This window comes from Brevirhabdus pacifica, assembly GCF_002797755.1.
GTDB classification, from domain to species: Bacteria; Pseudomonadota; Alphaproteobacteria; order Rhodobacterales; family Rhodobacteraceae; genus Brevirhabdus; species Brevirhabdus pacifica.
In genome coordinates this window covers 1852514-1963807 of sequence record NZ_PGFI01000011.1, presented here as the reverse complement: position 1 = coordinate 1963807, position 111294 = coordinate 1852514, and the positions used below count along the sequence as shown (strand labels likewise).

The 111294-nt window shown below is 67.5% G+C and carries 109 protein-coding genes and 1 riboswitch (2 of these 110 only partly in view); of the genes, 45 read left to right on the top strand and 64 right to left on the bottom strand.

Annotated elements, in window-relative coordinates; all coding sequences use genetic code 11:
- The 4 genes in view from CLV77_RS09465 to lptF are tightly spaced (at most 35 nt apart) and all read right to left on the bottom strand, a layout consistent with a single transcriptional unit that may run on beyond the window.
- Nucleotides 1-633, bottom strand: partial view of a peptidylprolyl isomerase gene (locus tag CLV77_RS09465; RefSeq protein ID WP_143815085.1) — the beginning only. Its footprint begins 648 nt before the window's first position; only the first 633 of its 1281 coding nucleotides appear in the window; its start codon is at nt 631-633; the stop codon falls past the left edge of the window.
- Between the two features lie 22 nt (nt 634-655).
- Entirely contained in the window at nt 656-2785 is a 2130-nt protein-coding gene (locus CLV77_RS09460) for an LPS-assembly protein LptD (RefSeq protein WP_170043955.1), read from the bottom strand.
- 35 nt (nt 2786-2820) lie between these two features.
- Entirely contained in the window at nt 2821-3918 is a 1098-nt protein-coding gene (gene lptG, locus CLV77_RS09455; RefSeq protein WP_076980771.1) for an LPS export ABC transporter permease LptG, read from the bottom strand.
- Nucleotides 3915-5060: an LPS export ABC transporter permease LptF gene (gene lptF, locus CLV77_RS09450; RefSeq protein WP_100053032.1), complete on the bottom strand. Its 1146-nt coding sequence runs from the start codon at nt 5058-5060 to the stop codon at nt 3915-3917. Before lptF ends, lptG begins: the two co-directional genes overlap by 4 nt.
- Before the next feature lie 125 nt (nt 5061-5185).
- Here lptF and CLV77_RS09445 point away from each other — a divergent pair, with 125 nt between their 5' ends.
- Both CLV77_RS09445 and CLV77_RS09440 read left to right on the top strand, forming a co-directional pair.
- Nucleotides 5186-6667 (top strand): leucyl aminopeptidase, encoded by a 1482-nt coding sequence (locus CLV77_RS09445; RefSeq protein ID WP_076980773.1) that lies wholly within the window; start codon nt 5186-5188, stop codon nt 6665-6667.
- A gap of 7 nt (nt 6668-6674) precedes the next feature.
- Nucleotides 6675-7157, top strand: coding sequence for a DNA polymerase III subunit chi (locus CLV77_RS09440; protein WP_076980774.1), 483 nt, complete (start codon nt 6675-6677; stop codon nt 7155-7157).
- A gap of 24 nt (nt 7158-7181) precedes the next feature.
- On the opposite strand, the gene CLV77_RS09435 is transcribed toward CLV77_RS09440, so the two are convergent.
- The 3 genes from CLV77_RS09435 to CLV77_RS09425 are packed head-to-tail and all read right to left on the bottom strand — an operon-like array spanning nt 7182 to nt 10351.
- Complete coding sequence (locus tag CLV77_RS09435; RefSeq protein WP_076980775.1) at nt 7182-7763, bottom strand: retropepsin-like aspartic protease family protein; 582 nt, start codon at nt 7761-7763, stop codon at nt 7182-7184.
- 59 nt (nt 7764-7822) lie between these two features.
- Nucleotides 7823-8464 (bottom strand): MarC family protein, encoded by a 642-nt coding sequence (locus tag CLV77_RS09430; RefSeq protein ID WP_076980776.1) that lies wholly within the window; start codon nt 8462-8464, stop codon nt 7823-7825.
- Between the two features lie 3 nt (nt 8465-8467).
- Nucleotides 8468-10351 (bottom strand): ABC-F family ATP-binding cassette domain-containing protein, encoded by a 1884-nt coding sequence (locus CLV77_RS09425; RefSeq protein WP_076980777.1) that lies wholly within the window; start codon nt 10349-10351, stop codon nt 8468-8470.
- 142 nt (nt 10352-10493) lie between these two features.
- Between CLV77_RS09425 and ndk the strand changes: the two genes are divergently transcribed.
- The gene (gene ndk / locus CLV77_RS09420; protein WP_076980778.1) at nt 10494-10916 is read left to right on the top strand and encodes a nucleoside-diphosphate kinase; all 423 of its coding nucleotides are present in this window, start codon (nt 10494-10496) and stop codon (nt 10914-10916) included.
- 48 nt (nt 10917-10964) lie between these two features.
- On the opposite strand, the gene CLV77_RS09415 is transcribed toward ndk, so the two are convergent.
- From CLV77_RS09415 to CLV77_RS09350, 15 genes are all read right to left on the bottom strand, one after another.
- Nucleotides 10965-11423, bottom strand: coding sequence for a DUF4112 domain-containing protein (locus CLV77_RS09415; RefSeq protein ID WP_083707858.1), 459 nt, complete (start codon nt 11421-11423; stop codon nt 10965-10967).
- A complete protein-coding gene (locus CLV77_RS09410) occupies nt 11395-11553 on the bottom strand; it encodes a YqaE/Pmp3 family membrane protein (RefSeq protein WP_076980780.1) in 159 nt (52 codons plus the stop codon). Before CLV77_RS09410 ends, CLV77_RS09415 begins: the two co-directional genes overlap by 29 nt.
- A gap of 325 nt (nt 11554-11878) precedes the next feature.
- On the bottom strand, nt 11879-12025 hold the full coding sequence (locus tag CLV77_RS16350; RefSeq protein ID WP_157802036.1) for a hypothetical protein: 147 nt from the start codon (nt 12023-12025) through the stop codon (nt 11879-11881).
- 205 nt (nt 12026-12230) lie between these two features.
- Entirely contained in the window at nt 12231-12962 is a 732-nt protein-coding gene (locus CLV77_RS09405; protein ID WP_076980781.1) for an ABC transporter permease, read from the bottom strand.
- A complete protein-coding gene (locus CLV77_RS09400) occupies nt 12959-13711 on the bottom strand; it encodes an ABC transporter ATP-binding protein (RefSeq protein WP_076980782.1) in 753 nt (250 codons plus the stop codon). The genes CLV77_RS09405 and CLV77_RS09400 overlap by 4 nt, the downstream gene beginning before the upstream one ends.
- A complete protein-coding gene (tenA, locus tag CLV77_RS09395) occupies nt 13708-14412 on the bottom strand; it encodes a thiaminase II (RefSeq protein WP_076980783.1) in 705 nt (234 codons plus the stop codon). Before tenA ends, CLV77_RS09400 begins: the two co-directional genes overlap by 4 nt.
- Nucleotides 14409-15365 carry an ABC transporter substrate-binding protein gene (locus CLV77_RS09390; protein ID WP_076980784.1) on the bottom strand — a complete coding sequence of 319 codons (957 nt, stop codon included), beginning with the start codon at nt 15363-15365 and terminating at the stop codon, nt 14409-14411. The genes tenA and CLV77_RS09390 overlap by 4 nt, the downstream gene beginning before the upstream one ends.
- The gene (locus CLV77_RS09385) at nt 15362-16384 is read right to left on the bottom strand and encodes a HesA/MoeB/ThiF family protein (protein WP_076980785.1); all 1023 of its coding nucleotides are present in this window, start codon (nt 16382-16384) and stop codon (nt 15362-15364) included. The genes CLV77_RS09390 and CLV77_RS09385 overlap by 4 nt, the downstream gene beginning before the upstream one ends.
- A complete protein-coding gene (locus CLV77_RS09380) occupies nt 16381-16992 on the bottom strand; it encodes a thiamine phosphate synthase (RefSeq protein WP_076980786.1) in 612 nt (203 codons plus the stop codon). Before CLV77_RS09380 ends, CLV77_RS09385 begins: the two co-directional genes overlap by 4 nt.
- Nucleotides 16989-17759: a thiazole synthase gene (locus CLV77_RS09375; RefSeq protein ID WP_076980787.1), complete on the bottom strand. Its 771-nt coding sequence runs from the start codon at nt 17757-17759 to the stop codon at nt 16989-16991. The genes CLV77_RS09380 and CLV77_RS09375 overlap by 4 nt, the downstream gene beginning before the upstream one ends.
- Before the next feature lie 2 nt (nt 17760-17761).
- Nucleotides 17762-17962: a sulfur carrier protein ThiS gene (gene thiS / locus CLV77_RS09370; RefSeq protein ID WP_076980788.1), complete on the bottom strand. Its 201-nt coding sequence runs from the start codon at nt 17960-17962 to the stop codon at nt 17762-17764.
- Nucleotides 17904-18941, bottom strand: coding sequence for an FAD-dependent oxidoreductase (locus CLV77_RS09365; RefSeq protein WP_076981217.1), 1038 nt, complete (start codon nt 18939-18941; stop codon nt 17904-17906). Before CLV77_RS09365 ends, thiS begins: the two co-directional genes overlap by 59 nt.
- Nucleotides 18938-19741, bottom strand: coding sequence for a bifunctional hydroxymethylpyrimidine kinase/phosphomethylpyrimidine kinase (gene thiD, locus CLV77_RS09360; protein ID WP_076980789.1), 804 nt, complete (start codon nt 19739-19741; stop codon nt 18938-18940). The genes CLV77_RS09365 and thiD overlap by 4 nt, the downstream gene beginning before the upstream one ends.
- Nucleotides 19742-19789: 48 nt before the next feature.
- Nucleotides 19790-19892, bottom strand: a riboswitch (TPP riboswitch).
- A 106-nt stretch (nt 19893-19998) separates the two neighbouring features.
- Nucleotides 19999-20766 carry an SDR family NAD(P)-dependent oxidoreductase gene (locus CLV77_RS09355; RefSeq protein ID WP_076980790.1) on the bottom strand — a complete coding sequence of 256 codons (768 nt, stop codon included), beginning with the start codon at nt 20764-20766 and terminating at the stop codon, nt 19999-20001.
- Entirely contained in the window at nt 20763-21800 is a 1038-nt protein-coding gene (locus CLV77_RS09350; RefSeq protein ID WP_076980791.1) for an NADP-dependent oxidoreductase, read from the bottom strand. Before CLV77_RS09350 ends, CLV77_RS09355 begins: the two co-directional genes overlap by 4 nt.
- A 114-nt stretch (nt 21801-21914) precedes the next feature.
- Here CLV77_RS09350 and CLV77_RS09345 point away from each other — a divergent pair, with 114 nt between their 5' ends.
- The 10 genes from CLV77_RS09345 to CLV77_RS09300 all read left to right on the top strand — a co-directional run bounded on the left by CLV77_RS09345 (nt 21915) and on the right by CLV77_RS09300 (nt 31723).
- On the top strand, nt 21915-23597 hold the full coding sequence (locus tag CLV77_RS09345; protein ID WP_076980792.1) for a long-chain-fatty-acid--CoA ligase: 1683 nt from the start codon (nt 21915-21917) through the stop codon (nt 23595-23597).
- Nucleotides 23598-23775: 178 nt separating this feature from the next.
- Nucleotides 23776-24291, top strand: a complete 516-nt coding sequence (locus CLV77_RS09340) for a MaoC family dehydratase (RefSeq protein ID WP_076980793.1) — start codon at nt 23776-23778, stop codon at nt 24289-24291.
- Nucleotides 24288-25490: an acetyl-CoA C-acyltransferase gene (locus CLV77_RS09335; RefSeq protein ID WP_076980794.1), complete on the top strand. Its 1203-nt coding sequence runs from the start codon at nt 24288-24290 to the stop codon at nt 25488-25490. The genes CLV77_RS09340 and CLV77_RS09335 overlap by 4 nt, the downstream gene beginning before the upstream one ends.
- On the top strand, nt 25490-26479 hold the full coding sequence (locus CLV77_RS09330) for an NAD(P)H-dependent flavin oxidoreductase (protein WP_076980795.1): 990 nt from the start codon (nt 25490-25492) through the stop codon (nt 26477-26479). Before CLV77_RS09335 ends, CLV77_RS09330 begins: the two co-directional genes overlap by 1 nt.
- The gene (locus tag CLV77_RS09325; RefSeq protein WP_076980796.1) at nt 26479-27714 is read left to right on the top strand and encodes an acyl-CoA dehydrogenase family protein; all 1236 of its coding nucleotides are present in this window, start codon (nt 26479-26481) and stop codon (nt 27712-27714) included. The genes CLV77_RS09330 and CLV77_RS09325 overlap by 1 nt, the downstream gene beginning before the upstream one ends.
- Before the next feature lies 1 nt (nt 27715).
- Nucleotides 27716-28411 (top strand): histidine phosphatase family protein, encoded by a 696-nt coding sequence (locus CLV77_RS09320; protein ID WP_076980797.1) that lies wholly within the window; start codon nt 27716-27718, stop codon nt 28409-28411.
- Nucleotides 28412-28425: 14 nt separating this feature from the next.
- Nucleotides 28426-29532: a phosphotransferase family protein gene (locus tag CLV77_RS09315; protein WP_083707859.1), complete on the top strand. Its 1107-nt coding sequence runs from the start codon at nt 28426-28428 to the stop codon at nt 29530-29532.
- A complete protein-coding gene (locus tag CLV77_RS09310) occupies nt 29525-30313 on the top strand; it encodes an SDR family NAD(P)-dependent oxidoreductase (RefSeq protein WP_076980798.1) in 789 nt (262 codons plus the stop codon). The genes CLV77_RS09315 and CLV77_RS09310 overlap by 8 nt, the downstream gene beginning before the upstream one ends.
- A gap of 100 nt (nt 30314-30413) precedes the next feature.
- Nucleotides 30414-31232 carry an IclR family transcriptional regulator gene (locus CLV77_RS09305; protein WP_076980799.1) on the top strand — a complete coding sequence of 273 codons (819 nt, stop codon included), beginning with the start codon at nt 30414-30416 and terminating at the stop codon, nt 31230-31232.
- A gap of 74 nt (nt 31233-31306) precedes the next feature.
- A complete protein-coding gene (locus tag CLV77_RS09300) occupies nt 31307-31723 on the top strand; it encodes a PaaI family thioesterase (protein WP_076980800.1) in 417 nt (138 codons plus the stop codon).
- A gap of 106 nt (nt 31724-31829) precedes the next feature.
- Here the strand turns inward: CLV77_RS09300 and CLV77_RS09295 are convergent, their stop codons facing one another.
- The 6 genes from CLV77_RS09295 to CLV77_RS09270 form a co-directional block, all read right to left on the bottom strand.
- On the bottom strand, nt 31830-32900 hold the full coding sequence (locus CLV77_RS09295) for an acyl-CoA dehydrogenase family protein (RefSeq protein ID WP_076980801.1): 1071 nt from the start codon (nt 32898-32900) through the stop codon (nt 31830-31832).
- Between the two features lie 2 nt (nt 32901-32902).
- A complete protein-coding gene (locus CLV77_RS09290; RefSeq protein WP_076980802.1) occupies nt 32903-34090 on the bottom strand; it encodes an acyl-CoA dehydrogenase family protein in 1188 nt (395 codons plus the stop codon).
- Nucleotides 34091-34092: 2 nt separating this feature from the next.
- Complete coding sequence (locus CLV77_RS09285) at nt 34093-36189, bottom strand: 3-hydroxyacyl-CoA dehydrogenase NAD-binding domain-containing protein (protein ID WP_076980803.1); 2097 nt, start codon at nt 36187-36189, stop codon at nt 34093-34095.
- A 1-nt stretch (nt 36190) separates the two neighbouring features.
- Nucleotides 36191-37756 (bottom strand): class I adenylate-forming enzyme family protein, encoded by a 1566-nt coding sequence (locus CLV77_RS09280; protein WP_076980804.1) that lies wholly within the window; start codon nt 37754-37756, stop codon nt 36191-36193.
- Nucleotides 37753-39837: a TRAP transporter permease gene (locus CLV77_RS09275; protein WP_083707860.1), complete on the bottom strand. Its 2085-nt coding sequence runs from the start codon at nt 39835-39837 to the stop codon at nt 37753-37755. Before CLV77_RS09275 ends, CLV77_RS09280 begins: the two co-directional genes overlap by 4 nt.
- 77 nt (nt 39838-39914) lie before the next feature.
- Nucleotides 39915-41057: a TAXI family TRAP transporter solute-binding subunit gene (locus CLV77_RS09270; RefSeq protein ID WP_076980805.1), complete on the bottom strand. Its 1143-nt coding sequence runs from the start codon at nt 41055-41057 to the stop codon at nt 39915-39917.
- Between the two features lie 159 nt (nt 41058-41216).
- Between CLV77_RS09270 and CLV77_RS09265 the strand changes: the two genes are divergently transcribed.
- The gene (locus CLV77_RS09265) at nt 41217-42884 is read left to right on the top strand and encodes a thiamine pyrophosphate-dependent enzyme (protein ID WP_076980806.1); all 1668 of its coding nucleotides are present in this window, start codon (nt 41217-41219) and stop codon (nt 42882-42884) included.
- A 20-nt stretch (nt 42885-42904) separates the two neighbouring features.
- Nucleotides 42905-44107, top strand: coding sequence for a 3-oxoadipyl-CoA thiolase (pcaF, locus tag CLV77_RS09260; RefSeq protein ID WP_076980807.1), 1203 nt, complete (start codon nt 42905-42907; stop codon nt 44105-44107).
- A gap of 54 nt (nt 44108-44161) precedes the next feature.
- On the opposite strand, the gene CLV77_RS09255 is transcribed toward pcaF (CLV77_RS09260), so the two are convergent.
- Nucleotides 44162-45037 carry an acyl-CoA thioesterase gene (locus CLV77_RS09255; protein WP_076980808.1) on the bottom strand — a complete coding sequence of 292 codons (876 nt, stop codon included), beginning with the start codon at nt 45035-45037 and terminating at the stop codon, nt 44162-44164.
- A gap of 241 nt (nt 45038-45278) precedes the next feature.
- On the opposite strand from CLV77_RS09255, the gene CLV77_RS09250 reads away from it, so the two are divergent.
- Nucleotides 45279-46913: a class I adenylate-forming enzyme family protein gene (locus CLV77_RS09250; protein ID WP_233128052.1), complete on the top strand. Its 1635-nt coding sequence runs from the start codon at nt 45279-45281 to the stop codon at nt 46911-46913.
- A gap of 7 nt (nt 46914-46920) precedes the next feature.
- Nucleotides 46921-48654, top strand: a complete 1734-nt coding sequence (locus tag CLV77_RS09245; protein ID WP_083707862.1) for a long-chain-fatty-acid--CoA ligase — start codon at nt 46921-46923, stop codon at nt 48652-48654.
- 54 nt (nt 48655-48708) lie between these two features.
- On the opposite strand, the gene CLV77_RS09240 is transcribed toward CLV77_RS09245, so the two are convergent.
- From CLV77_RS09240 to CLV77_RS09230, 3 genes are all read right to left on the bottom strand, one after another.
- Nucleotides 48709-48903, bottom strand: a complete 195-nt coding sequence (locus tag CLV77_RS09240) for a hypothetical protein (RefSeq protein WP_076980809.1) — start codon at nt 48901-48903, stop codon at nt 48709-48711.
- Between the two features lie 766 nt (nt 48904-49669).
- Nucleotides 49670-52372, bottom strand: coding sequence for a hybrid sensor histidine kinase/response regulator (locus CLV77_RS09235; protein WP_076980810.1), 2703 nt, complete (start codon nt 52370-52372; stop codon nt 49670-49672).
- Nucleotides 52373-52436: 64 nt separating this feature from the next.
- Nucleotides 52437-53054: a putative pterin-binding protein gene (locus CLV77_RS09230; RefSeq protein WP_321174921.1), complete on the bottom strand. Its 618-nt coding sequence runs from the start codon at nt 53052-53054 to the stop codon at nt 52437-52439.
- A 310-nt stretch (nt 53055-53364) separates the two neighbouring features.
- On the opposite strand from CLV77_RS09230, the gene CLV77_RS09225 reads away from it, so the two are divergent.
- Entirely contained in the window at nt 53365-53979 is a 615-nt protein-coding gene (locus tag CLV77_RS09225; RefSeq protein ID WP_076980811.1) for a response regulator transcription factor, read from the top strand.
- Between the two features lie 182 nt (nt 53980-54161).
- Nucleotides 54162-55064 (top strand): dihydrodipicolinate synthase family protein, encoded by a 903-nt coding sequence (locus CLV77_RS09220; protein WP_076980812.1) that lies wholly within the window; start codon nt 54162-54164, stop codon nt 55062-55064.
- Nucleotides 55065-55119: 55 nt separating this feature from the next.
- On the opposite strand, the gene CLV77_RS09215 is transcribed toward CLV77_RS09220, so the two are convergent.
- Both CLV77_RS09215 and CLV77_RS09210 read right to left on the bottom strand, forming a co-directional pair.
- Nucleotides 55120-56445: an acetamidase/formamidase family protein gene (locus tag CLV77_RS09215; protein ID WP_076980813.1), complete on the bottom strand. Its 1326-nt coding sequence runs from the start codon at nt 56443-56445 to the stop codon at nt 55120-55122.
- A gap of 313 nt (nt 56446-56758) precedes the next feature.
- The gene (locus tag CLV77_RS09210; RefSeq protein WP_076980814.1) at nt 56759-57571 is read right to left on the bottom strand and encodes a class II aldolase/adducin family protein; all 813 of its coding nucleotides are present in this window, start codon (nt 57569-57571) and stop codon (nt 56759-56761) included.
- A 206-nt stretch (nt 57572-57777) separates the two neighbouring features.
- On the opposite strand from CLV77_RS09210, the gene CLV77_RS09205 reads away from it, so the two are divergent.
- Complete coding sequence (locus CLV77_RS09205) at nt 57778-58683, top strand: LysR family transcriptional regulator (RefSeq protein ID WP_083707863.1); 906 nt, start codon at nt 57778-57780, stop codon at nt 58681-58683.
- Between the two features lie 36 nt (nt 58684-58719).
- Here the strand turns inward: CLV77_RS09205 and CLV77_RS09200 are convergent, their stop codons facing one another.
- Together CLV77_RS09200 and CLV77_RS09195 are read right to left on the bottom strand one after the other, a co-directional pair.
- Complete coding sequence (locus CLV77_RS09200; protein ID WP_076980815.1) at nt 58720-59445, bottom strand: DUF1499 domain-containing protein; 726 nt, start codon at nt 59443-59445, stop codon at nt 58720-58722.
- On the bottom strand, nt 59438-60754 hold the full coding sequence (locus tag CLV77_RS09195; RefSeq protein WP_076980816.1) for an MFS transporter: 1317 nt from the start codon (nt 60752-60754) through the stop codon (nt 59438-59440). The genes CLV77_RS09200 and CLV77_RS09195 overlap by 8 nt, the downstream gene beginning before the upstream one ends.
- A gap of 251 nt (nt 60755-61005) precedes the next feature.
- On the opposite strand from CLV77_RS09195, the gene CLV77_RS09190 reads away from it, so the two are divergent.
- The 3 genes from CLV77_RS09190 (at nt 61006) to CLV77_RS09180 (ending at nt 62864) form a co-directional block, all read left to right on the top strand.
- Complete coding sequence (locus tag CLV77_RS09190) at nt 61006-61356, top strand: hypothetical protein (RefSeq protein ID WP_083707864.1); 351 nt, start codon at nt 61006-61008, stop codon at nt 61354-61356.
- 103 nt (nt 61357-61459) lie between these two features.
- The gene (locus CLV77_RS09185; protein WP_076980818.1) at nt 61460-62188 is read left to right on the top strand and encodes a HupE/UreJ family protein; all 729 of its coding nucleotides are present in this window, start codon (nt 61460-61462) and stop codon (nt 62186-62188) included.
- A 22-nt stretch (nt 62189-62210) separates the two neighbouring features.
- Nucleotides 62211-62864: a transmembrane anchor protein gene (locus CLV77_RS09180; RefSeq protein WP_076980819.1), complete on the top strand. Its 654-nt coding sequence runs from the start codon at nt 62211-62213 to the stop codon at nt 62862-62864.
- Nucleotides 62865-62914: 50 nt separating this feature from the next.
- Here CLV77_RS09180 and ccoS read toward each other — a convergent pair whose 3' ends face one another.
- From ccoS to fnrL, 9 genes are all read right to left on the bottom strand, one after another.
- The gene (gene ccoS / locus CLV77_RS09175) at nt 62915-63109 is read right to left on the bottom strand and encodes a cbb3-type cytochrome oxidase assembly protein CcoS (protein ID WP_076980820.1); all 195 of its coding nucleotides are present in this window, start codon (nt 63107-63109) and stop codon (nt 62915-62917) included.
- Nucleotides 63106-65259 carry a heavy metal translocating P-type ATPase gene (locus tag CLV77_RS09170; RefSeq protein WP_076980821.1) on the bottom strand — a complete coding sequence of 718 codons (2154 nt, stop codon included), beginning with the start codon at nt 65257-65259 and terminating at the stop codon, nt 63106-63108. The genes ccoS and CLV77_RS09170 overlap by 4 nt, the downstream gene beginning before the upstream one ends.
- Nucleotides 65256-65726, bottom strand: a complete 471-nt coding sequence (locus tag CLV77_RS09165; RefSeq protein ID WP_076980822.1) for a FixH family protein — start codon at nt 65724-65726, stop codon at nt 65256-65258. The genes CLV77_RS09170 and CLV77_RS09165 overlap by 4 nt, the downstream gene beginning before the upstream one ends.
- Nucleotides 65723-67312 (bottom strand): cytochrome c oxidase accessory protein CcoG, encoded by a 1590-nt coding sequence (gene ccoG, locus CLV77_RS09160; protein ID WP_076980823.1) that lies wholly within the window; start codon nt 67310-67312, stop codon nt 65723-65725. The genes CLV77_RS09165 and ccoG overlap by 4 nt, the downstream gene beginning before the upstream one ends.
- 219 nt (nt 67313-67531) lie before the next feature.
- On the bottom strand, nt 67532-68401 hold the full coding sequence (ccoP, locus tag CLV77_RS09155) for a cytochrome-c oxidase, cbb3-type subunit III (RefSeq protein ID WP_076980824.1): 870 nt from the start codon (nt 68399-68401) through the stop codon (nt 67532-67534).
- Entirely contained in the window at nt 68398-68742 is a 345-nt protein-coding gene (locus CLV77_RS16940) for a cbb3-type cytochrome oxidase subunit 3 (RefSeq protein ID WP_083707865.1), read from the bottom strand. The genes ccoP and CLV77_RS16940 overlap by 4 nt, the downstream gene beginning before the upstream one ends.
- A 9-nt stretch (nt 68743-68751) precedes the next feature.
- On the bottom strand, nt 68752-69591 hold the full coding sequence (ccoO, locus tag CLV77_RS09145) for a cytochrome-c oxidase, cbb3-type subunit II (protein WP_083707866.1): 840 nt from the start codon (nt 69589-69591) through the stop codon (nt 68752-68754).
- A gap of 4 nt (nt 69592-69595) precedes the next feature.
- A complete protein-coding gene (ccoN, locus tag CLV77_RS09140) occupies nt 69596-71200 on the bottom strand; it encodes a cytochrome-c oxidase, cbb3-type subunit I (protein ID WP_076980825.1) in 1605 nt (534 codons plus the stop codon).
- 321 nt (nt 71201-71521) lie between these two features.
- Entirely contained in the window at nt 71522-72262 is a 741-nt protein-coding gene (gene fnrL / locus CLV77_RS09135; protein WP_076980826.1) for a transcriptional regulator FnrL, read from the bottom strand.
- A 69-nt stretch (nt 72263-72331) separates the two neighbouring features.
- On the opposite strand from fnrL, the gene hemN (CLV77_RS09130) reads away from it, so the two are divergent.
- From hemN (CLV77_RS09130) to CLV77_RS09095, 9 genes are all read left to right on the top strand, one after another.
- Complete coding sequence (gene hemN / locus CLV77_RS09130) at nt 72332-73672, top strand: oxygen-independent coproporphyrinogen III oxidase (protein ID WP_076980827.1); 1341 nt, start codon at nt 72332-72334, stop codon at nt 73670-73672.
- Between the two features lie 155 nt (nt 73673-73827).
- Nucleotides 73828-74571: a GntR family transcriptional regulator gene (locus tag CLV77_RS09125; RefSeq protein WP_076980828.1), complete on the top strand. Its 744-nt coding sequence runs from the start codon at nt 73828-73830 to the stop codon at nt 74569-74571.
- Between the two features lie 237 nt (nt 74572-74808).
- Nucleotides 74809-76401 (top strand): class I adenylate-forming enzyme family protein, encoded by a 1593-nt coding sequence (locus CLV77_RS09120; RefSeq protein ID WP_076980829.1) that lies wholly within the window; start codon nt 74809-74811, stop codon nt 76399-76401.
- Nucleotides 76398-78125 carry a thiamine pyrophosphate-binding protein gene (locus tag CLV77_RS09115; protein ID WP_076980830.1) on the top strand — a complete coding sequence of 576 codons (1728 nt, stop codon included), beginning with the start codon at nt 76398-76400 and terminating at the stop codon, nt 78123-78125. The genes CLV77_RS09120 and CLV77_RS09115 overlap by 4 nt, the downstream gene beginning before the upstream one ends.
- The gene (locus CLV77_RS09110; protein WP_076980831.1) at nt 78122-78925 is read left to right on the top strand and encodes an SDR family NAD(P)-dependent oxidoreductase; all 804 of its coding nucleotides are present in this window, start codon (nt 78122-78124) and stop codon (nt 78923-78925) included. Before CLV77_RS09115 ends, CLV77_RS09110 begins: the two co-directional genes overlap by 4 nt.
- Before the next feature lie 10 nt (nt 78926-78935).
- A complete protein-coding gene (locus CLV77_RS09105; protein ID WP_076980832.1) occupies nt 78936-79913 on the top strand; it encodes a quinone oxidoreductase family protein in 978 nt (325 codons plus the stop codon).
- A 12-nt stretch (nt 79914-79925) separates the two neighbouring features.
- Nucleotides 79926-80084 carry a hypothetical protein gene (locus tag CLV77_RS16345; protein WP_157802034.1) on the top strand — a complete coding sequence of 53 codons (159 nt, stop codon included), beginning with the start codon at nt 79926-79928 and terminating at the stop codon, nt 80082-80084.
- A 3-nt stretch (nt 80085-80087) separates the two neighbouring features.
- Complete coding sequence (locus CLV77_RS09100; RefSeq protein ID WP_076980833.1) at nt 80088-81317, top strand: acyl-CoA dehydrogenase family protein; 1230 nt, start codon at nt 80088-80090, stop codon at nt 81315-81317.
- On the top strand, nt 81314-82339 hold the full coding sequence (locus CLV77_RS09095; RefSeq protein WP_076980834.1) for a phosphotransferase family protein: 1026 nt from the start codon (nt 81314-81316) through the stop codon (nt 82337-82339). The genes CLV77_RS09100 and CLV77_RS09095 overlap by 4 nt, the downstream gene beginning before the upstream one ends.
- Nucleotides 82340-82352: 13 nt before the next feature.
- On the opposite strand, the gene CLV77_RS09090 is transcribed toward CLV77_RS09095, so the two are convergent.
- The 5 genes from CLV77_RS09090 to CLV77_RS09070 all read right to left on the bottom strand — a co-directional run bounded on the left by CLV77_RS09090 (nt 82353) and on the right by CLV77_RS09070 (nt 87079).
- Nucleotides 82353-83309 (bottom strand): PDR/VanB family oxidoreductase, encoded by a 957-nt coding sequence (locus CLV77_RS09090; protein ID WP_076980835.1) that lies wholly within the window; start codon nt 83307-83309, stop codon nt 82353-82355.
- A 42-nt stretch (nt 83310-83351) separates the two neighbouring features.
- Nucleotides 83352-84044 (bottom strand): class II aldolase/adducin family protein, encoded by a 693-nt coding sequence (locus CLV77_RS09085; protein ID WP_197685750.1) that lies wholly within the window; start codon nt 84042-84044, stop codon nt 83352-83354.
- A gap of 100 nt (nt 84045-84144) precedes the next feature.
- A complete protein-coding gene (locus CLV77_RS09080) occupies nt 84145-84552 on the bottom strand; it encodes a hypothetical protein (protein ID WP_076980836.1) in 408 nt (135 codons plus the stop codon).
- A gap of 24 nt (nt 84553-84576) precedes the next feature.
- The gene (locus CLV77_RS09075) at nt 84577-85704 is read right to left on the bottom strand and encodes a Gfo/Idh/MocA family oxidoreductase (protein WP_076980837.1); all 1128 of its coding nucleotides are present in this window, start codon (nt 85702-85704) and stop codon (nt 84577-84579) included.
- A gap of 100 nt (nt 85705-85804) precedes the next feature.
- A complete protein-coding gene (locus CLV77_RS09070; protein WP_076980838.1) occupies nt 85805-87079 on the bottom strand; it encodes an aromatic ring-hydroxylating dioxygenase subunit alpha in 1275 nt (424 codons plus the stop codon).
- A gap of 210 nt (nt 87080-87289) precedes the next feature.
- Here CLV77_RS09070 and CLV77_RS09065 point away from each other — a divergent pair, with 210 nt between their 5' ends.
- On the top strand, nt 87290-87727 hold the full coding sequence (locus tag CLV77_RS09065) for a MarR family winged helix-turn-helix transcriptional regulator (protein ID WP_076980839.1): 438 nt from the start codon (nt 87290-87292) through the stop codon (nt 87725-87727).
- Nucleotides 87728-87807: 80 nt separating this feature from the next.
- On the opposite strand, the gene CLV77_RS09060 is transcribed toward CLV77_RS09065, so the two are convergent.
- The 5 genes from CLV77_RS09060 to CLV77_RS09045 all read right to left on the bottom strand — a co-directional run bounded on the left by CLV77_RS09060 (nt 87808) and on the right by CLV77_RS09045 (nt 92906).
- Complete coding sequence (locus tag CLV77_RS09060) at nt 87808-89850, bottom strand: tripartite tricarboxylate transporter permease (RefSeq protein ID WP_076980840.1); 2043 nt, start codon at nt 89848-89850, stop codon at nt 87808-87810.
- A 91-nt stretch (nt 89851-89941) separates the two neighbouring features.
- Complete coding sequence (locus CLV77_RS09055) at nt 89942-90625, bottom strand: universal stress protein (protein WP_076980841.1); 684 nt, start codon at nt 90623-90625, stop codon at nt 89942-89944.
- A complete protein-coding gene (locus CLV77_RS16340; protein ID WP_144023311.1) occupies nt 90622-90780 on the bottom strand; it encodes a universal stress protein in 159 nt (52 codons plus the stop codon). The genes CLV77_RS09055 and CLV77_RS16340 overlap by 4 nt, the downstream gene beginning before the upstream one ends.
- A gap of 73 nt (nt 90781-90853) precedes the next feature.
- Nucleotides 90854-91876: a Bug family tripartite tricarboxylate transporter substrate binding protein gene (locus tag CLV77_RS09050; RefSeq protein WP_076980842.1), complete on the bottom strand. Its 1023-nt coding sequence runs from the start codon at nt 91874-91876 to the stop codon at nt 90854-90856.
- 40 nt (nt 91877-91916) lie between these two features.
- A complete protein-coding gene (locus CLV77_RS09045; protein ID WP_076980843.1) occupies nt 91917-92906 on the bottom strand; it encodes a 4,5-dihydroxyphthalate decarboxylase in 990 nt (329 codons plus the stop codon).
- A 158-nt stretch (nt 92907-93064) separates the two neighbouring features.
- Between CLV77_RS09045 and CLV77_RS09040 the strand changes: the two genes are divergently transcribed.
- A complete protein-coding gene (locus tag CLV77_RS09040; RefSeq protein WP_076980844.1) occupies nt 93065-94009 on the top strand; it encodes a LysR family transcriptional regulator in 945 nt (314 codons plus the stop codon).
- A 16-nt stretch (nt 94010-94025) separates the two neighbouring features.
- Here CLV77_RS09040 and CLV77_RS09035 read toward each other — a convergent pair whose 3' ends face one another.
- Entirely contained in the window at nt 94026-94784 is a 759-nt protein-coding gene (locus CLV77_RS09035) for an IclR family transcriptional regulator domain-containing protein (RefSeq protein WP_076981225.1), read from the bottom strand.
- A 107-nt stretch (nt 94785-94891) separates the two neighbouring features.
- Between CLV77_RS09035 and CLV77_RS09030 the strand changes: the two genes are divergently transcribed.
- Genes CLV77_RS09030 through pcaF (CLV77_RS09020) form a run of 3 tightly spaced genes read left to right on the top strand, consistent with a single transcriptional unit; the run spans nt 94892 to nt 97502 of the window.
- Nucleotides 94892-95611, top strand: a complete 720-nt coding sequence (locus tag CLV77_RS09030) for a 3-oxoacid CoA-transferase subunit A (RefSeq protein WP_076980845.1) — start codon at nt 94892-94894, stop codon at nt 95609-95611.
- Between the two features lie 17 nt (nt 95612-95628).
- Nucleotides 95629-96303, top strand: a complete 675-nt coding sequence (locus tag CLV77_RS09025; RefSeq protein WP_425319788.1) for a CoA transferase subunit B — start codon at nt 95629-95631, stop codon at nt 96301-96303.
- Nucleotides 96303-97502, top strand: coding sequence for a 3-oxoadipyl-CoA thiolase (gene pcaF / locus CLV77_RS09020; RefSeq protein WP_076980847.1), 1200 nt, complete (start codon nt 96303-96305; stop codon nt 97500-97502). The genes CLV77_RS09025 and pcaF (CLV77_RS09020) overlap by 1 nt, the downstream gene beginning before the upstream one ends.
- 776 nt (nt 97503-98278) lie before the next feature.
- On the opposite strand, the gene CLV77_RS09015 is transcribed toward pcaF (CLV77_RS09020), so the two are convergent.
- The 5 genes from CLV77_RS09015 to CLV77_RS08995 form a co-directional block, all read right to left on the bottom strand.
- Nucleotides 98279-98491 (bottom strand): DUF1858 domain-containing protein, encoded by a 213-nt coding sequence (locus tag CLV77_RS09015; RefSeq protein WP_076980848.1) that lies wholly within the window; start codon nt 98489-98491, stop codon nt 98279-98281.
- 111 nt (nt 98492-98602) lie between these two features.
- Entirely contained in the window at nt 98603-99958 is a 1356-nt protein-coding gene (gene hemN, locus CLV77_RS09010; protein ID WP_076980849.1) for an oxygen-independent coproporphyrinogen III oxidase, read from the bottom strand.
- A gap of 83 nt (nt 99959-100041) precedes the next feature.
- Entirely contained in the window at nt 100042-103140 is a 3099-nt protein-coding gene (locus CLV77_RS09005) for an efflux RND transporter permease subunit (protein ID WP_076980850.1), read from the bottom strand.
- Nucleotides 103137-104435: an efflux RND transporter periplasmic adaptor subunit gene (locus CLV77_RS09000; protein WP_085047356.1), complete on the bottom strand. Its 1299-nt coding sequence runs from the start codon at nt 104433-104435 to the stop codon at nt 103137-103139. Before CLV77_RS09000 ends, CLV77_RS09005 begins: the two co-directional genes overlap by 4 nt.
- A 4-nt stretch (nt 104436-104439) precedes the next feature.
- Nucleotides 104440-104937, bottom strand: coding sequence for a cytochrome b (locus CLV77_RS08995; RefSeq protein WP_076980852.1), 498 nt, complete (start codon nt 104935-104937; stop codon nt 104440-104442).
- Nucleotides 104938-105075: 138 nt separating this feature from the next.
- On the opposite strand from CLV77_RS08995, the gene CLV77_RS08990 reads away from it, so the two are divergent.
- Both CLV77_RS08990 and CLV77_RS08985 read left to right on the top strand, forming a co-directional pair.
- On the top strand, nt 105076-105648 hold the full coding sequence (locus tag CLV77_RS08990) for a TetR/AcrR family transcriptional regulator (protein ID WP_233128111.1): 573 nt from the start codon (nt 105076-105078) through the stop codon (nt 105646-105648).
- The gene (locus CLV77_RS08985; protein ID WP_076980854.1) at nt 105641-106018 is read left to right on the top strand and encodes a hypothetical protein; all 378 of its coding nucleotides are present in this window, start codon (nt 105641-105643) and stop codon (nt 106016-106018) included. The genes CLV77_RS08990 and CLV77_RS08985 overlap by 8 nt, the downstream gene beginning before the upstream one ends.
- Here CLV77_RS08985 and CLV77_RS08980 read toward each other — a convergent pair.
- Nucleotides 105997-106410, bottom strand: a complete 414-nt coding sequence (locus CLV77_RS08980; protein ID WP_076980855.1) for an RrF2 family transcriptional regulator — start codon at nt 106408-106410, stop codon at nt 105997-105999. The genes CLV77_RS08985 and CLV77_RS08980 overlap by 22 nt on opposite strands.
- Before the next feature lie 107 nt (nt 106411-106517).
- Between CLV77_RS08980 and CLV77_RS08975 the strand changes: the two genes are divergently transcribed.
- From CLV77_RS08975 to CLV77_RS16335, 5 genes are all read left to right on the top strand, one after another.
- Nucleotides 106518-107003: a hemerythrin domain-containing protein gene (locus CLV77_RS08975; protein WP_076980856.1), complete on the top strand. Its 486-nt coding sequence runs from the start codon at nt 106518-106520 to the stop codon at nt 107001-107003.
- A 32-nt stretch (nt 107004-107035) separates the two neighbouring features.
- A complete protein-coding gene (locus CLV77_RS08970) occupies nt 107036-107695 on the top strand; it encodes a 5-formyltetrahydrofolate cyclo-ligase (protein ID WP_083707947.1) in 660 nt (219 codons plus the stop codon).
- A complete protein-coding gene (locus tag CLV77_RS08965; RefSeq protein ID WP_076980858.1) occupies nt 107692-108897 on the top strand; it encodes an NnrS family protein in 1206 nt (401 codons plus the stop codon). Before CLV77_RS08970 ends, CLV77_RS08965 begins: the two co-directional genes overlap by 4 nt.
- A gap of 71 nt (nt 108898-108968) precedes the next feature.
- Nucleotides 108969-109577: an NnrU family protein gene (locus CLV77_RS08960; RefSeq protein WP_425319785.1), complete on the top strand. Its 609-nt coding sequence runs from the start codon at nt 108969-108971 to the stop codon at nt 109575-109577.
- Nucleotides 109578-109658: 81 nt separating this feature from the next.
- Nucleotides 109659-109955 carry a DUF6455 family protein gene (locus CLV77_RS16335; RefSeq protein ID WP_143815086.1) on the top strand — a complete coding sequence of 99 codons (297 nt, stop codon included), beginning with the start codon at nt 109659-109661 and terminating at the stop codon, nt 109953-109955.
- A gap of 24 nt (nt 109956-109979) precedes the next feature.
- Here the strand turns inward: CLV77_RS16335 and CLV77_RS08955 are convergent, their stop codons facing one another.
- Together CLV77_RS08955 and CLV77_RS08950 are read right to left on the bottom strand one after the other, a co-directional pair.
- Complete coding sequence (locus tag CLV77_RS08955; protein WP_076980860.1) at nt 109980-110291, bottom strand: carboxymuconolactone decarboxylase family protein; 312 nt, start codon at nt 110289-110291, stop codon at nt 109980-109982.
- Nucleotides 110292-110302: 11 nt separating this feature from the next.
- Nucleotides 110303-111001 carry a cyclic nucleotide-binding domain-containing protein gene (locus CLV77_RS08950; protein WP_076980861.1) on the bottom strand — a complete coding sequence of 233 codons (699 nt, stop codon included), beginning with the start codon at nt 110999-111001 and terminating at the stop codon, nt 110303-110305.
- A 255-nt stretch (nt 111002-111256) separates the two neighbouring features.
- Between CLV77_RS08950 and CLV77_RS08945 the strand changes: the two genes are divergently transcribed.
- Nucleotides 111257-111294 carry the beginning of a nitrate/nitrite transporter gene (locus CLV77_RS08945; RefSeq protein WP_076980862.1) on the top strand. Its footprint extends 2686 nt past the window's final position, so the window shows 38 of its 2724 coding nt (coding positions 1-38); it begins with the start codon at nt 111257-111259; its stop codon lies off the right edge, out of view.

Sequence of the window (111294 nt, the reverse complement as noted above, 5' to 3'; positions counted from 1 at the left end):
CTGAAGCCGCTCGGCCAGGGCCTGGCTTTGTGCCGCGGTTTCGGGGGTGGCGGGCAGCACCAGTTCGGACAGCAGCACGCGGGCGCCAGCCGAGGAGGGGGCGAGATTGATCAGGTTGCTGATATCGCGCTCGTCGACCTGGGCCGCGCGGGGGCCGAAACGCGCGCGCACCACGTTGCGCCACAGCAGGCCCGCGCGGACGAAGGCGCGGAACGTCTCTTCGGAGATGCCGCCGCTGCCGATCGCCTGGAGGAACTGGGGCAGCGCCAGGTTGGCGCGGCCGGCGAACTCTTCCATGCCGGTGCGCAGCTCTTCGTCAGTGACGGTGATCTTGGCGCGCTGGGCCGCCAGCTCGTAGAGGCGTTCGTTGATCAGGGTGGTGCGGGCCTCCTCGGCGGGATCGCCGGGGGTGCGCAGGAGGGTCAGGAAGCGGATGCGCTGGGACAGCTCGTATTCGGTGATGGCGCGGCCATCGACGGTGATGACCGGCGAGAAGGGGCCGGCAAGGGCGGCGCCCGACTCCGACAGCGCGGCGGGGGCCGTCGCGGGCGCACCCGTCAGCACCGGATCCGAGAGGAAGGCCGGACCGACGGTCAGGGCCAGGGCGGCTGCGAGGATGTGTTTAAGTTTCATGATCTTCCGCTTCACCCAAAACCTAGTTCATGCAGCTGCGCCGGTAGGCGCGTCCGTCGTTCTTGGCGCCGAAACCGTTCAGCGAGACCTGAAGGCCAAGGTCCGTATCCGCCGAACTGCTCGTAGACGAGGCGTAACGGTGCGAGACCGAAAGATCAATCGTGACGCACTCGTTTCGGTAGCCCAAGCCAAGCCCCGCGCGGCTGGGGCGGTTGGCCTCGAAGTCGTAGCGCAGCTCGGTCGAGGCGACCCACTGGCGGCCGATCCCGAGCTTGCCGGTCATGGTAAGCTCGCTCGTGTCCGAGGGGCGGGACTCGGCCGGGTCAGCCTCAAGCCAGATGTAGCTGGCTGCCAGCTCGCCCCTCCGGCCGGCATAGGCCAGGCGCAGCTCGTTCTTGTCGGGCGACAGGTCGTCACCGAAGAGGGCGCGGTTCAACAGGCTCAGCCCGCCCAACCCACCGATATGGGTCGTGACCAGCCAGTCCGAGGCCTGTCCGCTCAGCCCCGAACCCTCGGTGAACTGACCCAGGTCCCGCATGCGCACCACCCGGCCCACGGTCACACCGGTGGACCAGCCGGCGGGATCGTATCGGGTATAGGACAGGCCCAGGTTCAGGCGCGTGCCCTGCTCATAGCGGTCATAGCCGGGAAAGCGGCCCAGCGAGAACAGGTTGCCCTCGTCGAACTCGACAACGACCGAATCCTCGTTGGGAACGCTGACGGTCGAGCGGGGCGACCAGACCAGCTGTGCCACGGGCTCCAGCAAGTGGCGGGCGCGGGCGGTCTGTCGCTCCAGCGGCCAGCGCAGCTCGGCCGCGCCGAAGGCGGCGGTGCGCAGCTCCTCGCGGCGAAAGCTGCTGTCCTGAAAGATGCCGTAAAGGTCGGCGGCGCCCCGTGCATGGAGGGCGGCGACCATGCCGTTGTTCAACGTCCAGCTTCGTTTCCACTCCAGCCGCGCCGAACTGCGCTGCACGTCGCGGCCGATCCTGTCGGCATCCGACTCCCGGTAATGGCCGTGCAGCTGGAAGCGCAGGTTGACCTGGCCGCCGATCACGTCGGGGGAAAACCGCTTGTGGTAGTCAATGTCCCCGACCAGCGTCGGCAGAAGGCTGTTGTCCTCGCCGGTGCGCAGCGACTCGAACTCGACCACGCGCAGGTTGATGTGCTGGTCACGGCGGGTGCGGGTGATGCGCACCTCGCTGTCCAGCCGGTCCTTGTTGGGATAGCCGTATTGCAGCAGGTATTCCGGGTCGCTGACCCGCTCGACATCGAAGATCAGCCGGAAATCCTGGGGCAGGCGGGCGTTGCCGGTGGCGAAGAGATACCCGCGCGACCCCTCGGCGGGGCGCAGCTCGTCATCGGTATAGGCGCCCTCGACCTCGATCTCGCCCCAGGTGAAGGCCTGGCGATAGCGCGCCTCGAGGGTGCGCGACCCCGAGGTGGTCAGGTAGGGCGTCAGGGTCAGGTCCTTGTCCTGCCCGATGGCGATGAAATAGGGGATCTTGATGCCGGTGCCCAGAACGCTGGTGGTGCGGAACGAGGGCACCAGAAACCCGGTGGAGCGTTTCAGCGTCGGGTCGGGCAGGCGCAGGCGGGGCAGGTAGAAGACCGGCACATCCGCGACCCGGAACTGGGCGTTGCGGAAATAGATCTGGCGCGTCTCGCTGTCGTGGACGATCTCCTCGGCCCGGATCTGCCACAGGGGCACGGGGCGGTCGGCACAGACCTGGCAGGACGAGGCGACGGTCTTGTAAAGCTGGGTATAACGGCCGCCGATGCGGTTGGCCTCGACCGCCGCGATCTGAAGCTGCTGGTTCAGCACCAGCCGCGCGCCGGTCAGGATGCCGTCCTGAAGGTCCCGGTCCAGCCCGGCGGCATCGGCCACCAGCACCGTGTCGGGCCCATCGGTCAGGTAGATCGGCCCCTCGATCGACAGACGTTCGCTGACGCCGTCATAGCTGATCGCCTGGGCGCGCAGGCGTGTGCCCTGATGCAGCACCTCGACATTGCCGCGGGCGATGATGGTCTGCTGGCCGGTGATGCGGACGCTGTCGGCCAGCAGGGTCGCGGGTTGGGACGCCTGCTGTGCAAGGGCGGCGCTTCCCGGCCCCCATGTCCCCGGATCCGCCCCGAGGCCGGGGGCCAGGGACATCAGAAGGGCAAGGCAAAGGGATCGTCGCAGGCGCATCAGCCGTCCTCGGTATGGAATAGCAGGCCGAGCGAAAGCATGATGCCCGCCACGGGCGGCGCCCACGCGGCAAGCAGCACGGGGATCTGCCCGTTCTCGCCAAGGATCTGCGCGAAATTCTTCAGAAAGAAAATCCCGAATCCGAGCAGCAAGGCCATCAGCAGCATGACGCCGGTCCGCCCGAAGCGGGTGTGGCGCATGGTAAAGCCCGCCGCGATCAGCACCATCGCCACCAGCAGCAGCGGGTGCGCCATCTCCATCCAGAACCAGACTCGGTGCTGACGGGCAGAGAAGCCCGCTTTCTCCATCCGCTCGATGAATTCGGGCAATTGCCAGATCGGAATGCCCGAGGGCGTGCCGAAGCTTTCGCGGATCGCATCGCGGGTCAGGTCCGAGGGGATGCGCAGGGTCTCGAAGCGGCGCGCCTGGGCCTCGGGGTTTTCGACATCCGGGAACTCCCAGCGCTTGCCGTCGATCACGTTCCAAGCGCCTTCGGTCAGCTCGGCGCGCTGCGCCTCGACCCGGTATAGGGGGCCGGCATCGCGCCCGAAGGCCAGGAAGCTGACGCCGATCATCTCGGTTCCGTCAAGGTTGGCGCGCTGGGCATGGATCACGGTCTGCCCCTCAGCGTTGCCCTGACGCAGCCATAGCCCCTCGCGGCTGATCGACAGCACGCTGGCGTTGCCGTTGGCGAAGCGGTCGGCGATCAACTCGGACTGTTTCAGCGTGCCGGCGACGATCGGATTGATGACGGCGACGGCGAAGATCCCCAGCCCGAGGGCGGCGATCACCGGCGCGGCCAGGCTGCGCAGCGCCGAGCGGCCGGCGGCGCGCGTCACCACCAGCTCGGAGGTGCGGGCAAGGCCCAGAAAGAGGCTGAGCGTCGACAGGATCACCAGCAGCGGCAGGATCCGGTAAAGGTTGGCGGGGGTGTTGAGCAAGGCAAGCTGAAGCGCCTCGCCCAGACCGACCGCATCGCTTTCGAAGCGGCGGATCTGCTCGACCATATCGGCCAGGACGGTGATCGCCACGAACACGGCCAGCACGATCAGGAAGTTCTTCAGGAATTTCCGCATGAAATAGAGGTGCAGGATCATGGCGCGGCCTCCGGTGCGGGGGCCGCATCCGCGCTGCGGCGCACGAAAAGGGCCGGGCGCGCGGCCAGCCACAGCACCCCCAGCGCAAAGAGCAGCCCGACGATCGGCGGCATGTAGAGGGTGGGCCACATGGTCTCGTCGGTGGTGGCGGCATCCACCGCCAGGTTGTTGAGCAGTTGCAGCGCGATCACCGCGAAGACCGCCACAAGGATCTGGCGTGTGACACCGAAGCGGCTGAACCCGCCCAACAACAGCGCCGAGGCCCCGATCACCGCCAGCGACAGGCCCAGGAAGGGCTGTGCGATGCGCGAATGGGCCTCGGTCAGGAAGGCGGCGCGGGATTTTCCGGTCGCCGCGCGGGACGCGGGGCTGGCGGCCAGAAGCTCGCTCGTCGGCAGGAACCGCAGGTCGGGGCGGCCGATGCCCCCTTCCTCGAGGAACCCGCTCAGGTCATAGGAGAAATCCTTGAAGGCGACGGTGGAAAGCCGCTGATCGGGCAGGCGCAGGGTCTGGGACATGCCGTCGAACATCACAAGCTGCGGCCCTTCCTCGGCCCGCACCACCAGTGCCCGGTCGGCGAGGTAGAGAACGTCGACCTTCTCGCTGCTCTGGTCGGCCAGCAGGATGTCCCGAAGCTCTCCCCGCTCGGTGATCTCGCGGATGTAGAGGGTGACACCGTCGGCGGGGTGCAGGAACTGCCCCTCGGTCAGAAGCTGCGCGGTCACGTCCTGGGCGACGCGGGCCTGCATGCGCCCGATCTCGACCCGGCTGAGGGGAACCAGAACATGGGCCAGGATCGACATCACCAGCGTCACGCCCAGCCCGAAGACCAGAGCGGGCCGCACAAGGCGATAGGGCGACATGCCGGCCGACTGCATCACCACGAACTCGCTTTCCGAGATCACGCGGTTGGTCACGTAAAGCGTCGCCACGAACGCGGCGACCGGCAGCACCAGCAGGATCACGTTGGGAAGGGTCAGGGCCGTGAACTGAAGGAACACCCACGCGGTCTGCCCGTCCGAGATCAGACGGTCGAACAGGGAAATCGCGCGGTTCACCCAGTAGACCGCTACCAGGATCAGCGCGAAAAAGGCGAAGGTGACCGTCAGTTGCGACAGCATGTATCTGTCGAAGGTGCGCAAGGATCCCCCCGGCGGTTGCTGCTCTGGCCGCGAACCTAACCCAATTGCCCCAGCGCGAAAACTGGTAACTGGCCAAGGGCGGGGCGGGGCACTATCACTGACGCAACAGAGTTTCAGGAGGTTCCATGACCAAACCCGTAGCCGTCAGTTTCGACACGCTGGACACCGATGCCATTCAGAAAACCCAGGGCCGGTTGGCTGTCTTTGCCACCTGCGACGGCAAACTTGACCGGGCCGGGCGGCGGGTGAACCGGCTGACCCGCGGCGCGCTTGAGCGGTTTCTCGCCTCCGAAGGCTTCGAGAAGCTGAAGGAGGGTGAGGGCCACGGCTTTGCCTACCCGTCGGGGATGGAGGCCGAGGCGGTCATGCTGGTCAAGCTGGACCGGCGTCCCAAGGCGCCCGCACCCGCCCGCAAGGCCGGCGCGACCCTGGCCAAGTTCATGGCCGGTGCGCCGCTGACGGTGCTGGCTGACGGCAAGTACGCCCTTGCTGATGTCGCTTATGGCGTGGCGCTGCGGGCCTATGCCTTCACAGATCACAAGACCCGCGACGACAACGGCGCCGCCGAGGCGCGCGATGCCCGTGTGCTGTGCACCGAGCCCGAGGCCGAGGCCGAGCGTTTCGCCGACATGCGCGCCGTGGCCGAAGGCGTCTTCCTGACCCGCGATCTGGTCAGCGCCCCCTCGAACATCCTGACCACCACCAGCTTTGCCGAGCGGCTTCAGAAGCTGGAGGCGCTGGGCGCCAAGGTCGAGATCCTGGAAGAGCCCGAGCTGGAGAAGCTGGGCATGGGCGCGCTGCTGGGCGTGGGCCAGGGGTCCGACAGCCCGTCCAAGGTGGCGGTGATCGAATGGCAGGGCGGCGAGAAGGGCGGCGCGCCCTTCGCCCTGGTCGGCAAGGGCGTCGTCTTCGACACGGGCGGCATTTCGCTGAAGCCCGCGGCGGGGATGGAGGACATGACCATGGACATGGGCGGTGCCGGTGTCGTGGCGGGTGTCATGCACGCCCTGGCCAGCCGCAAGGCGCGCGCCAATGTGGTCGCCCTCATCGGCCTGGTCGAGAACATGCCCGACGGCAAGGCGCAGCGCCCGGGCGATGTCGTCACCTCGATGAAGGGCGACACGATCGAGGTCATCAACACCGACGCCGAGGGCCGCCTGGTCCTGGCCGACGTGCTCTGGTACGCGCAGGAGCGGTTCAAACCCTCGGGCATTGTCGATCTGGCGACGCTGACGGGCGCGATCATCATCGGCCTGGGCCACGAGAACGCCGGCGTCTTCTCGAATGACGACACGCTTTGCAACGCCTTCCTCAAGGCAGCCGGGGACGAGGGCGAGGGCGCCTGGCGCATGCCGCTGTCGGATGGCTATGACAAGCTGATCAAATCCGACATCGCCGATATCAAGAACGTCGGCGGCCGGGCGGCCGGGTCGATCACCGCGGCCCAGTTCTTGCAGCGTTTCGTCAAGCCGGACGTGCCGTGGATCCACCTCGACATCGCGGGCACCGCCTCGGTCAAGACCGAGACGGATTTCGCGCCCAAGGGGGCGACGGGCTGGGGCGTGCGCGCCCTCGACCGGATGATCCGCGACTATTACGAGGGCTGATCGCACCATGGGCAGCGTCTTTTTCTACCACCTGACGCGCGAGCCGCTGGAGGCGGCGCTGCCCAAGCTGATCGGCGCGGCGCGCGGCCAGGGCTGGCCGGTGGCGATCCGGGGGCGGACCGAGGGGTTCCTGACATGGCTGGACGACAAGCTGTGGCAGGGCCCGGCCGACGGGTTTCTGCCCCACGGGCTTGAGGGCGGCCCCCATGACCGTCACCAGCCGGTGCTGCTGGGCACCGGGGCAGGCCGCGCGGCCAACGAGCCCCAGTGCCTGATGAGCGTCGAGGGCGCCCCCGTCACCCCCGATGAACTGGACGAGTATGCCCGTGTCTGCGTGATCTTCGACGGCGGCGATGCCGCCGCGCTGGAGACCGCCCGCAACCAGTGGCGCAGCCTGACGGGCGCGGGTGCCGCGGCCCAGTACTGGAGCCAGGAATCGGGCAAGTGGGAGAAGAAGGCGGAATCGGGCGGCGCGAAGGCCGCGGGCTAACTCGGCGCGCGATTGGCTTCAGGCTTAGCGCTTGAGAACCATGGTCTTTTTGCTGATCTCGACCTTCTCGAAACGCTTGAGATAGGCCATGCCCAGCAGGGAGGTGTCCATCTCCCCCTCGTTGACATAGGCCGGCAGGGTGGAATCGCGCAGATCGCCCACGCCCACATTCTCAAGCTCGACCCGCGCGGTGCGGACCCGGCCGTTGGCGGTGCGCGCCTCGCCGGCGAAACCCAGCGTGCTCATGTCGAAGCCCAGCCGCTCGGCATCGTCGCGGCTGAGGACCACGTCGGTCGCGCCGGTGTCGATGACGAAGCGGATCGGTGTGTCGCCGACCTCGAGCGTAAGGTAGAAATGTCCGTCGCGGTTGACCGGCACCTCGATGCGGCCCTCGCTGGCGAAAACCGCCTGGCGTGGCACGACGCGGCGTTCAAGGTCGTCCCACAGCCCGGCAAGGGCTACGACGCCTACGAAAATAACGCCCCAGAGCATGCCGAACTGAAAAAGTTTGGCCAGCGCGTGACGGTTGCTGATCAGGAAATATCCCAGGATCACCCCGCCGAGCAGCACGAAATAACCAAGTTCGGCCAGGTTGTCGCCTGTCATGTGACCCCCATTCGGATGCCATGACCTTAACCCATGTGCCCCGCCGGGCGACAGCGAAATCAGCCGATAAGCGATAATTCGCGAATGCCGTCGGCCACGAACTGCACCGACAGCGCGGCCAGCAGCATCCCCAGCAGGCGGGTCACGACGTTGATGCCCGTCTTGCCCAGCAAACGCTCGAAAATCGCGGCCGAAAGGAACATCACCAGCGCCGCCGAGACCACCAGGCACATGACCAGGATCACCGCGCCGAAGGCCAGCACCATGGCGCCCGTGTCGCCCGTGCCACTGCGGGCGATGGCGCCATCGGTCAGCAGGATCATCGAGGCGATGGCGCCGGGGCCCGCGATCAACGGGATGGCAAGGGGAAAGACCGAAGGATCCGGCACCTCGTCAACCGAATCCTCGCGCCGGCGCGCCCGGCGCTCGAACAGCATGTCGAGGGCGGTCAGGAACAGAAGGATGCCCCCGGCGATGCGGAAGGCGGGCATGGAGATGCCGACGAACCCCAAAAGCGCCTCGCCAAAGAGGGCAAAGGCGGTCAGAAGAACCATCGCCAGCAGGCAGGCGCGCACGGCGATGGCCCGGCGGGCGGCCCGGGTGTGGCCCTGGGTCAGCGCCACGAACACCGGCGTCAGGCCGATGGGGTCGATGATGACGAAAAGCGTCGTGAAGGCCGTGATGAGGAAGGTGATGTCCATGTCTCAGGCCTCGGCGGTTTCAAGCTTTTCCAATGCGCTTACCCAAAGGGCCTCGGCCCGGGCGACCCCGTCCACGACCTCGGCATATTTGCGCTTCCAGTTCTCGATCTCGTCGGGGGTGGATTTCTCGTACATCTTGGGGTCGGCCAGGCGCCGTTCGATGCGCTGGCGCATGTCGGCCAGCTTCTCGACCCGCTCTTCGCATTTGCGCACCTCGGCGCGCAGGGCCAGCACCCGGTCGCGGGGTGCGCGTTTGGCTTTCTGCTTTTGCTTGTCAGGGCTTGCGGCGGGCTTCTCAGGTTTCGCATTATGCCCCGACTGGGACTTGTCGCCCGACAGAAGCATCTTGCGATAGGCTTCCAAGTCGTCTTCGTAGGGGGTGACGCGACCGCCCTGGACCAGCCACAACCGGTCGGCCGCCATCGACAGCAGATGCATGTCGTGGCTGACCAGGATGACGGCGCCGGTATAGGCGGTCAGCGCCTCGACCAGGGCCTCGCGGCTTTCGATGTCGAGGTGGTTGGTCGGCTCGTCGAGGATCAGCATGTGCGGGTTGTCGAGCGTCGCCATCAGCAGCGACAGCCGCGCCTTCTGGCCCCCCGAAAGGCGCCCCACCTCGGTGTCGGCCTGGGCCGCGCCAAGGCCAAAGCCCGCCAGCCGCGCGCGGGCCTTGGGGGGCGGCACGTCCTTCAGCCGGCGCATGACGTGGGCGATGGGGGTTGCGCCGGCGTCCAGCTCGTCCAGCTGGTGCTGGGCGAAATAGCCGATCCGCAGCTTCGAGCTGCTGACCCGCTTGCCGTCCATCAGCTCCAGCCTGCCGGCCAGCATCTTCGACAGGGTCGACTTGCCCTCGCCGTTGCGGCCCAGCAGGGCGATGCGGTCGTCGGGGTCGATGCGCAGGTTCAGATTGCTCAGGACCGGCTTGCCGTCATAGCCCACAACCCCTTGTTCCAGCGCGATGATCGGCGGCGACAACTCTTCGGGCGTGGGGAAGGTGAAGCTGCGCGATCGGGCCTCCTCGGGGGTCGAGATGGGCTGCATCTTTTCCAGCATCTTCAGGCGCGACTGGGCCTGACGGGCCTTGGAGGCCGTGTAGCGGAAGCGGTCGACGAAGGCCTGCATGTGCTGGCGCCGCGCCTCCTGCTTGCGCATCTCCGACTCGGCCAGCGCCAGGCGCTGCGCGCGCTGCTGGGCGAACAGATCGTAAGGCACCGGGTAGAGGGTCAGCTTGCGATCCTCGAGATGCAGGATCGATCCCACGGCGCGGTTCAGAAGGCCGCGATCGTGGCTGACGATCAGCACCGTATGGGGATAGCGGGCGAGGTAAGTCTCCAGCCACAGCGCCCCTTCGAGGTCGAGGTAGTTGGTCGGTTCGTCCAGCAGCAGGAAGTCGGGGGCCGAGAACAGAACCGCCGCCAGCGCCACCCGCATCCGCCAGCCGCCCGAGTAGGCCGAGCAGGGCATCGCCTGCGCCTTTGTGTCGAACCCCAGGCCCTGGAGGATGGTCGCGGCGCGCGCCTCGGCGGACCAGGCGTCGATGTCGGCAAGCCGGGTCTGAACCTCGGCAATGCGGTTGGGATCGGTGGCGGTCTCGGCCTCGGCCAGAAGCGACGCGCGCTCGGTATCGGCCGCCAGCACCGTGTCCAGCAGCGAGGTCTCGGACGAGGGGACCTCCTGTGCCACGCCGCCGATGCGGGCGCGCGAGGGCAGGGTGATCTCGCCATCGTCCAGCGACAGCTCCCCCCGGATCAGCTTGAACAGCGTGGTCTTGCCCGTGCCGTTGCGCCCGACGATCCCGACCTTGTGCCCGGTGGGGATGACGGCCGAGGCCTGGTGCAGGAGCGGACGCCCCTCGATCGAGTAGGAGATGTTTTCAATTCTGAGCATCCGCCCCCTTTGCCCGAGGCGCGGGGTGGCGTCAATCGCGCCTGCATATCCCCGCTTTCAAAGCCCGCCGGGCCATGCTAGGGCAGCGCCGAATTCGAAGGGCGGGCGATGGGGCCGGCCCGATCAGCGAAAGAGACAGCACATGGCTACCGAACGCACGCTTTCCATCATCAAGCCCGACGCCACCAAGCGCAACCTGACCGGCAAGATCAACGCCAAGTTCGAGGATGCCGGCCTGCGCATCGTCGCACAAAAGCGCCTGCACCTGACCAAGGCACAGGCCGGCAAGTTCTACGAAGTGCACGCCGAGCGTCCCTTCTATGACGAGCTGTGCGAGTTCATGGCCTCGGGTCCCGTTGTGGCTCAGGTGCTGGAAGGTGAAGGCGCGATCGCCAAGAACCGCGAAGTGATGGGCGCGACCAACCCCGCCGACGCCGCTGCCGGCACCATCCGCGCCGAGTTCGCCGAGTCGGTCGGCGAGAACTCGGTCCACGGTTCGGACGCCGCCGAGACCGCCAAGGAAGAGATCTCGTTCTTCTTCTCGGGTCTCGAAATCGTCGGCTAAGGCGATGACGGGCGGCCCCGAAGGGCCGCCACGGAATTCAGGGTGGGCTCAGACCCGCCCGACGGGGGTCGCGTCGATGACGCGGCCCTCTTTGCGTTCAGCCTCTTCAAGATGCTTGCGCAGAAGGGCGACGTTGCGGCGGTTGGCCTTCCAGCCCACGTCGAAGATGTCACCGATCAGCGGGATCGAACCGATCAGCGCGTCGATGCCGATGTTGACCGTCATCTTAGCCAAGGCCGACTTGGGCGCGCCCATCTGGTGGGCCGAATAGACGATGTAGCCCGCGGGCCCCAGGGCGGCCGCGTCGCCGACCCCCGGGATCAGGCCCAGAAGACTGTCGAGGCCCAGGCGGATGCCCGTGCCCGGAATGCGCATGAAGCTGTCCATCGTCCCGGCAAGCTTTTCCAGCCGCTCCAGCTTGGCATGGTGCGGGCTGTGGGTGGCAGGATCGTAATAGGCGGCGCCGGTGGCGCGGGGATCATTTGCGGGCGATGATGTAGACGGCATGGACGATCCCCGGGATGTAACCAAGAAGGGTGAGAAGAATGTTGAGCCAGAAATGCTTGCCGAGCCCTTCCTGAAGGAAAACCCCCAGCGGCGGCAGCAGAATGGCGATGAGGATGCGGATAAGATCCATTGACGGCTCCGATGCTTGTTCATCGGACCAACGCGGGGGGTGGTCGGCGGTTCCGTGCCGGGCGGGCGGCCTTTTTGCAGGCATCGACCGGCGGGATGCCGTGGGGCCTCGGCGGAAGGGTGGCGTTGCCAATTGGCAGGCGCGCGCCCGGGGCCGTTCTTTCGCCCCGCTGCGGGGCGAGGGCGGTCGGACGACCGCCGCGGGATCCGGGCCAACGCCGGATCTATGCTGACAAGGGTCCGGCGTTACGCCCGGGACCCGTCTGCGCCAGGGCCCGATGGCAGGGGCCCGTGCGGAAAACTCTCGTCGTCGCCGGGGCGACGGTTCAGATGCTGGCCCAGTCCGTGAAGGTGAACGTGGGCTTTGCCTTGGTCCCCGGCACCTTGGGGTTGGGGGCGGGGCGGTAGCTGCGGGCCTCGGCCTCGCGGGGGGTGGTCTGGCCGGCCATGCCGGTGGTGGTTCTGGAGGTCATGATGTCTGCTCCTTTGAAGGACCAACCTGAGTCCTTGCTGATGGTTCCTCCCCGGCGCTTCTGACTGGCGCCTGTTGCAATCGTGCACACCCGATTGCAGCCGGCGCGGGGCGCAATTGAGGCAGGAATAGGGCGGGTTGGATTTCTGGCCGAAATGCCACGACGACGTTGCGTCAGGCATGGGGGCGCGCCGGGACAGACGGGATCAGTCGCGCCCCACCCGCCGGGCCAGGGCGTCGGCGGCCAGGTAGATCAGAATCGACATCACCCCCAGCGTCAGCATCGCCGCGAACATCAGGTCGGTCTTGGCCCGACCGTTCGCCAGCAGCATCAGATAGCCCAGCCCCTGGCTGGATCCGACCCATTCGCCGATCACCGCCCCGATGGGCGCGTAGACCGCCGCCAGCTTCAGCCCCGAGGCAAGGGAGGGCAATGCCGCCGGGATGCGCAGGTGAAACATCACCCGCGGCCGCGACGCCCCCATGGTGCGCGCGAGGTCCAGGTAGCCGGCCGGCGTGCGCATCAACCCGTCGAGAAAGTTGGTCGTCACCGGGAAATAGATGATCAGCACCGCCATGGCGATCTTGGACCACAGCCCATAACCCAGCCAGAGCGTCAGGATCGGTGCCAGGGCAAAGACCGGCAGCGCCTGGCTGAAGACCAGCACCGGCCCCAGCAGCAGCCGCGCGCTGGCTGAAAAGGCCAGCCAGATCGCCGTCACCGCCCCGAGGCCCGCGCCGATCACGAAGCCGATGGCAATCTCGGTCAGGGTGACGAGGGCATGTTCGCCAATGAGGGCGCGGCTGGCCCAGAATGTCTGTGCCACCTGCAGGGGCGGCGGCAGGATGAAGGGCGGCAGGCCCGTCAGCCAGACGATCCCCTGCCACAGGGCCAGCAGGGTCAGGACCACGGCGGCGATGCGGGATGCGCGCCTCATGGCAGGTCCTGCCCGGGGGCATCGGCGTGCTGCTGGCGCAGCCGGGCCAGCAGGCGGCCCTGAAGCATCAGAAGCTCGGCGTCGTCGACCGCCCGGGGGTGGGGCGGGGGCAGGCTTTCGACGGTTTCCAGCCCGCCGGTGCCCATGACGTGGATCGCCCGGCCCAGACGGGCGGCCTCGGCCGGATCATGGGTGACAAGCAGCACGGTGCGCCCGGCCAGAAGCTCGGCCGCCAGGTCCTGCATCTCGGAGCGGGTGCGCGCATCGAGCGCCGAGAACGGTTCGTCCAGCAGGACCACGGGACGATCCTCCAGCAGGGTGCGGGCCAGGGCCACGCGCTGGCGCTGGCCGCCCGACAGGCGGGCGGGCTTGCGGGCGTGCAGCCCCTCCAGCCCGACCCGTTCGAGCATTTCCATGGCGCGGTCCCGATCGCGCCGCTCGCCGCGCAGGCGCGCACCCAGGCTGACGTTGTCCAGTGCGCTGGCCCAGGGCAGAAGCAGGTCCGACTGGGCCATCAGCGCCACCCGCCCGGCCAGGGGCTGCCCGTCGCTGGCCGTGATCGTGCCCGTGAAATCGGCCCCCGTCTCCAGCCCCGCGATCAGGCGCAGGATCGTGGTCTTGCCCACCCCCGATGGACCCAGCAGGCAGGTCCAGACCCCGGCCCCGACCTCAAGCGTCAGGGGCGCGAAAAGCGGCTGGCCGGCGATGCGCGCCTCGCCTGCAAGGGTGATGCCGGGGGCGGGGGTCATTCGGGCCGCAGCCCCATGTCCCAAAAGGCGACCTCGAGCCGGGTGGCGGTCTTGAAGCGGTGTTGCAGCGCCTGCCAGCGGGGCGTAGCCGCCGGCTCGTCGCCCAGCCGGATCTTGACCGCGCGGTCGATCAGCGCGCCCACGTCGTGGCAAAGCCCCTGATACTCGGCGCTGGCGTAGGTGCCGATCCACTCGGCATAGTCCGGGGCCGGATCGCCCGCCGCCAGCCGTGCGCCGATCTCGCCATAGCCCAGAACACAGGGCGCCAGCGCCGCCATCAGGTCCAGAAAGTCGCCGCTGTAGCCGGATTCGAGCACGTAGCGCGTGTAGGCCATGTTGGCGGGGGCCTCGGCGGTGGCCTCAAGCTCGTCCAGACCGATGCCGGCCTTGGCGCAGACCTCGACATGCAGGCGGATCTCGTCCTGGACCAGCGCGTTCACCGTGGCGGTGCAGGCCTGCATCTCGTGGATGTCGGCGGATTTCACGATGCCCAGGGCCCAGGCGCGGGCGAAATGGTGCAGAAAGACGTAGTCCTGCCGCAGGTAGTGGATGAAGGCCGCCCGCGGCAGGCTGCCGTCGCCCAGCCCCTGAACGAATCCGTGGCGGGTATAGGCCCGCCAGTCGTCGGTGCAGGCCCCGCGCCAGTCCGCGAAGGCCCGGCCATAGGCCGGACCTCCGTTTTGATCGGCATTGGCCGTCATTTGGCAGCCGTCTCGGCCGTCTCGGCGGTCACGTCGATTGCCAGATCCGAGACGGGGCGCGTTTTTTCAAGCAGGCCCGACTCAACGAGGAAGGTTTCGAACCGCGCATAGCGGCCGGCGTCGAAGGCGGCGGGGCGCAGGGCGAAGCGGGGCAGGGTGTCGGCCCAGGCACGCTCGTTCAGTTCGTCCTGAAGCTCGGTCGAGGTGCCCGAGAACAGCTTCCAGCTTTCCTCGGGGTTGTTGACGATGAACTGGGTCGCCTTCTCGGTCGCCTCGAGGAAGCGGCGCACCTTGTCGGTGTCCATCTTCTCGGGGTTGGCGACATAGATCAGCTCGTCATACGAGGGCACGCCCTCTTCCTCGATATAGAAACAGCGGCCCTGGGTGCCTTCGATATCCATCTGGTTCAGCTCGAAGTTGCGGAAGGCGCCGATCACGGCGTCGACCTGACCCGACATCAGCGCGGGCGAGAGCGAGAAGTTGACGTTGATCATCTCGACATCGTCAAGGCTGACGTCATGGCCGCCAAGCATGGCCTGCAGGACGGCCTCTTCGACGCCGGCGACGGAATATCCGATCTTCTTGCCCTTGAGGTCGGCCAGCGACTTGATCGGCCCGTCCTCGAGCACCAGCAGGCAATTCAGGGGCGTCGCGACCAGCGTGCCCACGCGCTTCAGCGGCAGCCCTTCCTGCACCTGAAGATGCAGCTGCGGCTGGTAGCTGATCGCCAGATCGCCCTGACCGGCAGCCACCAGCTTGGGCGGTGCCGAGGGGTCGGCGGGGGCGACGATCTCGACCTCAAGCCCCTGATCCGCGAAGTAGCCCTTTTCCTGCGCCACGATGATCGGCCCGTGGTCGGGGTTGACGAACCAGTCCAGCAGGACGGTCATCTTGTCCTGGGCGAAGGCCGGGGCGGCGGCCAGGCAGAAGACAGTAGCGAGTAGCTTTTTCATTGTTTCTTTCCAGTTGGTTGATCTGATCTATTCATGTCATGGGTAAGGGGATCGCCGGCGGCGACAAGCACCACCTCGCCCTGCCAGTCCGGGGGAAGATGCCGCGCCGCGCGGGCCGCGCGCAGGCCGCTGCGGCAGGCCAGCACCAGCCGGCGACCGGGCCGGGGGGTCAGGGGCGACGTATCCTCGGCATCGCGGCGGTTAGCGTGGGGCGCGACGGGGTGCGGGGCCTCGGACGCGGGGCGCAGGTCCAGCACGTCGTCCGCCTCGGTGATCTGGCCGGGGGCGATGAAGCGCGGCCCGCCCGCAGGCTCGGGCGCCCCATCGAAGCGGAAGGATGAAAACCGCATGGGTCCGCCCTCGTAGCGCAGGAACTGACCCAGGGGCGAGGGGTCCAGCCCCAGGATCCACGTCATGGCCATCTGCGCCTGAAGGCTGCCGATCATCCCCACCACAGGGCCCAGCACCCCGGCGCTGGCGCAGGTGCGCGCGCTTTCGGGCAGTTCGGGGAAAAGCGCGCGGTAGGAAGGGGCCCCGTCGCAGAACCCCGCCGCGTATCCGTCCAGACCCAGGACCGAGGCGCTGAAGAGCGGCTTGCCAGCCGCCATGCAGGCGTCGGAGGCCACGTATTTCGCCGCAAAGCTGTCGGTGCAGTCCAGCACCAGGTCGGCGGCCTGCACCAGGGCGGGGGCGCTGGCCGGATCGAAGGCGGCGACGATCCCGTCGGCCCGGACATCGCCATTCAGCCGGGTGCAGAAGGCGGCTGCGGCTTCGGCCTTGGGCCGGCCCTGGTCGGCCTCGGTGAACAGGGTCTGGCGGTGCAGGTTCGACAGCTCCACCCGGTCGGGATCGATGATGCTCAGACGACCCAGCCCGGCACCTGCAAGGTATTGCAGCACCGGCGCGGCCAGCCCGCCCGCGCCCAGCACCAGCGCATGGGCCGACGACAGGCGCGCCTGGCCGGCGGCGCCGACCTCGGGCAGGTTGGTCTGCCGCAGGTATCGCTCTGCGCCGCTCATCTCGTCGCCGCGATCCAGTCGCGAAGCCGCCCCTCGGGGTCGGCGTTCAGGGTAATGTCGGTCACGACCGAGACCACATCGGCCCCGGCGGCGCGGACGATGGCCGCCCGCTCGATCGTCATGCCGCCGATCGCGACAAGGGGACGATCTCCGACCAGGGATTTCCACTTCGTGACCCGCTTAGGTCCTTGGGGATCCCATTTCATCTGCTTCAGGATCGTCGGATAAACCGGGCCCAGAGCTATGTAATCCGCATTCAGCGACAGGGCACGCTCCAGCTCGGCGCGGTCGTGGGTGCTGATCCCCAGCTTCAGGCCCGCGCGACGGATCGCGGCCAGATCGGCGGTGTCCAGATCCTCCTGCCCAAGGTGGATCCAGTCGCAGCCCGCGTCGATGGCCTGCTGCCAGTGGTCGTTGACGACGAGGGTCGCGCCATGGGTCCGGCAGAGGTCGCGGGCCTCGGCGACCTGGCTTGCGATCTCGGCCTCGTCGGGGGCCGCGCCCTCGGGCGTCTTGAAACGTAGCTGCACCAGCCGCACGCCCAGCGGCAGCATCCGGCGCAGCCAGTCGGCATGATCGAAGATCGGGTAGAAGGGGTCGAGTGTCATTCCAGGAATGCCTTTCCCACGACGGGGGTGGAGGGGGCGGCCATGTCCCGCGGCTCCATCGGGTCGGCGGCGCAGGCCAGGCTGCCGGCCTCGATGGCACGGGCCATGGCGCGGGCCATGGCGACCGGGTCGCCGGCCTTGGCGACGGCGGTGTTCAGCAGCACGGCGTCAAAGCCAAGCTCCATCGCGCGGGCGGCGTGGCTGGGCAGGCCGATGCCGGCATCGACCACCATGGGCACGTCCGGAAAGCGCGCGCGCAGGCTGCGCAGCCCGTATTCGTTGTTCAGCCCGAGGCCCGAGCCGATGGGCGCGCCCCAGGGCATCAGCACCTCGCAGCCCGCGTCCAGCAGCCGCTCGGCCACGATCAGATCCTCGGTGCAATAGGGAAAGACCTGGAAGCCCTGGCGCGTCAGCTCTTCGGCGGCTTCGACCAGGGCGAAGACATCGGGTTGCAGCGTGTCGGTGTCGCCGATGACCTCCAGCTTGATCCAGGGCGTGTCGAAGACCTCGCGCGCCATCTGGGCGGTGGTGATCGCCTCGCGGGCGGTGTGGCAGCCGGCGGTATTGGGCAGGATCCGCACGCCAAGCTCGCGGATCAGCGACCAGAAGGTCTGTCCGGCGCCGCCTGCGCCCTCGCGGCGCAGCGAGACGGTGGCGACCGCGGCCTCCGAGGCGCGGAACGCCTGTTCCAGTATCGCGGGCGAGGGGTATTGCGCCGTGCCCAGCATCAGCCCGTTGGCCAGCGTGGTGCCGTAGAAGTCGCGCATGCTCAGCCTCCCTGCATCGGGGCGAGAACCTCGATCCGGTCACCCTCGTGCAGGGGGGTCTCGGCGCGCTCGGCGGCGGGGACGAACACTTCGTTCACCGCCGTCGCGATGGTGCCGGAAAAGCCGCTGTCTGCCAGCAGCCGGTCAAGCGTAGGATAGGGCGGGACCAGTTCCCGCGTCTCTCCGTTCAGCGTTATCTTCATCCATGAACTCCGGTTTCGCGCCCGTCTCGACCAGATCGGCCACCTGTCGCGCCAGCGCGGGCGCGAGAAGATAGCCGTGGCGGTAGAGGCCGTTGGCGTGGATGACATTGCCCCGGCGGCGGATCCGCGGCAAGTTGTCGGGGAAGGCGGGGCGCAGGTCGACGCCGATCTCGAGGACCTCGGCCTCGCCGAAGGCAGGCGAAAGGGCGTAGGCCGCGCTCAGCAGTTCCAGGACCGAGCGCGCGGTCGCCTGGCGCCGGTCCTCGGCCTCGATCATCGTGGCGCCCAGCATGTAGATCCCGTCACCGCGCGGCACGATGTAGATCGGGATGCGGGGGTGCAGCATGCGCACGGTGCGGCGCAGGTTCACGTCCGGGCAACGCAGGATCATCATCTCGCCCCGCACCCCGCGCAGGTCGGGCAGCGCGTCGCGGGCCGCCAGCCCGCGGCAATCGATCCAGAGGCGCCCGTCGGCGGGCGGCGGCATGTCGACGGCCGTGTCGGACAGGGTGACGGCCGGGTTCGCGGCCAGCTCGGCCCGCAGAAGGCCGAGGGCCTTGCGCGGATCGAGGTGCCCCTCGTCGGCAAAAAGCAAACCACTGCGGAACCGGGTGCCGAGGTCGGGTTCAAGCGTGGCGATCTCCTCGGCATCGACCAGCCGGTGCCCCTCGGTCCGGCGCGCGAAATGGCGCAGGTCGGCGCCGTCGCGGGCCGGGGCCACTACCAGCGTTCCCTCCCGGGTGACGGGGACAGAGCGGGCCCACCAGTCGGCCGCCTGGCGGCCAAGGCGCACCACAGGTTCCTCGGCGCTTTCGGATTCGCATTCGGGCGCCAGCATGCCGCCGGCCCACCACGAACAGCCATGGGCGCCCGGGGCACCCTCGGGGTCGTGCAGGGTCAGGGCATGACCGCGCCGGGCCAGTTCGGTCGCCACGCACAGGCCCGCGACGCCGCCGCCGATGATCGAGATATCCGTCAAGCCGTCCACCTTTCGTGAAAGTGATGGGTCGGACCGTGGCCCTTGCCGATGCCGAGGGCGTCGGCGGCACGAATGGCCCCTTGCAGATAGCCGTGCGCCGCGCTCACCGCCTCGGGCAGCGCGTCGCCCAGGGCCAGCCGGGCGGCGATGGCCGAGGACAGGGTGCAGCCCGTGCCGTGGGTGTTGCGGGTGTCGATACGCGGGGCCGTCAGCCGCAGGGCAGGCTGGTCTGGCAGGATCAGCAGGTCGACGCATATCTCGCCGCTGGCGTGACCGCCCTTCATCAGCACGCCGCGCGCGCCCAGATCCAGAAGGGCGCGGCCTTGGCGTTCCATCTCTTGCGTGTCGGCGGCCTCGTCGTATCCCAGCAGGTGGGCCGCTTCGGGCAGGTTGGGGGTCAGCAGATCGGCGCGGGGCAGCAATTCCGTGCGCAGGCTATCGACGGCGGCATCTGCCAGCAGCTTGTCGCCCGACTTGGCCACCATCACCGGGTCCAGCACCACGGGGCCGCTGTAATCCGCCAGCGCCCGGGCCACGGTGCGCACCAGGCTTGCCGTGCCCAGCATGCCGATCTTGATCGCGTCGATGCGGATGTCCGACAGCACGGCGTCCACCTGGGCGGTGACCACATCCTCGGGGATCGCGTGGACGGCGGTGACGGCCTGGGTGTTCTGGGCGGTCACGGCGGTGATGACGCTGGCCCCATAGACGCCAAGCGCCGAGAAGGTCTTGAGGTCGGCCTGGATGCCGGCGCCTCCGCCACTGTCGGATCCTGCGATGGTAAGGGCGGTCGCCGTCATGAAAGCCTCGTGGCGCAAGGGGCGGCGAGGCTGGGGGAAGGGCGCGGGCCTGGGCCCTGCACCGTTCCCTACGCCGGTACTGCCCGGATCAGGTTCAATGGGTTGGCCTTGCCTCTCAGCCCCGGCGAACGGGGCACCCCAACGGTATGCTGGTGCACACGCTACATCCGGCAAAACCCGATTGCAACCGGGCAATCGCGCCCGGTCCCGGGCGGTCCCCAGACGCGCCAGACCCTTGCCCACATGGGCAGGGCGGGTCAGTCCAGGACCGACCAGCCGCCGTCGATGATCAGGGTCTGACCGGTCATCCACCGCCCTGCGGGCGAGGCCAGGAAAACCGCCGCCCCGGCGATGTCGTCGGGCTCTCCCAGGCGTTTGAGGGCGTAGCTGTCGGCGACCCGTGCTGCACGCGCCGGATCTTCCCACAGGGCCCGGGCGAAGTCGGTCTTGACCAGGGCTGGGGCGATGCCGTTGGCGCGAATGTTGTCGGCGCCGTAAGCCACCGCCAGGTTGCGCACCAGCTGCGTGTCGGCGGCCTTGGTCAGGGCATACATGCCAAGGTTGTCCGACCCCTTGAACGCGGCGATGGACGAGATGACGACGATCGCTCCGTCGCGCTGTGCCTGCATGTGGGGCACCACCAGCCGCGCCAGCCGCATGTTCGACCGGATGTTGACCCGGATCGTCTTGTCGAAGGCGTCGTCGGGCGTCTCGAGGAAGGGGCCGAAATAGGGGTTCACGGCGGCGTTGCACACCAGGATGTCGATCTCGCCCAGCTGGGCGCGGCCCTCGGCCACCAGCCGGTCGATCGCCTCATCATGGGAGATGTTGGCGGCGATCCCCACCGCGCGGCCCGGCCCGATGGCCGAGATTTCCTGTGCCACACTGGCGCAATCCTCGGCCGTGCGGCTGGAGACGATGACATTGGCCCCCGCGCGCACAAGCTGGGTCGCCACGGCGCGCCCGATCCCCTTGGTCGAGCCGGTCACGAGGGCGGTCTTGCCGCCGAGGTCAAAGAGGGTCATTGCGCCACCTTCACGATCTGCTTGCCGAAATTCCTGCCCGCCAGGAGGTTCATGAAGGCCTGCGGGGCGGCCTCCAGCCCCTCGGCCACGTCCTCGTGCCAGGCGATGCGCCCGTCGCGCACCAGCGGGGCGACCTCGGTCAGGAACTCGCCGAAGCGGTGGTAATGGTCGGTGATGATGAACCCCTGTACCGCCAGGCGCTGGACCAGGATCGTGCGCCAGGCCAGCGGCAGCATGTTGCGGCCCGTGCCGCCGCCGGCGCCCAGCGCGCCCAGATCGTACCAGCCGATCATGCCGCAGACCGGGATGCGGCCGCCCACGTTCATCAGCGGCAGCACGGCCTCAAGCGTCTTGTCGCCCACGTTCTCGAAATAGACATCGACCCCGTCGGGGCAGGCCTGGGCCAGCTGCTTGCGCAGGGTGGCGCTGTCGGGGGCGGCCCGGTGGTCGAGGCAGGCGTCGAACCCCAGCTCCTTCACTGCGAAGTCGCATTTCTCGGGCCCGCCCGCCACGCCCACGGCCCGCAGCCCGCGCAGCCGCGCCAGCTGCCCGACCATGGAGCCCACGGCGCCGGTGGCGGCGCCCACGACCAGGGTTTCGCCCTTCTGCGGGCGGCCGAAAGCCTCCAGCCCCAGCCAGCCGGTGAAGCCGGGCATGCCCAGCACTCCCAGCGCGGTCGAGGGCGGGGCGAGGTCGGGATCGACCCGCATCAACCCTGCGGCCGGCAGGACCCCGTGGCTGGCCCAGCCGAAGCTGCCCAGCACCAGGTCGCCGGGGGCGAAGGCCGGATCATTCGATTCCAGCACCTCGGCCACGGCGCGGCCTTCCATGGTCTCGCCGATCTCGACGGCGGGGGCGTAGGATTTGCCCGCGTCCATCCGTCCGCGCATGTAGGGATCCAGCGACAGGTAAAGCACGCGGGCCAGCACCTCGCCCTTTGCGGGGCGGGGCAGGATGCCGCTTTCGACCCTGAAATTATTTTCGCTGACGCGGCCTTCGGGCCTGCTTGCCAGCACAATCCGGCTATATTCCATCTGTGGGCTTCCCTGCTGCAATCCTGTTTGGTTTATTCCACTTCGAAACCGGGTTTCGCAAGGCAGAACCGGCGCGGCGCCCGCGGTGCGCGACAGACAAGGAGAGACGAAGGCATGGACGGACTGATGATGAACCGGCCCCTCAGGATCGCGGATATCCTGACCTACGCTGCCCAGAACCACGGCCGCGCCGAGGTGGTGTCGGTGCGCTGCGAGGGCGACGTGCACCGGCAGACATATGCCGAGACCGAGCGCCGGGTCGCGCAGCTGGCCCACGGTCTGCGCGAGCAGGGGATCATGCCCGGCGACCGGGTCGCCACCCTGGCCTGGAACGGCTATCGCCACCTGGAGCTTTACTATGCCATCTCGGGCATCGGCGCGGTCTGCCACACGATCAACCCCCGCCTTTCGGCCGAGCAGATGCTTTACATCCTTGGCCATGCCCAGGACCGGCTGCTGTTCGTGGATCTGACCTTCGTGCCCCTGATCGCCAAGCTGGCGCCGCAGCTTCCCGATGATCTGCGCATCTGCGTGATGACCGACCGGGCGCATATGCCCGAGGCGCCCATCTTCTCGCATCACGAGGATCCGACCGAGGCGGGGGATCCGCCCCTGTGCTACGAGGAGTTGCTGACCGGCCAGCCCGACACCATCGACTGGCCCGAGTTTCCCGAGGAGACGGCGGCGGGGCTTTGCTATACCTCCGGCACGACGGGCAACCCCAAGGGCGCGCTTTATTCCCACCGCTCGACCGTGCTGCACGCGCTGAGCATCTCGCTGGCGCTTCCCGACGTGTTGCGCCCCGGGCGTCGGATCATGCCGGTGGTGCCGCTTTTCCACGTCAACGCCTGGGGGCTTCCCTACTCGGCCCCGCTGGCGGGGGCCTCGCTGGTGTTCCCCGGCCCGGCGTTGGATGGCGAGAGCCTTTTCGACCTGATGGACCGCGAGAAGGTCTATTCCGCCTGGGGCGTGCCGACGGTCTGGATGGGCCTGCTGGCTCGGATCCAGGAGATGGGGCGCATCCCCGAGGGGTTCGGCGACGTGGTCGTCGGCGGCTCGGCCGCTCCGGCCAGCATGATCGCGGCCTTCGAGGATGCCGGCGTCAACGTCTGCCACGCCTGGGGCATGACCGAGATGAGCCCCGTCGGCACCCAGGGCAACCTGCCCGACCACATGCAGACGCTGGACCGGGACGCGCGGATCGAGGTCAAGTCGCAGCAGGGCCGCCGGCTCTTCGGGGTCGAGATGAAGATCCTCGATGAGGAGGGGCATCGTCTGCCCCATGACGGCGAGGCAAGCGGCGCCCTCCACGTGCGCGGCAACACCGTGGTCAGCGCCTATTTCGACAATGAAGCCGCCAGCGAAGGCGCCTTCGATGCCGAGGGCTGGTTCGCCACCGGCGACATGGCCCGGATCGACCCCGACGGGTTCCTGACCATCACCGACCGGGCCAAGGACATGATCAAGTCGGGCGGCGAATGGATCTCGTCGCTGGACCTCGAGAACGCGATCATGGGCCATCCGCAGGTCGCGAACTGCGCCGTGATCGCGGTGCCCCATCCCAAGTGGGACGAGCGGCCGCTGCTGGTCGTGGTGCCCACCGATCCTGCCACGCCGCCGACGCCCGGCGACCTGCTGGCGCGGTTGAACGGCAAGTTCGCAAGCTGGCAATTGCCCGACGATGTGGTCTTCGTCGAGGAGCTGCCGCTGACGGCGACGGGCAAGGTTTCCAAGCTGCACCTGCGGCGGCGGTTCGCGGATTACGAGCTGCCCGGGAAATCGGGGGCCCAGGCCTAGGGATCGCGGGGGCCGGGCGAGGCGGGCGCGACGACCCGCCAGCCTTCGGCTTTCTCCCCGTGCGGTCCGCACCCGGGGCAGGTGACTTGTCACCGCATCAGCGAAACCCTATTCTGCACAGCAAAACGAACGGGGCCACCCAGGGGCCCCGCCACGGACAGGCCGGGGAGGGCCGCACATGGCGGAGATGACACGCGACGAGATGGCCGCGAGCGTCGGGCAGGAGCTTGGCGTCTCGGACTGGCTGGTGATCGACCAGGCCAGGATCGACGCCTTCGCCGACGTGTCGGGGGATCACCAGTACATCCATGTGGATCCCGACCGCGCCCGCGCCGAGACCCCTTTCGGCGGCACCATCGCCCATGGCTTTCTGACCGTTTCGGTCCTCTCGGCGCTGGCCGCACAGGCGCAGCCGCGCCTCGCGGGCATGCGGATGAGCATCAATTACGGCTTTGACCGGCTGCGCTTTCTCAACCCCGTGCGGGTCGGCGCGCGTATCCGCGCCCGTTTCGTCCTGAACAAGCTCGAAGAGCGGCGCCCGGGCGAGATCACCGTCACCTGGGACGTCACCGTCGAGATCGAGGGCGAGGAGAAACCCGCCCTGGTCGCCCAATGGTTGAATCGCCGTTATCTTGGCGAAACGGATGCCGGGGCCGCCACGCCTCGGCCTGCCGCCGGAAAGGAAAGCGCATGAGAGACGCCGTCATCGTATCCACCGCACGCACCCCGATCGGCCGGGCCTATCGCGGCGCCTTCAACGACACCCAGGCCCAGGCCCTGGCCGGCCATGTCGTCGCCGAGGCCGTGGCCCGCGCCGGCATTACCGGCGCCGAGGTCGAGGATGTGGTCATGGGCGCCGCCCTGCAACAGGGATCCTCGGGCCAGAACATCGCGCGGCAGGCGGCGCTTCGGGCCGGGCTGCCCGACAGCGTGGCCGGCATGTCGCTGGATCGCCAATGCGCCAGCGGCATGATGGCGATCGCCACCGCCGCGAAACAGGTGATCCACGACGGCATGGACATCACGGTCGCCGGCGGCGTCGAATCCGTCAGCCTCGTTCAGAACGAACACCGCAACGCCCACCGCGCCCGCGACCCCTGGCTGGTGGAGCATCACCCCGCCATCTACATGTCGATGCTGGAGACGGCCGAGGTCGTCGCTGACCGCTACGAGATCAGCCGCGAGGCCCAGGACGAATACGCCCTGCGCTCCCAGCAGCGCACCGCCGCAGCCCAGCAGGCCGGCCGCTTCGACGCCGAGCTGGCGCCGATGCCCAGCGACATGCTGGTCAAGGACCGCGAAACCGGCGAGATCAGCCGCCGCACCGTCACCCTCTCGGCCGACGAGGGCAATCGTCCCGAAACGACGCTGGAGGGGCTTTCGGCGCTGAAGCCGGTGCAGAAGGATGGCCAGCGCATCACACAGGGCCGGTTCATCACCGCCGGCAACGCCAGCCAGCTGTCCGACGGGGCTTCGGCCAGCGTCGTGATGGAGGCCGCCGAGGCCGAGCGCCGGGGCCTGTCGCCCTTGGGCCGCTACATGGGAATGGCGGTCGCGGGCTGCGCCCCCGACGAGATGGGCATCGGCCCGGTCTTCGCCGTGCCCCGGCTGCTGAAGCGCCACGGGCTGGGCGTCGACGACATCGGCCTGTGGGAGCTGAACGAGGCCTTCGCGGTGCAGGTGCTCTACTGTCGCGACCGGCTAGGCATTCCCGACGAGCTGCTGAACGTCAACGGCGGCGCCATCTCGATCGGCCATCCCTATGGCATGTCGGGCGCCCGCATGGTCGGCCACGCGCTGATCGAGGGGCGGCGTCGCGGCGCGCGCTATGTCGTCTGCACCATGTGCGTCGGTGGCGGCATGGGGGCGGCGGGCCTCTTCGAGGTGCTTTGATGAGCCTTCCGGCGATCCTGAAGGGTCTGCGGATCCCGGCGGTGGCTTCACCGCTGTTCATCATCTCGAACCCGGATCTGGTCATCGCCCAGTGCAAGGCCGGCGTGGTCGGATCCTTCCCCGCCCTCAACGCCCGCGAGGCCGAGGGCGAGCCGATCCTGCTGGAAGCCTGGCTGAAGCGCATCACCGAGGAGCTCGACCGTCACAACCAGGCCAATCCCGATAGGCCGGCGGCTCCCTTCGCGGTCAACCAGATCGTCCACCGCTCCAACACGCGCCTGATGCGCGACCTGGAGATCTGCGCCCGCTGGAAGGTGCCGATCTGGATCACCTCGCTTGGCGCGCGGGTCGAGGTGAACGAGGCCGCTCATTCCTGCGGCGGCATCGCCCTGCACGACGTGATCAACAACCGCTTTGCCCGCAAGGCCATCGACAAGGGGGCCGACGGGCTGATCGCCGTCGCCGCCGGGGCGGGCGGGCATGCGGGGCCGCAATCGCCCTTCGCCCTGGTGCGCGAGATCCGCGACTGGTTCGACGGACCGCTGCTGTTGTCGGGGGCCATCGCCACGGGCGAGGCGCTGCTGGCCGCACAGGTGTTGGGGGCTGACCTGGGCTACATCGGCTCGCCCTTCATTGCGACCCACGAGGCCAATGCCGACCCCGAATACAAGCGGATGCTGATCGACAGCGGCGCCGAGGACATCGTGACCTCCAGCCTCTTTACCGGCGTGTCGGGCAACTACCTGGCCCCCTCGATCCGGCGCGCGGGCCTTGATCCGGCCGCGCTGCCCGAGGCGGACGCCGACGCGATGAGCTTCAAGGACGGATCCGCCAAGCCCAAGGCCTGGAAGGAGATCTGGGGCGCGGGACAGGGGATCGGCGCGGTGCGCGACATCGTTTCCGCGGCCGAGGTCGTGGCGAGAATCGAGACGGAATACAATCGCGCCCGGGACCGCATGGTCGCCGCCGCGCAACAAGGGAGAGAATGATGGATCTGGGAATGACGGACAGGGTGCGGCCGCTGGTCCAGCAGGTGCGCGACATGGTCGAGAACGAGATCGCGCCGCTGGATGCCGAATACCACGACGAGATCGGCCGCCATCCCTCGGGCGGCCGCTTTGCCCTGACCGACCGTCAGATCGAGATCATGGAGGGCCTGAAGGCCAAGGCGCGCGAGCGCGGGTTGTGGAACTTCTGGCTGACCGACAGCAAGCGCGGCAAAGGGCTGAGCACGGTCGAATACGCGTACCTCGCCGAGGAGATGGGCAAGGTCGGCATCGCCGCCGAGGTCTTCAACTGCAACGCCCCCGACACCGGCAATATGGAGGTGCTGGAACGCTACGGCACCGACGCCCACCGCGAACGCTGGCTGGGGCGGCTCCTGAAGGGCGAGATTCGGTCGGCCTACCTGATGACCGAGCCGGACGTGGCCTCGTCGGACGCGACCAACATCTCGCTCCGGGCCGAGCGGGACGGCGACGACTGGGTGCTGAACGGCGACAAGTGGTGGGCCTCGGGCGCGGGCGACCCGCGCTGCGCGCTTTACATCGTGATGGCCTGCACCAGCCCCGACGCCCACAAGCACTCGCGCCACTCGATGTTCTTCATGCCCGCGGACACCGAAGGGGTCGAGGTTCTGCGCCCCATGAACGTCTTCAACAACGACGATGCCCCCCACGGGCACATGCACGTCCGCTTCACCAATGCTCGCGTCAAGGCCGAGGACCTGATCCTGGGCGAGGGGCGCGGCTTCGAAGTGGCGCAGGGCCGGCTTGGGCCCGGCCGCATCCACCATTGCATGCGCGCCATCGGCCTGGCCGAAAAGGCGCTGGAGCTGATGTGCCGGCGCGGCCTGACACGACAGGCCTTCGGCAAGAACCTTGTCGAGCTGGGCGCCAATTACGACATCATCGCCAACGCCCGGATGGAGATCGAGCAGGCCCGTTTGCTGTGCCTGAAGGCCGCCTGGGTGATGGACACCGAGGGCAACCGCGCCGCGGCCCCCTGGATCAGCATGATCAAGGTGGTGGCGCCGCTGACGGCGCTGGAAGTGGTGGACCAGTCCATGCAGATGCACGGCGCGGGCGGGATCAGCCAGGATCAGCCCCTGGCCGCCATGTGGACCAAGCTGCGCACCCTGCGCTTTGCCGATGGCCCCGACGCGGTGCACCGCCGCCAGGTCGCCCGCCACGAGCTGCGCCAGTATTCGAACGAGCCGCGCTGACGTGGCCGAGCTGCTGGCCATACGCCACGCCCAGGCCTCGTTCGGGGCGGCGGATTACGATGTCCTGTCGGAACGGGGCCACCGGCAGTCGGTGGCCCTCGGCCGGGCGCTTCTGGCCGCGGGGCTGCGACCCGACCTGGTGGTCATCGGCGCCCAGCGGCGCCACCGGGAAACCTATCAGGGGATCGCCGAAGCCATGGGGCTGGATCCCGCAGCCTATACCGTGGACCCGGGCCTGAACGAGTTCGATTTCAAGGGCTTGCTGGCCGCCCGCTTTCGTGACGGCCCTGCGCCCGAGGGGGCAGGCATGACGCCCGACGGCGACCGGCGCGCGCATTTCCGCACCCTGCGCGATACGGTGCTGGCCTGGCAGCGCGACGAGATCGCGGACCCGCCCGAAACCTGGTCGGCCTTCTGCGGCCGGGTGGCGGCGGCGCGGGACGCGATGATCGCGGCGCTGGCGGGCGCGGGGCGCAGCGGGCGGCTTCTGGCCGTCAGTTCGGGCGGGGCGCTGGGCCGACTGGTGGCAAGTAGCCTGGATGCCCCGGCGGAACAGATGATCCGCCTGCAACTGCAGATGAAGAACTGTGCCATGTCGCGACTGATCGTCGGTCGCGAGGGGCTTTACCTGCACAGTTTCAACGAGACACCCCATATCGACGCCGCCTCGGCGGACGATCTGCTGACCTACAGCTGAGGAGCGAGACGCCCATGACCGATCCCGCGACAGAGGCCCAGGCCGGCCCCGCGAAAGCCACCGACACCGACCCCGGCACCCCCACCGGCACCGACACCGGGGCCACCGGCCTCGACCTCGGCGCGGTCGAGGCCTGGCTGGCCGCGACGCTGCCCGGCTTCCAGGGGCCGCTGGAGGCGCGCAAGTTCGCGCTGGGCCAGTCCAACCCGACCTTCCTGCTGGAGACGCCCGCGCAACGCTACGTGCTGCGGCGTAAGCCGCCGGGTGTGCTTCTGAAATCGGCCCACGCGGTGGACCGGGAATTTCGCGTGCAGAAGGCATTGGCGGGCAGCGACGTGCCCGTGGCGCGAATGCTGGCCTATTGCGACGATCCCTCGGTCCTAGGGTCCGAATTCTACGTGATGGAACATGTCGAGGGGCGCGGCTTCGTCGATCCGCGCCTGCCCGACATGGACGCCGACGGCCGCCGCTCGATCTATGATGAGATCAACCGCGTGCTGGCCGCCATCCACGCCGTCAACCTGTCGGATGCGGGCCTGTCGGATTACGGCCCCGAGGGCAATTACTACCGCCGGCAGATCGACCGCTGGATCAAGCAATACCGCGCCAGCCAGACCGACGAGATCGCCGACATGGAGGTCCTGATGCGCTGGCTGGACGAGAACGCGCCGCCCGATGACGGCAGGCGCACGCTGGTGCACGGGGATTTCCGTATCGACAACCTGCTTTTCGCGCCCGACGCGCCCCGCTGCGCAGCCGTCTTGGACTGGGAATTGTCGACCACGGGCCATCCCTTCGCGGATCTGGCGGCCGTCATCATGCAATGGCGGATGCCGCCGGGCCCCGAGGGGCGCGGCCTGGCGGGGGTGGATCGCAAGGCCCACGGCCTGCCCGAGGACGAGGCTTTCATCGCCGACTATTGCCGCCGGACCGGCGTCGGCGGGATCGAGAATTTCAACTTCTACCTGGCTTTCTGCTTCTTCCGCATGGCGGCGATCTTGCAAGGTGTGCGCAAGCGGGCGCTGGATGGGAACGCCTCGAACCCCGAGCGGGCGGCGCGGATGGGCACCTTTGTGCCGCGCTTCGCCGAAGGCGGGGTGAAGGCGATGCGAGATGCCTGAGGCGGCACCCCGGGGCCGCGTGGTGTTGATCACCGGCGCGGCGGGCGGCTTTGGCCGCGCGGCGGCGGCCCGGTTCGCCGCCACCGGCGCGACGCTGGCCCTCTCGGACCGGGAAGAGGGGCCGCTCAAGGCGCTCTGCGCCCGGCTGGAGGGGCAGGGCGCGCAGGTGCTGGCGGTGCCGGGCGACGTGGCCGAGGCCGACGCGGCGGCGGCGATGCACGACCGCGTTCTCGCCCGTTTCGGCCGGCTGGACGTGGCCATCAACAACGCCGGCGTCGTCCACGCGCCCGGCCCGATCGAGCACCTGCCGGTCGAGGAGTTCGATCGCGTCATGGCCGTCAACGCCCGCGGCGTCTTTCTGGGGCTGCAACGGCAGATCCCGGCCATGGCTGCCGGGGGTGGCGGGGTGATCCTCAACGTCGCATCCGCCGCGGGGCTGGTGGGCGCGGGCGGCTTGGCAGGGTATGCAGCGTCGAAACACGCGGTGGTGGGGCTGACCCGTGCGGCGGCGGACGAGGGGGCGTCACGGGGCGTGCGGGTCAATGCGATCTGCCCCTCCTTTGCCCAGACGCCGATGCTTGACGCCTTGACCGGTGCCGGATCTGGGGTAGAGGACCCGGAGGGCAAGGCTCGCCAGGCCAGGCTGACGGCGCGCGTTCCCATGGGCCGCGTGGCCACCGCCGAGGAGGTCGCCGCGGCGATGCTGTGGCTCTGCTCGGAGGAGAACAGTTTCATGACGGGGCAGGCCATCGCCCTCGACGGCGGATTGACCGCGATATGAGCGGCAGGGCGCGACCCCCAACCGGGCAGGCCCGGGCACATCAATGCGCAGGAGCGGCCCCGACGGGCCGCGCCGCGCGAGACGAAGACAGGAATGCGGGATGAAAAAGCAAAGCGACGATACCCTGATCGAGGGCAGCAGCGAGGACCGGAACTTCGTCACCGCGCTGGCGCGGGGCCTCGACGTGCTGCGCTGTTTCCGTCCCGATGAAACGACGCTGACCAACATGGATCTGGCGCAGCGCACGGGCCTGCCGAAGCCCACGGTCACGCGCCTGTGCTACACGCTGTGCAAGCTGGGCTACCTTGTGCATTCCGAGCGCACGGGCACCTACCGGCTGGGCGCCGGGGTGCTGTCGCTGGGATATGGTGTGCTTGCCAGCATGGACATGGGCGAGCGGGCCGCCGACGAGATGCGGGCCCTGTGCGACGGGCCGAACCTGCATGTCACCGCCGCCCTGGGGGAGCGGCACCAGTTCAAGGTGGTCTACACCGCCGTCCGCCGGTCGCAGCAGGCGGTCTCGCTGACCCTGAACGTGGGCGCGCGGCTGCCGCTTTTCCACTCGGCCATTGGGCGCGCGATCCTTTGTGCCATGTCCGAGCAGGAGCGCGAGCGGATCCTGCGACAGGCCGACCAGGAAAGCCCGGACGAGGCCGACGCCATGCGCCGCGGCCTGGCCCAGGGGCTGTCCGATTACCGGCAATACGGTTTCTGCACCTCCTTCGGCTCCTGGCGGAAAGAGATCAACGGCATCGCCGTGCCGGTGGTCTCGCTCAACGGCGACCGCGTCTACGGGCTGAACATCGGCGGGCCGTCCTTCCTCATCACCCCCGAGGAGCTTTTCGAAAGCTACGGCGACAGGCTCCTGGGCGCGGCCGAGCGGCTGGGCAGCCCGCCGGCACGGGATGCCGCCGTCTGAACCCTCCCGCCGGGCGCGCCCCTGAGCTCATCCCCACCCGCATTCCACGACCCAGAGAAAGACCAGGCAGACCGATGAAAGACATCACCCTCGATCCCGCGTTACGCGAAGACCCTTATCCGTTGCAGCGCCTTCTGGGCTTTCGCCTGGTGGGCTGGGCCGAGGGTTACGCCCGGTGGGAGCTGGACCTGCGCGAGGATCACATGAACCGCTATGGCATCCCCCACGGCGGGATCTATGCCACGCTGCTGGATGTCGCGATGGGATATGCCGGCAGCTACACCGGCGAGGCAGAGCGGCGCAAGCTGGCCATGACCCTCTCGCTCACCACGAATTTCCTGGCCCAGCCCGAAGGCGGGATGCTGATCGCCGAGGGGCGCGTGACCGGGGGCGGGCGCAAGACCTTCTTCGCCGAGGCCCATATCAAGGACGGGGCGGGCCGGATGGTCGCCAACGGCAGCGGCGCCTTCCGCCTGCGCGGCAGCGGCTGACCGCCGGCAATCGTGATCTTCAGCGCAAGCAAAAGGGGCCGGGTCAGCCAGACCGGGCCCCTTTTTCATGGAAATTGGGGTTCGCGGATGACCGGGCGGGCGACCCTCAGGCCGCGTAGGCCGCCATCACGCGTTCGAGGTGGTGGTCGGTATCACCAAGCTGGTGGTCCAGCATCACCAGCCGCTTGGCGTAGTGCGAGGCCGAGTATTCCCAGGTCATGGCGATGCCGCCGTGCATCTGGATCGTCTCTTCCGACACCAGGCGGGCCGTGCGACCGACCAGGTTCTTGGCCATGGAGACGGTGCGCGAGCCGCCGTCGCCGCCCAGGCGGCTTGCGGCCAGGATGGTGATGGAGCGGGCCTGCTCGATCTCGGCGGCAAGCTCGACCGCGCGGTGCTGAAGGGCCTGGAAACTGCCGATGGTGCGGCCGAACTGCTTGCGCTGGCGCAGGTAGTCCAGAAGCGTATCGCGGGTCACGTCCATCGCGCCCACCGCCTCAGCGCAGAGGGCAAGGGCGCCCGCGTCCAGCGCATCGCCAATCGCGGCCACTGCGTCGGTCATCAAAAGCTCGGCCGGCGCGCTGTCCAGGAACACCTCGGCCGCGCCGCCGCCGTCGATCATGCCGTAAGGGGTGACGCGGGCGGCATCCGCATTGACCGCGAATAGGCCGATGCCGTCGCCGTGCCGGGCGCTGACCAGGAAGCGGTCTGCCAGGTGGCCGCCGTAGACCACCGACTTGCGTCCCGACAGGCGCCAGCCGTCGCCGTCGGCGGTGGCCTCGGTGGCGATGTCCTCGACCTCGTAGGGGGCGTCGGGCTCGGATAGGGCAGCGGCGTAGCGCGAGGTGCCGGTCACCAGATCCTCGACATCGCGACCGGCCGCCACCAGCAGCCGCGCCGAGATCAGCGCCGCCAGCACAGGCTCGGGGTTGAGGGCGCGGCCCAGGGCCTCGAACACAACCGTGATGTCGAAGCCGGTGCCGCCGAAGCCGCCGGCCTCCTCGGGCACCAGCGCGTGCAGCACGCCCAGTTCCACCATCTCGGACCAGCGGTCGGGATCGTGGTAGGGCGCGTCATAGGCGACGCTGTTGCGATGCTCGATCCCATAGCGGTCGGCCAGGAAGCGGTTGAGCGAGTCGGCCAGCATCCGCCGGTCTTCGGAGACGTCGAAATCCATTGTCAGAGCTCCAGCATTGCCTTGGTCAGAATGTTCTTCTGAATTTCGTTCGAGCCGCCGAAGATCGTGATCTTGCGGTTGTTGAAGTAGCGCTCGGCGTTGCGCGCGTGGTCGGCCGGCACCAGCGCCTCGTTACCCTCGAGCATCTCGGCGGGGAAGGGGGCGGCGGCGGGGCCGAGGGCGCGGCGCGCCAGGTCGTTCAGCTCCTGCCGGATCTCGGTGCCCTTGATCTTCAGCATCGAGCTTTCGGGCCCGGGCGCGCCATTCTTGCGCGCATCCGACAGCATCCGCAGGTTGGTGATCTTCATCGCTTCCAGGTCGATCTCGACCTTGGCCATGCGGGCGGCGAAAAGCGGATTGTCGATCAGGCGCTTGCCGTTGCGGCGCATCCGTCCGGCCAGGGCACGCAACTGTTCGAACGCCTGCACCGAAAAGCCCACACCGGCGATGTTGGTCCGCTCGTGGGTCAGCAGGAACTTGGCGATGGTCCAGCCCTTGTTCTCTTCGCCCACCAGGTTCGCCACGGGGACGCGGACGTCGGTGAAAAAGACCTCGTTCACCTCGTGGCCGCCCTCGATCAGCTTGATGGGGCGCATCTCGATGCCAGGGGTGTCGAGATCCACCAGAACGAAGCTGATGCCCTCCTGCGGCTTGCCCTCGGTCGAGGTGCGCAGCAGGCAGAAGATCTTGTTGGCGTGCTGGCCCAGGGTAGTCCATGTCTTCTGGCCGTTGATGACATATTCGTCGCCATCGCGCACCGCGCGGGCCTTCAGGCTGGCCAGGTCCGAGCCTGCGCCCGGTTCGGAATAGCCCTGGCACCACCAGTCGCTGCCGTCCAGGATCCGTGGCAGGACCTGTGCCTTCTGTTCTTCGGTGCCGAAGCGGATCAGCACCGGGCCCAGCATGTGCAGGCCGAAGGGCACGATCCGGGGGGCCGAGGCGAGGGCGGCTTCTTCGTCGAAGATGTGGCGCTGCACCGGGCTCCAGCCCGGGCCGCCATGCTCCTCGGGCCAGGTCGCGGCCAGCCAGCCGCGCCCGTTCAGGATTGCGTGCCAGCGTTCCATGTCGGCCTTGGTCAGCTCGGCGCCGCGGCGCACCTTGTCCGACAGCTCGGCCGGAAGCTCATCACGGAGAAAGGCCCGCACCTCGTCGCGGAAGGCGACTTCCTCGGGGGAAAAGCTCAGGTCCATTCTCAGGTCTCCCGGTTCATCTGGGCAAAGGTTCCGTCCTGGGCGGCCAGCTCTTCCAGAAGCTGGGGAATGCGCCAGAAGTGGTTGTCTTCCTTGGCGTATTCCTGGATGCGGTTCAGGATGGCATGGGCGCCCAGTGTGTCGGCGTAATGCATCGGGCCACCGTGATGGCGCGGAAAGCCATAGCCGAAGAGGAACACCGCATCGATGTCGATCGGGCGCAGGGCGATCCCGTCCTCGAGGACCCGGGCGGCCTCCGAGATCATGGCCGTCATGTAACGCTCGACAATCTCCTGCTCGGAGAATTCGCGCGGGGTGATGCCGGCCTCGGCCCGGGCGGCGTCGATGATGGCGTCGACCTCGGGGTTGGGGCGGGGGCCCTCGCCGTCATAGACGTAAAAGCCCTTGCCGGTCTTGCGGCCGAACCAGCCGCGTTCGCAGATGCGGTCGGCGACGGGATTGTAGCGCTCGGCCTCGGGGCGGGTGGGGGCCAGGCGCTTGCGCGCGGCCCAGCCGATGTCCAGCCCGGCCAGGTCCGACACCGCGAAGGGGCCCATGGCAAAGCCGAAATTCTCCATCGCGCGGTCGATCTGCTGGGGGCTGGCGCCGTCCAGCATCAGGTAGTCGGCGGCCTTCTTGTAATGGGCCAGGATGCGGTTGCCGATGAAGCCGTCGCAGACCCCGGCGCGCACCGCGACCTTGCCCAGCTTGCGGGCCAGGGCAAAGCCGGTGGCGACAACCTCGGGGGCGGTCTTTTCGCCGACCACCACCTCGAGCAGGCGCATGACATGGGCGGGCGAGAAGAAATGCAGGCCCAGCACGTCGCCGGGGCGCCGGGTAACGGCGGCGATCTCGTTCACGTCCAGATAGGAGGTATTGGTCGCGAGGACGGCACCGTCCCGGCAGATGCGATCGAGCTGGGCAAAGAGGTCCTTCTTGACCTCCATGTCCTCGAACACCGCCTCGATCACCAGGTCGCAGGTGGCGAAAGCCTCAAGATCCGTGGTGGCGGTCAGGGCTTTGGACAGTATGGCGTCGCGGCGGGCGTCGTCGATCTTGCCGCGTTTGACCGCGCCCTCGAGGTTCTTGGCGATTGTCGCGGTGCCCCGGTCCAGCGCCTCCTGGTCCCGCTCGGCCAGGGTCACGTCAAGACCTGCCAGCAGGGCCGCCGTCGCGATGCCCGATCCCATGGTGCCGCCGCCGATGACGCCGATCGAGTGGACGGCGCGGGGGTGGGCGTGGACCTCGGGGATCTTGCCGACCGCGCGCTCGGCGAAGAAGGCGTGTACCAGCCCCGCGCGCTGGGGGCTGTCGATGCATTCGGCAAAAAGGGCCCGCTCGGTCGCCTCGCCCTCGGCATAGGGGCGGCGGCTGGCGGCGACGGCATCGACCGCCTTCAGGGGCGAGAAAAGATGGGGCTGACGCTTGGCGATGCGGGCGCGGGCGGCCTCCAGCGCGGCGTCGTCGGCGGCGACCTCGATCTCGCGGGTGCGGCGGGTGGGCAGGGCGCCCGACAGCACGTCGCGGGCGGCCGTCAGGGCCAGCTCACGCGGGGTGCCTTCGGTCTCGACCCGATCGACCAGGCCCAGTTCATGCGCCTCCTTCGCGCCGATCCGGCGGCCGGTGGTGATCAGATCCAGCGCATCCGCGATACCCGTCAGGCGCGGGGCCCGCTGGGTGCCGCCGGCGCCGGGGATGATGCCCAGCGTGACCTCGGGAAAGCCCAGGCTGACCCCGTCCACGGCAACGCGGGCATGGGTGGCCAGCGCCACCTCCAGACCGCCGCCCAGGGCCACGCCATGCAGCACCGAGATCACCGGCTTGGCGCAGGTCTCGACCGTATTGCACACCTCGGTCAGGCCGGGGGCGCGGGGGGGCTTGCCGAATTCGCGGATATCGGCCCCGGCGATGAAGCTGCGGCCCTTGCCATAAAGGGCGATCACCTCAATCGCGTCGTCGTCGGCCAGTTGGCGGATCGCGGTGTCCAGACCTTGGCGCAGGGCCTGCGAAGCCGCGTTCACCGGGGGATTGTCAAAGGAGATCAGCGCGACAGGGCCGTCCCGCTCGATCTCCACCACATGTGCATTGGGCTCAGTCATCTCATCCTCGCTCTGTCATGGCTGCCTGCGCGCGGTGCGGCGGCGGCGTGTCGATGGCGGCCAGCCGGTCGGCGAAATGCCCCGGCAGCCGGTGTTTCAGGATCTTGCCCGTGGCGGCGGTCGGAAACTCTTCCACCACGAATATATGTTGCGGCAGCTTGTAGGCGACCAGGCGCTCGGCCAGCCAATCGCGCAGCGCGCCGGGCGCGGGGGTGCCGTCGCCGCCGGGGATGACGAAGGCCAGGATCTCTTCGTCGCCCTGCACGCTGCGGCCCACGACCGCCGCCTGCGAGACCAGCGGATGGCGGGTCAGCATGGCCTCGATCTCGGGCGGGTAGACGTTGAAACCCGAGCGGATGATCAGCTCTTTCAGGCGCCCCACGATATGCAGGCAGCCATCGGCATCCAGCCGGCCCAGGTCGCCACAGCGCAGGGCGCCGTCGGCCGAAAGCACCTGCGCCGTCGCCGCCGTATCGCGGTAATAGCCCTTCATCACCCCGGGCGAGCGGATCACGACCTCGCCGATGCCCTCGGCGTCGGGCTGTTCGATCCACAGGTCCACGTCGTCGAAGGCCGGGCCGCAGGACAGGTCGGCGCGGGGCATGTCGGGGCGGGTGCCGGCGACGCTGGGCGAAGCCTCGGTCAGGCCGTAGCCATTGTTCAGGGGCAGGCCGAAGATCGCCTCGGTGCGCGATTTCCAGGCCGGATCCAGCGGCGCGCCGCCGGCGGAGATATAGCGAAGGCGCGGTGCCACGAATTCGGCGCCCGAGGTCTCAAGGTGACGCAGGATCCGCGCATACATCTGCGGCACGGCCGGCATGACGCTGGCCCCCTCGGCAAAGGCTTCCAGCACCGCCTCGGGGGTGAAGCGGGGCAGGAAGCGCAGGCGCGCGCCCGCGTACATGGCCGCCAGGAAGACCGAGGAGAAACCGAAGATGTGGGTGCCGGGCAGCACGCCCAGCACGTCGTCCGACGGCCCCATCTCGCGCAGTGCCGCCGAGGTGGCGGCGTTCCACTTCAGGTTGGCATGGGTCAGCATCACGCCCTTGGGGGCGCTGGTGGTGCCGGTGGTGTAAAGAAGGGCCGCGACCCGCTCTGCCGGGTCTTCGGGAACGGGCTCGGCGGGCGCCTCGACCGACGGCGTGGCCCAGAGGCCGGTCGCGGCGGGCAGGGGGGCCGCACCCATGGCGCGCCCATGCACGGCCGCCTCGGCCGAGGCATCGGTCGTGAAAAGCAGGCAGCGCGGGAGGGCGTGGGCCGCGATCGCCGCCAGTTCCTCGCTCGACTGGCGCGCGTTGACCGGCGAGATCCAGGCCCCGATCCGGCTGGCCGCCAGGATCGCCACCGCATAGGCCGCGCAATTCTCCGACACGAGGAGCACCCGGTCGCCCGGGCCCACGCCGTGATCGCGCAGCGCCGCCTCGCAGCCGCGGGTCATGGCCCGCAAGGCGCCATAGTCGAAACGTGCGCCGTCATGGTCGATGATGGCGATGTCGGTCGCGGGCTTGCCCTCGATCAGATCGTGGAGCCAGACCATGCCGTCGCCTGAGATGGCTGGCCCGCTCATGCCCGACCCGATCCGCCGTCGCCGCCGGTGGCGGTCGCGGGGGCGGCGGTGGTCGTGGCGGCCAGCAGGTCGTCGGCCCGACCTGCGCGCCAGGCGCTCATCAGGGGCAGGGCGGCCAGGGCCAGGCCGATGGCGGCCGTCTCGCCATAGCCCAGGCCGATCAGCTCGGTGCTGGGCAGGGCCATGAAGAAGCCGCCCGCGAACATCAGCACCCGCAGCGGCAGAGCCAGCGCGCCCCGGTCCAGCGGTCCGACCAGGCTGACATACCCCTGGAGCGCCATCGAGATCATCGCCACCCCCAGCAGGGCCGAGGTCAGCGCCACCGTGATTTCCCAGCCGGGCGCGTCGCCGACCAGCGCCGGGTTCAGCACGAAGAAGAAGGGCGCGATGTAGATCACACCACCCAGGCGCATCGCCTCGATCCCTGTCGAGATGGCGCTGGCGCCCGCCATGGTCGCGGCGGCAAAGGCCCCCAGCGCCACGGGCGGGGTGATGTAGCTGACCATGCCCCAGTAGAGGATGAAGAGATGCACGGCCAACTGGTTCAGCCCGCCGGCCTCGAGGGCGGGGGCCAGCACCACGGCCAGGAAGATGTAGCAGGCCGTCACCGTCATCCCCATGCCGAAGATGAAGGCGGTGACCGCACCCATCAGCAGCAGCACGAAGGTGTTGTCGCCGGCCAGGAACACCAGCTCATTGACCAGCGTGCCGGCGAGGCCCGTGGCCGAGAAGCTACCGACGATCAGGCCGACCCCCAGCAGGATCGCCGTCAACTCGGCCAGGCCCATGCCGACGCCCACGATCATGTCGCCCAGACGGCGCAGGTTCAACCGGTGGCTGGGCAGGAACTGGTTCACCACCAGCAGAAGGACCGTGGCGTAGAAGGGGGCCGAGGTTTCGCGGCGCAGACCCACCATCATAAAGATCAAAAGCGCGAAGACGAAGATGTAAAGCCAGCCCTCGGCCAGGGTCCGGCGCAGCATCGGCAGGTCGGCGCGCGCCATGCCGCGCAGGCCCCGGCGCGCCGAATAGGCGTCGATCTGGGCGAAAAGGCCGAAATAGAACAGCAGCGACGGGATGGCCGCGGCCAGGGCAATCTCGACATAGGGGCGCGACAGGAACGAGGCCATCACGAAGGCCGTGGCCCCCATGATCGGCGGCATCAGCACACCCCCCGTCGAGGCACAGGCCTCGGTCGCGGCGGCGGTGCGGGCCGAAAAGCCCGTCTTGCGCATGGCCGGGATCGAAACGGCACCCGTCGTCAGCACGTTCGAGATGACCGAGCCCGACATCGACCCCATGAACCCCGACGCGAAGATCGAGACCTTGGCCGCCCCGCCGCGATACCGCCCGACCATCGCCAGCGCCAGATCGTTGAAGAACTGCCCGCCGCCGGTGCGTTGCAGCACCGCGCCGAACAGGATGAAGCCGATCACCACCCCGCCGAAGGCCTTCATCGGGATGCCGAACGAGCTTTCGGACGAGTAGATGTGATAGGGCAGCGCCTCCATCAGCGTTGATTGGAAGCCCGAGAAGGGGTCGGGCACGTGGCCCGCGAAGGTGGGGTAGAATGCAAAGACCGTGACGATCAGGAACAGGACAAGCCCGCCCGCCCGGCGCGTGGCCTCGAGGATCAGCGCGAAGAAGACGACCGCGACCCACCGGGCCTGTTCGGGGGCGGCGTATTCCCAGCCCTGGGACAGGTTCTGCTGCGCGGTGGCGACCAGATAGGCGGTCGCGGCCAGTGCCAGCGCCGCCAGAATCCAGTCATACCAGGCCGGGCTTGCGCCCTTGCCGCCGCCGGCGCGGAAAATGATGAAGCTGAGCGCAAGGAAAATGCCGCCCAGAAGATAGAGATAGCGCCCGTCGATCAGGGTCAGCCCGAAGAGATGCAGGTTGAAGAGCTGGTTGACCACCAGCAGGATCGCGGCAAGCGTGCCCAGGATGACCGTGTAGCGGGCCGGGCCGCTGATGCGCTCGGCAGGGCTGCCGCCGTCGATCTCGACCTTGGGCAGAATGATATCGGGACTGCCGGCTGCGGTGTCGGGGTGACGGGCGGGATCTGTGGGTCTGTCGGTCAAGCTCCGAGCCTCCGCAAAAGGGCAGGTGGGCGGCCCGCGCACCCGAAGGGGCGGGCCGCCGCAGGGTCAGTGTCGCCTTAGAACACCAGCTCGAAGCCGCCGGCCTCAAGTGCTGCACGGCGTTTCTCGGTCCAGGCAGCTTCCCAGTCCGAGGGGCCCTCGGCCTTCAGCTCTTCCCAGGCGGCGGCCAGCGCCTCCTGGCGGGCGAGCAGCTTTTCGTTGTGGGCCTGGGCCTCGTCCGTCCAGATGCCGGCTTCCTTGAAATACTTCACCGCGCCCTCGTGGTAGGGGGCGACCCAGTTCAGGTCCTGCTTGTCCAGCGCCCAGCCGTTGATGCCGGGGGCCTTGCCCTTGTACTGGTCGTAAAGCTCAACCATGGCCTTGGTCATGTTGTAGGCCAGGTCGGTGTCGGTCTCGCTGGTGGCGACCAGCACCGGGTAGGCATAACCGGCCCCGGCATAGCCCGGACCGCCGTCGATGGTGGCCCCGACCTTGGCCACGTTCGGCGAGAAGAAGGGCGCGATCTTCTTCATCCGCGCGACGCCGTCCTTGTTCTCGGGGTCGATCGGCGGCCAGATCAGTCCGCGCGGGCTGGACGCAGCCTCGTAGGCCATGCCCGAGTTGGTCGAGGCGAAGGCCGCGTCGACCTGACCCTCGATCAGGCCCTTCCATGAGGCGCCGAAGCCGCCAAAATCAACGCGCTCCACGTCGTCCCAGGTCAGGCCGCCATAGGCGAGATAGGCTTCGGTGTTCACGTTAAGCGCCGGGGCGCCGACGATCCAGGCCACGCGCTTGCCCTTGAGGTCCGAGAATTCCTCGACCCCGATATCGCCGGCAACGCCGACGGCCAGGTTGATGGCGCCGCCGTTGTTGGCCAGCAGCACGCGGATGGGCTGCGGGCCCCAGTTCTCGGCGCCGAACTCGAAGACGCCTTCTTGAGCCATGAAGCTGCCGCCCACGCCCGTGGCCGAGAACTGCACCCGTCCCTGGCGCAGCGGCTCGGTGCGCGAGACGTCGTTCTTGCCCGGCAGCACCCGCAGGTTGATGCCCATGGCATCCTGGAGGGCCGCCCCGATGGCGACCGACTGGTTGTAGCCGGCCGAGCCGGTATCATAGGCCGTCCACGACAGCTGTTTCGGAAGCTGGATGTGGCTTTCGGCGGCGGCAGAGCCGGCGCCAAGCGCCAAAGCGCCCACCATGGCGATGATCTGATGTCTCACGTTGTCTCCTCCCTGTGACACGGTCAGCGTAGAGCAAATCCTGTGGCGCTCAAACACGGAAGACGGCGCCGTCTTTTGTTTTGCGGAATTGCATTTCGCATAGCGATTTACTAGAAGCCGAGACAGATTGTGTCAAGCGAACGGGGGAGGACGTAGGCGATGCGTGCAGCCGATCATCTTGTGGACTGTCTGGGCGCCCAGGGCGCGGACAGGCTTTTCTGTGTTCCGGGCGAAAGCTACCTGGCCCTTCTGGACGCCTTGCGCGACAGCGACCGGATCGCGACGGTGGTCTGCCGCCACGAGGGGGGCGCCGGGCTGATGGCCGTGGCCGATGCCAAGCTGACGGGGCGCGCGGGGCTGGTTGCGGTCAGCCGCGGTCCCGGGGCGACCAACGTCTCCATCGCCGTCCACCTGGCGCAGCAGGACGCCGTGCCGCTGGTGGTGCTGATCGGGCAGGTCGCCCGATTCGAGCGCGGTCGCGGCGCCTTCCAGGAGGTCGACTATTCCCAGATGTTCGGCGGCATCGCCAAGGGCGTGTGGGAGGTCAGCGACCCCGCTCAACTGGCCGAGACGGTAGCCCGTGCCTTCCACGTCGCCGCCAGCGGCACCCCCGGCCCGGTGATCCTGTCGCTGCCGGAGGACATGCTGGGCGACGCGGTCTCGGCCCCCGTCATCGCGCCCCAGCCGACGCCCGTCGCCGGCGTCTCCCGGCAGGAGCTGGCGCGGGTCGGCGCGCTGCTTTCCCGCGCCAGCCGACCGCTGATCATCGCCGGCGGCGGCCTGGCCGCGCCCGAGGGGCGGCAGGCGCTGGCCGCGCTGGCAAAAGCCCACGGCATCCCCGTGGCGCTGACATTCAAGCATCAGGAAATCTTCGACAACTCCTCGCCCCTCTATGCCGGGCACCTAGGCTTCAAGATCCCGAAACCCCATGTCGACCTGTTGGCGGACGCGGATCTGGTGCTGGCCATCGGCACCAGACTGGGCGATGTGCCGACCCAGGGCTACAGCTTCCCGCGTGCCCCTGAACCGGACCAGCCCCTGGTCCATGTCTGGCCCGACGCCGAGGTGCCGGGCCGCGTCTTCCGGACCGAGGTGGCGCTGGTCTGCGCGCCCGCGGATTTCTGCACTGCCCTGGCGGCCGAAGCGCGCGGTGACGCTCCTGACCGCGCCCCCTGGCAGGCACGGATCAGGGAATTCATGCAGGGGGTCGCCGATTACAGCCCCCGGGCGATGGAGGACGGGCTCGATTTCGGCGCGGTCGCCTCGGCCCTGGCCCGGGCCGCCCCGCCTCAGACGATCGTGGTGACGGATTCGGGCAATTTCTCGGGCTGGGTGCACAGGGTCTGGCCCTGGACCGGCGAAGAGCTTGCCGTGGGTTCCGTCGGCGGCGCGATGGGGCTGGGCGTGCCCGGCGCCGTCGCCGCCGCCATGCGCCATCCCGACCGCTGCGTGCTGGGTTTCGTCGGCGACGGCGGCGTGCTGATGACCGGCAACGAGCTTGCAACCGCCATGGCCCAGGGCGCGCGGCCCCGGATCGTGATCTCCGACAATGGCACCTACGGAACCATCCGCCTGCATCAGGAACGGGATCACCCGGGCCGGGTGGCGGGCACCGACCTGGTCAATCCCGACTTTGCCCAATGGGCGCGCAGCTTCGGTGCCGGGGGCTTTGTCGTGGGGCAGGGCGACGATGTCGATGCCGTGGTCCGCGACTTCCTGGCCCACGACGGGGCGGCCGTTCTGCATGTGCGCGCCAGCGCCCAGGCCATCTCGGCCTTCGCCACGATCGACGAGATCAACCGCCGCGCCACCGCCTCCCGCGCCTGAACTTGAAAGGAAACGACCCGATGCCCGAAGCCTTCATCTGCGATTACGTCCGCACTCCGATCGGCCGCTTCGGCGGCGCGCTTGCCCCCGTGCGCACCGACGATTTGGGCGCCGTGCCGATCCGGGCCCTTGTGGCGCGCAACCCCGGGGTGGACTGGGCCGTCCTCGATGACGTGATTTACGGCTGCGCCAACCAGGCGGGCGAGGACAATCGCAACGTGGCTCGCATGGCCGCCCTGCTGGCGGGCCTGCCGGTCGAGGCGCCGGGCGTCACCGTCAACCGCCTGTGCGGCTCGGGCATGAACGCGGTGACCGACGCGGCCCGCGCCATCCGCGCGGGCGAGGCCGAGCTGATGATCGCCGGCGGGGTCGAGAGCATGTCCCGCGCCCCCTTCGTCATGCCCAAGGCCGAGACCGCCTTTTCCCGCAACGCCGAGATCCACGACACCACCATCGGCTGGCGCTTCGTCAACCCGGTGATGAAGGCGCAATACGGCATCGATTCCATGCCCGAGACGGCCGAGAACGTGGCCGAGGATCACGGCACCGCCCGCGCCGACCAGGACGCGCTCGCCCTGCGCTCGCAGGAGCGTGCGGCCGCGGCCCAGGCCTCGGGCCGCCTGGCGAAGGAAATTGTCCCGGTAGAGATCCCGACCCGCAAGGGGGACCCGGTGATCGTCAGCGAGGACGAGCATCCCCGCGCCACCAGCCTTGAAAAGCTGGCCGCCCTCCGCGCCCCCTTCCGCCAGGGCGGCAGCGTCACTGCGGGCAACGCCTCGGGCGTCAGCGACGGGGCCGCGGCCCTCGTCATCGCCTCCGAAGAGGCCGCCCGCCGCCACGGGCTCACCCCGATCGCAAGGGTCCTGGGCGGTGCTGCCGCGGGCGTGGCGCCCCGCGTCATGGGCATCGGTCCGGTCCCGGCCGTCGAACGACTCAACGCTCGGCTGGGCCTCTCGATGGCCGATTATGACGTGATCGAACTCAACGAGGCCTTCGCCGCCCAAGGCCTCGCGGTGCTGCGCGGCCTCGGCGTCGCGGATGAAGATGCCCGGGTCAATCCCAATGGCGGTGCCATCGCGCTGGGTCACCCGCTGGGCATGTCGGGCGCGCGCCTTGTGGGCACCGCCGCGCTCGAGATGGCGCTTCAGGGCCACCGCCGGGCGCTTGCCACCATGTGCGTGGGCGTGGGCCAGGGCATCGCGATCGCACTGGAACGGGTCTGACCCTTCCCGCCCGGGGCCAGTCTCATTGTCGGATAAATATCCCCGCCGGAGGCGTCACCGCTTCCGGCGGTCCTTCAGCGGGCGCACCAGCCCCTCCTGCGCGACGCTGGCCACCAGCACCCCCTCGGCGGTATAGATCGCCCCCCGGGTGAAGCCCCGCGCATGGCCCGCAAAGGGGCTGTCCATCGCGTAAAGGTGCCATTCATCGAACCGCACCGGGTTATGGAACCAGATCGCGTGGTCGAGGCTGGCGGTCATGATGTTGCCGGTGACGTAGGATTCGCCGTGGGGCCGGAGCGAGGCGCCCAGCAGATACTTGTCCGAGGCATAGGCCATCAGGCACTGGTGCAGGGCCGCCGGCCCCTCGACCGGGCGCGCGACCCGGAACCACCAGGCATGGGTTCCGTCGGCCGGGCTCGGGTTGACGTAGTCGTAGGGATCGACCGGGCAGGCCTCGATGGGCGAGGGGCGCAGGAAATCGGCGCGCCGCTCCTCGGGCAGGTGCTGGGCCATCCGCTCGCGCTCCTTGCGCCAGTCGGGCAGATCGGCGGGCAGGGGGACGGCGGGCATCGGGTGCTGGTGGCTCTGGCCCTCCTCCTCGACGTGGAAAGAGGCCGCGAGGTTGAAGATCGGCCGCCCGTGCTGGATCGCCACCACCCGGCGGGTGGTGAAGCTGCCGCCGTCGCGGGCGCGGTCGACCTCGTAGATCACAGGGACCGATGGATCGCCGGGGCGCAGGAAGTAGGAATGCAGCGAATGGCACTGCCGCCCCTCGACCGTGCGATAGGCCGCCGCCAGCGCCTGGGCCACGACCTGGCCGCCAAAGATGCGCCGGGTGGTCTCGCCGCCCTCGCCACGACCGCGAAAGAGGTTCTTCTCCAGGCGTTCGACATCCAGGATGTCCAGCAGGGTCGCGACGGGATCGGTCATGGAAGCTCCGGTGGCTGGGGCAGGAAACTGCCGGTTGGCACCTGTTTACACATACCGCGCCCGGGGGCACAATCGGCGCCAAGACCCGCGAGCGGGCCTCTCGGAGCAGACCCGGAGCAGACCCGGCCGGGCCCGGGATCCGGCCCGGCGGCAGACGCGGTCCGAGGTGCTTGACCTTCGGGGACGGCGAAGGCAACACTTCCGCAGTGCGAAAATCCATTTCGTTCGAGGGAGGAACGGCGTGACGGTCATCGGCAGGCAGATCAGCGATATCCACCCCGCTCAAGGGGTCCCGAAGGGGGAGGGCGCAGAGGCCGAGCCCCTTGCGGACAAAGCGCCCGCGACTGCCCTGCAACCCGCCGCCGTCCCGGATGAGCAGTTCATCGACCTGCCTGCCGCGATCCGCCGCCACGCCGCCGAGAATCCCGGCGCCCCGGCGCTGGTCGCCGAGGATCAGGTGCTGGACTGGGCCGGATTCGGCGACCGGGTGGCCCGCACGGCACGCCTGCTGGAGGGGCAGGGGGTGCGGCCGGGCGATGTGGTCGCCAGTCTCGCCGGCACCTCGCCCGACCATGTGGTCGTCTACATGGCGAGCCTGTGGCTCGGGGCCTGCATGGCGCCCCTGCCGCTGGGCGCCCACCCGGACGCGCTGGCGGGGATGGCCAATGATTGCGGGGCCGGGGTGATCCTCGCCGATGCCGAACAGGTGCCGCTTGCCTCGGGGCTGAGCATCGCCACGGTGATCGACCTGTCCACCCTCGACAAAGCCCTCGCCACCCTCGCGCCGCTGCCCCCGCGCACGGCGTCGCCCGGTGATGCCTTCGATATCATCTACAGCTCGGGCACCACCGGCACGCCCAAGGGCATCCAGCACGACCACCGCTTCCGCTCGCGCCAGAACATCCGGCTGAAGGGCTACGGGCTGGGCCGGGACAGCGTGGCGCTTGTCTCGACCCCCGTCTATTCCAACACCACCCTCGCGCTGCTTCTGCCGATGATCGCCCACGGCGGCCGGATGGTCCTGATGCGCAAGTTCAACGAGGAACGCTTTCTCGAGCTGTGCGAGGCCCACCGCGTCACCCACATGATGCTGGTTCCGGTCCAGTATCGGCGCCTCCTGGCCCATCCCCGTTTCGACGCTTTCGATCTGACCTCCTGTCAGGTGAAACTGTCCACCAGCGCGCCGCTGACCCCCGATCTGGTGCGCGACGCGCTGGCCCGCTGGCCCGGCCGGCTGGTCAACATCTACGGCATGACCGAGGGCGGGGTCAGCGCGATCCTGGATTGCGGGGCCTTTCCCGACAAGCTGCACACCGTCGGACGGGCGATCAACGGCGCGGTGATCCGCATCCTCGATGCCGAGGGCAACGCCCTGCCGCCCGGCGAGGTGGGCGAGGTGGTCGGCCATTCGCCCACCATCATGACCGGATACCGCAACGCGCCCGACAAGACCCGCGAGGCCAGCTGGCGCAGTCCCGACGGGCTGGATTTCATCCGCTCTGGCGACATGGGCAAGCTGGACGAGGATGGCTTCCTGGTGCTGCTGGACCGCAGCAAGGACATGATCATCTCGGGCGGGTTCAACATCTACGCGGTGGACCTTGAGCGGGTGCTGCTGGAGCATCCGGACGTGGTCGACTGTGCGGTCATCGGCATCCCCAGCGCCCGCTGGGGCGAGACGCCGCTGGGCCTGGTCGTGGCGCGCCCCGACTCAGGCGTGACGCCCAAGCAGATCTGCGAATGGGCCAACGCGCGGCTGGGCAAGATCCAGCGGCTTTCGGCGGTGGAACTGCGGGCGGAGCTGCCCCGCTCGTCCATCGGCAAGGTGCTCAAGCGCGAGCTGCGCGCGCCCTACCTGGCGGCGGCACCGGAATGAGGGCGCGATGAACGCCCCCCCGCGCGAGCCTGCCGCGATCGCCCCTGTCGACGAAGGGCCCAGCTTCACCATCGGCGGCAACGTGGACCTGCCGCCGGCCTGGCCCGCCCACCTGCCAGCCGCGGTTCAGGTGCCGTTGCGCCCGATCTCCGAGAACCTGTCGCGCACGGCGGCGCGCCTGCCGGACAAGCCCGCGATCCACTATTACGGTGCCACGCTGAGCTATGGCGCGCTGGCCGGGCGGGTCGAGGCGCTGGCCGGCTGGATGCAGCGTGTGGCGGGCGTGGCCAAGGGCGACCGGGTGCTGCTTTACATGCAGAACAGCCCGCAGTTCGTCACCGCCTATTACGCCATCCTGCGGGCCGACGCGGTGGTGGTGCCGGTCAACCCGATGAACCGCACGGCCGAGCTTGCGCATCTGGCCCGGGACACCGGCGCGCGGCTGATCGTGCTGGGCCAGGAACTGCTGGACCACGCAGCCCCGCTGCTGGGCGAGGCGGTTGGTCACGGCCTTGTTTGCGCCTATGCCGACGCGGCCGGCGCCGATCGCGACGACCTGCCGGCGCCGCTGAACCGCGGGGCGCTGGCCGACTATGGCCTGACGCATGTCACCCGCTGGGATGACGCGCTGGGCGCGGGCCATGCGCCGGGGCCGCAGGTCGCCGGACCCGATGACCTGGCGGTGATCCCCTACAGCTCGGGCACGACGGGTCTGCCCAAGGGCTGCATGCACAGCCACCGAACGGTGATGGTCACGATGGCGGGCGGGTTGGCCTGGAACCCGATCCGCTCGGGCGCGCCCTCGCTGGTGTCGCTGCCGCTCTTTCACGTGACGGGCATGCAGAATTCGATGAACGGTCCGATCCTGGCGGGGGAGACCATGGTCATCATGACCCGCTGGGACCGGCGCCTGGCCTGTCGCCTGATCCGCCAGCACAAGGTCGCGCGCTGGCGCAGCATCACCACCATGGCCATCGACCTGGTGAGCGATCCGGAACTGGACCCGCAGGACCTTGCCAGCCTCGAGATGATCGGCGGCGGCGGGGCGGCGATGCCCTCGGCCGTGGCGCGCCGCCTGCGAGAGCTGACGGGGCTGGATTACATCGAGGGTTACGGCATGTCCGAGACCATCGCCGCCACCCATATCAACCCGGTGACCGCGCCCCGCCTGCAATGTCTGGGGCTGGCCGTGTTCGGCGTGGATGCGCGGATCATGGACCCCGAGACGGGGGCCATCCTGCCCCATGACACACCGGGAGAGATCATTATCCACGCGCCCCAGGTGATGCTGGGATACTGGAACAACCCCGCCGCGACCGAGGCCGCTTTCGTCACCATCGACGGCAGGCGGTTCCTGCGGACGGGCGATATCGGCATGCGCGATGCGGAGGGGTATTTTCACATGACCGATCGCCTCAAACGCATGATCAACGTCTCGGGCTACAAGGTCTGGCCCAGCGAGGTCGAGGCGATGATGCACGAACATCCCGACCTGACCGAGGTCTGCGTGGTCGGCCGCCCCGATCCGCGGCGGGGCGAGGCGGTGATCGCCTATGCCGTCGCACGCGCGGGCGTGGCGGGAACGTCGGAGAAGGGGGCGGATGTCATGGCGTGGTGCCGCGACCGGATGGCGGCCTACAAATGCCCTGCCGAGGTGCGTTTCCTGGCGGCGCTGCCCCGCTCCTCGACCGGCAAGGTCCAGTGGCGCGAGTTGCAGGAACAGGGCGGAGCGGCTCTTTAGGCCGGAAAAGAAGACCGGGGCGGCGCGGGGCCGCACCCGGTTCCGTGGAAAAACTCAGCGCTCGAACAGATCGAACGAGCTTTCGCGCCAGTGCAGGTGATCGAACAGGATGCCGATCAGCGCCATGACGAGGTTGCCGATGAAGGCATAGACCAGCGTGGCGGTCAGAAGGGAGAAGCCACCGGCCCAGACAGCGGTTCCGGCAGTCAGGCCCAGGGCGATGCCGGCGAGGGTGAAGGTGACGAACATGGGGTTACTCCTAGAGGGCTGCGCCTTTCGGCAAATTGACTAACATCCTTTTAACAAGGGGCCTCGGTGCCCCGCATCTCGGCAAAAGGCGATCCGGCAGAGCGGTCGGGCAGGCGCCCTATCCCAAAGGAGAGGGGCGCGACGCGAAGGGGGGCGCCTCCTGCCGGCCTGCGCCGGGAACCCACGTGGTGGGGCGGATTTTGCGGGCCGGGGCGGACGCGGCCGAGTCGTCCAGGGGTTGCCTCGCGACTCAAGATGTCTGCCCCGGACGGCTGCACGCGCACCGTGGCGCGCGGCGACCCGGTATAGGAGCGTTCTGGGACGGGGATCACAGGCCGGGGAGGCATATCCTTTTGGACAGGCCAATTCGCCCATTGCGCCAAGTGCCTGTTCCAACGAGATATTTCGGACGCGGCCGCATCAGGCTATGGTGAATTCAGGAGCCGGAAGTTGGTTTCGTAACGAGCATCGCAGTAGTGGTTCAACCTTTCCAGTTCCCTCCCCTGGATCATCACTGTGCGAATTGGCGCCACTGGCGTTACAGGCCGAAGAAGTCGCCTGGCGTAGCGGTCCGGGACATTTCCAACGAGGAATGATCCCGGGCCACCTGCTTCGATCCCGCGGAAGAAATCGCGGGATCGGGGCCTTTTCCGTTTCAGCCTAGAATATATGTGCCTCTGGGCGCCGACAGGCGACCCAGTGCCATGGCCCCGCCTTGGCCGGTCAGGGGGGCAGCAGCGCCCTAACATCCCCATGCGCGCCGGGGTCAGCTTGCGGCGGCGATGCCCGCGCGGGTTTCGGCCCAGACCCTGTCGAGGTCTCCTGCGATCCGCACGGCGCCGGCGGCGTCCTCGGATTTGCAGGCGGTCTCGAGGGACTTGAGATGCTGGTGCATCTCGCGGGCGCCAAAGGTGCCGCAGGACCCGGCCATGCGGTGGGCGGCGGCCTGAACCTGGGAAAGCCTGCCTTGCTCGGCATCGCTGCGCATGGCGGCGATCAACTCGTCGCCCTCGGCCTCGAACCGCTCCAGCTGCAGGCTCAGCTTCTCCTGACCCAACAGCGAGGCGATGTCGCGGAACTGCTCCAGGTCGATCATCTTCGCGGGGTCGATCCCGTTCGCGTGGGGTTTGGGGGCGTCCGTATCCGGCATCTGGTCCGTCTCATCCTCGGGGCGGGCTGTCTCGGGGCCGTCCGTCTCCTGCGGCCCGGGCACTTCGGCCATCAGTGTCCGGATATCGGCCCGGCGCAAGGGTTTGATGAGGCATCCCGCCATGCCGGCGGCCAGGAACTTGGCCCGCTCCTCGGGCATGGCGTGGGCGGTCACCGCGTAGATCGGGGTCGCCGCCGACAGCCCGCGCGAGTCCTGGATCATCTGGGTCGCCTTCACCCCGTCGAGGTTGGGCATGCTGATGTCCATCAGGATCAGGTCGTAATGGTTGCGCGATGCCTTGTGCACCCCCTCGAACCCGTCCTCGGCCAGGTCGACATGGTGGCCGTCGCCGCTGAGCATGACGTGCAGCAGCTCGCGGTTGACCTCGTTGTCCTCGACCACCAGCACGCGGCGGGGAACGATCGGACGCTCGGCCTCAGCCTCGGCGAGGGGGGCTTCTGCCTGTCCGCCGACGGTCTTGGGCACCTCGACGGTGAAGGTAAAGGTCGAGCCGCGCTTGGGCGCGCTTTCGACGCTCAGCCGGCCACCCATCGACGCCACCAGCCGGCGCGCGATGCCCAGGCCCAGGCCCGTTCCGGTCGACGTCCGCTCATAGGCGCTGTCGACGGTGACGAAATCGTCGAAGATCCGCTTCTGATCCTCTTCCGAGATGCCGATGCCGGTGTCCGAGACGGCGAAGGACAGTTGGCAGGTGTCGGGATTGTCCGTCGGCGCGGCCTGGACGTCGACCTCGACCCGGCCGCTGGTGGTGAACTTGATGGCATTGCTCATCAGGTTCAGCAGGATCTGGCGCAGGCCGCGCGCGTCGCAGTTGATGCTGGGATCCTCCAGCCCGCTGATGTTCCAGCCGATCCTGGTGTTCTGCCGGTCGGCCAGCGCACGCAGGTTCTGGCACAGCGCCTCCAGCATATCGGCCAGGTCCACGGGTTCCATTCGGTCGCCCTGCTGGTTGGCATCGATCCGCTCGATGTCCAGCACGTCGTTGATATGGCCCAGCAGGATCTCGGAGGAGGCGTTGGCGATCTGCAGGAAATGGCGCTGCCCGTCGTTCAGGGGCGTGTCGGCCAGAAGGTCCAGCGACGAAATGATGCCGTTGAGCGGCGTGCGCATCTCGTGGCTCATCACCGCGAAGAACTTGGATTTCTCGCGATAGGCGGCCAGGGCGCTGTCGCGGGCCTCGTGCAGCTCGGCGCGGTTGGCAACTTCGTCGGTGATGTCGCGGATGTAGGAGATGAAGTTGATGCCCTTCTCGCCGGGCACGGCGGTGATCGAGGTCTCGGTCTGGAATTCGTGCCCGTCGGCGTGCAGTGCGACCAGGTTCAGCCGCCCCGCATCGACGATCTGCGAGCTGCGCGTGTCGAGAAAGCGCGCCATGCCCGAGGTATGGGCCTCGCGGAAGCGTTCGGGGATGATGACATCGGCCAAGGAGCGGCCCAGGACATCGGCGCGGGCATGGCCGAAGACCTTTTCGGCCGAGCCGTTGAAATCCATGATCAGCCCCTGCTCGTCGATGACGATGATCGCGTCGAGCGAGGCCTTCAGCGTCGAGGCCAGCCGCTCGTTGCCCCGGGCGATGATCCGGGTCTTGCGGTTCAGCTCGGACTTCTGAAGCAGCAGGATCGCGAAGGCCAGCATCAGCGCGATCATCACGATCAGCGCGACGAAGGCGATCGCCTTCAGCAGGTTGGTGATCTCCAGGCGCTGGTTGTCCGAGATCCGGGCCTTGATCGGCACGGACTTGAGCGCAATCTCGCGCGGCAGGGCCGAGATCTCGGCCAGGCGCCGGTCCAGGCGGGGCAGGGTGGCGATCAGCATCGCGTCGTCGCCGTCCATGGCCGGGGCCATCTCGTGCAGGAACATCTTGATCGCGTCCTGATGGTCCCTGAGCTCCTGGTCGCGGAAGAAGATTTCGGCGTCCTTGCTGTCCTCAAGGACGTAGACCCGGCTGTAGAAAATGTCGAAGGCCTTGCGCAGGTCGTCCAGGGCGGTGGCGGGGTCGGGCACGACCCCCGGCATGGCCCCCGGGCCAACGCCCGGCTCGACCGGGGCCGCCTCGCTGTCGGCGCCGGCGGTCGCGGGGGGGCGCGACTGGGCAACCTCGACCGCCTGCCGGGCCTGTTGTTCGGCATTCATCAGCTTGAGGAAATCGACCTCAAGCTGGGTCAGGTTCCACTGGGAATTGTCATGCGGCGCCTCGCGCAGCTTGTCGAACCTGTCGGTCAGGGTGGCCGACAGGTAGAAGGTGATGATGACGCCGATCAGGATCACCGATCCGATGGCCAGTCGCATGAGGGTCATCCGGCGCTCCGCCTCGGGCGGGGGCGCCAGGCCCGGAACCGGGGGGGCGGTGTGCTTCACGCGACTACCCCGCAACCAGGGTGACAAGCTGCCAGATGCTGCGGTTGTAGATGGCTTCGGTCCGGTACTTCGCGTCCGACCCGTAGGAGTAGACGATCCAGAGCGGTCCCTTGTCGCGGCGCGACATGGCTTGACCGTTCATGGTGTAGGCGACGATGGGCCCGTTCTCGATCGCGTCCGAGAGCGGGATGTCGACCCGGTAGTCGTTGATCGCGCTCGCGCCCAGAATCTCGCCCTCGATGCCCAGCTCCTCGACCAGGGTCTTCAGCTCGACCCCGACAAAGCTCTGGCTGCCCTTGGTCCAGATGGTTTCGGTCTCGAAGGAGACGGCGGGCAGGGCCTTGAGCATCTCCATGTCGAAGCTGGCCGCGCCGTCGCCATTGGTGCGGGCGATCTTGCCGGTGACCGTCAGCACCACCTCGCCCGTGGGCGCGGGCAGGGCCGTGCCCGGGTCCGCGGCCAGGGCGGGCAGGGCAGCACCGGCGCCCAGGGTCAGTCCGGCCACCATCAGTCCGGCCGCGACGACACGGCGGCCAAACAGCTCGCCCGATCGGGGTGCGCGGAACCCGTCCGAGGACTGGTTGGAGCGGGCGGGATGGCGGGGCGTGGAACGGTGGGACATGGGCTGCTCCTGCATCAACGACGGCGAACTGGTAACATGTGCGCCAATTCCGGCGGCACTCGGGCAGAGTAACCCCGGCGGACGAATATTCCACATGATCAGGAGAATATGGTATATATACGAATGGGTAGGTGGGCCGTCGCAGGCGTATCGGTTGACCTATCAAGGGGTTGTCCGTCCCCATTCGTAAATGTAATTTCCAAGTTGTGTTCGCGACCAGAAGGGCTTGTCCACAAATCGCCCCGATCCCGCGTTAATGATGAGTACCGGCGAAGGCATTACCCTTCGTTTGTTCTAGGAAAGGCAGGTTATGAAAGTATTGCTGGCCGACGACCACGACCTGGTGCGCGAAACCATCGCGGCCTTTCTCGAAAGCGACGAAGGGACCAGCGTCACCGCGGTCTCGACCCTGGACGAGGTGATCGACGCCATCGGCGACGAGGCCGCGTTCGACATCGTTCTGCTGGATTTCGAAATGCCGGGAATGAACGGCCTGGAAGGGCTGGGCAAGGCGCAGGCGCGGATCGGCAAGACGCCGGTCGGCCTGATCTCGGGCACCGCATCGCGCGACGTGGCCGAGAAGGCGCTGGAGATGGGGGCCGCGGGCTTCCTGCCCAAGACGCTGCCGGCGCGCTCGCTGCTCAACGCCGTGCGCTTCATGGCGGCCGGCGAGGTATATGCGCCCGTCGACTTCATGGCCAAGCGCGACGAAGAACCCGAGCATCAGTTCCATTCCACCCTCTCGCCCCGCGAGCAGGAGGTGCTGGTCGGCCTGACGCAGGGCCTCTCCAACAAGGAAATCGCCCGGGATCTGAACCTTCAGGAAGTGACCGTGAAGCTGCACGTCAAGACGCTCAGCCGCAAGCTTTCGGCGCGCAACCGCACCCATGCCGCGATGATCGCGAAAGAGACCGGGTTCGTCTGACCCCCTGCCAATCCTGCCCTGACTGAACGCGCGCGTCCCTCGCGCCGCACACCCCCGCATCCGTGACGCAAATTCGCGGGGCGGGGACGATTGTGTTTGCGCCGCCCCGGCCAATCGGTTGGATTGCCCCGGCGGTGACCTGTTCTAGGCGCCGGCCATCACGCCACGACAGGAGCGTCCGAATGTCCCTCTTCGCCGGCCTCAGCGCCTTTCCCCTGACCCCGACGGATGCCGAGGGGCGTCTTGATGCCGATCTTCTGGGCCAGTTCTTGGAAGGGATCGTCGCGGCGAAGGCCGACTCGATCGGGCTTCTGGGCAGCACCGGAAGCTACGCCTACATGGCCCCCGAGGAGCGCCGCCGCGTCCTGCGGGTCGCTGTCGAAAGCGTCGCCGGGCGATGCCCGATCATCGTTGGCGTGGGCGCGGTCGCGACCGGGGTGGCCGAGGATCTGGCGCGGGACGCCCGGGAGGCGGGGGCCGACGGGCTTCTGCTGGCGCCCGTATCCTACCAGGCGCTGACCGAGGAGGAGGTTTTCGTGCATTTCCAGGCCGTTGCCAGGGCGGGGAAGCTTCCCTTGTGCATCTACAACAACCCCGGCACGACCCATTTCACCTTCAGCGACGCGCTTGTCGCGCGGCTGGCGGGGGTGTCGGGCGTGCAGGCGATCAAGATGCCGCCGCTGGCGGGGGCCGATTACGCGGCCCAGTCAGCGCGCCTTCAGGCCATCACGCCCCGGGACTTTGCCATCGGCCACAGCGGCGACTGGGACGCGCGCGCGGCGCTGCTGGCGGGGGCGGAATGCTGGTACAGCGTGGTGGCGGGCCTGCTGCCCGGCCCGGCGGTGGCGCTGGCCCGCGCCGCGCAGGCGGGCGACCGGGACGAGGCAGGGCGGATCGACGAGGCGTTTCAACCGCTCTGGGCCCTTTTCCGGCGCTTCGGCAGCTACCGGGTGATGTATCTTCTGGCGGAGTTGCTGGGCCACGGCGCGTTGCAGCCGCCGCGCCCCGTCCTGCCCCTGCCGGAGGCCGAGCGGGAGGCGGTGGGCGCCGCGCTGGACAGCGTGAAGGCGCTGCGCCCGGCCTGATCTGGTGGCGGCCTAGCCGCGCCCCCGCCTTATCGACGCGGGGCGCGGCAGCCTGTCAAAGGCCGTATTGCTCACGGGCGTAGTCGCCCAGGCCGACGGCGTCGAGCTTGTCGAGCGGTGCCAGGAACGTGACCTGGATCACCCCCGGGGCGCGCCCGATCTCGATGGCGCCGTTGACGGTGGCGCGGTTGCGCACCTCGGCGACGGACATGTCCAGCAGCTTGGCCGCCCGTTCCAGCCCGTTCTCGATGGCAGCGTTCAGGTTGGCTGCCGTGCCCACGACCGAGATGGGCGCCAGCGGCGCGATTTCCTTGACCGCCCAGCGGTCGGCCAGGCGGCGACCCTTGGCGATCTCGGCCTCGGTAAAGGGGCGGGCGAGGGGGGGAAGATCCTCCTCCAGCGGGAACAGGACCGGCCCGTCCAGCGGATAATCCTTCACCACCTCGACCTGAAGGGTGACGCTGCCCGAGACATCCATCGTGTGCCCGGCGATCTCTCCGTCGCCCTGGCCTGCGTGCATGTCGCCCATGTAGATCCCGGCGCCCGGGACCTTGACCGGGGCGATCAGGATGGCGCCGGCGCGCACGGCGTCAATGTCCATGTGGCCGTCGGTCTTGTGCTCGGCCAGTTGCTCGGGGGTGATGGCATAGTCATGGGGCGCGCCGACCAGGAAGGCCCCGAAATCGCCCGCGTTGTGACTGTCGGGCATGGGCATCGAGGGGCAGGTGCCCAACTGTCCCATGAAGGGGCGCATGCGGATCAGGGTGCCCGGCATGTCCGAGGGCGCGTAATGCAGGATCGAGTGCTGGCGGCTGCCGTCGGGAAGGGCCGCGAAATGGTCGGCCTGGCCGGCGATCTTCTCGGCCGCGGCCTTGGGCACAGTCAGACCGACGCTGCGGGTGTCGTCGAAGGTGACGGTATAGCCGTGGACGATCTCGAACGGGGTGACGGGGTTGCCGCAGGCGTCGCAGCGCACGGATTTCTGCCCGACCCCCTCGACATGGGTTTCGGGCCAGACGGTATCGCATTCGGGGCAGCGGGCGGCGACGTAGGGATCGCCCAAGCAGAACCCCTCGGGAGAGCTGTCGTGCCCCGAGGCCGTGGCGGTCGAGGTGACGGTGATGTCGCGGATGCGGATGGCGATGCCGTCGCCCACCTCGGCCCCCTCGACATAGACGGGGCGCGTGACCTCGTGCCCGCCGCGCAGGCGCGGGGTGATCATGGGGCCCCAGCAGCCGGGCGCGGTGTTCGCGATGATGGTGCCGCCGCTCTGGACCGGGCCCAGCATCGGCTGGGCAGGGTCGAGGACGCTGTTGGTGAATTCCTGCACGACGACGCTGCGGCGCGCGGCGGTCGAGGAGGGGGTGTTACCATCGGGCATGGGGGGACTCCTTTGACGGGATGTGCGGGCGGGCCTGGCCGCCCCGGGGAAAGCAATGCGTGCGCCTTGAACCGGCGCGGAAAAAATCGGTGAAGGGGCGCAAAGATTGCCCGTCCTGGCGGCAGGCTAGCGGAAAGCTGACGCTGGGGAAACAGCGACTTCGGCCCCATAGGCGGCGCCCCGCGCGGGGGTCCGCCATGGCACGGAAAGCCCCGCGCCCACGCTTTGGCACGAACGACAGGGGGCGGACCCGGCGGCCCGCCCCCGGCGCGCCACGGGCGCGCGCGATGTTACCGGACAGGCTCCGGCAGGATCAGTCGAACATGTCGGGCTGATCCTCGACCAGCTGGCCCCAGATCGTCTGGAAATGCAGCCAGCCGATATATTCGCTGCCCACGTGTTCGCGGCTGTAGCGGGCGCGGTCAGGCTTGACATAGGTGGGCTGGATCCCCGAGGCCGCGATGTCGAGCTGCTGCTGGCAGCAGCGTTCCAGAGCGATGAACCAGAAGGCCGCCGCCTCGATGCTGTGGCGGCTGGCGGTCAGCAGGCCGTGGTTCTGGTGAATGGCGGCCTTCACCCCCTTGAATGCCTTGGCCACGTTCGAGCCTGCGTGGTTTTCGACCGCGACGGCGCCGGCCTCGTCACCGATGATGACGTGATCCTCGAAGAAGGCGCAGGCATCCTGGGTGATCGGCTCGATCGGCAGGCCGGTGGCGGCCCAGGCGGTGCCATAGACGGTGTGCGCATGGCACATGGCGATGATGTCGGGATGTTCCTCGTGCACGTTGGCGTGCAGCACGAAGCCCGCGCGGTTGACGGCGTGGTTGCCCTCGATCACCGTGCCCTTGTGATCGACCAGGATCAGGTTGGACATCTTCACCTTGGCGAAATGCACGCACATGGGGTTGGTCCAGTAAAGCTCGGGGCGCTCGGGGTCGCGCACGGTCAGGTGACCGGCGAAGCCATAGTCGAACCCCTGCTGGTCGAAGGCGCGGCAGGCGGCGACCAGCCGTTCCTTGCGGTGGCGGCGCTCATCCTCGAAATTGTCGAATTCGGGAAGCTCGGGGTAGATCAGCCCTTCCTGCTCGGGCTGGTAGATGGAGACGCGGTTGCCAAGGTCAAGCATGTCGGGTCCTTTCGGGGTTGGCGGCTTCTGGCCGGGGCGGCGCCGGGTCGGGCCGCCGATATGCCCCGAAGGATCGGATGTTGCGGCACAATCGGTCAACGAAGCGCTTGCAATAAGTCTTATCCCTTTCCCGGCAGGTCGATTGGCGCTGTAATGGGGCGGATCGCGCGCCGGCAGACCGGCGCGGCGCAAAGCGGAGGGGCACGGTGAAGGACGACAGGCTGATCGCGATGCGCGTGTTTCTTGCCGTGGCCGAGACCGGGGGCTTCACCACGGCCGCCCGCGCCCTCAATGTCTCCCAGCCCTTCGTCAGCCAGACCATCCAGAGGTTGGAGGACCGGCTGGGCGCGCGGCTGCTGCACCGCACCACCCGGGGACACCGGCTGACGCCCGCGGGCGAGCGGTTCATCGACGGCTGCCGCGAGGCCGTTCAGGCCGTCGACGCCGCCGAAGCCGCCTTGCAGGAAGAGACGCGCCAGATCACCGGAGAGCTGCGCGTCTCGGCACCGCTGGCCTTCGGGATGGACCGGGTGACGCCGTTGCTTCCGGCTTTCCTCGAGCAGCATCCGAAACTGTCGCTGGACCTGCGTCTTACGGACGAAAGCGTCAACCTGATCGAGGACAGGATCGATGTGGCGATCCGGATGGGGCGGCTGGGGGACTCGACCCTGATGCACCGGCGCCTGTGCGACCTGCGGCGGATCGTGATCGCAGCCCCCGCCCTGCTGGAGGTGCACGGCCATCCCGAGACGCCGCGCGACCTGGGCGCGATGCCATGCCTGAGCTGGGACGGCGCCCATGAAAAATTGAACCACTGGCCGTTCCTGCGCGACGGCGAGGCCCATGATTTCCATGCTGACGGCCGCTTTCGCAGCAATGACGGCATGTCCCTTTTCCAGATGTGCCTGGCGGGCTTCGGGGTCATGCGCTGTGCTGAGCATCTGGCGCGCCCCGCGATCCGCGACGGCCGCCTGGTGCAGATCCTCGAGGATTTCACCGTCAGCGACGATGGCGCGGTCTTCGCCGTCTTCCTGCCCGAGAGGAACCTGCAACCCCGGCTGCGCAGCTTCATCGACTACATGGTCGACAACCTGCGCGCGCCCGAGTGGTAGCAGACGCGGGGTCGGGGCAGGGCACCTTGCCCAGGCTCAGTCGGCGGCGCGGGCCTCTAGATCGTCCAGGAAAGCCCGGATGCGGCGGGCGTTGGCGCCCCGGTCGATCTGCCCCAGGCGCGAGCGTGAGCGCATGTCGACGCGGCTGCCCTCTCCCTCCTCGGCGGGGGTGACGCGGATCGCGACCTCGTCCTCGAAACCGAAAAGGCGGCTGCGGGCGATGGCCTCGATCTGGTTTTCCGAGGGATCGGCCGACAGCACCTCCCAGCCCCGGGCTTCGACCAGGGCGAGGGCCTCGGAGAAGGCCGCCTCGAAGGGCAGGGGCAGGTCCAGCGGGCGCACGCCGGGGTAGGCCGCGCGCTGGGGTTCGGCGTTGCGCGCGGGATAGTCGCTGGGCGTGACCGTGAACCAGAAGACGGGCGGATTGCCGGTGTCGGTCGAGATGTCGTTGATCGCCGGCGTCGTCACGGTGGCATATTGCCAGGCACCCGCCGCAAGCAGCACCGGCAGCGACAGGATCAACCCCAGCAGCGGGGGCCAGCCGCCGCCCGGCCGGCGCAGCAGCCAGACGATGAGCGCGACGAGCGCCAGGACCACGCCGGCGGCCGAGGCCCAGGCGCCCCAGGCGGCAAGATCCAGCGCCCGGGGCACTGGCCACCAGTCGCGGCGAAAGCCAAGGGCGGCCAGCGCCAGCAGCAGGATCGAGGCGGCGCCGAGAAGGGCGGCGGCCCATCCAAGCAGGGTGGCGGTCGGGTTACGCATCCAAGGTCTCCGAGGGTTTGGCCGGGTTCAGCCGGGGGTGGGTCTCTTCAGACAGCCAGAACAGCAGCCCGCCCGAGACGAACATCGAAAGGGCGACGAACCAGAAGGCCGCTTCGGCCGCGCCGGTCAGGCTGGCGGCCAGGCCGAGGCCCAGGGCCCCGATCGCATAGCCCAGATCGCGCCAGAAGCGATAGATCCCGATCGCCGAGCCGCGCCATTCGGGGGGCGTGATGTCGGCCACCGCCGCCGAAAGGTTGGGATAGAGCAGCGCCATGCCAAGGCCCGTGATGCCGGCCGAGACCGACCACCACGCCACCCCCTGGCCCAGCACGACCATCGCCACGCCCGCGCCGCAGATCCACATGCCCAGGACATTGGGCCAGAAGCGGCCCACCCGGTCCGAGAGCCGCCCGGTCACAAGCTGCGATCCGCCCCAGACGAACCCGTATGTGCCGACGATCCAGCCGACCTCGGTCAGGCCCGCGCCACGCCCGGCCAGAAAGACCGGGAACAGCGCCCAGACCAGTGCGTCGACGAATTTCTCGACCAGTCCCGCCTGGGAGATGGCGAAAAGGCGCGGGTCGCGCCAGCTCATCACTGCGAAGACCTGGGCGGTGGTGGGGCTGGCCGGCAAGCCCTGCGGGTAGCGGGGCAGGTTGGCGGGGGGCGCGGCCTTGTGCGCGGCGCTTTCGGCGCGGGCCCAGGCGCGCGTGTCGCGGACCCCGATCACGGTCAGCAGAAGGCCTGACAGAACCACCGCCAGCCCGAACAGCAAAAGGCCCGTCCGCGCGCCCAGCCACTCTGCGGCATAGGCGGTCAGGATGCCCGCCAACGCCACGCCGACATAGCCCGAGAATTCGTTCAGGCCCATGGTCAGGCCGCGTTCCTCGGCGCGGGTGATGTCCAGCTTGGCGGTCTGGGTCATCGACCAGCAGAGGCCCTGGTTGATCCCCAGAAGCACGGTCGCGGCCACGATCCAGTTCCAGTCGGGGGCGGCCCAGATCATCACCGGGATCGGCAGGGCGGCGACCCAGCCCCACAGCAGCACCCGCTTGCGCCCGATCCGCTCGGACCAGCTTCCGGCGACGAAGTTCATCACCGCCTTGACCAGGCCGAAGACCACCACGAACGAGGTCAGCAACAGGAACGAGCCACGGGCCAGCCCGAATTCGGACTCGGCCAGGGCAGGGACGACGGTGCGGGTCATGCCGATGGCAAGCCCGACCAGCATGACCTGGATCAGCTGGTGGATCACCTGGTCGAGGTTCTCGCGCAGGCCGTGGCGCAGGGGCGGGGTGTTCGGGGTCATGGCGGTCGCCTTCGAGTTGGGCTGTCTCTATACAATCAATGATTCACTTGAATGATGTAGCGTGCGACCCGCGCCTGTGCAAATCCAAAATGCGCCTCGGCGCTTTCCGGCCCCTCAAAGCGCGGGTCGACGGGCGGGGTTGCCCGGGCGGGCCCTGCCGGGATAGACGTTATCTTAAGGCTTTTGACGTCACCAAGAACGCCCAAGAGAAGGCGCATGATGCAAGACGAGCGGACAGCGAAAAGATGACGATGGCACGTGCATTCGCGCGGCACTTCGTGGCGCTCGTGCTTTGTCTGGGGCTGGTGACTTGGCTGGTGATGCCCTCGGCCTCTCACGCGCCCAAGGTGGTCGAGGCGCTGAGCCTCCAGGCAGAGATCCTGGCCGAGCATGGCCACGTGCACGATCTTGACCGAGATGTGGTCTGGGCCCTGCACGGCCACGGGCACGACGGGGCCGATCACGACCACAGCCCGGCGATGATGGCGGCGCCACCGCGCGCCCACCGACCGTTCCGCAGCCACCGCGCCGAATGGCGGCTTCGGCCCGGACCCAAGGGTCCGACCATGGCCTTTCTGATCGAGAGACCTCCGCGCGCCTGAGCCATCAGCGCCCGCGTGCGATCCCCGGCCAGCCCTGTTGGCCGGGCCGCGCGTGACGGCCCCTTCTCAGACCGATCAAAGAAAGACCATTCGGAGTATTTCCATGACCACAGTCCAACGGGGCTGGAGCGATCCCGGCACGCGCCGGATCGCCACCCTGTCCCTTGCCGTGCTGGCCACGCTTGTCCTGAGCGCGGTCCAGGCCGCGGCCCACAACGTCACCGAGGGTGACGCCGGCTACATCCAGGAGATCTGGGGGGTGAACATCATCCCCTTCATGTATCTCGGCGCCAAGCACATGGTGACCGGCTACGACCACATCCTGTTCCTGCTGGGCGTCGTCTTCTTCCTTTACAGGATGAAGGATGTCGCCCTTTACGTCAGCCTGTTCGCGCTGGGGCATTCGACCACGATGCTGCTGGGCGTCTGGTTCGGCTGGGGCATCAACGCCTATGTCATCGACGCGATTATCGGCCTGTCGGTGGTCTACAAGGCTCTGGACAACCTTGGCGCCTATCGCCGCTGGTTCGGGGTTCAACCCGACACCCGGGCCGCGACGCTGATCTTCGGCCTTTTCCACGGCACGGGCCTGGCCACCAAGATCCTCGACTACGACATCGCGCGCGAAGGGCTTTTGCCCAACCTGCTCGCCTTCAACGTCGGGGTCGAACTGGGCCAGTTGATGGCGCTGGCCGTGATCCTGATCGTCATGGGCTATTGGCGCCGGTCCCCGGATTTCCTGCGCCAGGCCTATACGGCCAACGTCGTGATGATGGCGCTGGGCTTCATTCTCGTGGGCTACCAGCTCACCGGCCTCGTCCTGGCCGCGTAACAAAACCTCAAGGGAAATCAAAATGTTCAATGCAGATAAACCCTCTCTCGAAAACCTGCCCAGCAAGGGCCAGCTGCTGCGCTCGACCCTCGTCGCGGCGGGGGCGGCGGCGGTCATCCTGGTGACCGTGGTCCTGCCGGCGGAATACGGCATCGACCCGACCCGGGTCGGACGGGTGCTTGGCCTGACCGAGATGGGCGAGATCAAGACCCAGCTTGCCGAAGAGGCCGAGATGGATCGCCAGATGGCCACCCCCGAGCAGCAATCGAGCCTGTCGGGGGGCCTCTTCGGCCTGCTGATCGGGGCCGCCCATGCCCAATCGGCAGAGGCCGAGCCCGAGGCCGATGGGGGCCAGGCCGATGCCTGGCGCGACGAGGTGACATTCACCCTGACGCCCGGCGCCTCGGCCGAATGGAAGATGGCGATGGAGCAAGGTCAGACCGCCGAATACCGCATGGTTGTGACCGGCGGGCGGGTCAATTTCGACCTGCACGGCCATGGAGGCGGCAAGTCGGTGACCTATCAGAAGGGCCGCGGCTCCACCGGGGAGGAGGGCACGATCACGGCCGAGTTCGATGGGCAGCACGGTTGGTTCTGGCGCAACCGCGACAGCGCGGAGTTGACGGTCACGGTGCAGGTGCGCGGTGAATATGCCGAGTTCAAGGACGCCAGCTAAGCCTGGTCCCTGACCGAACGAACAGCCATGGCGCCCCCGGGGCGCCATGGTCACGCCCCCGGGCCGGGGGCCTCATGCGTTTTCGGGGGCGCCATGGGCCGGTCGTCCCAGCGCGGATCCAGCAGGCGGACGCTGTCCCCCTCCGGATCGTCGTATTGCCGGGCGCGCAGGGTCCAGACGAAGACCGCAAGACCCGCCAGCCCCAGCCCGATCGAGATCGGCATCAGCACCACCAGTACATTCATTTCCTTGCCCTCATCGCGTTCAGTGTGACTGCCAGGGACGACGATGACATCGCCAGCGCCGCCACCAGCGGCGATGCCAAGCCCGCGAAGGCAACCGGCACCGAGACCAGGTTATAGCCAATCGCCAGCGCCACGTTCTGTCGGGCCAATCCATGGGCGCGGCGCGCGACCGAGACGGCCGTCGCGACCGAGGCGATGCCCTCGGACAGGATCACCACATCGGCCAGGCTGCGCGCGGCATCGACCGCGCGGGCCGGTGCCATAGAGGCATGGGCCCCCGCAAGCGCGCCGGTGTCGTTCAGCCCGTCGCCCACCATCAAGGGACGCCGACCCTCCGCCGCCATCCGGGCCAGGACCTCATGCTTGCCCTCGGGCGAAACACCGCCCATGACCTCGGCAATCCCCAGGCGCCGGGCCAGCCGCGCGGCGCTGTCGGGCGCGTCGCCCGACAGAAGGGTCACGCGCATTCCCATCGCCTCAAGCTGTTGAACCGCCTCGACCGCGTCGGGGCGGGGCACCTCGTCGACGGTAAAGCTGGAGACCTTGCCGGCCCCGTCCAGAAGCTGGACCGAGCCGCCGCCCGCGCCCATGGCGCCGGCCCAGCCGGGTCGGCCGAGGCGGATCCGCTCTCCGTGGAAGATCCCCTCGACCCCGCGGCCCGCTTTTTCCTGCAGGGCGCCGACGGGGGCGGGGCTGATGCCGCGGGCGCGGGCTGCCTTGGCAATGGCGCGCGACAGCGGGTGGGAGGATCCGCGTGCCAGCCCCGCGGCCAGGGCCAGCGCCTTCGGATCGGTGTCCGCGCCCAGGCGCAACTCACCGGTGGTCAGGGTGCCGGTCTTGTCGAAGACGACCGTATCCACCTCGGCCAGCCGCTCCAGCGCGGTGGGCGAGCGTACCAGCAGACCGGCCCGGAAAAGCCGCGCCGTGCTGACGGTCGAGACGGCGGGCACCGCAAGGCCCAGGGCGCATGGGCAGGTGATGACCAGCACCGAGATGGCAACGTCGATCCCCCGGATCGGGTCGCCGGTCAGCGACCACCACATGACGAAGGCCATTGCGCCAAGCGCATGTACCGCCGGTGCGTAAAGGCGCGAGGCCCGGTCGGCGAACCCGGTGTAGCGAGAGCGCTGCATCTCGGCGGTGGCGACCATTGCGGCAAGGCGGGCAAGGCCGGTCTCGGCGCCCGCACGGGTGACGCGCAGGGTCAGGGTGCCGGTCAGGTTCAACTCCCCCGCCGCGACGTCGGCGCCGGGCGAGATGGCGACCGGAAGGCTTTCGCCCGTCAGGATCGAGCGGTCGAGATCGCTGTCGCCGTCGATCACGCGCCCGTCTGCCGGGATGCGGTCGCCGGGGCGGATCAGCACGTGATCCCCGGGGGCGAGGCTGCGGGCGGGGACGATCTCTTCGGCGCCGTTCGCCAGGCGGATGGCCTGGGGCACCTCGAGCGCGGCAAGCTCGGCCGCGGCCGAGCGCGAGGCATGGCGCCCGGCCATGTCCAGATAGCGCCCGATCAGCAGGAAGAAGGTCAGCGACAGCGCCGCCTCGAACCAGCCGGGCCGGTCCGAGGAGCCAAGCGCCACGGCCAGCGACACCGCCGAGGCCAGGATGATCGCAAGGCTGATCGGCACGTCCATGTTCATCCGACCCGCCCGCAGCGCGCGGTAGGCCGAGCGGAAGAAGGGCTGTCCGGCCCAGGCCACGGCCGGCAGCGCGATCGCCCCCGAGATCAAGTGGAACATGCGCGCGGTGACATCGCCCGCGCCGGCCCAGACGGCTACCGACAGCAGCATGACGTTCATGGCGGCAAAGCCCGCGACGCCGATGCGCGAGGCCAGGTCGCGCATCTCGGGGCTTTGTCCCGTCCGCACCCCCGGCTCGAAGACCGAGGCGCGGTGCCCGCCGGCGGCCAGCCGCGCGATCAGGTCAGGGGCCTCGACGCTGCCGTCGGTCTCGACCATGGCGCGGCGCAGGGTCAGGTTGACCCGCGCCGAGCGCACGCCCGGCACCTCGGCCAGCATGGTCTCGACCGAGGCGATGCAGGCGGCGCAATGGATGTCGGGCAGGTGCAGGACCAGGTCCGCGCGAATGGTTTCGGCAGGCACCGGGCGGGGCGGGATGGCGCAGCCGGGGCAGGTGGCAAGCGTGCTCATCCCGGCACGCCGATCAACAGTATCTTCTGGAACCGGGTGCCGTCGGGGGCGGTGGCGCCCACGTCCAGCCGCCAGCGCCCGGGCGCAAGGCTGACCGTGGCGCCCAGACCGTCGGGGCCCATGTCCAGCACCGCCGTCAGCTCGTCGGCAACCTCGGTCGGGCGGCCGATGTCGAGGGTCAGGTCGGCGGGGCGCAGGGGCCGGCCGTCGGCGTCAGTGAGGCTGAGCGACAGGCGCCCGGGCGCATAGCTGGCCGCGACCTGCCAGCCCAGACGTTCCTGCGCGGCACGGCGGGCGTCGAATTCCTGGCTGGCGACATAGCTGTTAGGCACCTCAAGCCCCGGGAAGGTGCGCACCGCGCTGACGGCGAGCAGCATGTTGACGCCGATGATGACGCCAAAGCCCAGCACGAAAAGCGCAAGCACGGCGCGGCCTGTCAGCGGCCTGGCGTTCGGAGCGACGGTCATCGGTATTCCCTTCCGTTGAAGATGGTGGCGACGTGGGCGGTCTCGCCGCTGGTGGTGTCGGTCACATCAAGGGTGACATGGGTGATGGCAGCGGCCGCAGCCGCGCTGCCGGCCGGCGCCGTGAGATAGAGGCGCAGCTGGCGCTGGCTGTCGGGCCCCACCTCGACCGAGGCCGTGGGCGCGCCCTCGACCTCGAGGGCGAGCGCGGCGGCGGGGTCCAGCGAAAGGGCCAGGCGCCGGGTCTCTCCTGCCTTGTTGCGCAGGCGGATGTCGTAGGTGTTGCGCACCGCCCCGTCGGACAGGGTGACGAAGGTGGGATTGCGCACGGGGTGGACGGTCATCTCAAGCTCGGGGCGCATTACCAGGGCCGCCAGCAGCGCCAGACCGATGCCGCCCCAGATCAGCATATAGACGAAGTTGCGCGGCCGCAGCAGGTGGCGGCGCAGCGAGCGGGGGGCCAGGCCTGCGCGTTCGGACGGGGCGTCCGACAGGGCGATATAGTCGATCAGCCCCCGCTGGAGGCCCGTGCGCTCCATCACCTCGTCACAGGCGTCGATGCACAGGGCGCAGGTGATGCAGGCCATCTGCTGTCCGTCGCGGATGTCGATCCCCATGGGGCAGACGTTGACGCAGGCGTTGCAGTCGATGCAGTCGCCGGGCACCCGGCCGGCGGGCGGCGGGGAGAATGCCTCGGGGGTGGCGGGGGCGGTGCCGCGCACCAGCATCGGGATCACCGGGGAGCGGCCCCCGATCCGGGGGCCGGCAGCGCGGGTGATCGTGTCGCCCGGGTCGGTGGCGGATGGGGCATCCGTCGCGGCGGCTGCCGCCGCCCGGCGGCGCAGGCCCTTGCCGCGCGGCTCTCCACGCCAGTCGCGATAGGCGACTGTCAAGGTGTCCTCGTCCATCATCGCGGCCTGGATGCGGGGCCAGGGGCACATGTAGATGCAGACCTGTTCGCGCATGAAGCCGCCGAAGACGAAGGTCGTCGCGGTCAGGATGGCGATGGTGATCCAAGCCACCGGCGCCGCCTGAAGTGTCACAAGGTCCCGCGCGAGGCTGGGCGCATCGGCGAAATAGAAAATCCAGGCGCCGCCCGTTCCGACGGAGATCAGGATCCAGATCGCCCATTTGCCAAGTCGAAGGGACCATTTGCGCAGGCCCCAGGGCGCGTGGTGCAGGCGCATCCGCGCGTTGCGGTCCCCCTCCAGCCAGCGTTCCACCGCCAGAAACAGGTCGGTCCAGACCGTCTGCGGACAGCCATAGCCGCACCAGACCCGGCCAAGGGCCGAGGTGAACAGGAACAGCCCCAGCCCGGCCATCACAAGCAGGCCCGCGACGAAGTAGAACTCGTGCGACCAGACCTCAATGCCGAAGAAATAGAAACGGCGGTGCGCCAGGTCCACCAAGACCGCCTGGTCGGGCCGTCCGGCCCCCCGGTCCCAGCGCAGCCAGGGTGTCAGATAGTAGATGCCCAGCGTCACCGCCATGATCTGCCATTTCAGCCGGCGGAACCGGCCGGTGACGCGGCGGGGGAAAATCGGCTCGCGCGGGGCGTAAAGCGCGCTTGTGGGCGGAGAGGCTGTCATGATCGATCCTGTTTTCCGGACCATCTGGCCCGGGTGGTGCGGGGGTCGCATTGATGTGGCTCAAGGGGCGGCCCCCGATGGCCCCGTTGCCCGCGCGGTCATGCGTGGCAGGGCGGGCCAGGGTAGCGGCAGGGCGCGGGCGGGATGCGGAATTTACCGGGGGCCGCCGGTGGCGGCCCCCGGTGTGCCCCGGGCGGGGGGCTGATTGGCCCGAGGATCTCAGTTGGCGGGGGGGCTTTCCTCGCCGCCGCCAAGCTGGTGGACATAGGCGGCAAGGGCACGCACCTGCGCCTCGCCCAAGCGTTCGCCCCAGGCCGGCATTACCCCGAAGGGGCCGCGCGTGACGGTGTGGGCGATCTCCTCGAGTGTGCCGCCGTAAAGCCAGATCGCGTCGGTCAGGTCGGGTGCACCTTCATCGCGGTTGCCGGTCGCATCCTCGCCGTGGCAGGCCGCGCAATTGTCCGCGAACAGGGTCTTGCCTTGGGCCTTCGCGGGCATGTTGCGTGACAGGCGCCAGACGTGGTCGGCGACGGCCGCGATCTCGGCCTTGCTCAGCATCTCGCCATAGGCGGGCATCTGGGAGAAGCGCGCGTCCGGATCCTCTTCATTGCGGATGCCGTGGCGGATCGAAATCGCGATCTCCTCGATCGAGCCGCCCCAAAGCCAATCGTCGTCCAGAAGGTTGGGATAGCCCCTGGCCCCCGCCGCGCCCGAGCCGTGGCAGGTCGAGCAATTGTTGCGGAAGAGGGCGCCGCCCGCGTGAAGGGCAAAGCTTTCCAGCTCGGGGTCGCCGCCCAGCGCGGCAAGGTCGGTCCCCGCCAGCGCCTCGAGGCGGGGGGCCTGGAGGGCGTCGGCGGCGGCAATCTCGGCGGCGACATCGCCCCGCGTGCTCCAGTTCAGCATGCCCGAGGTCGCCCCCGAGACCAGCGGCCAGGCGGGGAAGAGCAGCGTGTAGATCACCCCCCAGAAGATCGTGGCGTAGAAGGTCCACAGCCACCAGCGGGGCAGGGGATTGTTCAGCTCTTCGATGCCGTCCCAGTTGTGGCCGGTGGTGCCGGGGTCGGGCTTTCCGGTGCTTTTCTCGCTCATTTCCCGATCTCCCCGCAGGCGCAGTCGGCACAGTTGCGCCCGCAGCCAGCCGTCAGGGTCGGTTCCTGTGGCTCGCCCGGGGCAGCATCTGAGCTGGGGGCGAAGACAGGGCCGGATTCCGGGCCAGAGTCAGAGCCGGAGCCGGAGCCGGGAAGAGGCCGAGGAACCGGGCCGCGGGGCATGGCGGCGTTGTCACTGCGCACGAAGATCAGGTTGGCGGCCTCGTCGTGCAGGTGCCTGCTGCCCGGGCGGAAGGCCCAGAAGGCGCAGCCCAGGAAGAACATCATCATCGCAAGCAGCATCCAGCTGTCGGCGAATTCACGGAGCAGGGTATAGGTCATGGCATGTCCTCAGCGGCTGCTGTCGGCGACGAAGGTCGAGAAATCGACCAGCGTCCCGAGCATCTGGAGATAGGCGATCAGGGCATCCATCTCGGAAATGCCGGGCTGACCGTCGAAATTGCGCACCTGCGCCCCCGGGTAGCGTTCAAGCAGCCCGTCTGTGTCGCCGAAGGGATCGACCTGGACCGCGAAATCCTCGCGGGCGCTGGCGATCATCTCGTCGCTGTAGGGCACGCCCACCAGCTGGTGGGTCTGCATCAGCTCGGCGATATGGGCGCCGTCCAGCTCGACCCGCTCCAGATAGTCGTATTTGGGCATGATGCTCTCGGGGACGACCGACTGCGGGTCCCGCAGGTGATCCAGCTGCCACTCGTCCGAATAGCGCCCGCCAACCCGGGCCAGGTCAGGCCCCGTCCGCTTGGAGCCCCATTGGAACGGGTGGTCGTACATCGACTCGGCGGCCAGCGAGTAATGGCCGTAGCGCTCGTTCTCGTCGCGCATGGGCCGCACCATCTGGCTGTGGCAGGTATAGCAGCCCTCGCGCAGGTAGATGTCGCGCCCGGCAAGCTCGAGGGGGGAGTAGGGGCGCACGCCCTCCACCTCCTCGATCGTGTTCTCCAGCCAGAAGAGCGGCGCGATCTCGACGATGCCGCCGACGGTGACGGCCAGGAACGAGAAGACCAGAAGCAGGGTGGCGTTGCGCTCCAGCACCTTATGCTTGTCGATCAGGCCCGCCTCGGGCGGCGCCGGGTCGGGGTCGGGACCAGGGTGGGCGCCCCGGGCGCTGTCGGCCGGCTGCAGGACACGGGGATCGTCCGCGATCGGGGGGATGTGGGTGTTGTTGCTCATCGGCTCACTTCTCGAAAGCGGGTTGGCGGGCAAGGACGGGGTGGGCCGAGGGCGCGCGGATGGTCATCCACATGTTCCAGGCCATCACCAGCGCCCCGGCGAGGTAGAGCAGGCCGCCCAGCGCGCGGACCACGTTCATCGGAAACTTGGCGGCGACGGTGTCGGCGAAGGCGTTCACCAGGAAGCCCTGGGAATCCACCTCGCGCCACATCAGCCCTTCCATCAGCCCCGACACCCACATCGACGAGGCGTAGAGAACGATGCCGATCGTCGCGAGCCAGAAGTGCCAGTTGATGGCGGCCATGGAATGCATCTTCTCGCGGCCCCACAGACGCGGCGTCAGGAAGTAGATGGCGCCGAAGGTGATCAGCCCGTTCCAGCCCAGCGCGCCGGAATGGACGTGGCCGATGGTCCAGTCGGTGTAGTGGGACAGCGAGTTGACCGCGCGGATCGACATCATCGGCCCCTCGAAGGTCGACATGCCGTAAAAGGCAAGCGAGCCCACGAACATTCGGATGATCGGGTCGGTGCGGATCTTGTCCCAGGCCCCTTCCAGGGTCATCAGCCCGTTGATCATGCCGCCCCAGGAGGGCATCCACAGGATGACCGAGAAGACCATGCCCAGGGTCGAGGCCCAGTCGGGCAGCGCGGTGTAATGCAGGTGATGGGGCCCTGCCCAGATATAAAGGAAGATCAGCGCCCAGAAGTGGATGATCGACAGCTTGTAGCTGTAGACCGGCCGACCGGCCTGCTTGGGCACGAAGTAATACATCATTCCCAGAAAGCCGGCCGTCAGGAAGAAGCCCACGGCGTTGTGGCCGTACCACCATTGCACCATGGCGTCCTGGACCCCGGCGAAGACCTGCACCGATTTCGACCCGAAGATCGACACCGGGATCGACAGGTTGTTGACCACGTGCAGCATCGCCACCGTGACGATGAAGGCCAGGAAGAACCAGTTGGCGACGTAGATATGCCGCTCGCGCCGGTTCAGGATGGTGCCCATGAACACGGCCAGATAGGCCAGCCACACCACGGTCAGCCACAGATCGACGTACCACTCGGGCTCGGCGTATTCCTTGCCCTGGGTCGCCCCCAGCAGGTAGCCGGTGGCGGCCAGCACGATGAACAGCTGGTATCCCCAGAAGACGAACCAGGCCAGGTTGCCGCCCCAGAGACGGGCGGCGCTGGTGCGCTGGACGATGTAGAACGAGGTCCCCAGCAGGGCGTTGCCCCCGAAGGCGAAGATCACCGCCGAGGTGTGCAGCGGCCGCAGCCGGCCGAAGTTCAGGTAGCCCTCGGACCAGTCGAAGTTCAGCGCCGGAAAGGCCAGCTGTGCCGCGATGAATACCCCGACCAGAAAGCCGGTGATCCCCCAGAAGGCGGTGGCGATGACACCGGCGCGCACCGGCCCGTCCATGTAGGCCCCGAGGTCCGGGGCCGGTCGCTCGACCCCCACCTGGCGCAGCTGCCACAGGAAAAGCCCCCCCGCGGTCAGCATGATGATGACGGCGTGGACGCTGTAGGCCAGGTCGCGCCCCCAGTCGGCCGCGACCGCGGCCAGGAGGGTGATCAGACCCAATAACGGCAGTTTGAATATGTCGGACATTCCGGCTTCCCTGAATCGAACTTCGAAGCCACGGGCGACCGCGGCAGTCCGACCTTCGATGTCACGTCAGCAGGGTCCGCTCCTTGACCCAGATCAAGCGCGGGCAGCCATGCGCCCCCTCATGCTGCGGCAGACGCGCACAGCCCGCCCGCCATTGCAGGGGCCAAACCGCGTATCCGCCCCGCGGCGGGCCTACCTTCATTGTCGCAAAAATATCCCCGCCGGAGGCATCCCCGGCAAACCACGCGCCCGAACGCCTGCCGACCGCGCCAATCGGACAGGCGCACTCATGCGAAGGAATCAGCTGGAAAAGTCGGGATATCAGTCCAGCGGACCGCCGTCGTCATCCTCGCCCGTCTCCAGCGTCAGGCGCTGGAAATCGGGGATGCGTACGCTGCGCCCGCCCGGCAGGTCGATCAGACCTTCCTTGCGCAGGGCAGTGAACTGGCGGCTGGTCGTCTCGATGGTCAGGCCCAGGTGGTCGGCGATCTGGTCGCGCGACAGGGGCAGCTTGAAGGTCACCTCGTCGGTGGGCACCTCGGCGCCGTCGATCAGCGCCAGGCGCCGCACCATGCTGACCAGGAAGGCGGCGACCTTCTCGCGGGCGGTCATGCGGCCCAGGATCACCGCCAGCTCGCGGGCGGCGTCCAGCTCGTCGAGGGTCATGGTCAGCATGCGCGCCGCGATGGCGGGCGTGCGCTTGACCAGCGTCTCGAAGGTCCGGCGCTCGAACCGGCACAGGGTCACCTCGCTCAGCGCCTCGACATCATAGGCCGAGACGGCGCGCCCGGGGCGACCGATGAAATCAGACGCCATCAGCAGGCCCACGGTCTGCCGGCGCCCGTCCTCCAGCATGCGCGACATGGTCGCCGCCCCCGCGACGAAGGAGGAGAAATGCATCAGGGGCTGACCTTCCGAGGCCAGGCGCGTGCCGGCGGGGTAGGTCTTGTAGCTTTTCGCCATCTCCAGCACGGCCAGGTCGTCCGTGCCGCATTCGGCGCAGACGGCGCGGTGGCGGATCGGGCATTCGGAGCAGGCGGAGGTTCTTGTCTGGGCTACCATGGGACCAGTTTATAGTGCGTGTTGACCTGTATCAATGCGGTCCCTTGGTCGCGGTCCCATTGATGCGCCATGACACAGGATGACCTTCGCCGCGCGCTGGCCCGTTCTCGCGCCCCCAGATACACCAGCTACCCCCCGGCGAACCGTTTCGGACCGGCGATCGGCCCCGCCGACACCGCCGAATGGCTGGCGCGGGTTCCGGCGGGGGATGCGGTCTCGCTTTACGTTCATCTGCCCTTCTGCCGCAGGCTCTGCTGGTTCTGCGCCTGCCGCACCCAGGGCACCCGCAGCGAGGGGCCGCTGATCCGCTACCTCGACCATCTCGAGACCGAGATCGCGCTGGTGCGCGCAAGCCTGCCCGACGGGGTCGGGGTCTCGCAGCTTCATCTCGGGGGCGGCACGCCGACCCTTCTGTCGCCGGCACTTCTGACGCGCCTGGGCGAGATGCTGCGCGCCTTTCCCATTGCGGAGGCCCGCGAGGTCTCGGTCGAGATCGACCCTTGCGAGTTCGGGCCCGAGCGTCTGGAGGCGCTGCTGTCCATGGGGCTCACGCGGGGATCGCTGGGGGTTCAGGATTTCGACCCCGTGGTTCAGCGCGCCATCGGAAGGTTCCAGGATTTCGAGGTGACCCAGCGGGCGATGCGCCTGCTGCGCGAGGCGGGGATCGGCAGCGTCAACATGGACCTGCTCTTCGGATTGCCGCACCAGAGCCCGGCCAAGCTCGGGGCGACGGTGGACCAGGTGCTCGACCTGGGCCCGGACCGCATCGCCCTTTACGGCTATGCCCACGTGCCCTGGATGGCCCGGCGCCAGAACCTGATCTGCGAACAGCATCTGCCGGACGCCGAGGAGCGTCTGGACCTGGAGGCACTGGCGCGTGAGCGGCTGACCGGCGCGGGATATGTGGCGATCGGGATCGATCACTACGCCTTGCCCGGGGATTCCATGGCCAACGCCGCGCGCGCCGGCACCCTGCGGCGCAATTTCCAGGGCTACACGACCGACACGGCAAGGGTGCTGATCGGCATGGGCGCATCGGCCATTTCGCGCTACCCGGAGGGGTATGCCCAAAACGTCGCCGCCACCGGCGCCTGGCAGGAGATGCTGGGCCGGGAGAGCCTTCCCACCGCCAGGGGCTTCCGCCTTGGCCCCGAGGAGCGCGCAATCGGCGCCATCATCGAGGGGCTGATGTGCGAAGGCGCGGCCGACATCGACGCCCAGTGCCGCGCCCAGGGGCTGGACCCCGCGCCTATCCTTGCCCGGGCACAGCGGGTGCTGAAGGACCTGCCCGGCGCCGCGGTCGAAGACCAGGGGCGTATCCGGCTGGCCTCCTTCGCCTATGCCCGGCCCATCGCCGCCGGCATCGAGGATCTTTCGACCAGCGAGACCATGTTCAGCCGCGCGGTCTGAGGGCAGGGGCCTTGCGGCTTGCCCTGCCATTTCCCACTCTCGCCTGCCGCTGGTCGAGGTCCCCCCGGATGCAACCGTGGTGACATTACGCGGCGCTCCGACTAGCGTCCATTCCGACTGCTGAATTCAGAGTTCACGCGATTCGGAGTACCCAAGTGCAGAAATTGTCGAGCATCCCCAGCCGGACCGAACAGGTCTATCACTCCGTGCGCGAAGACATCTGCGACTGCATCCTGGCACCGGGCACCCATCTTGTTCAGGAAGAGCTGGCCGCCGCCCTCGGCGTCTCGCGCCAGCCGATCCAGCAGGCGATGCTGCTTCTCAAGAACGATGGGCTGGTGGTCGAAAGCGGGGGACGGGGGCTTTACGTGGCGCCGATCGACCGCGCCGGCATGCAGCATCATTACCAGATCCGGCTGGTGCTGGACCAGTTGGCGGCCCGCCTGGTCGCCGAAAGGTCCCGCGCGGACCAGGGGTTCAAGGCGCGCCTACGCCGCGAGGGCGATGCGATCCTGGCGGCCGGAAACGGGGCCGAGAAATCGGGCGGCGTGGCCGAGGCCGTGCGCCACGACGTGGATTTTCACACCTTCATCTACGACATGTCCGGCAACCCGCTCATCAAGCCCACGGCCGAGGCCCATTGGCTGTTTCTGCGCCGGGTGATGATCGGTGTCCTGCTGCACGCCAAGCGCGGCCCCCTTGTCTGGGCGCAGCATCACGAGATCCTCGATGCGCTGGTGGCCGGGGATGCGGACGGCGCCGTGGCCCGCGCGGCCGAGCACGTGACCGGCGCCGAAGAGGCCCTGAGCGCCGCCATGGCTTCGGGCCAGACGGACCACCTTTTCAACGCCTCGCCGGACGCTTCGGCACAGCGCAACTCGGCCCCAGCCCGGCGCTGATCGCGCCGCTGCATGCGGGCCGCGCGACACCCCGACAGGGGCTATAGGCCCGCGTGGGCTATGCCAGTGCCGAGACTAAAACGGACAATTGCGCCCAACAGCCATCGCTTGACTCGAATCCCTTCCGGCGAGATTGTGAATTCGGAATTCAGAACGCCGGATGCGACCCGTGGCGGGATGTGATCGGATCCGGTTCCAGGTGACAGCAAGCGATCGGAACGTGGGAAAGGGGCAGGAATGACGAAGTCCTTGTTGACCTTCGGGCAGATGCTGGACGGGTTTGCCCGGTTGCGGCCCGAGGAACTGGGTGCGCGGGATCTTGAACGCTCGATGAGCTTTGGCCAGTGGAACGAGCGCGCGCGGCGGCTTGGCAACGCCCTGCTGGGTATGGGCCTGGGCAAGGGCGACCGCGTTGCCCTTCTGGCCTACAACCGGCTGGAATGGGCCGAGATCTATGCCGCCACAGCCAAGACCGGCATCATCGCGGTGCCCCTCAACTTCCGGCTCAGCCCGCAGGAGATGCGGTTCATCATCGAGGATTGCGGCGCCACCGCGATCCTGGCCCAGCACGGCCTTCATGAGGAGATCGAGGAAGTGCGCGACGCGCTGGGGATCGACCCGTCGCGCTATGTCCTTTTCGGGGGGCGGGCCGCCGGCTGGCGAGACTACGAGGATTTGCTTCAGCAGGCCGCGTCCTCGGCCCCTGATATGGCAATCGCCGACACCGACCCTTGGGCGCTGATGTATACCTCGGGCACCACCGGCAAGCCCAAGGGCGTGATCCGAAGCCACCGGGGCCAGGCGCTGATCGCGTTTGTCACCGACATCGAGCTGTCGATCGGCGGGCGCGACGACGCGCTGCTGGTCATGCCCATGTGCCACGCCAATTCGCTGAACTTCTTCTCGTCCTTCAGCTACCGGGGCGGCGTCACCTCGATCTATTCGCGCGCCAGTTTCGACCCCGAGGAGGCGCTGGACGTGATGGAACGCTCGGGCGCCACCTTCACGTCGCTGGTGCCGACCCATTATTCGATGATGCTGGAACAGGCGAAGGCCGACGGCCGCGCGCGCGAACTGGGGCGGATGAGCAAGCTGATGATCTCCTCGGCGCCGGCACGGGCCGACACCAAGCGGGCGGTGATGGAGATGTTCCCGAACTCGGGCCTCTTCGAGCTGTACGGCTCCTCCGAGGGAGGGTGGGTGACGATGCTGCACCCCGACGAGCAGTTCACCAACCTCGGCACCGTCGGGCGGGAATGCGTGGGCACCGCCCCGATCCGCCTGCTGGACGATGACGGCAACGAGGTGCCCGACGGCCAGCCCGGAGAGCTTTTCCACTGCACCCCCTACACGTTCGACGGCTACTGGAACCTGCCCGAAAAGACCGCCGAGGCGTTCCGGGGCGATTATTGCACCGTCGGGGACATGGCGCTGAGGGACGAGAACGGCTTCATCAAGCTGATCGATCGCAAGAAGAACATGATCATTTCGGGCGGCGAGAACATCTACCCCGCCGAGGTCGAGGCCGCCATCGGTGCCGCCGAGGAGGTGCGTGACGTGGCCGTGGTCGGCCTGCCCGACGACAAGTGGGGAGAGCGGGTCCACGCCGTCGTCGTCCTGCAGAAGGACGCGCGGATCGGTGCGGCCGACCTCATCGGCGCAAGCTGCACCGGCATCGCCCGGTTCAAGCGCCCGCGCGGCGTCACCTTCGTCGACGCCGATGACATTCCGCGCACGGCGACGGGCAAGATCCAGCACGGAATTCTCAAGGAAAAGCTCCTCTCGGGGGCTTTCGACACCAAGCAGACAGCAGGAGCAGAAGCCGAATGACCCAAGACCTCAACAGTGACGAACTCAGCGTCGCCGCCTGGATCGCGAAATTCCTCCAGGCGCGCGGGGTCGACCGCATCTTCGGCCTGCAGGGCGGGCATATCCAGCCGATCTGGGATTTCGCCGCACAGCGCGGCATTCGCATCGTCGACGTGCGCCACGAATGCGCGGCGGTGCACATGGCCCACGCCCACGCGGAGCTGACCGGCGGCTTCGGCGTCGCCATGGTGACCGCCGGTCCCGGCGTGACCAACACGGTGACCGCCATCGCCAACGCCTCGCTGGCGCGGATCCCGCTTTTGCTGATCGGGGGCTGCACGTCGCGGCCGCAGGCGAACATGGGGCCGCTTCAGGACATCCCCCACGTGGACATCATCCGACCCGTCGCGCGCCAGTCGCGCACGGCACGGGTGGCCGAGCAGGTGATCCGCGAACTGGACGAGGCCGTGGCGCGCGCCATGGGCGACGGGGGAGAGCCCGGTCCGGTCTACCTGGAGATCCCCACCGACGTGCTGCGCGAGCATGTCGCCGAGAACCTGGTTCTGGACGACTGGATGCGGCCCAAGGCGCCGCGCGTCATGCCGCCCGATCCGGCGGCGGTGACCGAGGCGGCGCAGGCGCTCTGGTCGGCCAAACGCCCCGTGGTGGTGACGGGCAGGGGCGCCAACGGCGCGGCCGAGGCGCTGAACGGGCTGCTCGATGCCTCGGGCGCGCTTTACCTCGACACGCAGGAATCGCGCGGCCTGGTTTCGGGCGATCACGCCTCTTTCGTGGGGGCGATGCGCGGGCAGGCCATGCAGGATGCCGATCTGGTCATCACCATCGGCCGCCGCCTGGACTATCAGCTTGGCTATGGCTCGCCGGCCGTCTTCCCGAACGCCAGGTTCATCCGTATCTCGGACACCGCGTCCGAGCTGATCGACAACCGGCGCGGCGCGCCCGAGCTGCTGGCGACACCCGCCCTGGCGCTTGAGGCCATCGCCAAGGCCGGGCAGCAGATCGGCGCACCGGCGCTGGACCGGGAATGGGCCGAGGGGGTCCGTTCCAAGCACGTGGCCCGTGCCTCGGGCGGCAACCGCGAGACGCCGCAGACCGGCAGCGACGGCAAGATCCACCCGATGGCGATCTTCGACGCGCTGAAGGACGTGGCTGCGCCCGATTACATCGCCGTGGCCGACGGCGGCGATCTTCTGAGCTTCGCGCGCGTCGGGCTGGAGGCCGGCACTTACCTTGATGCGGGCGCCTTCGGCTGCCTGGGCGTCGGTGTGCCTTACGCCAACGCCGCCAGCCTGGCCTTTCCCGACCGCCAGGTGATCTGCGTCACGGGCGACGGGGCCTACGGGCTGAACGCGATGGAGATCGACACCGCCGTGCGCCAGGGCGCCAAGCCGGTGATCATCGTGTCCAACAACGCCGCCTGGAACATCGAGCGGTTCGACCAGTCCGACAATTACGGCGGAAGGGTCGTGGGCACGCTGCTGCGCCATTCCGATTATGCGGGGATGGCGCAGGCCCTCGGCCTCTACGGGGAACGGGTCGAGAACCCGGCGGACCTGCCCGGCGCGATCGCCCGGGCGCTGGAAAGCGCGCCCGCCGTGATCGATGTCGTCACGTCGCAGGACGCGGTCTCGTCGGATGCCAAGAAGGGGCTGGGCTTCGTGCCCGATTACCAGCCGCTGATCTATTGGGACGATGCGGAGCGCAAGCGCCGGGGCCTTGAATGACGCCAGCGACGCCCCCGGGCCTGCCCGGCGTCACGGCCGGGTTCTCCTTGGCCGGGCGGCGCGCGCTGGTCACGGGCGCCTCGGGCGCGCTGGGCGGGCGCTTTGCCGAGGTGCTGGCCAGTGCCGGCGCCTCGGTCCTACTGGCGGCGCGCCGGACGGGCCCGATGGAGGGGGTGCGGGACCGGATCGTCGGGACGGGCGGGCAGGCCGTCGCCACCTCCCTCGACCTGGCCCGGCCCGAAACCATCGCCGCCGCCTTCGACAGGGCCGAGGAGGCGTTCGGTGGTCCCGTGGATCTGGTGGTGAACAACTCGGGCGTTGCCACGCCGGGCAGCCTGGTCGATCAGCCGGACGAGGATTGGGCCGGCCTGATGACCGTCAACCTCGACGGGGCGCGGCGGGTGGCCAGCCACGCGGCGCGGCGGCTGATCGCGGCGGGGCAGGGCGGTTGCGTCATCAACGTGGCCTCGATCCTAGGGTTGAGGCAGGGGGCCGGGGTGGCCGCTTACGCCACTTCCAAGGCGGCGCTGATTCAACTGACCAAGCAGCAGGCGCTGGAATGGGCGCGCCACGGTATCCGTGCCAACGCCCTTTGCCCGGGCTACGTTGAGACCGACCTCAACCGCGATTTCTTCGCCTCCGACGCGGGCAAGGCGCAGGTCCGGCGCATCCCGATGCGCCGCCTCGGCCAGCCCGCGGAGCTGGACGGCGCGCTGTTGCTGCTGGCATCCGAGGCGGGCAGGTATATCACTGGTACGACGCTGGTGGTCGATGGGGGGCACCTGGTCAGCGGGCTTTAGCGGAGGAACCATGCAGGATTACGTCATCATCGCCCGCGAGCCCGGCGGCTCGGAGGTTCTTGAACGCCGGGAGATCACGCTCGATCCGCCCGGGGCGGGCGAGGTGCTGGTCCGCCATGAGGCGATCGGGCTGAACTTCCTCGACATCTACCACCGCAGCGGCGCCTACCCTTGGGCGACGCCCCGGGACCTTGTCCCCGGCTCGGAAGCGGCCGGCGTGGTCGAGCGGGTGGGCCCGGGGGTCAGCGACCTGCGCCCCGGCGACCGGGTCGGCTACACCCATCCGCTGGGTGCCTATGCCAGTGCCCGGGTGATCGCCGCCGACCGGCTGCTGAAGCTTCCCGACGGGATCTCGACCGAGATGGCGGCGGGCATGATCCTGAAGGGGCTGACGGCCCATTACCTGATCCACGACAGCTATCCGGTCGCCCGGGGCGATACGGTGCTGGTCCATGCCGCCGCCGGGGGCGTGGGCCTGTTGCTGGGCCAATGGCTGCGGGCCAAGGGCGTGCACGCCATCGGCACGGCGGGCGGTCCCGAGAAGGTCGCGCTGGCGATGGCGCATGGGTATGACGCGGTAATCGACTACCGCGCCGAGGATTTTGTCGCCCGCGTCAAGGAATTAACCGAGGGGCGCCTGGTTCACGCAGTCTACGACAGCGTCGGCGCCGACACCTGGCGCGGATCGCTGGACTGCCTGCGCCCGCACGGAACCTTCGTGAATTTCGGACAGGCCTCGGGGCCGATCACGGATTTCGCCTTCTCGGACCTGGCCAAGGGTTCTTTCATGGCCACGCGCCCGGTGCTTTTCCACTTCATCGCGCACACGCAGGATCTACAGCGCCGGGCAGGGGCCCTGTTCGCGGCCCTTTCCGACGGCACGCTGCGGCCAGAGGCGCCCAACCGGTTCGCCCTGACCCGCGCCGCCGAGGCGCATGACGCCCTTGAAAGCCGCGCGACCACGGGCACCACCATTCTCATCCCCTGAAGGATCCCTGCCATGAAAACCATCTACGCCACCTCCTGCACCCACGGGGCGCGCGCCGGGTCGGTCCGGTCCGCAGACGGCAACCCGGACCTCAAGCCGGGCGTCACCGTCACCCTGACCGGCAGGCCGGGTGCGGACGCGGGTGCGAGCCTTGTGCTGGAAGGGGTCTGAGTCATGGATTTCACGCTTTCCCCCCGCGTCGAGGATTTCCGCGCCCGCATCGCCCGTTTTGTCGAGGAGGAGGTTCTGCCGGTCGAAGAGGATCGTTCCAACTGGGACGCCCATGACAACATCGCTGCAGAACCGCTTGAGATGCTGCGCGAAAAGGCCCGCGCGGAAGGGCTCTGGTGCCTCCAGCTCAGGCGCGAGACGGGCGGTCAGGAGCTGGGCCGCGTCGGCATGGCCGCCTGCTACGAGGAGATGAACCGCTCGATCTTCGGGCCTGTCGTCTTTAACTCGGCCGCGCCGGACGACGGCAACATGATGGTCCTGGAACAGGCCGCGACCGACGCACAGAAAGAGCGTTGGCTGCAACCCATCGTGCAGGGCAAGGTCCGCTCGGCCTTTGCCATGACCGAGCCGCATCCGGGCGGCGGATCGGACCCGGGGATGATGCTGACCACCGCGACGAAGGACGGGGAGTCCTACGTCATCCGGGGGCGCAAATGGTTCATCACCGGGGCAGAGGACGCATCGCATTTCATCCTGATGGCGCGCACATCGGACGATCCGCGCCGGGGGCTGACGGCCTTTCTCCACCACCGCGAGGATCCGGGCTGGCACATCGACCGGCGCATTCCGATCATGGGCCCCGAGGAGCATGGCGGTCATTGCGAGCTGGTCTATCAGGACATGCGGCTGCCCGCCGACCGGGTGCTGCTGGGCGAGGGGCTGGGCCTGAAGGTCACGCAGATGCGCCTTGGCCCGGCGCGGCTGACCCATTGCATGCGCTGGCTGGGACTGGCCAAGCGCTGCACCGAGATCGCGCAGGAATACGCCCAGAACCGGCACGGGTTCGGCATCCGCCTGTCGGACCGGGAGAGCATCCAGATCAAGATGGGCGATCTGGCCATGGGGATCGAGATTGGCCGCCTGCTGGTGATGAAGGCCGCCTGGGCGCTGGATCAGGGCAGCTTCGCCCGCAAGGAGGTCTCGATGGCCAAGATCCACGTCGCCAACCTGCTGCACAAGGCCGCCGACGTGGCGATCCAGGTTAACGGCGCGCGCGGCTACAGCCGCGACACGGTGCTTGAATGGATCTACCGCTATGCCCGGCAGGCCCGGCTGGTCGATGGCGCGGACGAGGTGCACCAGATGGTGCTGCACCGCTTCCTGGCCGAGGAGGGGCGCGACTTCTGGACCTGGCAGACCCAAGAGGTCCGCAAAGGGGTCGCGGCGGAATGAGCGATCTGGACCTGGCCGCGCTGAAGACATGGCTTGCAGACAGGATGCCCGGGAATGACCTGGGGACCGAGCGGATCGGCGGCGGCCAGTCCAACCCGACCTGGTATGTGGACTGGGGCCGGGCGCGGATGGTCCTGCGCAAGAAACCCGCGGGTCCGATCCTGCCCGGCGCCCACGCGATCGAGCGTGAGTTCCGGGTCCTGCGCGCCCTGGAGGGCAGCGAGGTTCCCGTGCCCAGGGCCCTGTGGCTGGAGGAGGACGCGGCCATTCTCGGCACGCCCTTCTACCTGATGGAGCGGCTGGAAGGTCGGGTCTTTTCCGATTGCGCCTTGCCGGGTCTGGCCCCCGCGGAGCGGCGGGAGATCTACCTCGACATGGCGCGCACGCTGGCGAGGCTGCACGCGGTCCGGCCCGAGGCGGTGGGCCTGGGCGATTTCGGCAAGCCCGGCAATTATTTCGAGCGTCAGATCAGGCGCTGGGGCCGCCAGTATCGCGAACGCCCGGGGGGCGCGGTCCCGGCGCTGGACCGGCTGCTCGACTGGCTGACGTCGCACATGCCGGAAGATGACGGCGCGGTCTCGATTGCGCATGGCGATTTTCGTCTAGGCAACATGATCTACCACCCCACCGAGCCGCGGGTGATCGGTGTGCTCGACTGGGAGCTTTCGACACTTGGGCATCCGCTTGCGGACTTGGGCTTCTGCGTCATGCCCTGGCTGACATCCCCGGATGAATACGGCGGGCTGATGGGCAGCGGCTGGGAGGGGGCGGGCGTTCCGACCCGGACCGAATTCGAGGCGGAATATCATGCACATGCCCGCCCGACCGCGCCCCTTGGGGCGTTTCACATGGCCTTCGCCTTGTTCCGTTTCGCGGTGATCTTCGTCGGCATCGCGGACAGGGCGCGGGCCGGCAATGCCACCTCGGACGAGGCCGCGACCCTGGCCCCCCTGGCCGAGCGTTTCGCCATCCGCGGGCTGGAGGTGATCGCCAAGGAGGCGGGAGAAACGGCGAAAGTCTGAGCGGGCGCCCGGATTATTCCGGAAATCCGATGGTGATCTCGGGGCTTTTCGCGCGCGAGCAGCAGATGATGATGCTGTCCTCCATCTCGTCGTCGAAAAGCACCAGGTCGCGGTGATCGGCCTCGCCCTCGATCAGGCGCATCCGGCAGGTTCCGCATGTCCCCGCCTCGCAGGAGCTTGGCATTTCAAGCCCCGCTTCATTCAGCACCTCGAGGATGGATTTGTCCGCCGGCACGCGGAAGGCCCCCTCGTGGCCTGCCACGCGGACCTGGAAACCCTCGCCATCCTCGGCCTGGGGGGCGGGGGTGGTGCCGAAATCCTCGAACCGCACATCGCCCCGGCCCCAGTGGGAGGCGGCCGCGCGCACGGCGTGCAGAAGACCCGTCGGCCCGCAGCAGTAAAGGACCGCGCCGTCCTGCTCGGCCAGAAGGGCCTGAAGGTCCAGTGACCGGGCGGGATCGCCCATGTCGTGATGGATGGTCACGTTCTTTGCGAACGGGGCCGACGTGATCTCGTCCAGATAGGCGGTCTGCGCGGGGTCGCGCGTCAGGTAATACATGTGGAAAGGCCGCTCGCCGGTGCGGTGCAGGTATCGCGCCATGCTGAGGATGGGCGTGATGCCAATGCCCCCCGCGATGAGGATGACCCGCTCGCCATCCTGTCCAAGCTGGAAGTCGTTGGCCGGTGCCGATACCTCGACCATGTCGCCGGCCGAGACCGTATCGACAAAGCTGCGTGAGCCGCCTTGCCCCTCGTTCTCACGCTTGATCGCGATCCGGTAGGCGTCGCGCTCGGCCGGGTCGTTGAGCAGTGAATATTGCCGCGTGCCGCCCGCGGGAACCGAGACATGGACATGCGCGCCGGGGGTGAAGGGGGGCAGCGCGCGCCCATCGGGATCGACCAGCACATATTCGTGTATGTCGCTGGCCACGATGCGCGTGCTTCCGACCTTCAGTTGTCGCATCTCCATCCGGGCACCTTTCCTGTCAGTTTGTCGATCCGCTTGCCGGGCTCAGGCCAGGCGGCGGACCAGGTAGTCGAAATTGATGGTGAACTGTTCCTGCTTGCCCAGGGCATCGCGAAGCTTGGCGATGTCCTCGTCGGAGAACGCCTCGGCGCGGTTGCCGCTGGCGTCGGCAAGAAGCTGAATCATCGCGGCGTTTTCCAGCATGATCGCCCCGATCACGGCCTCCTCGACCGTCTCGCCCGTGCAGACGATGCCATGATGCTTGAGCAGGACGGCACGCATGTCGCCAAGGGCGCGGGCAACGCCCTGTCCCATCTCGGGGGTGCGGATCAGGTTGATCGTATCGTCGTAGAGGCCAAGCATCTGGTGGAACAGGGCCGCCGGTTGGCTTGCCGGGCGCAGGGGCGTGCCGGCCGCGGTCAGGGCGACGCAATAGGTGGGGTGGGTGTGCAGGATCGCCCCCACGTCGGGCCGGGCGCGGAAAACCTCGGTGTGGATGAACGCCTCGCTATGGCGGCGGCCGTCGCCTGCGACGACATTGCCGTCGAGGTCGATGGTCAGCAGACACTCGGGAGTGAGTTCATCGAGCCCCACCGAATGCGGCTTCATGAGGAAAAGATCCGGGTTGTCCGGCAGCCGTGCCGAGACATGTCCCCGGGTCAGGTCATCCTGACCATTGGCACACAGCACCCGCCCGGCCTGGACCAGTTTTTCCCGCAATTCCGGATAGTTCATCATTCAGCTCCCCTTGATGTGCCGGCTGCCGCTCTTCATGGGGGCAACCGTAAGTCTCGTTCTTCAGACGGCGGCGTCCGTGTCCCGACCGCCCAACCCCGGATCAGTCCGCGTTGTCCACCGCCAGCGCACGCGCGTTCTGGAACCCCGGCAGCCGTGCAAGATCGGCGAGGGAGAACTGGATGTCCGTCACCAGATCCTCAAGCTGGGCGCGCGACAGGCGCACCGTCACCCACCCCAGGCCGCCGTGGTAATGAGCGATCATCACGCCCCGGCGGGACGGATCGGGCAGGGTATCCCACAGCAGGTTGTCGCATTCGTAGACCTGCGTCTCTCCGGGGGTATGCTCGACCTTTCGTGCCGGGCTCATCTGTGCCCGAAGGGCGACCAGCTCGGCGATTGCCGCGTCGATCTCCGCGACATCGCAGGTCCCGTTCAGGGTCTCGTCGCCCAGGGTGACCGAAAGCGTGGCACCGGTCGCCGTGTCGTTCGTCGTGGCCGTAATCTTCATCTTTGGACGCTCCAGGAAATTCGTTCAGGTTTGGGGCAGGGCGACGGGCCGGCCGGTGCGGGCGGATTCAAGCACCGCGTCGCAGACGGAGACGATGGAGGCCCCCCAGAAGCCATCGTGCAGGGGTGGCTCGCCGCCGATTGCCGCCGCGAATTCGTCAAGCACCAGCTCCCGCGGGGTGCGGCTGTTGTCGAGGGGCACTTCCTCGCATCCGTCCGCCGTGTAGATCAGCAACCCGTCGGGTGATTGGCGCATGTCGCCCTTCTCGCAACTCACCAGGGTCAGGCCGAAATGGGGCTGGTGGGGCGCGTCGCTGCCGATGGCTGACTTGGCGCGGGCGCGTTTTGCCTTCAGCTCATCTTCGGGGCGTGCCGCAGCGCCGGAGGCCCGGCGCAATGGCGTGGCCGGGTAGCCCCATTCGCCCACATTTCCCGTCAGGTCGGCGGAGCCGAAATGGCCATAGCCGCTGTAGACGGCAGTTCCGACGGCGCCGTTGGCAAAGCTCAGCGTCGCGCTGTGGGCGCCGATCGTGCTGCGGTCGGGGTCGAAATCGAAGGCGTGACCGGTGACCGAAACGATCCGGTCGCCGCACAGGCTTCGCAGAATGTCGAACTGATGCGCGCCTTGGCGATAGGTCACGCCGCCGCCCAGTTCGGGGCGCAGCTCTTCGGGCCGGCGGGGGCGGTAGACCCAATCGGTGTAGCACCAGCTGTTGACCATCCGGACCGCACCCAGACGGCCCGAGCGGATGATTTCGCGCATGGTGCGAATGGGCAGATCGTGGCTGTGCGAATGTCCGACGACCAGCGTCAGGCCCCGCGCCTCGGCGGCGCGGGCCAGGGCAAAGCCATCCTCGGCGCGGATGCACATGGGTTTTTCCAGCAGAACATGCATTCCCGCCTCAAGCGCGGCCATCGCATGCTCGTGGTGCAGCTCGGTCGGGGTGCCGATGTAGATCGCGTCGCACAGGCCCGCGCCCAGAAGCCCGGCGATCGTGTCGAAGGCGGGCCGGTCGAAGGCGGCGGTGAAATCGTCGCGCGCCTCGGGGCGGGGATCGCAGGCGGCGGCGACGGCAAATTCCCCGTGCCGCCTCAGGGGCGTCAGGAACGCCTGGGCTGCCGCCCCTAGGCCTATCAGTCCCAATCGGATCATTGCGCGCACTTTCGGAGGGGAGGGGATTTCCCGCCGGCTATGATGCCGGCGGGATCTTCAGGTCGGGGCAGGGGATGCCTCTGCCCCGCAAGGGCGGGGATCAGACCGCGTCGGCGGTCAGAAGCTCTTCCTTGCTGGGCTCGTAGATTTCGACAAGGTCGTCGAGGATCGGCGAGAAGCGCATATGGGTCCGCATCAGCCAGCTTTTCATGCCGTCGCTGTTGTGGTGCTTCTTCTTCTCGTTGGGCAGGTCGATCCGCTCGTTCTCGGCGGGATCGCGGAAGACGCACATCGGATCCTCGCCCGCCTCGACCTTCTTGATCTCGCGGCGCAGCATCCGGCGGTAGGCGGCGACGCCCTGGTCGGTCGAGCCGAGGTTCTCGGCGGTGCGGTCGGTGATCCGGCCCTGGGAAATCCAGGCCATCATGTCCTGGCCGTCGACATTGTCGACGATGAACTCGCCGTTCTCGTCGTAGATCGGCACCTCGTAGGTGTGAAGCTTCTCGGTCAGGTGGGCGGGCACCTTGGCGTCCGCGGGCGGCACGTAGGCCGTATACCAAATGTGAAGCGTGTTCTCGTCATCCATGGGGACACGGATCTGGAACGCGTAGTAGCGCGAGTTCTCGTCGCCGTTTCCGACCGACAGGGTGTTGGGGAACATGATCGGGTGGCCGACCTTCCAGTCGTCGGATTCCTCGGACTGGCCCACCAGCAGCCGGTGCTTGGTGATGCCGTATTCGAATTCCTTGAAAGCGATCTTGGCGTGGGGCGCGCTGATCGCGACCTTCACGTTCTCCTGCTCTTTCACGAACTCGTAGAGGTGGCCGTGCAGCCACTCGGTATGGATCGGGTCGAGCGAGTTTTCCATGGCCTGGAGCCAGTTGATCGGGATGACGGTCCGACCCATCATCCGGACGGTGCCAGGCTCGACAAAGCCGTCGACGCGCGGCAGCAGGGGGGCGGGGTCGGGCCCCATGTAGGCCCAGATCATGCCGCCCAGCTCCTCGACCTTGTAGGCCTTGGTCTTGATCTTCTGGCAGAAGGAGGAGCCTTCGGGCTCGTTCGGCTGTTCCAGGCACTGCCCGTCATGTCCGAAGGCCCAGCCGTGGTAGGGGCAGCGGATGCCCTCCTGGGTGGGGATACCGTTCACAAGCGATGCGCGGCGGTGGGGACAGTGGCGATCCAGCAGGCCAAGACGGCCCTGGCGGTCACGAAACAGCACCAGATCCTCGCCCAGGATGCGCACCGGGATGGACCATTTTTCCTTCAGGTCCTCCATCGCGGCGATGGGGTGCCAGTAGCGCCGCATCAGCTCCCCCGCGGGCGTTCCGGCACCAACGCGAGTGAGCATGTCGTTCTGTTCTTGGGTCAGCATCTCAGGCTTCCTTCTCTTGGCTGTGTCGGCGCACGTGGGTCGCCCCGCAGATATTGTTAAGCGAATAACAATAGTAGCGCGAGTCGTCAACGGTCAAAAATCTCTATTCCGTCAGCGTATGTTGACTTATTCATATCTGATATCGTTAATGGCCTACCAATATGCGGTAGGCGCCGGGCGCAAGAACCGGACAGCGGCCAGGAGCGGAACATGTTACACAACCCCAATGCCGATCGCATGGCGCACCTGCTGAAACTGGCCAGCAAGGCCACCTCCCGGGCCTTGCAGGATCGACTGGCCAGGCATGACATTGCCTACAGCCACTGGACGATCCTGCGCATCCTCTGGAATCAGGATTCTCTGAGCGTGACCGAGCTCAGCCTCCGGGCAAGCATTGCAAAGCCGGCGACGGTGACGGCCGTTCAGGCCCTCGACAAGCTGGGCTATGTCACCCGGCGCAAGCGGGACGGCGACAAGAAGACCGTCTATATCGAGCTGACGGAGGCGGGGCGCGCGCTTGAGGCCGAACTTGTACCGCTTGCCGTGGAGGTGAACGACATCGCCCTGCGCGGTTTTCGCGAGACGCAGAAAGCAGCCCTGCGCAAGATGCTGTCCAAGGTCATCGCCAACCTGGATAACGCCGACTGATTTCGGGTCTCTGGTGTCGCCCCCAGATCCCGGACACGAAAAGGGGCGCCGCGGCGCCCCCTTGATGGTCGATACCAGCCTCAGATCGATGGCAGCGACTTGAGCGCCGGCACCAGCGTGCCCAGCACCGTGCTTGGCCAGGGGATGGTCAGGAACACGTCGAAGACCACGTAGATGAACGTGGTGGTTCCCAGGGCGATCGGCAGGACCAGCTTCCACGGCTCGCGGTTCTCGAGGCGCATGTAGGCCACGATGAACAGGAAGACGGTCGGGATGAGGCCGATCAGGGCCATCAGTGCCATGAAAGCCAGCATCCAGCCGAAGAAGATCGATCCGCGCAGGACGACCGTGCCCACCGACAGGCCCTGATAATCCTCCACCAGGTCGAGGTGCACCTCCTTGCGGACGGCCCCGCCGGCCACCCCGACCGCCGCCGCGCGGCCCGGCCGGCGCAGCACCTGGTTCAGAAGGCTGAGGACCAGCACCGCGAAGGTGGCGATGCCGACGCTGAGAGGGGCAAGCCTTGCCTTGTCGGAAAAGCCCGCGGCCTCGAACACCATCCAGCCGACCGCCACGACCAGAAGGCCCGTGAAGATGTCGGTGAGGTGGAAGGTCGGCGCGTGGAAGGGCAGTCCCTGGGCGCCGCTGCGGCGCCGCTCGATGATTTCGCCGATGAAGGGACGCAGCACCATCACCACCGCCGCGAGCAGCAGCACGAGGACGGCGGGCCGCAAAAGCCATTCGTAGGAATAGCGGGCGATGGAGATGAACAGATAGCGTTCGATGATTGCGCCCAGCACGAAGCCGAGAATCAGCGGCGGGCGCGGCCAGCGGAGGCTTTTCATCACCCAACCCAGGACGCCAAACGCAAGCAGTGCGAACAGATCGCCCCAATCCCGGTTGCCCTGAAATGCGCCCAGGTAAACGATGCTGAGGATCATCGGCATGATGAGCGTGTAGCGAAGCGTCGCGATCTTGGCCATCTGACCGCTCATGGCAAAGCAGACGCCCGCGCCGAGGATGTTGGCGATGGCGACACTCCAGACCATGGAATAGGTGATCGACAGATTGGTGGTCAGCATCGCCGGCCCGGGTTGCAGGCCATGGATGAGGAAGGCGCCAAGCAGGATGGCCATGCTGGCGCTTCCGGGCACACCGAAGGCGATGGTCGGGACCAGCGCACCGCTGGTGGCGGCGTTGTTGGCGCTTTCGGGGGCGATCACGCCGCGCACGTCGCCCGTACCAAAGCTTTCGCGGGCGCCCTTTACGTTGCGTGCGGCAAAGCCATAGGCGAACCAGTCGATGATGGAGGATCCCAGCCCCGGCATGGCGCCAAGCGCCGCGCCGATCCCCGAACAGCGCAGGATCAGCCACCAGTTGCGCAACGCGTCTTGGGCCCCGCGCAGCATCCCTTCGCGGACCTCGTGGCGGGTCTTGCTGGCAATGGCCACGCGGCGGATCGCCAGGTCGCAAAGCTCGGGCAGGGCGAAAAGCCCCAGCGCGATGGGCAGCAGCGGCAGCCCGTCGTAAAGATAGGTCGTCCCAAGCGTCCAGCGCAAATCACCGCCCTGGGGATCGCTGCCGATCATGGAAAGCAAGATGCCGAACCCCGCGACCCCCAGTCCGCGCAGGGGGGAGCTTCCGGCCAGGACCGCGACCATGGAAATCCCGAAGATCGAACAGGCCAGTAGCTCGGGCGAGCCGATGTAAAGCATGACGGGGCGCAGGATGGGGATCGTCAGCGCCAGAAGGAAGGCGCCGAACAACCCGCCAATCACCGACGAGACATAAGCGGCGGCCAGCGCCCGGCCCGCTTCGCCCTTGCGGGCCATGGCGTGACCGTCGATCACAGTCGCCTGTGAGGCCTGCGTGCCCGGCACGCCGAACAGCACCGCCGGGATGGTATCGGAGGTGGCCGCCACGGACGACAGGCCCAGCATGAAGGCAAAGGCCGCGATCGGGTCCATCCCGAAGGTGAAGGGCAGCAGCAGGGCCATGCCGGCCACGCCGCCCACGCCGGGCAGGATGCCCAGCATCAGGCCCAGCATCACCCCCGCTGCCAGGTAGATCAGCCGCTCGAATTGCAGGACCAGGAATAATGCGTCAGCGAGGCTTTCGATCATTTTGCGTCGAGACCTTTGTTCTTTCTTTCCGCGATTTCCGAACCGGAGAATACGCGCGTGAAACCCGGCAGGAGGGCCGGTCGCGCAGCGCTCAATGGGCCATGAAAACGGGAATGTTCAGATGTTTCAGAATGTCGTTCGTCGTGCCGCCCAGCACATCCTCGCTGAACTTCGAATGCTCGTAGGCGCCCATCGCCAGCAGGTCGGCGCCGACCTCCTCGCAAAAGCCCAGGATCGTCCTAGCGATGGATCCGCGCGCGTCGCGTCGCACGGGCGATGCGACGCTGTCGTGCCGGGCGAAATGGGCGCACAGCTGCTCGCTCCAGTAATCGGCGGCCTCGTCGGGCGGGCCGATGCGAAGCACGAACGCCTCGTCGACGGGACCGAACAGTTGCAGCAACTCGCCCACCGTGCGCGCGGCCGCGCGCTTGCCGTCCCAGCCGATGACCACGCGGCGCCCCAGCGACGTGCCGGGCTTGCGGCCTGGCACGATGAGGACGGGCTTGCCGCTGCGCAGGGCAATTACATCGGGACGGACCTGGCGGGTTTCCGGGTCGTCATCGTGGGCACGGGCCCCCAGCACTGTCAGGTCGTAATGCCGTGCGGCCTTGGTGATGGCCAGGTCGGCATTGCCAGCAAGCTTGAGGCAGTGAAGCCTGTCCTGCGCGGCGAAGGTCTCGGCCTCCTGGAAAAAACGGGCCTCGACGGTCTTGCGCGCCTCGTTCTCCAGGCGCTCCGCGATCTTGCGGAATTCCTCTCTCAGGCCGCGGCTCATCGGCAGGTCGAGGGGCCCAGGAGTTGTGAGGCTTCGTACGGGAAGCATCCGGTGACGTGGCCGTCACGCTCGGATGCCAGGGACAGCGCCTGTGCGAGGGCGTGGCTTGCCGAGCTGCTGCCGTTATAGGGCACCAGGATATCTTTCAGACCCATGACCTTCCCTCCCCGGCCGTCTTCTGGCAGCGCGATTGGCGACGACCGGCACCGGGCCGGTCGCCGCGCCTTCTCAGTTGGTGGCTTCGATCACCTTCGCGATGACCGCGGGGTCGGTTGCGTAGACCGACTCGACGATCTGCTGAAGCTGCTCCCCGTCGGAGGGGGTGATCTCAAGCCCGGCCTCGGCCGCGGCCTTCAGGAACTCGGGATCCTGCATCGTGTCCATGAACGCCTTGCGCAGCGCGTCCACACGGTCCTGCGGCACGCCGGGAGGGGCGACATAGGGGCGGCCCATTTCCTGCGGTGCGATGATGAAGTTGAGCATGCCCTTCGCCTCGTCGGTCTCGGCGATGTCGGTGACAAGCGGGACCTCGGTCAGTTCAGGGTGCGATTTGGCGGCGAACTGGAGCAGCAGCTTGATCTTGCCGCTTTCGAGAAGATCGGCCTTGGTCGCCTTGATGGTGGACCACGACCAGCCACAGCGGCCCATGACCTCGCCGCGCTCCATCGCGAGGACGATGTCGTTGCCGCCGGGATAGCCGTCGATGATCTTCATCTTGGTTCCCAGCGCCGTGTTGGCGACATTGGCCTGTTTGTTGGGGTCCGAGGCCGCACCCGTGCCGCCGACAAGCAGTTCCTTGGCGCGCAGATCGTCGATATTCGAGATGTCGGCGTCGGACATCGCGGCGCAAAGCGAATACTCGGTGTTGGCGTTGCCGATGTAGTTGAACTTGGCAGCATCGAAGGTCGCGGCCTCATTCTGGAGCAGCGGCTCAAAGGGGGCGGCGCGGGCGATGGTCCCGATGACCGAACCGTCACGCGGCGCGGCCTCGTAAAGCCAGTTCGCCAGGCGCAGGCTGCCGGCGCCGGGCATGTTGGTGGCAACGATCGTGGGGTTGCCCGGGATGTGCTTGCCCATGTGCGAGGCGATCACGCGCGCATAGGTGTCGTAGCCGCCGCCGACGCTGTAGCCGATGTAAAGCTCCAGCGTCTTGCCGGAATAGAACTCCTCGACCGACTGTGCCGAGACGGCGCCCGGCAGTGCAATCGCCGCAACCGCCGCGACCGACTTCATGTATTTGAGTAGTGACATCGTTTTCCTCCCTGATGTTCATCTTTGTCTGGATGGCGCTTCAGATCACGAAGGCCTCCAGCGTTTCCTTGGCGAAGATCTCCTCGGGCTCCAGGATGCGCGGGGACAGCCCTTGCTCGTGGGAGTAGCGCAGGAAGGTCGCGATCGTTTCGCGGTTCCTGTCGAATCCGTAGGGCCAGTAGTCGGGGCCAAGCGTGGCTTGCGCCTCTTCGAAATGCGCGGCCGCCCAGGGCAGCATCGCCTTCAGGGCCGCCGTTTCCGACAGGCTCTGCATGGTGATGTCCTTGGCCTCGCTGAAGGCCTTCAGCAGCGATTGGCAGATCCAGGGGTCGGCCTCGTAATCCGCGCGCCGGATGCCGACCGTGTGCATGATCGGAAAGATGCCGGTGCGCGCGAAATAGGCCTTCTCGACCTCGGGGAAGTTTTCGAACAGGCGCCGGACCTTGCCGTTCGGCCCGGAATAGGTGCTTGGCTTGCGCGCCGTGTAGAGGGCGTCAATCTCGCCGTCGTGAAGCATCTGCGACAGGGTCTTGTCGGGGCCGATCGGCACCACCTTGATGTTGTCGGGCAGGTCGAGCTTCAGCTTCTCGCTGCGGTTCGGCTCTTCCTCGCCGCCGGTGTAATAGGTCACCGAGTCGACGTTGACGCCGAAATCGTCGCTGAGGATGCCGCGGATCCAGACCGGGGCCGTCATCTGGTATTCCGGGCAGCCGACGCGCTTGCCCACGAGGTCCTCGGGCCGGTCGATGCCGCTATCCGCATTCACGTAGATCGAGCTGTGGCGGAAAAAGCGGGAGGGGAAGACCGGAATGGCAACGAAAGGCCGCTCGGGCTTGTGCAGCGAGACGACATAGGACGACAGCGAAAGCTCGGAGGCCTCGAATTCCTGGTTCCTGAGCATGCGGAAGAACGTCTCTTCGACCGGCATGTTCAGAAAGTTCAGGTCGATGCCCTGGGGCCTGACCCGCCCATCCATGATCGGGGCCATCCGATCGTAATCCCAGCATCCGAAGTTGATCGTCTTGCGCATTGGCATCCCCCCACATCATTTTCCTGGCGCGGGCCCGCGCGCGCCTGTCGAATGGAAGGGTGCCTGCCGCTGGACGTGCCGTCCAACATAGAATATGGAATATAGCCCAAAGAAAATCTTTGGGCTGGGCGCATGGGCCTGAACGGAACGGGGCGGGAATGAACCTCAAGCAGCTGAAATATTTCATCAAAGCGTCAGAGACAGAAAATCTCAGCCGGGCTGCGCAATCCCTCAATATCGCGCAGACGGCCCTGGGTCTTCAGATCAGGAATCTCGAGGAGGAGCTGGGCACCGAACTCATCACCCGCCATTCGCGGGGGGTGGGGCTGACCGAAGCCGGCCGCCTTTTTGCCGAGCGCGCCCGCCAGGTCCAGAAGCTGCTGGACGATACGGTGCAGGACATCCGCGAGCTTGCCGACCCGGGCCGCCCCCGGGTCAATATGGGGCTGACCCCCAGCGTCATGGATCTTCTGGGGGCGCGCGTCTTCGACCTGGCCGGGACCATCGGCAAGGTCGCGGCCGTCCAGTTCGTGGAAGGTCTGTCCTTTCGCCTGGTTTCGGCGCTGGAGACCGCCGAGATCGACTGTGCGCTCGCGTTCAACATCGCCGAGGACGATCACAGTTCGCGCTATGCGCTGCTGGAAGAGCGGCTGTTCTTTGTCAGCGCGCCGGATCCCGAGAAAAGCTGGCAGCCTATCTCGCTGGAAGAGGCGCTGACCCCGAACCTGGCCTTGCTGAGCCATCGGGACATGATCTGGCAAATGGTCGACGAGACGGCGCAGCACTACACGCTGGACATGACCGTCGCCTTCGAGGTCCAGTCCCAATCGGCCATCAAGAAGCTTGTGCAGCAGGGGGCGGCGACAAGCATCATGCCTTATGGAGCCATGGCGGAAGAGGCGCGGAAGGGTCTGATCTGCGCCCGTCCCATCGACTGTTCACGCCTGTCGCGGACGCTTTATTTTGTGGTCTCCAAGACCTTGGATCAAAGGCTTCTGCCGGCCCTCAGAAAGGTTCTGGTGCCCGCGATCCTGAATGAATACTCCGCGCTTCTGGGCGATTACGCGGTTCACCTGCCAGCATTGGCAAGCGCCGAGGGCTGAGGTTCCGCCAGTCGGCCTAGAGCACCCGGCGCAGGCCCGACTGAACCCTCAGAAGTGCGGGAAGAAGCTGGCTGACCATCTCGGGCACCTCCATCTGACTTGCCGCAAGCCCGGTGTTGAGGGCGGCGACCACCTTGCCGTGCCGGTCGAAAAGCGGGACGGCGACGGACCTCAGGCCAAGCTCCACCTCCTGGTCGATGATGGCGAAACCGTCTTCGCCCGCCTTTGCAATCCGGGCCATCACCTCCCCCGGTTCGGTGAGCGAGAACCGGGTGCGGGGGGCAAGGTCCGAGGTCTCGATGATCGATTGCGCTTCGTCGCGGGGCAGGGCGGCCAGCAGGACCCGCCCCAGCGATGTGCAATGGGCAGGCAGGCGCGAGCCGGGCATCAGCCCGATCGACATCACGCGGGTCTGGGCCGCGCGGGCAATATAGACGATCTCTCTCAAGTCCAGGATCGCGACCGAGCAGCTTTGCCCGATCTGTTCGGTCAGCTGATCCAGCCAGGGCTGTACCATGCGCGAAAGCGGCATCGAGGCGAGGGTGGCGATCCCCAGCCGCAGGATGCGCGGGGTGAGCGTGAAGAATTTTCCGTCGTAATCGGCGTAGCCCTCGCGGTGCAGGGTAAGCAGCACGCGGCGGGCGGTGGCGCGGTCAAAGCCGCTGGCGGCAGCAGCCTCGGCAATGGACAGGCGCGGGGTGTCGGCGCCGAAGGCCTCGATCACCTTCAGCCCCTTGGCCAGCGACGCGATGTAATCTGTCGGCTTCGTCAACATGTGAACGCTGATATGCGCCATTTGAACAAATATCAACATGTGAACAAACGCCCTCGCCTTGGTGGGTGGGCCGGGAGTATCTCGGGACCAATCCAAGGAGGACTCTCATGACCAAGGTTTCGCCCAGCGTCGCCGACGCGATCGCGGATATCCCCGACGGCGCCCAGATCATGATCGGCGGCTTCGGCGGCTCCGGCGCCCCGATCGAGCTTATCCATGCGCTGATCGATCGTTTTCGGGCCACCGGCAGCCCAAGCAACCTGACCCTGATCAACAACAACGCGGGCAACGGCTCCATCGGGATCGCCGCGATGATCAAGGCGGGTATGGTCGGAAAGATGATCTGCTCCTTCCCACGCAGCTCGAACGCCGAGGCCTTCAACGAGAAATACCTGGCCGGGGAGATCGCACTGGAACTGGTCCCGCAGGGCACCCTTGCCGAACGTATCCGCGCTGCCGGCGCCGGTATTCCCGCGTTCTATACCCCGACCTCCTTCGGGACCGAACTGGCCGAGGGCAAGCCCAGCGAGGAGTTCGACGGCAAGATGTACGTGCGCGAGCGGTGGTTGAAGGCCGACTTTGCGCTGGTGAAGGGGCATGACGGCGACGAGGCGGGCAACCTGACCTATCGGCTGGCGGGCCGCAATTTCAACCCGCTGATGGCCATGGCCGCTGATCGCACGATCGCGCAGGTCTCGAACCTGGGCGCCCCCGGCAGCATCGCCCCCGAGGCGGTCATCACCCCCGGCATCTTTGTCGACGTGGTCGTCGAGGTGTCCGAACCCCAGCAAGAAGAAATGCTCGTCCGCACGGGAGTGATCTACTGATGTCCGGTTTCAATCTGATGGAAGACAAGCTGAGCAATGCCCAGATCGCGTGGCGCGCCGCGCAGGACCTCGAGGACGGCTCGTATGTGAACCTCGGGATCGGCTTTCCCGAGATGATCGCCAAGTTCCAGCCCGAGGGTCGCAACGTGACCTACCACACCGAGAACGGCGTGCTGGGCTTCGGCCGGGCCCCCGCAGAGGGGGAGGAGGACTGGGACCTCATCAACGCGGGTAAGAAGGCGATCACCCTCAATCCCGGCGCGTCCTTTTTCCACCATGCCGACAGCTTCGCCATGGTCCGGGGCGGGCATCTGGATCTTGCCGTGCTGGGCGCCTACCAGGTCGCGCAGAACGGCGATCTGGCGAACTGGCGCGTGGGGTCCAAGGGGGTTCCGGCCGTGGGCGGGGCCATGGACCTGGTGCATGGCGCAAGGCGCGTGGCGGTGGTGACCGACCATGTCACCAAGGACGGCGGCCCGAAACTGGTCGAGGAGTGCACCTTTCCGCTGACAGGCGTGGGCTGCGTGACCCGAGTCTATACCTCGCTGGCGGTGATCGACATCGCCGAGGGGCGGTTCGTGCTGCGCGACAAGCTGCCGGCGATCAGCCTTGAGGAGTTGCAGGCGGTGACCGGCGCCCGGCTGCACATCGAGGGCGAGGTCGGTGCCATCGTCGTGCCGGAGGGGATCTGATGACCGAGGTTTTCATCTGCGACTATGTCCGCACGCCCATCGGCCGCTACGGCGGCGCACTTTCCCCGGTCCGGGCCGACGACCTGGGGGCGATCCCGCTGAGGGCCCTGGCCAAGCGGAACCCCGGTCTGGACCTGGGCGCCATCGACGAGGTGATCTTCGGCTGTGCCAACCAGGCCGGCGAGGACAACCGCAACGTGGCGCGCATGTCGCTTCTGCTGGCGGGTTATCCCGACACGATCGCAGGCATGACCATGAACCGCCTTTGCGGATCGGGCATGGATGCCGTCATCACCGCCGCCCGCGCCATCCGTTCGGGCGAGGCCGACCTGATCGTCGCCGGAGGGGTGGAAAGCATGTCCCGCGCGCCCTTCGTCATGCCCAAGGCGACGGAGGCCTTTTCCCGTGCCAACGAGGTCCATGACACGACCATCGGCTGGCGCTTCGTCAACAAGCTGATGAAGGCGCAATACGGCGTCGACAGCATGCCCGAGACGGCCGAGAACGTGGCCCAGGACTTTGCCATCAGCCGCGATGACCAGGACGCGTTTGCCCTGCGATCCCAGCTCAAGGCGGCAGAGGCACAGGCAAACGGTCGCCTGGCCCGGGAAATCGTGCCGGTCAGCATCCCGCAGCGCAAGGGAGACCCGGTCATCGTGGAGGCCGACGAGCACCCGCGCGCCTCGACCACCCTCGAGGCGCTGCAAAAGCTCAGACCCTTCGTGAAGGCCGACGGCACCGTGACGGCGGGCAATGCCTCCGGCGTAAACGACGGGGCCGCGGCGCTGATCCTTGCCACGAAGGAGGCCGCCGAGAGACAGGGCCTGACACCCATCGCCCGCGTTCTGGGCGGGGCCACCGCCGGCGTCGCGCCGCGGATCATGGGCATCGGCCCGGCGCCTGCGTCCCAAAAACTGATGGCGCGCCTGGGGCTGGGGCAGGAGGATTTCGCGGTGATCGAGCTCAACGAAGCCTTCGCCAGCCAAGGCCTTGCCACCCTGCGCGAGCTTGGCATCGCCGACGACGACCCCCGGGTGAACCCCAACGGCGGGGCAATCGCGCTTGGCCATCCGCTTGGCATGTCGGGCGCCCGGATCACCGGCACGGCGATGCTGGAGCTGAAGCCGGGCCAGAAATCCCTGTCGACCATGTGCATCGGCGTCGGCCAGGGCATCGCAATCGCCCTCGAAGCGGTCTGATCGCGAACTCCCACGGCCGTCCTTCGCAGGGCGGCCGTGAGGCATCCCACCGCTGCGGAATGACGCTGAACCCACCGCCGACAGGCTTGGCCGGGGCGGCAGGGCGGCGCCGCAATTCGCCCGGATAGAAGCATTTTCTTGCACCATCCCCCCAAACGGGGGCAAAAGGCCCGGAAATCGAGGAAGGCGGGTCCGTTGATCATGAGTGCAAAGCCAGCAAAGCAAGGAATGTCGGAGGTCCGCCGGGCCGCCCGCCTTTCCGTGGCGCCGATGATGGATGGACGCGATTAGGTCCTGATTTCAAGTGGTTGAAAGGCGTTGTGTGCAGTACATGTTCATGTTTCGATCGCGTGATGTCGCGCGGCGTCGCACGCTTATCGGTGCGTCGGCCGATGTTAGTTTGCTCGCGGGCTCATAGTGTTCAGCGGGGACGAGAAATCGATAGTGGCTAGTTCGCAGGGGCTGGACGCGAAGCTGAAAGCAGCCGTTCGAAGTTGGCGCTGGTAGGGTCCGTTTCGCGGGACTTTCCGGTCGTTCGGCAGCCAAACGATGCAACTCCAGCATGACACGCAGCTGCGGCCAGCTCAATTCTGCGTCGCGGCGCAGATCACGGAAGCGGTCGTTGAAGGCTGCGTCAAGTCGGGGAATCTAAACCCACCTTTCGCTGCGCCTCGTCGCAGCGCCGCCGATGCGGACCTTTCTGCCGTTCGCTGCGCATGCTCTCAAAGGACCCGCACTCCCGGGACTACTCGGTGTCCGATCCTGGCAGATTACGCTCACTCAAGATCTATTGTCTGCTTCAACTCTGCTAAAAAATCCTTCCCATTCAGATGGTACTCGGCACAAGCGTTGGCAACGGTGTGGAAGCGGCTTATTGGGCATCCGACGCAGAGCATCCTGTGGCGAATAAATACGGGGATGGTCCGGGGCCAATGGGTCATCAGATCGGCCAGAGACAGGTCGGGGTCGTCGAGGTTTGGTTTGTTCATTGATGCCTCCCTTGAAAACCAGACTATGCGCTGGAATTTTCCAAAGGTTGTGCTGACGCAAACTTATCCTCCGACTCCACATGTGGCGCGGCTCCTAAACATGATGACGTCTCAAGATGCCTGCGAGTAGCGAACTCCCTCTGGAACGTGTTGGTCAAGCATCGAGGCGATGATACGTGTCAGCGATCGACCTTCCGGTAGAATGCTAATGCGCTGTCCAACTAATTTCGCGAAAGGCTTGAAACGGGTTTCGATGGCTTCCAGACAAGGCCTGAGCGTGTAGGCGCGGGGACCATAGTCGCGGCTCAGATCTTCCAGATCAAGCGTGAAGTAACACATCAATGTCTCGATCGCGCGCGCATGCAGATGATCGTCTGCGGTCATCTCGTAGCCGCGCGATCCGGGAAAAATCGCTTGCGCTATGCGCTGCTTGTAGGCGGCCGTTGCCGGGGCGTTCTGGACGTATCCGCCCGGAAAGCGCGAGATGGAGGACGCACCAAGTCCGATCAGGGTCTGGCAGCTGTCCGCCGTGTAGCCTTGGAAGTTGCGGCGCAAGCGCCCGGCATCGTGGGCAACCGCAAGATCATCGCCGGGGGCCGCGAAATGATCAATGCCGATAGGGGCCAGTCCTGCCTGGACGAACCGCTCTGCGGCGCGTGTGGCAAGTGTGTACCGCGCCAGATCACCCGGCAGGGCGCTTTCGTCGATCAGCTTTTGACGTTTCGACACCCAGGGCACATGCGCGTACCCGAACAGAGCGATGCGGTCCGGAGCAAATGTCAGCACCTTATCGATGGTATCTTCGAGCCGTGCCAGGGTCTGGTGCGGCAGGCCGTAGACCAGATCGGTATTCAGCGAGGTGATGTCGGCGGCACGCAGGTCTTCGACGCAGGCGCGCGTGATGTCGAATGGTTGCAGGCGGCCGATCGCCTGCTGCACCTCGGGATCGAAGTCCTGAATGCCAATGGACGCACGGGTCATGCCTTCCGCCGCAAGCGCAACGATCTTGGAGCGGTTGACCATCGTCGGATCGATTTCGACAGAAAATTCAAAGTCGTCTGCCGTGGGGAAGACGCTGCGGATCGCCTTGCTCAGTCGGTGGATCAACGGTGGCGGCAGGATCGTGGGTGTGCCGCCGCCCCAATGCAACCGTCCCATGCGCGAACCATCAGGCAGTGTGCCGCGCAGCATGTCCAGCTCTGCTTCGAGGGTCTCGACGTAGCTTTCCACCGGTCCGAGGGTTTGCGTGCCTTGGGTGTGACAGGCGCAGAACCAGCAGAGTCGCTCGCAAAATGGGATGTGGATATAAACCGATACCGGAACATCCGGATCCAACGTCTCAAGGGCCCGCTTCTGAAAAGCCGAGCCGACGTTCGGGGAAAAGACTGCTGCGGTGGGGTATGATGTGTACCGGGGGACACGCGCGTCGAAAAGGCCAAGCGCCTTGAGTGAATCTGTATGTTCCATGTATCGATCATGAGCGGGTCGAAGCCAGGGATCTTTGCAGTAGATCAAACTCGCGGTCCAAAAGATGACTGGTCCTGTCGGCGTCAGGATCGTGGCCCCGTCACGTCGGGTGACCTTGGGTTACCCCGGACATCCTCAAGCGCTGCATAGAATGCGGGCAATACCAACAGGATCAGAACTGTCGCTGCGAGCAGGCCGAAGACCACGGAGATCACCAGCGGCTTGAGCGTCTGGGCCTGGGTGGAGGTTTCCAGCAGCAGCGGTGCCATCCCCATGATGGTGGTCGAGACCGACACGAAGATCGGGCGGAACCGCGACCGAACGGCCGCTCCGGCGGCCAATGCGGCGGACAGGCCCTCGGCGCGGCGGTCATTGATGACGCCGACCAATAAGATCGCGTTATTCACCACGATGCCCGCAAGCGAGGCCGCCCCCACCAGTGACGGCATCGAGATGTTATAGCCCATCAGCACATGGCCCCAGATCACGCCCAGGAATGCGAGCGGGATGGTGACCATCACGATGAGTGGCTCGACATAGCTGCGGAACTGGAAGCTGAGGACGATGTAGATGCCCACCAACCCGATCAGGAATCCGCGCAGGATCGAGGCGACGGTTTCCGCGGAATTCGCGGCTTGCCCACCGATCTCGAAGATCAGGCCGGGGGTGGCAGCCGCGAGGTCCGGCAGGAAGCTCTCGGACAGCCGTGCGGTGATCGCGTCGGCATTTCCAATGCGACCGTCCACATCGGCCGCGACGGTCAGTGTGCGCAACCCGTTGCGTCGTGTGATGGTGCCCCAGCCGCGCGCCTCGTCAACAGTGGCGATGCTGGACAGCGGCACGGTACCGCCAATGGGCAAGGCGATTTCGAAGTTGCTCAGATCGGTGGGGCTGACGCGATCATCATCGGCCAGCCGCACCTCAAGGTCCGAGGCCAGATCGCCGCGCCGGATTTCCGCAAGCTGCGTGCCGAGAAAGGCCGCGCGAAGCTGGCCAGCCACATCTGTGGCGGTCAGCCCCAAGGCCTCGGCGCCGGGCGACAGGTTCAGCCGTAATTCGGATGCGCCGAGGCGCAGGTCGAGGATCGCGTTGCGCACACCGGCATAGGTTTCGAGTTCCGCCAAAGTGGCGCGGCCCGCGGCCTCCAGCGTGGCGAGGTCGGGGTGGGTCAGGCGCAACTCGACCGCGATGCCTTGCGGGCCGATGCCCGGCTCGGTCAGGATCAGTGAGTTCACGCCGGGCAGGGCGCCGATTTCTTCGCGCCAGAGTGTGACGATCTCGTCCAGCGTGCTGTTACGCGTCTCGGCGCCCAGAAGGTCCACCGCGACGGTGGCGACATGGGCGCCGGTCTCGCCCGCCGACAGGTTACGGCCCAGACGGGTGATGCGGCGGATCACGAGCGGTTGCGCCTCGGGCTGTTCGGGTGTCAGACGGGCGTTCACGCGGTCCAGCGCGGCCTCGACCTGTGCCACGGCCTGGCCCGTTCGTGCCAGCGGGGTGCCGGCAGGCAGCATCAGCCGCGCCTCGAGCACGTCGCCGTCGATCTCGGGCATGGCTTCGCGCTTGATCATGCCGCCGCCTAGGGCGCCGACGGTCAGGATCAAGGCACCGATGGCCAGCCCTGCGACCAGCCAGCGCGTCTTGATCGCGGTATCGGCCAGACCGCCGACCCCTTCGCGAAAAGCGTCAAAGCCCGCGTCGAAGCCTTTGCGGAAGCGGGAGGGGGCAGTGTCCTTGATGCCGCCCTTCAGGTGATGGGGTAGGATCAGGAAGGCCTCAACAAGCGAGGCGGCAAGGGCTGCCAGCAAGACCACCGGCAGAACCTCGAGCACCGCGCCCAACTCGCCCGCCAGAAAGGCCAGGGGCAGGAACACGGCGAGGGTCGTAAGAAAGGACGAGATCACGCCGGGTGCCACGGCGGCGACGCCTACCGCCACATTTTCCACCGTCGCGCCCTTGGCGGCATGCACCGCGATGGAATCCGCGATCACGATGGAATCGTCCATCACGATCCCGATCGCCATCAGAAGCGCCACCAGTGTCATCATGTTCAGGCTGAGCCCGGTCAGCGCCATCCAGACAAAAGCCCCCGCAAAGGCCACGGGCAGACCCATCGCGGCCCAGATCGCAAAGCCGGGGCGGAAAAACATGCTCATCACCACGACGACGAGCACCAGCCCGATCACCCCGTTCTGCACCAGCATCACCAGACGGTCGCGGATGATCGATGTCACGTCCTGCACCACTTCAACGGAGATCGTGTCCGGCAGGCGGGCAGTTTCCTCGGCCACCAGCGCGGCAACGCCGTCCAGCACCCGAAGCGCGTCGGCATCCAGCGCCTTTGATACGTCGAGCAGGATGGCAGGCACCCCGTCGACAAAAGCCCGGTCCTGCGGCGGTTCGAACCGTTCCTCGATCTCCGCCACATCGCCCAGCGTCAGGGTTGCGCCATTGGGCAGGACCAGCAGCGGGATCGTGGCCAGCGCCGTGGCTGTGTCGCGTTCAGCAGTGAAGCGAAGGGTCAGGTCCGTGCCCGGTCCCTCCAGCGTGCCCGCGGGTAGGTCGATGTTCTGCGCGGCGATGGCGGCGGCCAAGGCGGCAGGCGTCAGCCCGTGGCTATCGAGTACAGGGCGTGATGCGGTGATGAAAAGTGTCCGGGTGCCGAGGCCCCCGCGCGTCAAGCTGGCAACGCCCGGCAGGACGGTCAGGCGGTCCGACAGGGCGTCGGCATAAAGATCCAGTTCGCCCAGCGGCAGATCGCCCGAGATGGCGACCGATGTGACCGGATCGGAGCGGTGCAGTTCGCGTACCACCGCGGGATCGGCACGGTCAGGGAAGGTGTCGATGGCCGAAACCTCGGTGCGCAGCGAATTGACGAAGCGCAGCGCATCGTTACCGGGCGCCATGGTTGCCACGGCCCGCGCGCGGCCAATTTGGGCCGTGCAGGCGAAGGTTTCCAGCCCCTCGACCCCCTGCACCCCGTCCCAAAGCGGCGCGCAGATCGCGGCTTCCACATCCTCGGCTGCAGCGCCCCGGTAGGGCACGGTGATCTCGGCCTCGACGGCGCGGAAATCGGGGAAGGTTTCGCGCAACAGGCCCGGCGCGGCAAAGATGCCCGCTGCAAGGAACAACAGAAGCAGCAGGTTGCCCGCCGTCGGGTGGCCGGTGAACCAGCGGATCATTGCGGGGCCTCGACCGGCGTCAAGGACATGCCGGGAATGGCCGGCGCGATGTCGTCGATCACCACGCGGTCGCCCGGCGACAGGCCAGCGGCGATAACGACGCGGCCATCCTGCGCAAAGGCGGCGGTGACGGGGCGCAATTCCAGCAAGTCATCGGGGCCAAGGATACGCACCATGTCGCCATGCAACGCCGCCTCGGGGATCGGGATGAGGCCTGTCATGGAAGCGCCCGAAAAGGAAAGCTGTACCTGCATGTTGGGCACCAGCGGCAGGCGGCGGGGCGGGTCCGCGCCCTCATAGGGGTCGTCAACCCTGACCACGACCGGCACGGTGCGCGCACGGGCATCCAGCGCGCCTTCGATCCGGACAACGCGGGAGGTCCAGATTTGGGTCGGGTCCGACAGCGGGCTGAGTGTCACATCGATGCGCGTGACGGGCAAGTCGCTCATCATGTCCGCCAGGGAGATGCCTTCCGCTGCATCTCCCACGAGCCGTCGAAAACTGTCGATCGGCAGATGCGCCACGACCTCGGCCGCCGCGATGCCGTCGGCACGGATCACTACCTGGCCAGGGGCGACGGTCTGAAACTGCTCCGCAGTCACCTCAGTCACCCGTAGGTTGAACGGCGTTGTCAGGGTCGTGCGGTCGAGCGACCGGCGCGCACGGTCGATGGCGGCCTCGCTGCGCGCGACCTGTGCTGCGATCCGCGCCTCGCGGGACGGGATCAGGGCGAGCGTGTTCTCCAGCTCCGCCACCGTGCGGCGGGCCAGAAGGGTCGCGCGCTCGGCCTCGTCGGCGCGCGACTGCGGCATGGTGCCTTGCGCGACGAGCGTCCGCGTGCGCTCCAGATCGGTCTCGGCCAGGGCCAGTCGGTCCCGTTCCAGCGCAAGGATGCGCCGCGTGTTGTCCGCCTCAGCCGCGAGTTGCGCGCGCTCTGCCTCCAGGGCCGTGAGGTCGGCCTGCGATTGCGCCAGCGCCAGCTCGTAGTCAGCGGGGTCGATCCGCAGCACCTCGGTTCCCTCGGGGATCAGGCGACCGGGCTCCAGGTCGGGGTGGCGCCAGATCACCTCGCCCTGCACCTCGGCCACGGCGACCCAGGTCTCGGCCGCCCGCAGGTTGCCCCACGCCGTGGCGGTCGGGCGTAGGTCTGCTGCCGCGACCGTCATCACGCGGACCGGCAGGGCGGGTCCGCTGCCCTCGATCTGGGCCGGTCCGGGTGCCGATGAGATCATCCAGACCGCCGCGGCAATGCCGAGCGCGATAGGCGGCAGGGCGAGGAGAGGGGCGAGTCTCATGGGATCAGCATTGCGCCCGGCGCATCCGCGCCAGCGTGCCGTCGCGCAGCACGAACTGGTGGTAGAGCGCGCCGACGACATGCAGCGCGATCAGCGCCAGCAGGACGATCTTCATCACGTTGTGCCCCTGAGCCGCCGCCTCGACCCCGCCAAACCACGCGACCGAGCCGCTGAGCGGCATCAGGATCATCAGCGCGTAGAGGCCCACATGGGTGAGCTTGGCGAGGATGCCCTGCAGCTTGCTCGCCTCGATCGCCGGAGGCACGCCGCGCCGGGCGCGCAGCGTCAGCCGCCACAGCGCGAAGATCACCACCAGCGCGCCGCCCGCCACATGGGCCAGCACGAGCGGGTCGAACCCCGCCTCCAGCCCGTCGGTGACGCGATCCCAAGCGGCCGACATCGCGTCCTTGAAAAGGTATTGCTGCGCAATCAGCGCGAAGACGAGCCAGTGCAGCGCGATCTGCAGGCGGGAATAGCCGGTCGGGGCGGTTGTGGCGGGCATGGCGGGGGTCCTTTCGGTCTGGGCGCGCGACTCGGGATAGAGGTTGCAGTTGCCAGTAGTATATGTTAGTGAGTTATAACTAACAAGAGGTGATGCATGTCCGGTCGTCAGAGCGCGGAAGAGCGAAAGACACAGATCGTGGCCGAGGTGCTGCGACTGGCCGACGAGATCGGACCCGACCGGCTCAGCACCACGGATGTCGCGCGCGCCATCGGTCTCAGTCAGCCGGCGATCTTCCGACATTTTCCCACCAAGGGCGCGCTCTGGTTGGCGGTGGCCGAGGATATCGCGAACCGGCTTCAAGGCTCCTGGGCCGCAGCCGAGGCCGGGGCCGCCGGGCCAGACGCGCGCTTGAGGGCGCTCATCGGTGCGCAGCTCTCAGCCATATCCGAGACGCCCGCTCTGCCGTCGATCCTGTTCTCGCGCGAATTGCAGGTCGACAATCCGGCATTGCGTGATGTGTTCCGCGCGCTTCTGGGCGCCTTGCAGGTCCGCCTTGTTGCCGTGATCCGGGACCTTCAGGCGGCGGGCGACCTGCATAGCGACGTCAGTCCCGACGATATAGCCATCCTCCTGACCTCGCTGGTGCAGGGTGTCGCGATCCGCTGGACGCTTGGCGCGCGGGGCTTTGCGGTCGTGCCTGAGGGGTTGCGGCTGTTTGACGTGCAGATGGAAGTTCTACGCGCGAAGGAGGGCGCTTGCGATGCCTAGAACCAGTCTGACGCTCCGCGTTGCGGGCGGTGTTGCGGTTGCCTTTGGCGTGCTGACCGTTTTCTCTGGTGGCCGAACATTGCTCGGATCAGCCGACATGGGGGCAGTCGTACCCTTTGTGCTGTGGTTCAACACGCTCGCCGGGCTCGCCTATGTCGTCGCGGGCTTTGGCCTGTGGCAGGGGCGGCGATGGGCCTGGCCCCTGTCGCTGGCGATCTTCGCCGCAACGCTGTTGGTCCTCGCGGCGTTCGGTTTGCATGTGGCGCAGGGTGGAGCTTTCGAGATGCGCACCGTTTTCGCCTTGGCCCTGCGCAGCACGGTATGGGGCGGCATCGCGCTGGTGGCGCGTCAGGCGCTTTCCGGGCGGTAGGCGCAATCGGCAAGGGTGCTGCGGTTGAGATCGGCCACGAAGGCCGCCTCGGCATGGACCAGCCGCGCCTTCAACCGGCAGTGCGGGGTTAGGGTGCAAGTGTTGGTGTCGGAGGCAAAGCACTCCACCAGCGCTTGATCGGCCTCGAGCACCGCCACCACATCGCCCAAACGGATGTCCTTGGGCGCGCGGGCCAGCATCGCGCCGCCCCCGCCGCCGCGCCGGGTCTCCAGAAGACCTGCCGCGGCAAGCGCCGAAATCACCTTTGCCAGATGGTTGCGCGAGATACGGAACTCGGCGGCAAGGTCGGCGGCCGTGAAGGCGCGATCGGGGGTGCCAGCCATGCGCATCAGCACGCGAAGCCCGTAATCTGTGAAGGACGTGAGGCGCATGGTCGCGCTCCTGATTTGGTATTTACAATGCGTATTACTGTGGTCTAATCGGTAAATCAAATGCCAATTCATCTTGTTCCGACGATTCACCACAGAAGGGATGTGCCATGCACGACAATGCCACCGCCGCAGTGCCGCAGGAAACCGGCGCCCTGATCGACCACATCCTGACCAATTATCACGAGATGCACCGGGTGGATCTGGCCTCGCTCGTACCCTTGGCCGAGCGCGTCGAACAGGTTCACGCCGATGATCCGGACGCCCCGAAGGGTCTTGCCAGTGCCCTGGCCAGGCTTGCGCACGAGATGGAAGACCACATGGCCAAGGAAGAGATGATCCTGTTCCCGGCGATGCGCGCGGGCGGCGGTGCGGGCATCGAACACCCCATTGCGGTCATGCGCGCAGACCATAACGATCACGCCGAGACCATCGCGCTGATCCGCAAGCTGACAGGTGATCTGACACCGCCCGAACATGCTTGCGGGTCGTGGCGGTCGCTTTATGGCGGCACGGCGACGTTGCTTGATGAACTGGCCGCGCACATTGCGTTGGAGAACGACGTGCTTTTCCCCCGCTTCGAGCCGGCAAGATGACCAAGGGCGGGACATATGCCTCGCCGCCTTGCATGGCTGGAGAGGTCGATCCCGCGTATTTCGACCCGCTTGGCGTTGATCCCGGGCAGGCGCGCGATGTGGCGCGCTGGCGCCGGGCGGAACGGGTACGGCTGGCCGGGCTAAGGAAGGGCCTGGGCCAGGCCGGGCGGGCGCAGGTTTCGGACAGAATCGCGGGGCATCTGGGGAGGGTGCTTGCGACGCGTGGCGTGGGACGCGGATGCGTCCTGTCCGGCTACTGGCCGATCAAGGGGGAACCCGACCTGCGCCCGACCTTGACCGATCTGCACTGCGCGGGCGTCACCGTCGCCTTGCCAGTGGTCGAGACGCGCGCCGCGCCACTGGTGTTTCGCCGCTGGACACCCGAGACCAAGCTGGGGCGCGGCGACTGGAACATCCCCGTTCCCCCGCCCGATGCCGATATGCTGGTGCCCGATTTCGCGCTCGCGCCCTGCCTGGGGTGGACCGACGACTGTTATCGGTTGGGCTGGGGTGGGGGCTATTTCGATCGGACGCTGGCCGCGCTGACACCACGCCCCATCACCATCGGCATCGCGCTGAACGCCGCCCGCCTGCCGACGATCTTTCCGCAACCCCATGACATCCCGCTCGACCTGATCCTGACCGAGGACGGCGTCGCGGCAACAAGGCCGGACTCAAGGACACACAGATGACCACCACAACCGAACAGATGCGCGCCTGGACCGGACCCGCGATCCTGACCTTCGGGTTCCGCCCGTTCTTCTTCGGCGCGGCGGTCTGGGCAGCGCTGGCGATGGCACTTTGGGTGCCGATGCTGTCGGGGCACCTGACGTTGCCCACCGCTTTCGACCCCGTGTCATGGCACGCGCATGAATTCCTGTTCGGTTATCTGGGCGCCGTCATCGCGGGGTTCCTACTGACCGCGGTGCCAAACTGGACGGGGCGCTTGCCGATCGTTGGCTGGCGTCTCGGGATGCTCGCGGGCCTTTGGCTGGCAGGGCGTGTGGCGGTTGCGGTCTCGGGCAGCGTTCCTGCGCTGCCAGTTGCCATGGTCGATCTCGTGTTTCCGGTTGTCTTTGCGCTTCTGATCGCGCGCGAGATCGTGGCGGGCAAGAACTGGCGCAACCTGATCGTGCTGGCGATGCTGGGGGCCTTCATCATCGGCAATGCACTTTTCCACTGGGAGGCGGCAAAGGTCGATTACGCGGCCCAAGGCTATGGCCTGCGGCTAGGCCTCGGCGCGGGCATCATGATGATCGCCGTCATCGGCGGCCGCATAGTGCCGTCCTTCACCCGCAACTGGCTGGTGAAACGGCGCAGCGCCGTCCTGCCCGTGGCGCCGATGCAGTCCTTCGACAAGGTGGCGCTCGCGGCTCTTCTAGTGGCGCTTTTGCTGTGGGTTGCGCTGCCTCTCGGGACGCTGACCGGGCTGGCCCTTGCGCTTGCAAGCGTGTTGCATGCCCTGCGATTGGCCCGTTGGGCCGGGCACCGGACCTTTGCCGAGCCTTTGGTGACGGTGCTGCACGCGGGCTATGCCTTCGTTCCGTTGGGAGCCTTGGCACTGGCCGCGGAAATCTTGGCTCCGGGGTCCTTCGGGATGGCGGGCGCGCAGCATTTCTGGATGGCAGGCGCGATCGGTTTGATGACGCTGGCTGTGATGACTCGCGCGACGCTGGGCCATACCGGGCAGGCGCTGACGGCGGGGGCGGGCACGGTCGCGATCTATCTGGCCTTGATCCTGTCCGTCTTTACGCGGGTCACGGGCGGCGTATTCCCCGAGTTCTCCGGCCCGTTGCACATGGTGGCCGGGCTGTCGTGGATCGTCGCCTTCGGGGGCTTTGCCGTCGTCTATGGTGCGCTTTTGCTGCGCCTGCCCGCCGCCAAGCGGGTCTGAGGCGCGCATCGATGGGATGGTTCGAGTTCGCCTTGGCCCATGTCGTGTTCTTCTTGTCGCATTCCTTGCCCGTGCGACCGCCACTGCGGCCTTGGCTTCAGGCGCGGCTTGGAGCATCCGGTTTCACACTGGCCTATTCCGCCCTGTCGTTCGCGGTGCTGGCGTGGCTGATCGCGGCGGCAGGCCGCGCGCCGCATGTGATCCTGTGGGACTGGGCACCATGGCAGGCCCATATCCCACTGGTCGTCATGGGGCCTGTCTGCCTGATCCTTGCGTTGTCGTTCGCGCGGCCCAACCCGTTCTCTTTCGGTGGCGCCCGCAACGACCGGTTCGACCCCTCACGGCCCGGCATCGTCCGGTTGTCGCGTCACCCGCTGCTTCTGGCGCTGGCGCTTTGGGCGTCGGCCCATGTCGTGCCGAACGGGGATCTGGCCCATGTGATCCTGTTCGGAACCTTCGCCGCCTTCGCGCTCCTCGGCGGTCGCCTGTTCGACCGGCGCAAGCGCCGCGAAATGGGGCCAGAGTGGCAGCGGATGCGTGATCGGGTGTTGGACGGGCCGTTCCTCTGCCTGCCTGTCTCGTGGCAACGTCTCGCGACCCGAATTGCGATTGGAATTGGCCTTTATGTTGCGTTGCTGTGGCTCCACCCATGGCTTTTCGGCGTCGACCCACTTGCATGAAGTTGTCGGCTACGCTGCGGAACGAGGCGACAAGCGATGCCGACTATGGTATGAATTCAAGGATAAACTTGGAGGCGCGTCGTGCTGAAATTGGACAGCGATACTCTCACCATTGAAGCCTTCGAAAAAAGAATGCGGTTGCGTCGGCGCATGTTTGCAAAAAGCGGAGTGAGCTTGGCGGCTTTGCATGCAGCGCAGGATTTGGAAAGCGTCGCGCGACACAGTGTCGAAACCTGCGTTTCCTGCAATGCGGACGAGACTTGCGGACGTTGGCTCGACAAGACCGCAGACGGTGGCAAGCCGCCGGGGTTTTGCCCCAACCATCGACTGATCGAAGACCTGCAAAAGGAAGAGCGGTTGCGTCCCAAGGCCCGGTGACAGACCGCCCAGCCGAACGGAGTTCTAATCCTCGATATCTTCGATCCAGGTCTTCGCGGCGACGGCACGGGGCAGGCCAAGCGGGCCGATGGCCAGCATCGCGACTTGTATAATCGCCTCAGCCTCTATCCCGTCCGCCTTGGCCCGGCGGGTATGCGAGTGGACAGCGCCTTCGGATCCCGCGCCAATTGCCAGCGCGAGTTTGACGAGGCGCTTCTCGCGGTCCGTCAGCGGGCCGCAATCGGCGGTCGCCTTGCCCAAGGCGGCGTAGGCTTTCCAGACACTGGGATATTCCTCGGCGAGGTCTCCGGCGGCGCCAGGCATGGATTTTGTCATCTGTCAGTCCCTCAGGTTGAAAAGTCATCAATCAGTGGATTTGGTTTCGCAAAGCGCTCAAGGTCCGCCTGATTGTCGATGGAGATGCGCGTGCCGGTCACGGTAACGCCATAGGGTTGCAGGCCCTTGAAGGCGCGGCTGAGATTTTCAGGGGTCATCCCCAGCACCGAGGCCAGGCGCCGCTTCTCGAAATCCAATTCGAACGCGGCCCCGCCGCCGGCGTGCCTTTGTTGCCTGAGCAGGTAATTCGCAAGTCGCTCGAGCGACGTTCGGAGTTTCAGATCCTTCTGCGCCTTTATGACCGAGCGATAGCACTGTGCCAGTTCCGTGACGATCGCTCGGGCAAAGTTGCTGTCGACGTCGAAGATCGCGCGCACGTCCTGACTGGGGATCAGCGCGATCCGGCTTTTCTCCAGCGTTCGGGCCGACATCAGGTAGGGCGCATCCTTGATCGTCGCGGCAAGAATGAAGGTCGAGATCGGGCGGACAGTCGCCATGCTGGTCTCGCGACCGTTCCATGACGAAAACAGATCGACCGAGCCCGAAATGACGATATGAAGAAAATCGCTCGGTTCTCCTTCAGTGATCAGTTCGATCTGCGCAGGGAAATTCTGCACATAGGCGCCACGCATCAAGGATGTGAAATTATCATCCGCCATATGCGTAAAGAGATCGAGCTTTCGAATATCCCGGTATTCGGAATCGGGCATGTCGGTCCCCCTTCAACTTTGCGCGCTTAACAAATGTCATCAAATCAATTGATATATGTCAACCCTTCGGTTGACCCTCGCGACCGCAGCCTTGATCTGCGCCCGCGCACCAGATGACATATTTCTGTAAGTCATTTATTTCGTTATATTTTCCCGGCTTTGTGATCTAGATCAAGTCACGAGCGTCGCTGCAGCGTCAGGTCTGGCACTGATCCCCTCGCAGGGGTGAATGACTTATTTTGCCGGAGACCCGCCATGCAGACCGTTGCAACAGCCTCACGCGCCGATCAGAC

Coding starts and splice junctions, on each gene's coding strand:
- CLV77_RS09460 (WP_170043955.1), bottom strand. CDS start 2,785: ATGTCCCTGGCCCCCGGCCTCGGGGCGGATCCGGGGACATGGGGGCCG.
- lptG (WP_076980771.1), bottom strand. CDS start 3,918: ATGATCCTGCACCTCTATTTCATGCGGAAATTCCTGAAGAACTTCCTG.
- CLV77_RS09445 (WP_076980773.1), top strand. CDS start 5,186: ATGACCAAACCCGTAGCCGTCAGTTTCGACACGCTGGACACCGATGCC.
- CLV77_RS09440 (WP_076980774.1), top strand. CDS start 6,675: ATGGGCAGCGTCTTTTTCTACCACCTGACGCGCGAGCCGCTGGAGGCG.
- CLV77_RS09435 (WP_076980775.1), bottom strand. CDS start 7,763: ATGACAGGCGACAACCTGGCCGAACTTGGTTATTTCGTGCTGCTCGGC.
- CLV77_RS09430 (WP_076980776.1), bottom strand. CDS start 8,464: ATGGACATCACCTTCCTCATCACGGCCTTCACGACGCTTTTCGTCATC.
- CLV77_RS09425 (WP_076980777.1), bottom strand. CDS start 10,351: ATGCTCAGAATTGAAAACATCTCCTACTCGATCGAGGGGCGTCCGCTC.
- ndk (WP_076980778.1), top strand. CDS start 10,494: ATGGCTACCGAACGCACGCTTTCCATCATCAAGCCCGACGCCACCAAG.
- CLV77_RS09415 (WP_083707858.1), bottom strand. CDS start 11,423: ATGCCGTCTACATCATCGCCCGCAAATGATCCCCGCGCCACCGGCGCC.
- CLV77_RS09410 (WP_076980780.1), bottom strand. CDS start 11,553: ATGGATCTTATCCGCATCCTCATCGCCATTCTGCTGCCGCCGCTGGGG.
- CLV77_RS16350 (WP_157802036.1), bottom strand. CDS start 12,025: ATGACCTCCAGAACCACCACCGGCATGGCCGGCCAGACCACCCCCCGC.
- CLV77_RS09405 (WP_076980781.1), bottom strand. CDS start 12,962: ATGAGGCGCGCATCCCGCATCGCCGCCGTGGTCCTGACCCTGCTGGCC.
- CLV77_RS09400 (WP_076980782.1), bottom strand. CDS start 13,711: ATGACCCCCGCCCCCGGCATCACCCTTGCAGGCGAGGCGCGCATCGCC.
- tenA (WP_076980783.1), bottom strand. CDS start 14,412: ATGACGGCCAATGCCGATCAAAACGGAGGTCCGGCCTATGGCCGGGCC.
- CLV77_RS09390 (WP_076980784.1), bottom strand. CDS start 15,365: ATGAAAAAGCTACTCGCTACTGTCTTCTGCCTGGCCGCCGCCCCGGCC.
- CLV77_RS09385 (WP_076980785.1), bottom strand. CDS start 16,384: ATGAGCGGCGCAGAGCGATACCTGCGGCAGACCAACCTGCCCGAGGTC.
- CLV77_RS09380 (WP_076980786.1), bottom strand. CDS start 16,992: ATGACACTCGACCCCTTCTACCCGATCTTCGATCATGCCGACTGGCTG.
- CLV77_RS09375 (WP_076980787.1), bottom strand. CDS start 17,759: ATGCGCGACTTCTACGGCACCACGCTGGCCAACGGGCTGATGCTGGGC.
- thiS (WP_076980788.1), bottom strand. CDS start 17,962: ATGAAGATAACGCTGAACGGAGAGACGCGGGAACTGGTCCCGCCCTAT.
- thiD (WP_076980789.1), bottom strand. CDS start 19,741: ATGACGGCGACCGCCCTTACCATCGCAGGATCCGACAGTGGCGGAGGC.
- CLV77_RS09355 (WP_076980790.1), bottom strand. CDS start 20,766: ATGACCCTCTTTGACCTCGGCGGCAAGACCGCCCTCGTGACCGGCTCG.
- CLV77_RS09350 (WP_076980791.1), bottom strand. CDS start 21,800: ATGGAATATAGCCGGATTGTGCTGGCAAGCAGGCCCGAAGGCCGCGTC.
- CLV77_RS09345 (WP_076980792.1), top strand. CDS start 21,915: ATGGACGGACTGATGATGAACCGGCCCCTCAGGATCGCGGATATCCTG.
- CLV77_RS09340 (WP_076980793.1), top strand. CDS start 23,776: ATGGCGGAGATGACACGCGACGAGATGGCCGCGAGCGTCGGGCAGGAG.
- CLV77_RS09335 (WP_076980794.1), top strand. CDS start 24,288: ATGAGAGACGCCGTCATCGTATCCACCGCACGCACCCCGATCGGCCGG.
- CLV77_RS09330 (WP_076980795.1), top strand. CDS start 25,490: ATGAGCCTTCCGGCGATCCTGAAGGGTCTGCGGATCCCGGCGGTGGCT.
- CLV77_RS09325 (WP_076980796.1), top strand. CDS start 26,479: ATGGATCTGGGAATGACGGACAGGGTGCGGCCGCTGGTCCAGCAGGTG.
- CLV77_RS09315 (WP_083707859.1), top strand. CDS start 28,426: ATGACCGATCCCGCGACAGAGGCCCAGGCCGGCCCCGCGAAAGCCACC.
- CLV77_RS09310 (WP_076980798.1), top strand. CDS start 29,525: ATGCCTGAGGCGGCACCCCGGGGCCGCGTGGTGTTGATCACCGGCGCG.
- CLV77_RS09305 (WP_076980799.1), top strand. CDS start 30,414: ATGAAAAAGCAAAGCGACGATACCCTGATCGAGGGCAGCAGCGAGGAC.
- CLV77_RS09300 (WP_076980800.1), top strand. CDS start 31,307: ATGAAAGACATCACCCTCGATCCCGCGTTACGCGAAGACCCTTATCCG.
- CLV77_RS09295 (WP_076980801.1), bottom strand. CDS start 32,900: ATGGATTTCGACGTCTCCGAAGACCGGCGGATGCTGGCCGACTCGCTC.
- CLV77_RS09290 (WP_076980802.1), bottom strand. CDS start 34,090: ATGGACCTGAGCTTTTCCCCCGAGGAAGTCGCCTTCCGCGACGAGGTG.
- CLV77_RS09285 (WP_076980803.1), bottom strand. CDS start 36,189: ATGACTGAGCCCAATGCACATGTGGTGGAGATCGAGCGGGACGGCCCT.
- CLV77_RS09280 (WP_076980804.1), bottom strand. CDS start 37,756: ATGAGCGGGCCAGCCATCTCAGGCGACGGCATGGTCTGGCTCCACGAT.
- CLV77_RS09265 (WP_076980806.1), top strand. CDS start 41,217: ATGCGTGCAGCCGATCATCTTGTGGACTGTCTGGGCGCCCAGGGCGCG.
- pcaF (WP_076980807.1), top strand. CDS start 42,905: ATGCCCGAAGCCTTCATCTGCGATTACGTCCGCACTCCGATCGGCCGC.
- CLV77_RS09255 (WP_076980808.1), bottom strand. CDS start 45,037: ATGACCGATCCCGTCGCGACCCTGCTGGACATCCTGGATGTCGAACGC.
- CLV77_RS09245 (WP_083707862.1), top strand. CDS start 46,921: ATGAACGCCCCCCCGCGCGAGCCTGCCGCGATCGCCCCTGTCGACGAA.
- CLV77_RS09240 (WP_076980809.1), bottom strand. CDS start 48,903: ATGTTCGTCACCTTCACCCTCGCCGGCATCGCCCTGGGCCTGACTGCC.
- CLV77_RS09235 (WP_076980810.1), bottom strand. CDS start 52,372: ATGACCCTCATGCGACTGGCCATCGGATCGGTGATCCTGATCGGCGTC.
- CLV77_RS09230 (WP_321174921.1), bottom strand. CDS start 53,054: ATGTCCCACCGTTCCACGCCCCGCCATCCCGCCCGCTCCAACCAGTCC.
- CLV77_RS09225 (WP_076980811.1), top strand. CDS start 53,365: ATGAAAGTATTGCTGGCCGACGACCACGACCTGGTGCGCGAAACCATC.
- CLV77_RS09220 (WP_076980812.1), top strand. CDS start 54,162: ATGTCCCTCTTCGCCGGCCTCAGCGCCTTTCCCCTGACCCCGACGGAT.
- CLV77_RS09215 (WP_076980813.1), bottom strand. CDS start 56,445: ATGCCCGATGGTAACACCCCCTCCTCGACCGCCGCGCGCCGCAGCGTC.
- CLV77_RS09210 (WP_076980814.1), bottom strand. CDS start 57,571: ATGCTTGACCTTGGCAACCGCGTCTCCATCTACCAGCCCGAGCAGGAA.
- CLV77_RS09200 (WP_076980815.1), bottom strand. CDS start 59,445: ATGCGTAACCCGACCGCCACCCTGCTTGGATGGGCCGCCGCCCTTCTC.
- CLV77_RS09195 (WP_076980816.1), bottom strand. CDS start 60,754: ATGACCCCGAACACCCCGCCCCTGCGCCACGGCCTGCGCGAGAACCTC.
- CLV77_RS09190 (WP_083707864.1), top strand. CDS start 61,006: ATGGCACGTGCATTCGCGCGGCACTTCGTGGCGCTCGTGCTTTGTCTG.
- CLV77_RS09185 (WP_076980818.1), top strand. CDS start 61,460: ATGACCACAGTCCAACGGGGCTGGAGCGATCCCGGCACGCGCCGGATC.
- CLV77_RS09180 (WP_076980819.1), top strand. CDS start 62,211: ATGTTCAATGCAGATAAACCCTCTCTCGAAAACCTGCCCAGCAAGGGC.
- ccoS (WP_076980820.1), bottom strand. CDS start 63,109: ATGAATGTACTGGTGGTGCTGATGCCGATCTCGATCGGGCTGGGGCTG.
- CLV77_RS09170 (WP_076980821.1), bottom strand. CDS start 65,259: ATGAGCACGCTTGCCACCTGCCCCGGCTGCGCCATCCCGCCCCGCCCG.
- CLV77_RS09165 (WP_076980822.1), bottom strand. CDS start 65,726: ATGACCGTCGCTCCGAACGCCAGGCCGCTGACAGGCCGCGCCGTGCTT.
- ccoG (WP_076980823.1), bottom strand. CDS start 67,312: ATGACAGCCTCTCCGCCCACAAGCGCGCTTTACGCCCCGCGCGAGCCG.
- ccoP (WP_076980824.1), bottom strand. CDS start 68,401: ATGAGCGAGAAAAGCACCGGAAAGCCCGACCCCGGCACCACCGGCCAC.
- CLV77_RS16940 (WP_083707865.1), bottom strand. CDS start 68,742: ATGACCTATACCCTGCTCCGTGAATTCGCCGACAGCTGGATGCTGCTT.
- ccoO (WP_083707866.1), bottom strand. CDS start 69,591: ATGAGCAACAACACCCACATCCCCCCGATCGCGGACGATCCCCGTGTC.
- ccoN (WP_076980825.1), bottom strand. CDS start 71,200: ATGTCCGACATATTCAAACTGCCGTTATTGGGTCTGATCACCCTCCTG.
- fnrL (WP_076980826.1), bottom strand. CDS start 72,262: ATGGTAGCCCAGACAAGAACCTCCGCCTGCTCCGAATGCCCGATCCGC.
- hemN (WP_076980827.1), top strand. CDS start 72,332: ATGACACAGGATGACCTTCGCCGCGCGCTGGCCCGTTCTCGCGCCCCC.
- CLV77_RS09120 (WP_076980829.1), top strand. CDS start 74,809: ATGACGAAGTCCTTGTTGACCTTCGGGCAGATGCTGGACGGGTTTGCC.
- CLV77_RS09115 (WP_076980830.1), top strand. CDS start 76,398: ATGACCCAAGACCTCAACAGTGACGAACTCAGCGTCGCCGCCTGGATC.
- CLV77_RS09110 (WP_076980831.1), top strand. CDS start 78,122: ATGACGCCAGCGACGCCCCCGGGCCTGCCCGGCGTCACGGCCGGGTTC.
- CLV77_RS09105 (WP_076980832.1), top strand. CDS start 78,936: ATGCAGGATTACGTCATCATCGCCCGCGAGCCCGGCGGCTCGGAGGTT.
- CLV77_RS16345 (WP_157802034.1), top strand. CDS start 79,926: ATGAAAACCATCTACGCCACCTCCTGCACCCACGGGGCGCGCGCCGGG.
- CLV77_RS09100 (WP_076980833.1), top strand. CDS start 80,088: ATGGATTTCACGCTTTCCCCCCGCGTCGAGGATTTCCGCGCCCGCATC.
- CLV77_RS09095 (WP_076980834.1), top strand. CDS start 81,314: ATGAGCGATCTGGACCTGGCCGCGCTGAAGACATGGCTTGCAGACAGG.
- CLV77_RS09090 (WP_076980835.1), bottom strand. CDS start 83,309: ATGGAGATGCGACAACTGAAGGTCGGAAGCACGCGCATCGTGGCCAGC.
- CLV77_RS09085 (WP_197685750.1), bottom strand. CDS start 84,044: ATGATGAACTATCCGGAATTGCGGGAAAAACTGGTCCAGGCCGGGCGG.
- CLV77_RS09080 (WP_076980836.1), bottom strand. CDS start 84,552: ATGAAGATTACGGCCACGACGAACGACACGGCGACCGGTGCCACGCTT.
- CLV77_RS09075 (WP_076980837.1), bottom strand. CDS start 85,704: ATGATCCGATTGGGACTGATAGGCCTAGGGGCGGCAGCCCAGGCGTTC.
- CLV77_RS09070 (WP_076980838.1), bottom strand. CDS start 87,079: ATGCTGACCCAAGAACAGAACGACATGCTCACTCGCGTTGGTGCCGGA.
- CLV77_RS09065 (WP_076980839.1), top strand. CDS start 87,290: ATGTTACACAACCCCAATGCCGATCGCATGGCGCACCTGCTGAAACTG.
- CLV77_RS09060 (WP_076980840.1), bottom strand. CDS start 89,850: ATGATCGAAAGCCTCGCTGACGCATTATTCCTGGTCCTGCAATTCGAG.
- CLV77_RS09055 (WP_076980841.1), bottom strand. CDS start 90,625: ATGAGCCGCGGCCTGAGAGAGGAATTCCGCAAGATCGCGGAGCGCCTG.
- CLV77_RS16340 (WP_144023311.1), bottom strand. CDS start 90,780: ATGGGTCTGAAAGATATCCTGGTGCCCTATAACGGCAGCAGCTCGGCA.
- CLV77_RS09050 (WP_076980842.1), bottom strand. CDS start 91,876: ATGTCACTACTCAAATACATGAAGTCGGTCGCGGCGGTTGCGGCGATT.
- CLV77_RS09045 (WP_076980843.1), bottom strand. CDS start 92,906: ATGCGCAAGACGATCAACTTCGGATGCTGGGATTACGATCGGATGGCC.
- CLV77_RS09040 (WP_076980844.1), top strand. CDS start 93,065: ATGAACCTCAAGCAGCTGAAATATTTCATCAAAGCGTCAGAGACAGAA.
- CLV77_RS09035 (WP_076981225.1), bottom strand. CDS start 94,784: ATGTTGACGAAGCCGACAGATTACATCGCGTCGCTGGCCAAGGGGCTG.
- CLV77_RS09030 (WP_076980845.1), top strand. CDS start 94,892: ATGACCAAGGTTTCGCCCAGCGTCGCCGACGCGATCGCGGATATCCCC.
- CLV77_RS09025 (WP_425319788.1), top strand. CDS start 95,629: ATGGAAGACAAGCTGAGCAATGCCCAGATCGCGTGGCGCGCCGCGCAG.
- pcaF (WP_076980847.1), top strand. CDS start 96,303: ATGACCGAGGTTTTCATCTGCGACTATGTCCGCACGCCCATCGGCCGC.
- CLV77_RS09015 (WP_076980848.1), bottom strand. CDS start 98,491: ATGAACAAACCAAACCTCGACGACCCCGACCTGTCTCTGGCCGATCTG.
- hemN (WP_076980849.1), bottom strand. CDS start 99,958: ATGGAACATACAGATTCACTCAAGGCGCTTGGCCTTTTCGACGCGCGT.
- CLV77_RS09005 (WP_076980850.1), bottom strand. CDS start 103,140: ATGATCCGCTGGTTCACCGGCCACCCGACGGCGGGCAACCTGCTGCTT.
- CLV77_RS09000 (WP_085047356.1), bottom strand. CDS start 104,435: ATGAGACTCGCCCCTCTCCTCGCCCTGCCGCCTATCGCGCTCGGCATT.
- CLV77_RS08995 (WP_076980852.1), bottom strand. CDS start 104,937: ATGCCCGCCACAACCGCCCCGACCGGCTATTCCCGCCTGCAGATCGCG.
- CLV77_RS08985 (WP_076980854.1), top strand. CDS start 105,641: ATGCCTAGAACCAGTCTGACGCTCCGCGTTGCGGGCGGTGTTGCGGTT.
- CLV77_RS08980 (WP_076980855.1), bottom strand. CDS start 106,410: ATGCGCCTCACGTCCTTCACAGATTACGGGCTTCGCGTGCTGATGCGC.
- CLV77_RS08975 (WP_076980856.1), top strand. CDS start 106,518: ATGCACGACAATGCCACCGCCGCAGTGCCGCAGGAAACCGGCGCCCTG.
- CLV77_RS08970 (WP_083707947.1), top strand. CDS start 107,036: ATGGCTGGAGAGGTCGATCCCGCGTATTTCGACCCGCTTGGCGTTGAT.
- CLV77_RS08965 (WP_076980858.1), top strand. CDS start 107,692: ATGACCACCACAACCGAACAGATGCGCGCCTGGACCGGACCCGCGATC.
- CLV77_RS08955 (WP_076980860.1), bottom strand. CDS start 110,291: ATGACAAAATCCATGCCTGGCGCCGCCGGAGACCTCGCCGAGGAATAT.
- CLV77_RS08950 (WP_076980861.1), bottom strand. CDS start 111,001: ATGCCCGATTCCGAATACCGGGATATTCGAAAGCTCGATCTCTTTACG.